Genomic DNA, 115343 nt, shown 5'->3' on the forward strand with positions numbered 1-115343 from the left:
ATCGAACCAGGGACACGGGGATTTTCAATCCCCTGCTCTACCGACTGAGCTATTCGGGCAACGGGGCGCATTAAACCCTAACTGACTTTTAGCGTCAAACGCTTTTAACAAAATTGAAATCGACTGACGCCTTTTCCATCAACCCTAAGAATCATGGGTGAAATTTTGTGTAAACAAGTCGACATCCGCTGAATTTTTAAACGCAACCGCCGATAAAATGTAATGAAGACTAACACTAATAAAAAGGTTCAACCATGTTCTCCACCATTACATCAGGAGTCGTTTCACGCCTTGCCTGGCAAAAGCGTGCGCACTCATCGGCAACAATGCATTCATTAAAAGATTCGATTGCTATGATCGAATTCTCACCAGAAGGCACCATTCTCACCGCCAACACGCTGTTTCTTGAGCGTATGGGTTATACGCTGGATGAAATCAAAGGCCAGCATCACAGCATGTTTTGTACGCCCGATCTGCTTCAATCCAGAGCGTATCGCGATTTCTGGCAGCGGTTGAATCGCGGCGAAAGTTTCAGCGATAAGTTTCTGCGCGTAGCCAAAAACAGTCTACCGGTGTGGCTCGAAGCCAACTATGTGCCGGTACAAGATCGCAGCGGCCGCGTGTTTAAAATTGTCAAACTCGCCAACGATATCACCGAACATATTATTGATGCGCAAGAGCAGCGTTCAATGACCACCGCTATCGAGCGATCAATGGCGGTGATTGCTTTTAACCTGAAAGGCGAAGTGCTCAAAGCCAACGATAACTTTCTTAAAACCATGGGTTATCGCATCGATGAAATCAAGGGAGTGCATCACAGCATATTTTGCTCGGCAGAGATGCGTACAAGCGCCGAATACAAAGCACTTTGGCAACAGTTGAACCGGGGTGAATTTGTCTCTGGTCAGTTTCCACGCGTTGATAAGCAAGGCCGCACCCTGTGGTTGCGAGCAACCTACAATCCGGTTTTCAACGAAAACGGTGAGCTGTATAAAGTGGTGAAATTTGCCACTGATGTCACCGCACAGGTTGAGAAAAACCAGCAAGAGCGTAAAGCTGCACAGCAGGCTTATCAAACTGCGCTGCAAACCAGTGAAAGCACCAAACTGGGCGCTGACGTTATTGCTAACAGCGTGCAAACCATGAACGAACTGGCAGGCGAGTTACACGGTATTTCGGGGGATATCTCAGGTCTGAGCGATTCATCCGATCGCATTGGCTTTATCGTTGAGAGCATTCGCCGTATTGCTGATCAAACCAATCTGCTGGCCCTTAATGCTGCAGTTGAAGCTGCACGTGCCGGAACGCATGGACGTAGCTTTGCCGTTGTCGCTAATGAAGTACGCACTCTGGCTGCTAATATTAACCGTGCCACCACGGAAATTGAGAACAGGGTGCAGCAGAACCATCTACTGGCGAATAAGGCGTTAAAAGGAATTGAATCCAACCTTAAACGCGCCGATCAAGGTGTGATCCTCGCACAGGAAGCGGGCGGCATGATTGCCGATATCCGCAACAGTTCTACCGAAGTGGTTCGTGCCATTAGCCACGTCACTGAAGCGCTTAAAAAATAGGGTAAACAGCCGGTAGCCAACCGGCTGTTTTTATCTTTATCCCACCTCTATTTTTGCTACGCCCCGCAGCACGGGTAATGAGATCGTTACGTCTGGTCTTCATGCCTTGACCTGAGTAAGAGCCTGGAAACTTTCGACATACAATCGCTCTTACTAATGCGCCTGATACCTGAATTAGAAGCTCAACGTGTGACGTTGCTTATTGATTAGGCGAAGCTTTCAAGACCTTATACTTCAAATATATTTAATTCTTTTTTTTGCCAGTCATTTAAACTGGCGCTGTAAAAACAGCATCAATTCAATAAAATTTATTAAACCCACATCGCCCATAATTTAAGTAAAAAATGAGAACGGATATAGTTTAATTAAAAAAGGGGCTAAGCCCCTTTTTTATGGCTTCTGCTGCGCCATTTGCACCGGCGGTGGCGTGGTCGGCGGAATGAATATGTGATCAAGAATCTGCCGCATGACGGGTGCGGCCGTTACGCCTTCGCCGCCGCCATTCTCCAGAATCAAGGCAACTGCCACTTTGGGATCGTTGAATGGCGCAAACGCGGTGTAGAAAATATGGTCACGTAAGCGAACCGGAATCATTTTGGCATTATAAGTTTGGTTCTGTTTCAGGCTAAACACCTGCGAGGTGCCGCTCTTGGCTGCAATGCCATACGGCGCAGTGTGAAAGTATTTATAACCGGTGCCGTTTGGCGCATTCGCCATGCCAAACATCGCGTGGCGCACCAGCGACCAGTAAGGTGAATTAGCCTCACCAACCTGGGCTTGCGGCAGCTTCGGTTGATACATCTCAACCAGCTTACCACGCTGCGTTTTCTCCAGCAGATGCGGTGCGATTACGTGACCATTGTTAATCAGCGTGACCATCGCTTTAACCATTTGAATCGGCGTCGCTATCCAATAGCCTTGCCCAATGCCTACCGATACCGTATCGCCTTGATACCACCCTTTTTTATGGACCTTCAGCTTCCATTCACGGCTCGGTAACAGGCCGTTATACTCTTCGTTCAAATCGATGCCGGTGGGTTTGCCGTAACCAAACTGGCTGAGCATGGTGTGAATACGGTCGATGCCCATCATAAACGCCACCTGATAGAAGAAGGTGTCGGCAGATTCCTCAATCGCTTTAGTGACATCCAACATGCCGTGACCGCTCTTTTTCCAGTCACGATAACGCCGATCGGTGCCGGGCAACGTCCAGGTTGGTGCGCCAAAGAAACTGGTTTGCGGCGTAATCACTTTTGTCAGCAGCGCCGACATCGCCATATAAGGTTTAACCGTCGAGGCCGGAGGATAAAGACCTTGAGTAACGCGGTTGATCAGCGGCAGGTTTTTATCCTGTAGCAGCGTTTCATAGGCTTTATAGCTGATGCCTTTGACGAAAGGATTCGGATCGTAGCTGGGGCTGGAAACCATCGCCAGCACCGATCCATCATGAGGATCTTCAATTAATAGCGCCGCACGCTGACCCGCAAGCAGGCTTTCAACATACTGTTGCAGGTGCAGATCCAGCGTCAGCGTAATGTTTTTACCCGCAAGCGGTGGCACTTCTTTTAGCACTCGCACAATGCGTCCGTGGTTATCCACTTCCACTTCCTGATAACCCGTTTTACCGTGCAGCACCGACTCGTAATACCCTTCAATTCCCTGCTTGCCGATGTTGTGATCGGCTGCGTAGTTTTCCGCTATGCCCTGCTCATTCAGCCGTTTGTAGTCGTTATCATTGATTTTAGAGACATAACCGAGCACATGCGCTAAATCAGCGCCATAAGGATATTGGCGGTCCTGATAAGTATCGATACTAACGCCGGTGAAGTTGAACTGATTTACTGAGAAACGGGCAACCTGTTCGTCGGTGAGCTCGGATTTCAAGATCACGGGCTTGTAACGGCTGCTCTGTTTTAGCGTGCGTTGGAAGCTTTCCAGGTCGTCGGGTGTGAGATCAACCAGTGGCGTCAACGCTTTCAGCGTGGCTTGCATGTCGTTGATTTTATAGGGCGTCAGCGTGATGTCGTACCAGGAAACATTGCGCACCAAAGGAATGCCGTTGCGATCGTAAATCAACCCGCGCGTTGGGGCGATTGGGATCATTTTGATATCGTTTTGATTGGATCGCGTCTGGTAATAGCTGTGATCGCGCACCTGTAAACGATACAGGTTGATACCCAGAACAGTAAAACAGATAACGACCAGCGCAAAGGCCGCCGCCGCGCGACGGACAAACAGCTTTTCTTCAGCTTCGAAATTACGAAAATTCATCAGGAGGCATTATTTAGCGGTGTGTTTATTATTCGTTGTCGCGCTAATGATAAAGCGCTCTCCTCACAGCGCCAGCGCGAAGATGCACAAGCTTGGGCAAAAGTGTGTCATTTAATGAAGATGTTACGAGATGGAAGGTGCGCGCTGTCCCCCATCCCGGCCTTCCCCCGCAAAGCGGGGGAAGGAGACGCTGCCACATTTAGCTTCAATACTCGCATATGGCAGCGTCTTCCTCCCCCACGCGTGGGGGAGGACTGAGGTGGGGGACAAACGACCTCGCACTTAAGAGGACCGAGGTGGGGGACAAACTATCTCATCTGCGCGCTGTCCCCCATCCCGGCCTTCCCCCGCGAAGCGGGGGAAGGAGACGCTGCCACATTTAACTTCAATACTCGCATATGGCAGCGTCTTCCTCCCCCACGCGTGGGGGAGGACTGAGGTGGGGGACAAACGATCCCGCACTTAACGCGCGATTAATCGCCCAGCAAGACAGACTCTAATGCGATCTTAATCATGTCGTTAAAGGTGGTCTGACGCTCAGCCGCAGTGGTCTGCTCGTGCGTGCGAATATGGTCAGAAACGGTACAAATAGTCAGCGCTTTAGCGCCAAATTCCGCTGCTACGCCGTAAATGCCCGCCGCTTCCATTTCCACGCCGAGGATGCCGTACTTCTCCATCACGTCGAACATTTGTGGATCTGGGGTATAGAAAAGATCCGCAGAAAAGATGTTACCTACGCGCGCATCAACGCCCAGGTTTTTAGCCGCGTCAACCGCGTTGCGCACCATGTCAAAGTCAGCAATCGCTGCAAAGTCATGATCTTTAAAACGCATACGGTTCACTTTCGAATCGGTACATGCACCCATACCAATCACGATATCACGCAGTTTCACATCTGCACGTACCGCGCCGCAGGAACCCACACGAATAATCTTTTTCACGCCGAAATCGGTGATCAGCTCTTTGGTGTAGATCGAGCAAGACGGAATGCCCATGCCGTGACCCATCACCGAAATTTTGCGACCTTTGTACGTGCCGGTGTAACCCAACATGCCGCGCACGTTGTTCACTTCAACCGGGTTCTCCAGAAAGGTTTCTGCAATGTGCTTGGCGCGCAGCGGATCGCCAGGCATCAGTACGACGTCCGCGAAATCACCCATTTCTGCATTAATGTGAGGAGTTGCCATTGTTCGTTATCCTTTTTAAATAGCTGCTTTACAGCATGTTCTTGCCGTAGTCCATGCTGGACAGGCCAAAATAGTGTGCAATTGTCTGGCCGATATCCGCGAAGGTATCGCGGTAGCCAAGCGAGCCAGGCTCTACTTTAGGGCCGTAGATCAGAATGGGAATGTGCTCGCGCGTATGTTCAGTGCCTTCCCAGGTAGGATCGCAGCCGTGATCGGCGGTCAGGATCAAAATGTCATCTTCTTCCACCAATGCCATCAGCTCCGGCAGACGACGATCAAACAGCTCCAGCCCCCCTGCGTAACCGGCAACATCACGACGATGTCCCCACGTTGAGTCAAAATCAACGAAGTTAGTAAACACAATGGATTGATCAGGCGCTTGCTTCATCTCTTTGATCGTGGCATCAAACAGCGCATCAAGTCCGGTGGCTTTAACCTTTTTGGTAATGCCTTGCTCGGCGTAAATATCCGCAATTTTACCCACGGAAATCACGTGACCGCCCTTCTCATCTACCAGTTTTTTCAGCATGGTCGCCGATGGCGGTTCCACAGCTAAATCGTGGCGATTGCCGGTACGCTCAAAATGCCCCGCTTTATCGCCCACAAACGGACGAGCAATCACACGGCCGATGTTGTAGCCCCCTTCGGTCAACTCTTCGCGCGCGATTTCACACAGCGCATAGAGGCGATCCAGGCCAAACGTCTCTTCGTGACAAGCGATTTGGAACACGGAATCCGCAGAGGTGTAGAAAATCGGCTTGCCCGATTTCATGTGCTCTTCGCCCAGTTGGTCGAGGATCACCGTACCCGATGAGTGGCAGTTGCCGAGATAGCCCGGTAACTCTGCGCGCTCAACCAGTTTATCCAGCAATTCCTGCGGGAAACTGTTTTCTTTGTCGCTGAAGTAACCCCAGTCGAACAAAACCGGCACACCGGCAATTTCCCAGTGGCCAGATGGCGTATCTTTACCGGAAGAGAGTTCGCTGGCGAAAGCATAAGCGCCAGTGATTTTTGCCTCTGGATCGAGGCCAGCCGGGAAGCGTCCGGTAGATAATTCTGCGGCTTTACCCAAACCTAATGCGGTCAGATTCGGCAGATGCAACGGACCTTTGCGTCCTTTGTCCGCTTCACCTTTTAAACAGGCTTCAGCGATATGGCCTAAAGTGTCTGAACCTGCGTCACCGAATTTTTCAGCGTCTTTGCTGGAGCCGATTCCAAAGGAGTCGAGAACCATTATAAAAGCACGTTTCATGCAAGTCTCCTGCGCCTGTGCGCGTGACAAGTCAAAAAAAAGCGATCAGATCAGTATACCCGAATGCTTTGCGGCTGGCACCGATTGTATTATTTAACCGGCTTCAGTCACGCGGCGATAGACCACCGGCGTGGCGGCGGGCGCCCTGTCGCTGAGTTTAATGGCGGCTTTAAGGGCTTTTGCCGCTTGCTGCCAGTTAGCTTCGCTGCTGGCATGAATCACCGCCAGCGGTCGCTCGGTATCGGCACGCTCGCCGAGCATGATCATGTCGCTCAGGCCAACGCTATAATCGATGCTGTCGCTGGCCCGTTGACGCCCGCCGCCCATGCCCACCACGGCCATGCCAAGCGCACGCGTATCCATGCTGCTAACAATACCGGGCTGATCGGCGTAAACCGCTTTACTTAGCGTGGGTGCCGGCAGATAAGCATCGTAACGCTCAACAAAGTCGACTGGCCCTTTCTGCGCGGCCACCATGCGACCAAAAATCTCCGCAGCAGCGCCGTTGTCCAGCACCTGCATCAGTTTTTGACGCGCTTCGGCGTCATCTGCCGCCAGTTTGCCCGAGATCAGCATCTCGCTGCACAGCGCCAGCGTCACTTCCAGCAGGCGTGGATTACGCTGCTGGCCGGTGAGGAAACGCACCGCTTCACGCACTTCCAGCGCATTCCCGGCGGTAGACGCCAGCACTTGATTCATATCGGTAAGCAGCGCCGTGGTTTTACAACCCGCGCCATTGGCCACACCAACAATCGCCTGCGCCAGGTTTTCCGAGGCTTCGTAAGTGGGCATGAAAGCACCGGAACCGACTTTCACATCCATCACCAGCGCATCTAAACCTTCGGCGAGCTTTTTCGCCAGAATCGACGCAGTGATCAGCGGAATAGAGTCAACGGTGGCGGTGATATCGCGCGTGGCGTAAAAGCGTTTGTCAGCCGGTGCCAGTGAATTAGTCTGACCGATAATTGCGACGCCGACTTCCTTGATGATCTGGCGGAAGCGATCGTCGCTCGGGAAGATGTCAAAACCGGGAATTGCTTCCAGCTTATCCAGTGTGCCGCCCGTATGCCCAAGGCCGCGTCCGGAGATCATCGGAATGTAACCGCCGCAGGCAGCCACCATGGGGCCAAGCATCAGTGACGTAACATCACCTACGCCGCCGGTTGAGTGCTTGTCGACCAGCGGACCATTTAAATTCAGTGATTTCCAGTTCAATACCGTACCGGAATCACGCATTGCCATGGTTAACGCCACACGTTCAGGCAGCGTCATATCGTGAAAATAGATGGTCATCGCCAGCGCGGCAATCTGACCTTCGGAAACGCTGTTATCGCGCACGCCGTTGATGAAAAAGCGAATCTCTTCTTCACTCAGCGCGTGGCCGTCACGTTTTTTGCGGATGATTTCTTGAGCCAGGAACAAGGTAGCCCCCTTACAAAGGGAAGGTCGGTGTTAGAAAGGCGGCCAATGACCGCCTAAAGAATTAATAACCGGATTTGCTGGTTTCGCTGTTATGGCCCAGCGTATTCAGCAGGTTAGCCAGCAGGCTGGAAGCACCAAAGCGGAAATGGCGCGCATCGGCCCACTCGGCGCCCAGCGTCTCTTCCGCTATCTGAAGATAGATCGCAGCATCTTCCGCCGTACGCACGCCGCCAGCGGGCTTGAAGCCAACTTGCTGCTTCACGCCTTTATCGCGAATGACACTCATCATGATCTGCGCCACTTCCGGCGTCGCGTTAACCGGTACTTTACCGGTTGAGGTTTTGATGAAGTCTGCACCCGCATCAATGGCAATTTCAGAAGCCTGACGAATCAAGGCTTCTTCTTTAAGTTCGCCCGTTTCGATAATCACTTTCAGCAGCACATCCGCTGCGGCACAAGCTTCTTTACAGGCTTTCACCAGATCAAAACCGATCTGCGTATTGCCGGCGATCAGCGCACGGTAAGGAAATACCACATCGACTTCATCGGCACCGTAAGCAATGGCGGCGCGGGTTTCAGCCAGCGCGATATCGATATCATCATTGCCGTGTGGAAAATTGGTCACGGTCGCAATGCGAATCTCTGGCGTACCCTGCTCGCGCAGCGTTTTGCGTGCAACAGGAATAAAGCGCGGATAAATACAAATCGCGGCCGTGTTGCCAGCCGGTGACTTCGCCTGATGGCACAGCGCAATGACTTTTGCGTCGGTGTCATCTTCATTCAGCGTGGTTAAATCCATCAGTTTCAGCGCGCGCAGTGCTTGCGCTTTAATATCGGTCATGATGCTCTCCAACAGGTTCGGTCGCGGCCAGCAAGCGGGCCGAGTGAATGTGATAATACTAACAAATGCAGCCGATGGTTTATGTGGTGAGAGTCACATCAAGGTAAGATCAGACTGCAAATTCGGTACTGATAGAGTGATATATATCACAAATAACAGCTTGCCAGCGTAACAATACGCCAACAGCGACAATGTTATTATTATCACATTTGCTGAATAATCGTGCCAGTATTTGTATTCAGCTTAGTCAATCACACGGCCGAATGTGGGAAAGAAGGATTATAGCTGTATGCCGCACAGCAGAAGATGAATTGCCTGAGCAAGATTCAGTGATTTCAATGATTTAGGATTTAGCGGGGGAACCGAAATACCGTTTGGCTGTTTAGCCACAGTGCATCGGCAATCTGCTGCGGGGATTCATTGCGCAGGCTACACAGCGTTTCCCACACCAGACGTGCCCGTTCGGGACGATTGGGCTGGCCCTGAAAGCCGTTTAACGGCATATCCGGTGCATCGGTTTCCAGTAACAGCGATTCCAGCGGTAACTGGGCAATGGTCTGGCGAGTTTTACTGGCGCGTTCATACGTAATGGTGCCGCCCACGCCAATAGCGTAACCAAGTTTGATAAACGCCTGCGCCTGCTGCAGGCTGCCAGCAAATCCATGCACCACGCCGCGCCGGGGCAAGTCGTGGCGGCGCAGATGCAGTGCGAGCTTGTCGTGCGTGCGACGTGAATGCAAAATGACCGGCAGATCGTAGTTTTTTGCCAGCCTGAGCTGTTCATCTAGCAAACGCTCTTGCTTGTCGAATTGCGGATCCTCGCGATAGAGATCCAATCCGATCTCACCAATCGCCACCAGCTTTTCGGGTGGCTGCTTGAGGTAGGCTTCCAATTTATCCAGATGCACATCCTGGTGCGACTCAATTACAATCGGATGCAGACCCAACGCGGCATAGAGCGCCGGATGATCGGCAGCCAGCTGGCACACCACGGCGAAACGGCTGACATCCACCGCAGGCACAATGATTTTTTCTACGCCCGCTTCGGCGGCGCGGGCGATGCTCTGTTCCGCATCATCAACGAAGGGCGGAAAATCGAAGTGACAATGGGTGTCGATAAATCTCATGCCAGCGATCCTTTATCGTAATCGGCGTCGTTACCCGCCAACGGCGGCGTGATGATGGCACGCGTGTCCGGCGCGTTCGCTACCGGCGCAGGCGGCGTAATTGCCGCATGCTGCATAAACGGCTCGGCATCACTCAACCATTGTCCCAGCGTGGCGAGAAAGTAGCGACCACAACGACGTCCCAAATGGTAATCCTGATTCAGCGACGATATGCGGCTACCTAACGCATTGCTGGCCAGCGCACGCGGCGGAAAGATCTCAATAATACGTAAGTTATCGGGCGGCTGTTCGATGAATTGCTGAATTTCCCGATAACTCTGCTCATGATGATTAAGCACATGGATCATCGGCTTCAGCGCGCTTTCACCTAACCAACGCTCCATCCGTTTGAACCACTTAGGCGTATAAGACATTTGCGACGGCACAGTGCGTATCACCACAATGGTATCTGCGCCGCGCTTCGCCGCTTCCCGCACCGGAATGGCGTCGCTGATACCGCCATCCAGATAACTGATGCCTTCAAGATCAACCCCAAGCCGGTAAAAGCCAGGGATCGCGCTTGACGCTTTAATGATGTTTAGCCAGTTGTCGCGGGTAGGCGCAAAGTAGCCCGGTGAATAGTCGTCGCTGCGGCACGCACACATATAAAACTCGCGGCCGCTGCTGAACAGGTTTTGCGCAGTGGCCATTTCAAGCGGGAATTCACTGCGGGTGGTTTCAATGAGCCAATCAAGATCGATCAGATTGCCGCCACGCACAAAACGCAGGGGATCAAAAAAGAGTTTACTGGTGGTGTAACGCGTAATAACGCGGCGAGCGTAGCCTGGTTGCGCGCAGACAAATGCTGACAAGTTTTGCGCACCCGCGGAGGTGCCAAGCATTAAGTGAAAGGGATTGAAGTTAGCGCGTTGAAATTCATCTAGTACACCGGCAGTAAAGATGCCGCGTTGTCCGCCACCTTCACACACCAACGCCATTTTTTTTGCTTTGAACGGTGTAAGCGCAAGGGGTTCGATCGCCCCAAGTGTGACAGGTATGCGTATGCCCAATGTCTGAACCTCGAAAGGGGTTCTCGGTCAGAATGGCTGAGGGATTTTTTCCGTTGTTGTTCGCAGCATTCCGGAGAACCAGTCATGATTTCCTTAACCGGGCAGGCGGCTTAATGCCGCCTGCCCATTGTAGCGTGATGAGGATTTCCGTTCCTCACACCTTTCGCTACAGATGACTGGTCTCCGCTTTATGCGTACTTGGTTCGCATTAAACTGCAAGACTCATCGGCTAAAGTTTTTTACGGCCAGTGAACAGGCTGATGAGGAACAGGATAATACCAACAACGAAGACAACTTTAGCCGCCCATGCTGCTGTGCCGGCTAAACCACCAAAACCTAACGCTGCGGCAATCAGCGCGATTACCAGAAAAATAATGCCCCAACGAAACATAAGCCTCTCCTTACCAATAGTGAAAATCGAACTGCTTATTTGAGCCCAGGATGGGTTTTCTTATTCGTGCGGCATTCGAAAATGCCGCACGTTCACCATTAAGATTTAACCGTCAGGTCATTCTTAACGCTTTTCACGCCTTCGATAGCTTTTGCGATACCTTCAGCACGATCTGATTGAGCTTTGTTCTCAACGGTACCTGAGAGCTGAACAACGCCATCGGTTGTTTCAACTTTCACCTTGCGCGACGGAACAATGTCATCCGCTAATAGCTTAGCTTTAATTTCGCTGGTTGTTGCAGCATCGCCTGCATAACCTTTCATTGACTGAGATTTGCTGTCTCTAACGTGTAGTTTATCGCTGACGGATTTAACACCTTCAACCTTCTGCACCAGGGCCACCGCTTTTTCAGCCTGATCCTGTGAAGTGACAAAACCGCTTAACGTCACAACGCCTTGATGCGTTTCAACTGAGATATCCGTACTTTTAATGGCTTCGTCATCTACCAGAGCGGCTTTAGCTTTGGCAGTTACGCCGCTGTCGTCCATAAAACCATCGACTTTTTTCATAGAACTATCGATTTTCGAACCCGTGCTGTCTGCAGTCTGCTGTGCTTTTTGCGACATTGAATCTTCAGCCAGCGCGCTGCCGCTCAGTAAAGCAGAACCTACCATCGCGGCAATCAGGGTTTTAGCAATCTTAGTATTCTTCATCGATATATTCCTTCTATCAGTTAACTCACCCACAACCGTAGGCGCGACAGTAGCAAACGGCGCTACTGCAATACTGGACGCAAGGAGAAGAAACGTCTCTTTCGCCGTCCGATAGAACAATGATAGTCGGTATTTTGGAGTTTGCCGGAGTAACTGGTTGATAGCTGGTCGAAATAGGCGAAACGGTGTGTTTTTAGGAAGAGTCTGTAACAGGGGAAAACAGAGCCACTCTTAAGTATACCCATCCACCTTCAAGCGGCAGAGGCGTTAACGGCTGTTTCTCACCCGAATCACCTACAACGGTAAGATCATCGGGCTTTACGCGTTTGCCGCCTTGCTGCAACTCGAATTATTTAGCGTATAGAATGGCTACTGTGAAACGATTAATGCTCGCGTGTTTTGCGGAATTTCACTTCAGGATAACGTTCCTGAGTGATGTTCAAATTCACCATGGTGGGCGCGATATAAGTCAGATTATCGCCGCCATCCAACGCGAGGTTAACCTCATTTTTACGTTGGAATTCTTCGAACTTCTTCGCATCGCTGCATTCAACCCAACGCGCGGTCGACACGTTGATCGCTTCATAAATCGCTTCAACGTTGTATTCACTCTTCAGGCGCGCGACGACCACGTCGAACTGCAACACACCAACCGCACCCACAATCAGATCGTTGTTATGTACAGGACGGAACACTTGTACCGCGCCCTCTTCAGAGAGCTGAACCAAGCCTTTCAGCAGCTGTTTCTGCTTGAGCGGATCGCGCAGACGAATGCGGCGGAACAGCTCTGGCGCGAAGTTCGGAATGCCGGTGAACTTCATGTTTTCACCTTGGGTAAAGGTGTCGCCAATCTGAATGGTACCGTGGTTGTGCAGCCCGATGATATCGCCCGGATACGCTTCTTCAACGTGAGAACGGTCGCCTGCCATGAACGTTAGCGCATCGGCAATGACCACGTCTTTTCCGGTCCGAACCTGACGCAGTTTCATGCCTTTTTCATATTTACCGGAGACCACACGCATGAACGCTACACGGTCGCGATGTTTTGGATCCATATTGGCCTGGATCTTAAACACGAAGCCGGTGAACTTCTCTTCTTTAGCTTCGACTACGCGGGTGTCGGTTTTGCGCGGCATTGGCGTAGGTGCCCAGGCAACTAAACCATCCAGCATATGATCCACACCGAAGTTACCTAACGCGGTGCCGAAGAACACCGGCGACAGCTTGCCTGCAAGAAAAGCTTCGCGCTCGAACTCGTGCGAAGCGCCCTGCACCAGCTCCAGCTCTTCACGCAGCTGAGCAGCCAGCTCTTCACCGATCGCTGCATCAAGATCGGGGTTATCCAGTCCTTTTACAACGCGCACTTCCTGAATGGTGTGACCTTTACCGGTCTGGTAGAGATAGGTTTCATCGTTATAAAGGTGATAAACACCTTTAAACAATTTGCCGCAGCCAATTGGCCAGGTAATGGGCGCGCAGGCAATTTTCAGCTCGCTCTCAACTTCATCCAGCACTTCCATCGGATCGCGGATGTCACGGTCAAGTTTGTTCATGAAAGTCAGGATCGGCGTATCGCGCAGACGTGTTACTTCCATCAACTTACGGGTACGATCCTCGACGCCTTTCGCGGCATCAATCACCATCAAACAGCAGTCAACGGCGGTTAGCGTGCGGTAAGTATCTTCCGAGAAGTCTTCGTGTCCTGGGGTATCCAGCAGGTTAACCAGGCTATCACGATACGGGAACTGCATCACTGAGGTGGTGATGGAGATGCCGCGCTGTTTCTCCATTTCCATCCAGTCAGATTTGGCGTGCTGGTTGGAGCCACGGCCTTTTACTGTACCGGCGGTTTGGATTGCTTGTCCGAACAGCAAGACTTTTTCGGTAATAGTGGTTTTACCGGCATCGGGGTGCGAGATGATCGCGAAGGTGCGGCGGCGTGCCACCTCTTCTAAAATGGGATTAGACATGAGTGAATTCTTCTCAACGGGGCAGCGCGGCGGCATAGTGTATTGCCAGGCGCTGCTGATAAATCACGATGGCCGGTAGAACCTTACCGGCAGGTAATCGGTGCCGAATGCGATTATTTTTCGTCGGCATTTAAGCGCGAAGTTACATTGGCGGCAATCCCGGTTACCCAGTCAGCATTAAGGCGGCATAGCATACAATATTTTGTTGGCGCGGCCTACAGGCTGTTGCGGTGAGGTAGAGTGAATGTGTGAGGTGTGCGCTATCCCCGTGAGGTGCGCGCTATCCCCTATCCCGGCCTTCCCCCGCGAAGCAGAGGAAGGAGACGCTGCCGCATGCGAGTTACGAGCTAACATAAAGCAGCATCTCCCTCCTCATTTATGGGGGAGGATTGAGGTGAGGGCAAACGACCTCGCCCCCAAAAAAGCACCATCCCGCTTATCCCAGCACTTTACCCACGCATGATTTAAAAATCTTAACGCCAATCTCCAGCGAGCTCAGGTCAAAATGCATATCAGGATGATGCAGCCCCGGCACCAAATTCGTCCCTAATCCCCAGAAACCGGCTTTCACGCCCGGACGCTTCACGGGGTAATAGAAAAAGTCTTCACTGCCAGGCGTGGTTTTAGTGTCCAGTAAGCCATCTTCCCCCAACACATCAACAATTGCGTCACGAATAATCGCTGTCGCCTCGTCATGAATTTCTGCGGCAGGCATCTCTTTCAACACGACTACGTCAGCCTGAGCGCCCAGCGCAGCCACGCTGTTAATAATGGCTTGCGTCACCTTCTCTTTCAGCAACATCATTGGCCCATTCTCTTGTGAACGCAGATCCCAGACTACGCGCGCTTCATCGGGCACTGAGTTGGTGACGCCAGCATCGCACAGAAAACGCGTTGCTTTTACACTCCAGTTTAAACCAGGCGACAGATGAATAGTGTTCACTGCCTGCACCGCCTGAACCGCGGCATCCAGCGCGTTAACGCCCAAATGTGGACGCGCCGCATGAGCAGGCTGACCTTTAATCGTCGCTTCTAGCGTGCTGCAAGCGGAATAGAGCACCGCGGGCACCGCCTGCCCTACAACACACTCTTCCAGCGGACGAACGTGGAAACCAAAAATCATGTCCACATCGTCAATCGCGCCGCCTTCAACCATGGCCAGCGCACCGGCGCCCAGCTCTTCCGCAGGTTGAAACAGAATTTTTAGCCGCCCACGTTTTACCGCACCCTCTTTTAATAATTCCTGCGCGGCGGTAAGCACCACGGAAGAGTGACCATCATGTCCGCAGGTATGTCGCGCACACGGCACGCCGTCAATGATATGGCCAAGCGCGTCCATATCGGCACGCAGCGCCAGCACCGGGCCAGGCACGCCGCTGTCAATTTCCGCCACAATGCCGGTGGTGTTATTGATGCCGCGCGTGACTTTTAAACCCGCTTTTTCCAGCTGGTCGGCGATATACGCTGAGGTTTTGATCTCTTCAAATCCCAGCTCCGGGATTTCGTGCAGATAATGGTAATGCTCTAAAACGTTAGACACGGCTTCTCTCCTAGACAAACAGGCGCATAACAAACATGGCAATCAGCGCGTTGACGATGCTCACCAGCATCAGCAGCGGCCAGTATTTTTTGGGTACATCCGCAACGCCCAGCAGGCGTCCCATATATTGCAGCTGCGAACCCATCAGGAAAATGGCAGGCGCTAAAATGGTGATATCCGCCCCCGTCAGCAAGCCTTTAGTCAACAGGCTAACCGCAACGCCGGTTCCGGCAGACGAGGAAAGCCACGCGGTGAGCAGCACGGTTATCGCTTCACCTGGCAGGCCAAACAGCCCCATCAACGGTTCAAATACGTGCCCCAGAAACTGCATGATGCCAAGCAGATTCAGCACTTCCGCCAACACATATGCCATCACCACATTCGGCATCAGGTTGTGAATGGCAATATGAAAGCCCTTGCGTGCACCCGTGACGAAAACATCGAAAGGATTTTGACTGACTTTGACGGCGTTATTATTTTCCATCGATGAAATCCTTCTTATAAACACTGTTTAACACGAAGCGGGTTATTGCCGCACCGACAAATTTCAGGACAAACATCAGCGCTAGCGGAATAATGATCGGCAGCGTCATGGAGGCAAACAGGGCTGAACCGATCGCAAAATAATTATTAATTAATCCGGCCCCGGAATATTGCCAGGCGCTCATCACCACAATGTCTATTTTCGTCACCTGTTTTTGGTCATACATCTCTTTGGTTAATGCCGCGCCCGCGTCGGTGCTTTGCAGATCCGTGATCAGTGCCAGGCCACAGCGTCCCGGTAATCCCATCAGCGGTTTTAATAAGGGGGTCAGCAGCTTGTGCGCCGCACGAATCGCGCCGTAATGGGTAAAGATTTCCAGCACGCCCAGCGCCAGCATCACCGTAGGTGTCAGAGAGAGCGCGAACAGGAATCCCGCTTTTGCACTCAGACCGCCCGCGCCGAGAAAGGTATTGCTGGCGGGATCTTTCATCGTACCGAAACTGCCGCCCAGCGTGGTGAAGTCAAAAGCGCCAAGCCATGACAGGCCATCAACTTTGTATAAGAGACCTGAAAAAAACAGAATGGCAAAGATCAGTGCCAGATAACTGCCTTTGCTAGCCGTAACCTTTTCTGACGTGGTTAATATATTTTCATCTGACATAACATCTCCTGCATTTTCAGCTTTGCCGTTATCTATCCAGCGACAAGTTGCAATATATGGAACTAAGTTCTAAGCAGGATTTATGCCAGAGACTGTTATTTACTGAGTTATGAAATTAATGTTTTCCCGTGCTGATAATTTTGGATAAATAACACCCAGCTTTAGCGGATTATTATTTATCTTTTTACTTTACCGTCATCGGTATTATTTCTGGATGAAATCATTTTGAAGAAAAATAAAACAGCTTTTCGCCAGACGCACTATTATTGAACAGTCGTGATGCACTAATAAGGTGCGGAGAAAGATAAGAGGCGACAAAGGCTAAAAACGGACAACAATGATAATCGCTCGCATTCAAAACGTGGAATAATTCTTTTTAAATCAATATGATAATCTAGCCGTTTTTAAGGAAAAGGCTTCACTTTCTTAACCGATTTGATGCATAATCCACCGCATCTCACCTGTTTAATTAACCTATTCTAAAAGGACGCGATCATGCTAACCGCCGAAATGACCGGGCGTTTGAACGACCAGTTAAATCTGGAATTTTTCTCCGCCAATCTTTATCTGCAGATGAGCGCCTGGTGCAGCGACAAAGGTTTTGAAGGTGCCGCCTCCTTCCTGAAAATGCACTCTCGTGAAGAGATGGAACACATGCAGCGCCTGTTTGATTACCTGAGTGATACGGGTGCCATGCCGGTTCTTGGCACTATCGCAGCACCGCCGGTTGCTTTCACCTCACTGAACGAAATTTTAGAGCAAGCGCTGGCACATGAGCAGCTTATCACCAGTAAAATCAATGAACTGGCGCATTTTTCGATGACCACGCAAGATTACTCCACCTTTAACTTCCTGCAATGGTATGTGTCTGAGCAGCACGAAGAAGAGAAGCTGTTCAAAACCGTGCTGGATAAACTGGCGCTGGTCAGCAACAGCGGTAACGGTTTGTTCCTGGTCGACAAAGATCTGGCACGCATGAGCACCGAAAACCACACCGCGTAATGCGAATCGGCCCACTGAAAAGTGGGCCGATCTGTTTATACCGCCTTGCGTTGACTTAACGCATACCTAAACACCACGACAAAACAGAGCAGCGGCAAGCTGTAAGCCGATGCTGTGCCGAAATGGTCGGCCATTGAGCCCATAAACCACGGCATAATCGCCCCGCCTACAATTGACATGATCATGAATGAGCTGGCACGTTTAGTCTGCGCGCCCATATTTTTGACGCCCATCGCAAACAGCGTGGGAAACATGATCGACATAAAGAAGAACACCGCAATCAGCGCCACCACCGCCACGCGCTCAATACCTGAAACTACCAACGCGCACAGCGCCACGTTGATGATGGCGTAGACAGCCAACAGCGTGGCTGGACGAATACGCCCCATCAGCCAGGTTGAGAAGAAGCGGCCAACCATAAACGCGATCATCGCCACCGACAGCAAATAAGCGGCTGTAGCGTTGCTGATATCTGCCCAATGCTCAGTAACGTAGTTAATGAAAAATGCGCCAACGCCAACCTGGGCCGCTATATAGAAAAACTGGGCAATCACCGCGCCGGTAAAGTGTTTGTGCTGCCACAAACTGCGGGTCGCACCTTGCTGCAGATCTTTTTGATCTTGTGCCTCACGGACATCCGGCATCGTCGTGCGGCTAAACAGAAACGCAATCAGTAACACCAGCACCGCAATCGCGACATAGGTGAATTTCACGCTCTCCTGCGCCTCGCTGGCGGGTTGCTGAGAGGAGAAGAACATCGCGCCGCCAATTAACGGCCCCATAAATTGACCTAATCCATTAAACGATTGCGCCAGATTAAGCCTTCGCTCAGCCCCGTTGGGATCGCCTAAAACCGTAGCGAATGGATTCGCAGCCGTTTCCAGACAACCTAATCCGCAGGCAATGACAAACAGGGCAAACAGAAACAGCGCGAAGCTATTGGCGCTGGCCGCCGGGATAAACAGCAGCGCGCCCGCCGCGTAAAACAGTAATCCCAGGATAATACCTGCGCGATAGCCGCGACGATCCATGAAATAACCCGCAGGCAGCGCAACGATGAAATACGCGCCAAAATAGGCCGCCTGCAACAAACCCGACTGTGCTTTACTGACATTAAGCGTTAACTGAAAGTGTTTGTTTAAAACATCGAGCAGCCCATACGACAATCCCCACATGAAAAACAGGCTGGTTACGAGCATGAACGCCCAACGCGTGCTGACGCTTGCGCTGCTGGCCCGACGACCGCGTAGCGACTCTTTTTGTGCAAACATAGAATTTCCTCACCAAAGTGTTTTATTCCGACTGCGTGCTGAGGGCAAAGATGCGTGGCATCAGCGCCCATTTTTCGCCCGCTGCGCTCCATGGCGTAGGCTGCTGAAATTTCCACATCAGCGTTTCCCAGCGTTGGATCACCGGATCCTGTTGGCAATGCGTTGCATACTGCTGCCCGTTAAACGTGTCGTTTACCTCCACCACCATAAACAGGCGGTTGCCGAGGCAATAAATCTCCATCTCCTCAATGCCATGCTGCCGCATCGCCGCAGCCACTTCTGGCCAGATGCGCTGATGCAGCTGTTGGTACTCCGCGATAAGTGCCGGATCGTCGATCAAATCCAGCGCCTGACAGAAACGGCGACTCATCCGCCTAATGCTCGATCAAGGTGAACGTAGCCGCCATCGACAAACAACCATTGCCCGGTGGTATGCGATGCGCGTGCGGAAAGCAAAAACACCACGCTGTTGGCGATCTCCTGCGGTGTGGTCATGCGCTGGCCGAACGGAATACGGCGAGTGATCTCTGCCAACTTGTCATCAGGCTGGTCAAAGGTGGCAATCCAGCGTTCATAAAGTGGCGTCATCACTTCAGCCGGGATCACCGCATTGACGCGAATGCCATCCTGCAACAGCGAGGCGGCCCATTCACGCGTCAACGCCAGCACCGCCCCTTTTGACGCGCAATAACCGCTGGTATCACCTTGCCCAGTCAGGGCAGTTTTGGAGCCAATGTTGACGATGGCACCTTGCGATTGACGCAGCGCAGGCAAGCAGTCGTGCGCCATTTGATAGAAATGGATGAGGTTCTTTTCCAGCGAGGCGACAAACGCGCTGCGCCCCGCTTCAAGACTGACGCCATCATTCACTCCCGCGTTATTTACCAAGCCATCGATACGATCAAAACGTGCCCGCGTCTGTTCTACTGCAGCGCGGCATTGCGTTTCATCACTCAGTTCGGCAGCGATAAACAGCGCCTGCGGTTGTTGCTGTTGCAGTTGTTCAAACCAGGCGTCAGCGGGCGGTTGATTGGCGACAATCACCGGAATCGCGCCCTCCTCCGCCAGTTGCTGGCTAATGGCGGCACCGATGCCCGAACCGCCGCCGGTCACGATCACCACTTTGTTGGTCAGAAACAGATTCATGCTGTATTCCCCTTGAGATAAACACGCTGAGCGGTTCCGCCCCAAATCGCCTGCTGCTCGGGCTGCGACAGCGTTTGTGTCAACTGCTGGCACAGATCACACACCTGTTGATAGCGGGCTTCGCCCTGCGAAACTGGCCAATCGGAGCCAAACATCAAGCGTGATGGCCCGAACAGCGCCAGCGCCGCATCAAAAAATGGCAGTAGCTGCGCGCCTTGCCAGCCCGCGCCCGCTTCCGTGACTAAACCTGACAATTTGCACACCACGTGAGGCAAGGCCGCCAGCGGGGCGATCTGCTGCTTCCACTGTTCAGCTCCCGCCGCAATATCGGGTTTACCGAGGTGATCAAGTACTATCCAGTGCGCATCGTGGCGTTGAGCAAAAACAGCGGCCTGCTGCATATGGTGATGAGTGACCAACAAATCCCAACTGAACTGCTGCTGTTGCAACTGACGCATGCCACGCGCCACTACGTCAGAAGCCAGCCACGCCGCAGGATCGGCTTCGTCCTGCACCGGATGACGAAAGCCGCAGCAGCGCGGATCCAAGGCGACCGGATCGGGCTGCTGCAGATCGATCCACCCCACTACGCCGAGGATCTCGTCATGGCGCGCCGCCAGGTCGCATAAGAATTGATTTTCCGCTTCACAGGGCCGTGCCTGCACCGCAATGCAGCCGTCGATCTGCGCCGCGCTCAGCTCGGGCCGTAATTGCGCGGGCAAGAAATCCTGCTTTAGCGCCGAATTGTCGATCCAGCTAAACGCCTCCGGCTGGTAATACCAGAAGTGTTGATGTGCATCGATGCGCAGCATTAAACATTTCCCCGAAAGCGATATTCGGCGATGGATTCGGGATACATCTCAATGGAATAGCCCGGTTCACGCGGCGGCATGTAGGCGGCGCCACGGATTTCACACGGCGTTTTGAAGTGCTGATGCAGATGGTCAACATACTCTATGACGCGTCCTTCGTGGGTTCCGGCGATAGCAACATAGTCAATCATCGACAGATGCTGAACGTATTCACACAGCCCAACGCCGCCCGCGTGTGGGCAGACCGGCAGATTGTATTTCGCCGCCATTAGCATCACCGCCAGCACTTCATTGACGCCACCAAGCCGACAAGCATCAATCTGCACCACGTCAATCGCACCGCGCATCATCAGCTGTTTAAAGATGATGCGGTTCTGGCACATTTCGCCGGTCGCGACTTTCACCGGCAGCACCCCTTCGCGGATTTTACGGTGACCTTCAATGTCGTCCGGGCTGGTGGGTTCTTCGATAAACCACGGGCGCGCAAAGGAGAGCGCTTTTACCCAGCGAATCGCCTCATCCACTTCCCACACCTGATTTGCGTCGATCATCAGTTGGCGATTCTCGCCCAGCACCTCGCGAGCAATGCGCACGCGGCGAATATCATCCTCAAGATCCTGCCCGACTTTGAGCTTCACAAAGTTAAATCCGGCATCGACTGCCTGCTGGCAAAGGCCGCGCAGCTTTTCATCGCTGTAACCCAACCAGCCAGCTGACGTGGTGTAACAGGGATAACCGTTCTGTTCGAGGCTGGCGATGCGTTGCGCCTTACCCGATTCCTGTCGTTGCAGGAGTTGCAGCGCTTCCTGCGGCGTAATCGCGTCGCTTAAATAGCGGAAATCGATACAGCGCACCAATTCTTGCGGTGTCATGTCAGCCACCAATCGCCACAGCGGTTTTTGTTCAGCACGCGCCCATAGATCCCAGACAGCATTCACCACCGCACCCGTTGCCAGGTGGATCGCGCCTTTGTCAGGTCCGATCCAGCGTAGCTGGCTGTCGCTCGTTATATCGCGCCAGAACTGCCCCATATTGTCGCGGATACTTTCCAGCGTGCGTCCAACCACCAGATGTTGCAGGCTGCGAATCGCCGCGCAGCAAATTTCATTGCCGCGCCCAATGGTGAACGTCAGCCCATAACCGGATAACGCCGGATCGTCTGTTTCTAGCGTCACGTAGGCCGCGCTGTAATCAGGATCGGGATTCATGGCATCCGAGCCGTCGAGCTGCGCGGAGGTCGGAAAACGAACGTCGTCGACGCGAAGAGCGGTGATGGTTGTCATGATTACCTCATAAAGTACTCACTAAAATCCGGTGTATTTAGAGAAGTAAAAGGCCCAATGGTCAGGCCATTGAAGCCCATTAAAATGGCCTGAGTGATTGAACCTAAGGCTCAAAGGTCAGGCCAATAAACGCGTTTCTCCACCCACGTAATCAGGTATGCTGATCTGCACACCGCGCTTAAGATGTCACCAGCGCGTTGCAGTAATGACACATGTTTCTAACATGCGACAATTCAGCGATCTGCAAAATGCGCGCTGAATCGCATAAAATTTTGCGAAGGACGTTGCCCATGCCGATCACCCGACTCGAAAATCCGCGCATCTATCGCCAGATAGCCGATCAGCTACGTGGCCTGATCGAGCGTGGTGAATTTCCGCCCGGCAGCCGTTTACCGGCAGAACGGGAACTGGCTAAACAGCTGCAGGTGAGCCGTGCATCAGTACGGGAAGCGTTGATCGCGCTGGAAGTGGTGGGTTTGGTGGATGTGAAAGTCGGAAACGGCGTGGTGGTGAAAGCGCTGCCGAAGGCCACAATGTCGAGCCGCACGCCACGTCAACCGTGGCAGGAAATGGACAGCGAACTCAATATTGATATCGATTTTAATGCTGAATTAGCGCCTTTTTCGTTGCTTCAGGCCCGGCGTTTGATAGAACCCGAAACTGCAGCGCTGGCTGCGCGCAATGCCAGCAGCGAACAACTGCTGCAAATCCGTGCCGCCTTTGAACAGAACTGCAAAGATAACCGCGCCAATTCGCAAACCCATCCCGGTGACCGTCTGTTTCATATTCGGATTGCCCAAGCGAGCGGCAATCAGACCTACGGCTTTATCATTGGCCAACTGCTGGGGCATCGCTATGGCACCATGTTTCGTACCCTGCAACAGCGCTTTACGCCAGAAGATATGCCGCACCGCTCTGAGCAGGAACATTTGCAGATTCTTGAGGCGCTGGAAGCGCGCGACAGTCGTCGCGCGCGTCAGGCCATGAAGGCGCATCTTGATCAGGTAATTGCGATTTTCTCCCGCGCCTAAACCAAGCGATAACGCGCGGTTTTTTCTCCATTCACCCACAACTCACGCGTTTCTCCTGGCGGCAACAGAATCGTCATTTCATGCCATGCCGGTTGGTAGTCACCGCGTTTTTCCAGCGTCAGATCCAGCCGTGTTGCGCTGCCTTTTAACGACCAGCTCAGCCACAGCGCATTACCTTCACGCCAGCCATGGCTTTCACCATCATCATCAAATAGCTCGCCTTGAGTAGTCACTTCACCAGGCGCAGGCCACAATTGCAGTTCACGTATATTATCCAGTTGCGCATTGGTGGTGCTTTCACAACTTCCGAGTGGGATTGCCGCGCCAGCACGCACCAACAGCGGCAAGCGATCAATCGGCGCGTCCAGCGTCACCTGCTGCCCACCCGCAAACCAGTTTCCGCTGTGCCAGTCATACCAACCGTGTGCGTTATGCGGTAGATAAACTTCACGCTCACGTGCCCCCTGCTCCACCACACTCGCCACCAGCACATCGCGGCCCAGCAAGAAGTCGTCGCACTCTTGGTAAGTCTTCTCGTCCTCTTCATGATCGAGAAACGTTGGGCGCAGCATCGGCTCGTCTTGCGCGCTGGCCTGCCACGCCAACGTATACAAATAAGGCATCAGCCGATAACGCAGGCGAATCGCCTCGCGGATCATCGACGTGACTTCGGGGTACATCCACGGCTCATTTACGGTGTGATCGTCATTCCACGAATGGATGGTAAAACGGGGGTGCATGACGCCATTTTGCACCCAACGCACAAACAGTTCAGCATCGGGTTTATCGCCCGAAAAGCCGCCGACATCATGCCCAACGTTGAACAACCCAGACAAACTCATGCCCAGTCCCATACGAATGTTGTAACGCAGCGTCTGCCAGTTGGTGCGGTTATCGCCGCTCCAGGTTTGCACGTAGCGCTGCATACCGGCACAGCCAGAACGTGAAATCAAATAAGGCCGTTTCTCCGGTGCAAAACGCTGCTGCGCTTCCATTGAGGCACGCATCATGAGCAGCGGCATCACCGGGCGAATATGCTTAATGGCAATTTCAGTGCCAAAGCCGTGGCAGCGCGCTTCGCCATCCCACACTTCATACTCGTTGTTATCATTCCAGGTGGAATCAATGCCTTTTGCCAGCAGCTGCTCCGTCACATTGTCCTGCCACCAGCGCACCGCTTGCGGATGGGTAAAGTCGAGGTGCGAGCCTTCGTCATCCCAAAAAACGGAGCGTTCAGGGCGATCCCGCTCCGAGTCACGAATGAACAGCCCTTGCGACGCCACTTCCTGATAGCGTGGATGATCCTGCAACAGACAAGGTTTGATATTCGCCGCTAGCTTCATACCGGCGCGGTGAAACGCCTCGCTCATCGCATTCGGGTTAGGTACTTTGTCGTAGTTCCAGTTGAACACGTAACGCTTGTTGTTGATTGAGGTATAACCGGAAGAGAGCTGGAAAGAGTCGCAGGGAATTTCGTGCTCGCGACACAAGCGAATAAACGACTGCAGCTGCTGCTGCGCATCGGGCGCATCGGTGTAATGCATGGTTGAGCCGCTGTAACCCAGGCTCCATTTTGGCTGAAACAGCGTGCGCCCGGTCAGCCGCACAAAGGCTTTGGTCACATCCAGCAGTTTTGGACCGAGCATGAAGTAATAGTCGAGATCGCCCGCTTCAGCGCGATAACGGCGATAGGGCAGATGATAATTATCCAGCTCATTGCCCAAATCAAGCCAGCTGCTGCTGAGGTTGTCGTAAAACAGACCAAAGCTCACCCCATCACGCTGCGTCAGGGTAAACGGAATATGTTTGTAGAGCGGATCGGTACTCTGCGCGTTGTAACCCATCGCATCCAGATTACGCATTTCATAGCGACGATTGACCCGATTGAGATCGCCACTTTTCTCCCCCAATCCATACACGCGATCCTGTGGCTGGCGACGCTGATAATGTTCAACGCCATCGCCATGCGCGTTAAGAAGATAGGCGCCGGTGTGGCGATCGGCGGCCAGCGGCTGCCAGGTGGTGCCATCAAAATGTTCCCAACTTAAACAGAGCGGCTGATGCACCGTGACGCGCAATCTATCGCTGCTGACGCGCAGCTGTTGCGCATCGTGCTCAACCTTGAAATCAGGCAGCGAAAATCCCGCCAGTGATTCACGATCGCGTCCTTCCCACGGCACATCTTCTTCCGGCGCAATGCTCCAGGTACGATTCAGCGCCAGTTCGCCATTACGTTTTAACAGCACGCGCATCAGTCCCGATTCCAGCACATACAGGCGCAGAAGGTGGCGATCTTCTACATTCAGTTCAACGAAGTGATCAGCCTGTTGCTGCAGCGTCCAGTTTTTCAGGGTTTTCATCGTGCTTTCCTTATTGATTCGCAGTGCGTTGGCGACGTTCGGCGATAAACATCACCAGGAAAATCGCGCCAATTAAGTCAAAGAAGCCCATGGCAATAAACAGCGGATTGAAGCCAAGGGTGTCGGCGGTGACGCCGATGATCAGGGAGAAGATAAAGCTGGCGATCCAGGCGCAAGAGCCACGCATACCGTTGACGGTGGCCATCTGACGGCGGTCAAAACGCTCAACCACCAAGGCGCTGAGCATGCAGGAGATCACCTGATGTCCGAAACCGCCGACGGAGATCAGCGCGATAGCTAAATAGGGATCGTCGACCAGCGTCATCAAGCCCAGCGATACCATCAACACCGCTCCGGTCACAGAGCTGGCAACAATGGAATTCACGCGCGTCAGGCCAAACCAGCGTACATAAAGTTTGGTCAGATAACCGCTGGCCACGCTGCCGAGATCGGCGGCGAGAAACGGCAGCCAGGCAAACATCACAATCTGCTTTAGATCCATGCCGCGCTCATTGGCGAGATAGAGCGGCACCCAGAAACTCAGCACCGCCCACGCCGGTTCGGCGAGAAAAGCCGGGATCGCAATGCCGTAAAATTTTTTCTCTTTGCCGATGACTTTGAGCGCGGTGAAGAACGGCAGCTTTTCGCCGATCTCCTCATTGTCCTGATTAATAAAGGCGCGCTCCTCATCGGAAAGGCGCGTATGTTTTTCTGGTGATTGATAACCCCACCACCACAATACGACCCACAGCAAACCCAGGCCGCCAGTCAGCAAAAATGCGCCCTGCCAGCCAAACGAGATATGCGCAATGTAGATGATCGGCGGTGCCAGCATCGCGCCAACAGAGAAACCAACGCCTGCCCAACCTGCTGCAACCGGGCGCTCTTTTTTCGGGAACCAGTCGCCAATCGCTTTGGCGTTAGCCGGCGTGGCCGCAGCTTCCGAAGCGCCCATGACAAAGCGCAGCAGCGCCAGATGGAGCCAGCTTCCTGCGCCAGCGTGCAGTAAGCAGGTCACAGACCAAATCACCGCACAGATGAGAAAGCCCATCTTCAAACCGATCACATCAATCAACCAGCCGCAGATCGGTTGAAAAAGGGTGTAAGCCAGCTGAAACGTCGCCACCACCCAGGAATATTGCTCGGTGCTCATGTTGAGGCTGGTTTTCAGTTCGGGTGCCAGAATGCCGAGCGAGTTACGGGTGATGTAATTGACGGTCACACCCAGCAGAAACATGCCCAGCATCCACCAGCGCAGATTTTTTATCGTTCGCACCGTGCGCGAGGCGCTGATGGGCTTAGTTGTTGAGTCGAGGCTCATGATGCAACTCCTGTGAAAGCCGAGATGGCCGTGAATTCTTCACACCGTCGTCCGACGTACCGCGTGACCTGCATCGAACATAGAAAAGTGCAAAACGTGGGTACAGCCACTTTTTTGCAAGCTTTTTCATGGCAGGCTATTTCGCCACGTTAAATCCGCAGTAAATTGCGATATGACCCGATTCAGCAGCGTATGAAAAATTTTTCATTTAGAGATTTGAAGGCGATCACAGAATGAAACAAAGGCTTAAAATCAGCGAAATTGCGGCGCTCAGCGGCGTGTCGATCAGCACGGTTTCGCGGGTGCTGGCGGGAAAATCCAATACCCGGCCCAGCACCCGCGACAAAGTATTGGCGATCGCGCAGCAGCAAGGCGTGCTGGATAATCTGCACAGCGGACGTTTGCTGCTGAATAATCTGATGGTATTTGCGCCCCCGCGCGCCTTTGATGTGCGCAGCGATATCTTCTATTACAAGGTGATTCAGGGCATTAGTCAGGCGGTTGAACCGCATGAAGTACGGCTGCGTTACTGTCCACTTGAAGAAGTGGAAAGCGACGCGGCCTTGTTTATTGAAAAAATGCAGCAGACCGAAGCCGCATTACTGGTGGGGATAGATGATGAGCACATTCATCAGCTAGCGGCCGAAATGAACAAGCCGTGCATACTGATTAACGCCCTGGATCGCCGCATGCGTTTGCCTTCTGTGGCGCCGCATCATCAGTTAATTGGCGAGTTCTCGGCCCGTTATCTGTTTGAGCAAGGTCATCGCCAGATCCTGTCGCTGCACTGTCTGCGGCGTTACACCATGGAGCAGCGATTGCAGGGCGTGCGCGATGCCTGGCATGCGATGAATCTGCGCTTCGACAGCCGCCAGCATCTGTTAACCCTCAACAGTTTTAGCAGCAATGAAGCCGCAGAGCGTTTAACGGAATATTTGCGGCATTGTCCGCAGGCACAAAGGCCGACAGCGATTCTGGCCAGCGGCGATTACATTGCCGCTGGCGCGGTGACGGCGCTGCAACAGGCTGGACTACGCGTGCCACAGGACATTTCGGTGATGAGTATGGATGGCTTTAACCTTGCCGCGATACACGATATTCCACTGACGTCGGTGCAGGTGCCCCGCGATGAGTTGGGTGAAGCGGCGGTACGCATGCTGCAACAGCTGCGGCTGCATCCCGGCGCTCCGCCCGGCACCTTGCTGCTCAATGGCAAGCTGGTGGTGCGCGAATCGGTGCGCCGGATACGCGATAACCTCAGCCATGCGCCCGTTCAGCAGTATGGCTTATACGATTAGCTGAGCGCTTTTAGGCGCAGTTCCGAAGGCTGTGGACGACCAAACAGATACCCCTGGAACAGGGTACAGCCCTCTTCGCGCAGTTTGGCAAACTGCTCGCTGCTTTCGACGCCCTCAGCCGTGATCTGAATATCCAGACTGCGGCTCATCCCCGTAATGGCGCGAATAATTGCCAGCGCTTCGCGACTGTCGCCCATGTCATTAATGAATGACTTATCGATTTTAATCTTGTCGAACGGGAACGAGCGCAGATAGCTCAGCGATGAATAGCCGGTGCCGAAGTCATCCAGCGCAATCTGTACGCCCAACGCTTTAAGGCTTTCAAGCGTCCGGATATTGCCCAGCGAATCATCCAGTAACACCGATTCGGTAATCTCCACTTCCAGTCGGCTTGGATTCAGCCCAGATTCTTGCAGCGCACCTTCAACCACCGACACCAGCGAGCTGTTTTTGAACTGCAGCGGCGACAGATTCACCGACACCGATTGTTCCCCCTCCCAACTGGCGGCTTCACGACAGGCGTCATACAACGCAAAAGCGCCCAACATGTGAATCAGCCCGGTTTCTTCCGCTATTGGGATAAAATCATTCGGCATGATCAGCCCCTTAATCGGGTGATGCCAGCGCATCAGCGCTTCATAACCGATAATGGTTTTGTTATCGCCGTTGGTGATTGGCTGGTAATAGAGTTTGAGCTGGCGGCCACTGATGGCTTCGCGCAGATCATTTTCAATTACGCGACGGCTGCGTGCTACATCATCCATCGCCAGCGTAAAGTGTTCGTGTCGGTTGCGGCCGTTGCGTTTAGCCTCGTACAACGCCATGTCAGCACAGCGCAGCAGCTGCTCCGGCGTGTTGGTAATGCTGGCGCTTAGTGCAATGCCGACGCTTAACCCAACCGATAAGTTATGCCCTTCGATATTAACCGGCGGACGAATCGCTTCGATCAGACGCTGCGCCACAATGCTGGCTTCATCTGCATTGCTAACCGACGGCAGCACGACAGCAAATTCGTCACCGCCAATGCGCGCCAGCGTATCGTGGTCGCGTAAGGTATTACGCAGGCGTTTCGCCACCACGCGCAGCAGGTCATCACCAATTTGGTGGCCGAGTGCATCGTTGACGTTTTTGAAGTTATCAAGGTCGAGGCACAGCGCGGCAGTCTGCTTTTGATTGGGTCCATCCTGCCGCAGCGCTTCGCTCAGACGCTGGCGGAACAGGATGCGGTTTGGCAAGCTGGTGAGGTTATCGTGGTGCGCCATATGATGAATACGTGCGTCGGCGGCACGCTGATCGGTGACATCTTCCACAATCAGCATTAGATAATTTTGCCGCGCATCCTGACCGCTAATTGCCGTGGCGCGGGTGTGCAAAATGCGCTCGCCGCTAGCGGTGATCATCAGCTGCTCACGCTCATGAATACCTTCGCTGCGCAGCGCCATATCGGCCAGGCTGTTGAAATAATCACTCAACTCTGGCGACATGCACTCATGCGGCCGCTTGTTTACAATCAGCGATTTGGAGAGGCCAAACAGCTTTTGCGACTGGTCGTTGACCAGCAAGATTTCGCGGGTAATCGCGTCTTCCACAATCACGCAGGAAGGAATATGGGTAATGATGTTATCGAGGAACTTCGACAGTGCGGTTTTTTGCGCGCTTTGCGCCTCAGCCTGATCTTTGGCGCGCAGTAACAGCTGCTCCTGCTCGCGGCGATCGGTGTTGTCGCGGGTAATTTTAGCGAAGCCAAGCAGCTTGCCCTCTTCGTCATGAATCGCGTCGATGACCACATGCGCCCAAAACGCGCTGCCATCTTTGCGATAGCGCCAGCCTTCATCCTCAAAGCGCCCGGTTTTCATCGCAATACCCAGGTTGGCTTCAGGTAAATTCATCGCGCGGTCTTGCGAGCTGTAAAACAGGGAGAAGTGCTGTCCGACGATCTCCTCAGCAACATAGCCTTTGGCGCGCTGCGCGCCAGCGTTCCAGTTCACCACGTGGCCTTTAACGTCGAGCATATAAATGGCGTAATCGGTAACGCCTTCGACTAACAGACGGAAGCGTTCTGCCTGTTCGTGCTGCTCGCGGCGGATACGTTGCTGCTCGGTACAGTCGCGGGTGATTTTAGCGTAACCGATAAGTTTGCCAGCCTCGTCGCGTATGGCGTCGATGACCACATGCGCCCAAAACGCGCTGCCATCTTTGCGATAGCGCCAGCCTTCATCTTCGAAACGTCCGGTCTTAAACGCGGTTTGGAGGTTCTTGTTGGGGATGTGCTCCAGCCGATCCTGTACGCTGTAAAAGCGCGAGAAGTGTTTGCCAACAATTTCTTCTGCTACGTAGCCTTTGGCGCGCTGCGCCCCGGCATTCCAGTTCACTACGTTGCCGTCGTGATCCAGCATATAGATCGCGTAATCGGTCACGCCCTCGACCAATAAACGAAAACGGGCTTCGTCTTCGCGCGCTTTACGCTGCTGCTCTTGTTGCTGTGTGCAGTCGCGGGTGATTTTGGCAAAACCCAGTAGCTGGCCGTAATCGTCGCGAATAGCATCAATGATGACATGCGCCCAAAACGCGCTGCCATCTTTACGGTAGCGCCAGCCTTCGGTTTCAAAACGTCCAGTGATAGACGCTGTTTCCAGACTGCGCTGCGGCATGCCTTTTAGACGGTCTGCCTCGCTGTAAAACAGCGCAAAGTTTTTTCCGACGATCTCTTCTGGTGTATAACCTTTGGCCCGCTGCGCCCCTGTATTCCAGTTCGCCACGGTTCCGTCCGGCTTCAACATGTAAATAGCGTAATCGATCACGCTTTGAACCAGCATTCGATACATGACATCAGAATTATTATCCATTTTTATTTGCCTGCTGCTGCTAAGCCCTGGTGTGGCTTAAGAATGTTCTTAATTTGACATCGAACTTAAGACCAAATGCGGACTAATAACAAGCTCAATGAGTCAAATGACAAAAGTTAGTAGGCTGTTTATCGGCAATGGCGAGAAAACGTTCAATTGTCATGCAGTGGGTCATGTTTTGGAGAGGTCAGACAATACCTTTCCGGCAAGAGGAGAGCGAAAAATACGCTGCAACACAGTGGCACAGTGCAGCTTGCCAGCTGACCATTGCCCCTTTTTTATCTCAGCAAGAACGCTTAGCATCCAAATCAGTGCACGCCGTTTTTAGCAGACATCACCCTGACCCTGTCATAAATTAACAACAAAGTAAGCCAATGGCCTTTTAATGCGTAATCAATCGGGCAGCGAATAGACTGCACACCTTTTACTTGGGTTTATGCCGTGGGCGTCAAAAGAGGTAAATACGATACTATGATTATTTCATGTCATTAATTGCGATACTGTTCAAATTTAAGACAGAGCTTAACGCACTTATTCCAGCAGGCTGGTAATAAACAGGTCAGACCATCATTCCTGTTTTATTATTTTTACCGCAGTTCATTTTGTGCGGTGTAGACTCTGGAAAAGTGCAATGACTAATACGATTTATATTGTTGATGATCACCCATTGATCTGCGATAGCATCCAACTTTATGCTCAGGCTAATAATTATCGGGTGGTCGGTACTGCGAATAAAAGTGATTCTTTATTTCTGGATATTTTCCATCTTAAGCCCGATGTTTTAATCCTGGATCTCAATTTACCTGGCCATTCAGGCATTGCGTTAGTTAAAGACCTAAAACAAGTCTTATCTAAGCAAAAAATCATCATTTTTACCGCTTCAGAAAGCCTGTTTTATCAGCGCTGCTGTTTACAGCTAGGTGTCGAAGGCTACCTACGTAAGCGCGGCGAGCCAGAGGAGTTACTCAATGCCTTAAACGATGTGATACAGGGTAAGCGCTGTTATCCGATGTCTTCATTCGATTCGCTGCTCCGGGCCCATTATGAAGATGATAAATTAATGAGCCTGACACGGCGTGAATTAATGGTTTTAGTCAAGCTCGCTGCGGGTTATTCCAATAAAGAGATCGCTGCGCTGCTTCATCTCAGCAATAAGACAATTAGCACGTATAAAATCGCTATTCAGCAAAAACTGGAAATTAAAGGGATCCGGGAAATTATTGCTATCGCTGAACGCAATGACCTTATTTAACGAACAATCAATGCCGTAACTGGGCGTTGCCGCCGTCAATAATCCGGCGGCAACAAGATTAAAGCTGTAGCGGCGGTAATTGAGAAAATACGCTCAGTAACCCTTTACTCCACAGTTGCCGGATTTGGGAGAAATAAGGATGCTGATCGGTGATGTGATACTGCTCGCTGTCGCTAAAACTGTCGCTGCGATACACCATCGCATCCAGCGGTAATCCCACCGAAATATTACTCGCCAGTGTTGAATCCATTGAAATCAGGGCACACTGCATCGCCTGGCTGAGCGGTGTTTCAAAACGCAATACGCGATCAATAATCGGTTTACCGTATTTGCTCTCACCAATTTGGAAGTATGGCGTATCCACGCTGGCTTCAATGAAGTTGCCCTGCGGATAGATTTGAAACAAGCGCGGTTCTTCACCCCGAATCTGCCCGCCTAACAGCAGCGATCCGCCGAACTCTTCACCGTCACGCCGGATCACTTCTCGCAAGGTATCACCCACCAGCAGCGCCACGTCATACAGCGATTTACCGTTGAGCAAATTGGGCTGATTATCATCTTCACAGTTTCGCCGCAGTAAGCTCATAACGCTTTGCGTGGTCGCTAAATTGCCCGCGCTTTGCAGCACCAGCGTGCGTTCATCGTTGACCTGAAAAACGTGCAGTTTACGGAAAGATGAGATGTGATCCACGCCTGCATTGGTGCGTGAGTCAGAGACGAAAATCATTCCAGACGATAAACGCATTGCCACACAATAAGTCATCATTACGCTCGTAAAGGTTTATTGCTGCGGAATTATTTTTTGCACCGCAGCGATTGCCAGCATATCTTCACCGCCGCCGCCTAAACGCATTCCGCGTACCGGGCAGGCATCCAGATAATCCACGCCAACCGCCAACCGTAAATGCTGGCGCGTGCTGCGGGTATTATTGGTGATATCAAAGCTGTGCCAATTGCCATCCAGCCAGGCTTCAACCCAAGCGTGAGTAGCGACGTGTTCAACATTGTCAGTATAAAGGTAGCCGCTGACATAGCGAGCGGGGATGCCCAGCGTACGGCAACAGGCGAGAAACACATGACTGTGGTCCTGGCATACGCCTGAACCGGCAGCAAAAACTTTTGCTGCTGCATCCGTAACCTGCGTACTGCCTGGCCGATAGGGCATTTTCAACAGTAATGCATCCATCAACTTTTCCAGGCTGGCGATCGGCGCTTCGGGCCGCCAGTAGCGCAAGGCAAAGTCCATGATGGCACCGTCTGGCTGAGTCAGTGGCGTGGCACGCAGGAAAATCAGCGGTGATAAAGCGCAATCGGGATCGGCTGCCATTTCGCCGCCGTCAAGAATCTCCACTTCACCCCGCGCGGCAATCTCCAGCTTTTGATGGGGCGTATCCAGCGTTAAAACGTGCATCACGTTACCGTAGGCATCTCGCGTGCGCGTTGCCTCGCAGGGCAAGATCAATTCCCATGAGATGATCTGTTGATGCACAGAGTCTTGCGGCGTCAGGCGCAGATACTGGGTGCTGAGTTTTACCTGCTGCTCGTAGGCATACCAGGTTTTGTGCTCAATGTTCAGTCTCATTTCGCCTCCAGATAGGTTTGATTGATGCTTTCAGCCAGTTCGTTGCAGCTGTCCAGAAAGGTGTTCAGCCAGTTTTGCAGGCCATTTCGCGTCAGGCTTTCCCAGGTACTGAAGCGCAGCTGCGCCAGCAGCACGGTAATCAAATAGCGTGGACGATCTTCCCCACTGCTGCCGATCATTTCCAGTTGGTTAGCGATCTCTTCAATACAAGAGTGCAGCGATCGTGGGCTTTCACTGCGCAGGATCAGCATCTCATTGACGTTGTCTGGAAACAGCTGCTCTTTAAAGATCGCGTTGTAGGCTTCACGCGCAGACACCGCACGCAATAGATTGTCGAGACAATAGTATTCGCGCACCGAATCAGGATCTTGTTCCAGCAGTTGCTGATTCACACTCAATAACCTTGCCGTACCTTCACTGCGCTCTAGCAAAGTGCCGATGCGGATAAAGCACATGGCATCACCGCGCAATAAAGTGCCGAACATCGCACCACGAAACAGATGTGAGCGCTCTTTTACCCAATCAAAAAAAGTGTCTGCGCCTGCGCTGGTTAATCCGCGCTGACGGATTTTACGCATCTCTATCCACGTCGAGTTTATGCTTTCCCATACTTCTGAAGAGAGGCTCCCGCGCACGGCATGTGCATTGTTCCACGCCGACTGCCAACAGTTGAAGATGCTGCTGGGATTGCGATCGTCAAGCGCAAAGAAGTGAAACAGCTGCGCCATGGTGAAGTGTCCGTTCAGCGTTTCGAACAGCTGATTGGTCCCGGTAAAATTTAGCGGCAGCATGAGCTCGTTGTCGTGACTGCCGCGCACGGGCATCAGCGACAGCCGGTTGGTGACATCTAATACGCGGGCGAGTTGTTCTGCGCGTTCCAGGTAGCGCGCCATCCAATAGAGACCGCTGGCTGTACGACTTAGCATGATGCGTCATCCTCCAGAACCCAGGTATCTTTGGTGCCGCCGCCCTGAGACGAGTTCACCACCAACGAGCCTTCCGTCAACGCAACGCGCGTTAAGCCGCCTGGCACCAAGCGGATCTCAGCCCCGCACAAGGCAAAAGGACGGAGATCGATATGGCGTGGAGCCAGACCGTTTTCGATAAATGTGGGACACGTCGAAAGCGCCAGCGTGTTCTGCGCGATGTAGTTATCGGGCCGCGCCTGTAATCGCGCCCGAAAATCGCTGAGCGCTTGCTGGCTGGCAACCGGGCCGATCAACATGCCGTAGCCGCCGGCGCCATGCACCTCTTTCACCACCATTTCATGCAGATTCGCCAGCACATAGGAGAGATCTTTCGGCTTGCGGCATTGCCATGTCGGCACGTTATTCAGGATCGGATCTTCATCAAGATAGAAGCGGATCATGTCTGGCACGTAAGGGTAGATCGATTTATCGTCGGCCACGCCGGTACCAATGGCATTCGCCAGCACCACGTTGCCAGCACGATAGACCGATAACAAGCCCGGCACACCAAGCATTGAGTCGGGGCGGAAGGCCAGCGGATCGAGGTATGCATCATCAACCCGCCGATAAATCACATCCACTTTGCAGGGTCCGGCGGTGGTTCGCATCATTACTGCGCCATCTTTAACGAACAAGTCAGCGCTTTCCACCAGTTCAACACCCATCTGTTGGGCAAGGAAACTGTGTTCAAAATAGGCGCTGTTAAAGCGGCCCGGCGTCAATACCACCACCACCGGATCGTTGACTGGCGAGCTTTCACGCAGGGTTTGCAGCAGATGTGAAGGATAACGTTCGACCGGCGCGATGTGCTGCTCGGCAAACAGTTCCGGGTAGAGCCGCATCATCATCTTGCGGTTTTCCAGCATATAGGAAACGCCGGAAGGCGTGCGCAGGTTATCTTCCAGTACGTAATATTCGCCATCGCTGTTACGCACCATGTCTACGCCAACAATGTGTGCATAGATATCACGATGCAGATCGACGCCCTGCATGCAGGGCTGATATTGATCGTTCACCATCACCTGCTCCGCCGGGATGATGCCCGCTTTCAGGATGTGCTGCTGATGATAGATGTCATGAAGGAAAGCGTTGAGCGCCTGAACGCGCTGGCGAATACCGCGATCCAGCATCGCCCATTCCTGAGCAGGAATAATGCGCGGTACGCTGTCGAAAGGAATTAAACGTTCCGCTCCGCCATCGTCGCCATAGACGTTAAAGGTAATCCCCACCCGATGAAACAAAAGTTCCGCTTCCTGGCGCTTGCGTGCAATCGCCTCTTTGTCCGCGTTTTGTAACCACTTCCAGTAAGTTTGATAATGCGCGCGGTACTGACCATCGCCCATTAACATCTCATCATAGAAATGTGGTGCTATCTGGTAGCTATCTTTCATGAATTACCCGGCGCTTGTCAGAGAAGATAAAACAAAGATTGCACAAAGTGTGCCAGGGCTTGGGCAGGTGTTTTTAGCGTGTGACCGTGTTCACCTCTCTGGCTGTTTCGCTCACGCCTGGCAGAGAAAGAGACCGACATCAGCAACGTTGGCGTTGTTATGCGGCAGCGCCCTCTTTCTCTGCTTAGCCTGTGAGCACCGGGCTAGGGGAAATCAGGCTCAAAATGCACTTTATTGGTGCGATGTCAGATTGGCTACAGGTGCCCAAATCTCTGTCATTGCGCCCGCTTTACCCGTAAAAGGATCGCGGGTTGGCATGGGTACCTGTTTTATCTGTACCAGTGAATGTTGGAGTTTGTCCGGCTCGTCACGCAGCGTTTCGGGTGACATTCCTTCAGGATAGGCGCCGACGGCGATAAAATCGTCGCTGGCATGAATTTGTTTATGCCCAACACCTGCCGGAATTAATACCGCATCCCCAGCCCGCAGCGTCACCATGCGGCCGCTGTCACCGCCAAACAACACTTCTGCCCAGCCTTCCGCTACGCCAAGAAGCTCATGCGTGTTCGGGTGATAATGGGTATAGGGAAAAATAGGATAGCGCCACGCTGGTGGCCAACCATGCTGTGCAAAGGTTTTTTCAAACCACGCAGCTTTGTCTTCCTGGTCATCCGGCACCACGCGCGGCCAGATAATCAGCGGCAAGGGATTGTTCGGCACACCGCCCGATGGCGTCGATAACATCAGATGCTGAGGATTATCAGACGCGCCAGCTGAGAACGTACCCGCAGCGAAGGACATCAGTAACATCAGACTGGAAATTTTAGCAGTCATACAGGTTCTCCTTTTTTGTTTAAGTGTGGCAAATTCCGGGGGTAACGCAATGTGCTCTGCCCGACAGAATTAACATAATTACCTGAATTAACTAACTAAACCCAAATTTGTTGTTAACAGTTTTGTGACTTCTTAGTGAATGCGTTTATGACCGCTGTGATCACTGCTTCTGGTTGCTTTAGTACGTCATGATTCCAGAAGCGCAGCACGTGCCAGCCGAGATAGCTGAGGTAATGTGTGCGTTGTGTGTCGTAACGATGCGCGTCGGCATGCTGCGAACCGTCGAGCTCGATCACCAAATGTTGTTCAAGGCAGGCGAAGTCCACAATGTAAGGGCCGATGAGATGTTGTCGCCTAAAACGCTGGCCGAGACACTGTTTATGGCGCAAATAACGCCAGAGTAAACGTTCGGCATCGGTTGCGTTTCGTCGTAATTCACGGCTGCGTTCAATTCCATGGCGCATAGGGGTTCCTCTTTTTGCGCAGCATGAGTGAGAACAGTATTGGATGAAAGTGAGGTGAGTAGAATTCTGGAGCCGGCTCGAGGATTTTGATGAGGGAGTGCGAGGTTGTTTGTCCCCCACCTCAGTCCTCCCCCATATGCGAGGCCGTTTATCCCCCACCTCATTCCTCCCCCATACATGGGGAAGGAAGATGCTGCAACCTGCGAATTCGGTGACGGCATGCGGCAGCGTCTCCTTCCCCCGTCAAAACGGGGGAAGGCCGGGATGGGGGGCAGCGCGCAGAGGAGGTCGTTTGTCCCCCACCTCGGTCCTCCCATATGCGAAGTCGTTTGTCCCCCTCCTCAGTCCTCCCCCATAAATGGGGGAGGAAGATGCTGCAACCTGCGAATTCGGTGACGGCATGCGGCTGCGCGCACCTCACCCGTCTCACCAAACTGTTATATAAAAACCGTACAAATCTGTGTCTGCTTACCTTGACTGTTATCTGTTTAAATCATCAACAGATGAAAGTGAGGTGAACGATGGAAAACATTAAACAAATCCTGATCGACGAGATTGCCACGCTTAACCGCGAAGAACGCCGCGACAATTTGCCGCGCTTTAGCTTGTCATTTTTGAGAAAGCATCCCGGCCTTTGGGCGGTGATGTATTTGTGCTACGGCTTGTGCGTGGCGTTAATCTTCACCACTGATATGCTCGGCTGGCCCGCGTTTTGGTTCGCAACCGCATTCGTGCTGGTGATGAGCTTTCTGATGTTAATGGACATCAATCCCAAGTACCGCTTTGAAGATATCGATGCGCTGGATCTGCGTGTTTGCTACAACGGCGAATGGTATTACGTACAACCCGTACGCGAGCAAGCGGTGTCGCGCATCTTGTCACTGCCGGAAACACCGGAGCGCGTAAAAATGGGTATTCAGCGTTTGCTGAACCAGAAAGGTGAAGTGGATTTTTACGATATTTACTATCTGACATGGGGCCATCAGGAAGCGGCGCGCGTTTAGCTTTGCGCCATTTCTGCCATTATCCTGCCTAACGTTTCCATTGCCGCCTCGGCCCGCGTATCCCACGGCCAGGCGGTATTCAGCCTGAAACAGTGATTAAATTGATCGCCCGTCGCAAAGAGCTGGCCCGGCGCAATGCTGATACCTGCAGCCAAAGCTTGCTGATAAAGCGCTATGGTATTAATGGTTTCTGGTAGCGTCACCCAGAGAAAATAGCCGCCTGACGCTTCAGTCACCGTTGATCTGGCCGGTAACACTTTCAATAAACTTTGGCGCGCCATCTGCTGTCGCTTCGCCAAAATCTGCCGTAAGCGCTTTAAATGCACGTCATAACGACGCGTGGCCAGGAAATCTGCCAGCGCCAGCTGCATCGGCGCACTGGTAGAGAGAGTGCTCATTAACTGTAAACGCTGAATGCGTTGCGCATGCTTTCCTGCCGCTACCCACCCCACACGAAAACCCGCCACCAGCGATTTTGAAAATGAGCCGCAGTGCAAAACATTTCCCTGACGATCCCACGCTTTAGCGGGTAACGGCGGCGTGTTGCCGTTCCAAAGCTCTGAATAGACATCATCTTCAATCATGGGAACCTGATGCTGCGCCAGCAGCTCAACCAGCTGTTGTTTGCGCTCCGGCGTTAAGGTCACGCCAAGCGGATTTTGCAACGTGGTCATTAACCAGCACGCTTTTACCGGCCAGCGCTGAAGCGTCTCTTCAAGCTGAACTAAATCAATACCGTGGGTGGGATCGCTGGGGATCGCCAACGCTTTGAGTTTCAGCCGCTCAATCGCCTGTAGCGCCCCATAAAAACTGGGTTGCTCAATCACGACATAATCACCGGGTTCTGTCAGTGATTGCAGGCTGAGATTCAGCGCTTCCAGCGCGCCGCTGGTAATGACGATTTCATCCGGCGACAACATAATGCCCTGACGCGCATAGCGTTGCGCCAGCAGCTGACGCAAGGTGGCATTGCCGGGAGGTAAATTGTGCAGCGCATCGGAGGCGGTGAGTTGGTGCGAAACATTTGCCAGCGAGCGCATTAACTGACGTTGGGGGAACAGCGCCGGATCGGGAAAAGCGGAACCAAACGGCACAATGCTGGGATCACGCGTGGCCTGCAATACATCAAACACAAAGTCGTTGATATCGACCTTTTCACTGATCGCCACGCTTAACGGTTTTACGGCTAACGCGCGTGGTGCTACGTAGTAACCCGATTGCGGCCGTGAAACAATCCAGCCCTGACTCTCCAGCAATTCATAAGCATGCAGCACCGTCATTAAACTCAATCCTTGCTGCGCGACCTGCTGGCGCAAGGAGGGTAATTTCGTGCCTGGCGGCCAGATTCCCGCCTCGATCTGCTGCTGAACGTCATCCATTAATCGTTGGTATTTTGCCACGCGGTTTCACTCCTTTTTCACGCCGTGACTTTAGCATGTACAAGAGATAATCACCGAAAACAGCCCTTCACTTTTTGTAGATTTAATGCGATTAACTCTTTATAAGCATTCACTATTCAAAGCTGACGTTCATTTTTCTATTCCGCTACTGCTTATTCACCGTGATTATCCAGCGTTGCTGCCTGATAAACAAAAAGGCCACATTCTCATGTGGCCTTTTTCACGTTGCTTGCTCAGGTAAGAGATGAGTTAACTGTATGCAGTTCTGTCTTTAATTCATTCTCTTGTGTGCCAACAAAATTATCCAGTTCACTGATCCGTTCAGGTGGAATAGGTTTGCCCAGCAAATAACCTTGCAACGTGTTGCAGCCCAGGCCGGTAAGAAAAGCCTGCTGTTCGGCGGTTTCCACCCCTTCGGCGACAACTTTCAGTTGCAACGACTGCGCCAGCGCCACAATCGCCGAGACGATGGTGGCGTCTTCAGAGTGATGCTGTAACTCATTCACAAACGCGCGATCAATTTTGAGTTCGCTTGCCGGTAAACGTTTCAGGTACAGCAAGCTGGAATAGCCAGTACCAAAGTCATCAATAGAAGCCTTCACACCCAACTTGGTCAACTCAGTGAGGATACGCACGCTTTCATCGGGATCGCGCATGGCCGTGGTTTCCGTCACTTCTAGCGTCAACAGCTCTGGCGGAATCTCATGCTTCGCCAGCGCCTCCGTCACCGTTTCCACCAAATTACTCTGCTCGAATTGCAGCGACGATAAATTTACCGCAACTGACCAATGGGGATGTCCTTGCAGATGCCATTGGCGCAGCTGACGGCAGGCTTCGTTAATCACCCAATTACCGATGCTCACGATCATGCCGGTCTTTTCCGCCATCGGCAGAAAATGGTCTGGCGTCAGTAATCCGCGCGCTGGATGTTCCCAGCGCAGCAGCGCTTCGAAGCCAAGAATCGGGCCGCGCGGCGCGCAATATTTTGGTTGGTAAAACAGGCGCAATTCGTTGTTATCCAGCGCGTGCCACAGATCGTTGTTCAGCTGGAGTTGACTCTGCGCCAGCATATTCATCGATGGCTGGAAGAAGGTGTAACCGTTGCGGCCATTATTTTTCGTGTGATACATCGCGGCGTCAGCGTTGAACATCAGCTCGCGCTCATCAACGCCATCACCCGGATAAACGGCGATACCGATACTCAGCGACACCACCAGCTCATAGCGCGAAATGTCGAACGGACGATCCACCGCTTTAACCAGATTGTCTGCAACCGCCGCGGCATCGTTGGGATCGTTGATCTCAATCAGCAATACAAACTCATCGCCGCCGAGCCGCGCCAGGGTGTAATAGCCTTCCATCTGCTGGCTCATACGCTCGGTCACACCAATCAGCAAATTATCGCCGATATGGTGGCCAAAAGCGTCGTTCACCGCTTTGAAGCCATCCAGATCCATGAACATCAGCGCGAAATGGGTACGTTCGCGGTTAGCCTTGTTGATCGCCTGCTCCAGACGATCTTCCAGCAGAATACGGTTGGGTAAACGCGTCAGGTTATCGTGCAATGCTAACTGTGCCAGCTCGCGGTTCGCCTCCGCCAGTGAACTGGCGAGGATTGAAGTGCGTGCCTGCATACGTGCATCCAGCATTGATACCAGCAACGTGATACCGAGGATAGCTATCGTGACCACCGTGACCAGGATCGCCAGCCAGTTGCTGTTAACCCCCTCCTGCGTCGGGTGTCCATGCAGGGGAAATTTGGCTGCCATCATCCCGGTATAATGCATTCCCGCGATGGCAAATCCCATTACCACCGAGGCGCCCAATCGTAATACCGTCACGCGGTTGGATGTGCCTTCGCGCAGGTTAAACGCCAGCCACAGCGCAGCGCCTGAAGCGACCAGCGCAATCACTATCGAAACGGCCACCCAGCCCCAGTTCCAGACAATGCCGGGTGAAAACATCAATGCTGCCATGCCGGTGTAATGCATTGCTGCCACGCCAGTGCCCATAATCAGCGCGCCGCCTATCAAACGCTGCATCGGCAACTCACCCTGGCAAACCAACCAGAGCGCAAAAATTGATGCGCAGACGGCAATCGCCGCTGAAATCGCGGTAAAGGTTGGGCTGTAGCTCATCACCATGTCCATGCTCATCGAAAGCATACCAATGAAGTGCATCGCCCAAATACCGATACCCATGGAAAAACCCCCGCCAAGCAGCCAAATAATCGCTGCTTTGCCGGTTGAAGTTGCCACGCGCCCCGCCATGTCTAATGCGGTGAACGAGGCGAGCATCGCCACCAAAATTGAAACAATGACGATAAAAGAGTCGTATGAAGTCACTAACATACTGAGTTCCCGGAGAAAGCCGTGCGAGCAGCTGTGGTGTTAATTATGAGAAACGGATCGCGCACTGTTTTGTTGTACAAGTTATCGGCAATGCTAAACACTTAATTAGCTTTCCACGATGAAAGGTTCCGATGCCTGTGAAAGTTAAAATCAATCGTCAGGCATCGGTTAACGGCATTAAGCGCTCGGTGCGCAACGCGGAAAAAGAGGCGATCGTCATAAATTCACTCACATATTCAGCGGGTGTCGGTTTACCCAGTAAATAACCTTGCAGCGCATCAAAGCCCAAACCGGTCAGTAAACGCTGCTGTTCTTCTGTCTCCACGCCTTCAGCCACCATGCTTAAGTTCAGACTCTGCGCCAGCGTTAACATTGCGCTGACCACTGTCGCATCTTCGCTGTCTGCACGTAGACAGTTGATAAAGCTGCGGTCAATTTTAAGTTCACTGGCCTCAAGATGTTTGAGATGCAGCAGATTGGCGTAGCCGATACCGAAATTATCGATGGCAATTTTGACCCCCAACTGCTGTAACTCACGGATGCGCAGCTGGCTAAACAGCGGATCGCGCATGGCAATGGTTTCGGTAATTTCCAGCATCAATGCACCGCTGGGTAACTGATGATGCGACAAGGCCTGCGCCAAGGTGTTGAGCAAATCGCGCTGATGAAATTGCAGTGCTGACAGGTTAACTGATACGGTCCAACGGCTGTTGCCTTCTTTATGCCACTGCTTGAGTTGACGGCAGGCTTCGTTGATTACCCAATTACCCAACGCTACGATTTGCCCGGTTTTCTCGGCTCGCGGTAGGAAAAGATCGGGCATCAGCAAGCCTCGTGTGGGATGTTGCCAGCGCAGAAGCGCCTCAAAACCGATCAGCTCGCTGCCGCTGGAACGGAACTTTGGCTGATAAAATAGCCGCATCTCTTGGCGATCAATGGCTTGCCATAAATCGTTCGCCAGCTCCAGTTGATGTTGCGCAGAGGTACTCATCGCCGCTTCAAACAGGCTCCAGCCATTACGCCCATTATGTTTGGTGTGGTACATCGCGGAATCGGCGTTGAACATCAGCTCTTGCTTGTTGCGCCCGTGCAGCGGGAAAAGCGCGATGCCCAGGCTCAGCGAGACATGCAGCGAGTAGCGATCTAACTCAAACGGTGCCTCAATCATTTTTACCAGCTTCTGCGCCAGCGCGATGGCACGCTTTTCATCGCCATCGTCAAACATCAGTACGAATTCGTCGCCACCTAATCGAGCCAACAGCATCTGGTCGGTCAATGCATCCTGTAAACGAGCAGCAACCGCAATCAGTAAGCGATCGCCAACGTGATGTCCCCATGTGTCATTGATCGCTTTGAAGCCATCGAGATCCATGTACATCACCGTAAATCCGCTGTCATCCAGCGTCGCCTTTTTGATCGCGTTCTGCAGTCGCTGCTCAAGCATGACGCGGTTGGGCAGTGCCGTGAGATTGTCATGCATCGCCAGTTGGCGAAGTTCGAGATTGGCACGGTTGAGTTTGGCGGTAAGACGCGCGGCGTGCAGTTGCGCATCCAACATGGAACTCAACAACGTTATGCCAAGGATGGTAAGCGTAATCATAGTTACCCACACCGCTAAACCTTGATCGCTAGCGCCATGGCTGTGCATGCTGCTGGCCTGATCAAATTCTGCCGCCGCCATGCCAACATAGTGCATCCCCGCAATGGCTATACCCATCACCAACGAGGCGAGTCCGCGCATTAATAACAGGTTTTTCTCGCCTTGACGCAAATGAAAAGCCAGCCACAGCGCGACGCCTGACGCCACAAAAGCAATCAAAACTGAGAGCGCAACCAGCGCAAGTTTCCAGTGCGGTGTAGGTGCGATCAACAACGCATTCATGCCAAGGTAGTGCATCACCACTACGCCTGCGCCAAGAATTAGGCTGCCATATAACAGACGGCGGCGCGTCAAGTGATGCTCGTTGACGGTTTGGTTAAAAGCCCATATTGATGCGGCGATCGCTACCGCCAGCGATATTGCGGTCAGTCGCACGTCATAGCGCATGGTCATCGGCATCATCATCGCTAACATGCCAATGAAGTGCATCGCCCAGATACCAATGCCCATCGCGGTGCCGCTGATCACCAGCCATAAGCGCGCCAGCCAGCCACGAGAAACCGCTACGCGTCCCGCCGTATCCAGAGCAGTAAAAGAGGCAATAAAAGCGACGATCAGCGAAACGCAGATCAAAACGCCATCCCAGGTGACCAGCAGCATGTGCAACTCCTCACCACCTGCGATAAGCAGGTGCTGTGTGTGTCTTAAACAGTCAATCTAAAAACACCGTAAAGGTGAAAGTAACGTGGCCCGATGCATTTAAACGCATTAAGGCCAGATTTTGCTGTCCTTCGATTTTTAGGACTTTTTATCTCAATCTCGTAACATCTTTCTTAAAAGCGTAATCAGGTCTGATTGATGTATGAACATATCACTGAAGCTAACAGGACGGTAGAGGGCTAAATGGTATTGAGTTTAGTTTTATTCGCTGTCCGCAATCCCTTGTGATTATTGGGTTATCGGCGAACAGAACGAATAGATTAATGAAAAAATGGCGCGAAGTTTCCCTGTTACAGTTTTGCTGATCTATAGTAAGTAAAACTGATATAAATCATTTAGCTCATGTCTAAGGCTTTTCTTAGCCTGACGGCACATAAAAGAATAATTAGTGTCGATTTTGCGTTACTTTTTGGATGAATAATTAATTAAAACCAGGCGAAAAAGCACTGACCTTGGATAATCAGTAAGGAATGATTATGAAACTCAAGCTTTTTCTTTTCGCTGCTGCGGCAATGACCACGGCAATTCCGTCGTTAACATTTGCTGCCACCACCACAGGGACCATCAACGCGACGCTGACCTTAACCGCCGGTTGTTTAGTGAATGGTCAGTCGGCCACCACGGGCGTTAACTTTGGTACGTTAGATTTCGGTAGTAGCGCAGCAACCTTTGAAACGCTGAATGCCACGCTGGTCGGTTCAGCGGGTAACGGTATTTTTGTGCGCTGTACTGTAGACCAACCCTTTAATGTTCAGGTGACCAGCAGCAATGCCGCGCCAGGAACGGTATATGGAACGGTTTCAGCTGCACCGCGCTATCTGCTGCTTGGCACCGATAATACCCAAGGTATCGCTTACACCCTGTACAGCGACGCCGCCTTCAGTACCGCCATCGCTAACAACACCGACATTACGCCCAGCGGCACTACCGATCCGACACTCGGCACTAACTTTGCCATTTATGGACGGGTGGTTGGCGGTGGCTTTAATCCGGTTATTCCCGCAGGTACTTACACCGATACAATTAATGTGGCTGTGAATTACTGAGCCGTGTTTTGAGTATTTTCAGGTGGAAGTAAAGCGGTCATTCATTGCGATCGCATGGAGTTTGCTGCTATTGCTGTGGAGTACAGGTGCGTGGAGTATCACCACCAGTTCAACGACCTTTCAGGTCTCCGCTTCAATAGTGGCAGGCTGCGTCATTTCCGGTACCAATACCGGTGTATTCGGCACGCTTAATTTTGGTACGCAATCTGGCGTAGCGACTAATAGCGTGAGCGCCAGCTATGTTCAAAGCTCCACTATCAACCTCGCCTGCACGCCGGGTACAACGCTAAGCATGACCCTCAACGGCGGCAGTCATTACACCTCCACCCGCAACCTGAAACTCGCCAGCAATACAAATACTGTGCCCTATTACCTCTACACCAATGCCGCGCATACCAATGCTATTCCGGTAGGGCAAGCTGTGCCGCTGAGCTATAGCAATGCCAATAACATAACGTTACCGATTTACGGCTTGCTGCAATTACCCGGCCCGACGCGCGCCGGGGTTTATACCGACACCCTCACCGTCACGTTGACCTGGTGAGGCAAAGTACTAAGGAGCTTTATCATGAGATTACTGCGCGCCCTATTTTTTCTCCTCACACTGGTGCTGCTCCCTCACGCACAGGCGGCCAACTCAGTGATGATTTGGCCGATCGATCCAGCGATTAATCCCGAGGATAAAGCCAGCGAACTGTGGCTGGAAAATCGCGGTAATACCACCACGCTGATGCAGGTTCGTATCTTTGCCTGGCAACAAACCGATAATAAGGAACAGTATCAAACCCAGCAGCAGGTGGCTGCCAGCCCACCGCTGGTGCGCATTGAACCTGGTCAGAAACAGCTGGTACGTTTGATAAAACAGATACCGCCTGCAGCGGGCAAAGAAATGGCGTACCGCGTGGTATTAGATGAAATTCCGACGCCGCATTCCGCTGGAGATAATCAGGCAGGATTGAATTTTCAAATGCGCTATTCAGTGCCGCTGTTTGTTTATGGCGATGGCGTGAACCGCGACAACACACATCCAGACCTAAGCTGGCAAGTGGTGAACAGCGGAGGCGAGCGCTACCTGCAATTAACCAATCGCGGCAACGGTCATGCACGGCTCAGCAATCTCAACATCGGTGGACGTAAATTAGGTAACGGCTTGTTTGGTTATGTGCTGGCGAACAGCAGCAATCGCTGGCCGCTTAAAAGTGCCGTCAGCGGCGTACTGACTGCAGAAATGAATAAGGGTCAGTGGCGCAGCACTGAAAGCCGTTAAGTGCGCAACCATGCATTTTAAGCCGCATCCTCTTACGCTGGCTATGGCTGGCCTGTTCTGCCTGACACCCGGTTTGCTCCGGGCGGAGACGTTTTCGTCGCTGCCGCCGCCGCCGACCTTAAACACCAGCGCCAGCAGTCAGCAATATATGCTGGAGCTGGTTGTGAATCAGCGAGAACGTGGCGACATCGTGCCAGTGGAACAGCGTGACGGCCATTTCTATGTGCGTGCAGGTGATTTACAGCGTGCGGGGCTGCCTGCCGAAAAGTTTCAGGGGCAGCAGCAGGTAGACGTGAATCAGCTGGCGGAAGTGAAAGTAGAATATGACGATCGCCGCCAACGCCTGTTACTCAGCGTTCCGCCCGCCTGGCTTCCCGGCCAGACGATTGGCGAAGCGCGTAATGGCCCGCGCTATCCTGGTCAGGCCAGTAGCGGTGCGCTGCTGAATTACGATCTCTATGCAACACGTACCGACACAACCGGCACCCGCCTCTCCGCCTGGAATGAGCTGCGATTCTTTGGCAGCGCCGGGCAATTCTCCAGTAATGGCGTCTGGCAACAGCAGATCGAGGGCAGCAACAGCTATCAGGATGATGGCTATATCCGCTACGACACCTGGTGGAGCAATGAAAATGAAAACGCCATCGTGAGTTGGCGGGCGGGTGATTTAGTCACAGATGCGCTGGCGTGGAGCAGCAGTGTGCGGCTTGGCGGAGTGCAGATTGGCCGCGATTTCAGCGTACGTCCAGACCTGATCACCTATCCGCTGCCCGCTTTTTCTGGGCAGGCTGCAGTGCCGTCCACCGTTGATCTGTTTGTGAATGGTTCTCGCTCTAGCCAGGCTAACGTACAGCCTGGCCCGTGGTCATTGACCAACGTGCCGTTTGTGAATGGTGCAGGTGATGCGGTGATCACTACCACCGATGCGGTAGGTCGTCAGGTGATCACCACCCTGCCGTTTTATGTCTCCAGCAACCTCTTGAAATCCGGCTTGTCGGATTACTCCTTTTCGGCGGGTGCGGTGCGTGAAAACTACGGTATCAGTAATTTCGATTACGGCGCAGCGGCGGCAAGTGGATCGTATCGTTACGGATTAACTGACTGGTTGACGCTGGAAAGCCACGCAGAAGGCAGCGATAACCTGGCGATGGGCGGCGCAGGTGCACAGTTCAAGGTGCGCAGTAGGGGTGTAGTAAACGGGGCGGTGGCGCAAAGTCAGTTTCAGGGCAAACCCGGCACGCAGTACAGTTGGGGTTATCAATACAACAACAGCTGGTTTAGCCTCGGCACGCAGCACACGATACGTAATGCCGACTTTGGTAATTTGGCACTGCTGAGCAACCAAAGTAACACCACTAATCAAATCAGTTACAGCCTGGCGCGTCGGACGTCGCAGTACAACGCCAGTCTTTCGCTAAACCGCTATGGAAGCCTCGGCGCGGCTTATATTGACATCGCCAGCGGTGACAATGAACGCACGCGCTTATGGAACCTTTCGTGGAGCAAAACGCTGTGGGGCAACTCAAGCCTTTACGTTTCTGCCAGCCGCGATCAGGAACAAGGTGAATGGAGCGGCGCGGTGTCGCTAATTATTCCGTTCGGTGAACATGGTAGCGCCTCAGTGAGCATGGAGCGCGATCAGCAAGGGCAGAATAATCAGCGCGTTTATCTGTCACGCGCCATGCCCAGCGACGGCGGTATGTCGTGGGATGCGTCCTGGGCGAACCAGGGCGGTAACAGCGGTGATTATCGCCAGGGAAGTCTGCGCTATCGCAATAACAAAATTGATACCTCAGCCGGTTTTTATGGCGACGATGACAACACCACGCAATGGGCTGATTTAAGCGGTTCGCTGGTGTTAATGGACAACCAAATGTTTGCCGCCAATACCATTAATGATGCGTTTGTGGTGGTGAAAACCAACATCCCCGACGTCAACGTGCGTTACGAGAATCAATCAATGGGCCGCACCGATAAAAAAGGCTATCTGCTGGTGCCGTCGATCAGCAGTTATTATCCGGCCAAATATGATATCGACACCCTGGATTTGCCTGCCGACATGACCACGCCAAAGGTTGAACAGCGCTTTGCCGTGAAACGTCAGAGCGGTTTTCTGCTCGATTTCCCCGTTGAGCGATTACGTGCCGCCAGCGTGATTCTGCATGACAGTGACGGAAATCCGCTGCCCGTTTCCAGCCAGGTTTTACGCCCAGGTCAGGCCACCGGTTATGTCGGTTTTGACGGCATCGCCTGGATAGATGAATTAACCAGCACCAATAAAATTCGTGTCGAAACCCCGGATGGCCGCAGTTGCCAAACCGAACTCTTGATTCCCGAAGGGCAGCCGCAAGCGCTGAAAACCTATGGCCCGCTAACCTGCCGATTACCTCCCGCGCCGGCTGGCACGCCGGTGGCCAACCCTGAAAATGCGACCTCAGGAATTATTCCATGAAAAAAATAGTGTTACTGCTGGGATTGCTGCTGATGCTGCCTTCGCTGGCGCGGGCTGCGTGCGGCCTTCCCGCCTCAAACGCCAGCTTTGGTACCGTCACCACCTTTGCCGCCAATACCACGGTCAGTTCAACCTCAACCAACGCCAATGTTAACTGTGGCGCAGGCGCAGGCTTGTCGCTGCTCGGCGGAAATCAGATCACGTTTCAATTAACCGGGGCAACCAATGTGAACGGCACGCGCGGCACGCTGAAGCGCAGTGGTGATACCGGTACAGATAATATTCCGGTGCGGTTGTGTACCGACAGCGCCTGTGCCAATGAGCTGGTTATTGGTGGCGCGGCTTACGTTTATAACTCCACAACGTTGCTGAATCTGGCTGGATTGCTCGGTAGCCTGAACTTTGCGATCCCGGTTTATCTGCGCTCGGTTGCCGGACAAACGGTGGCAGCCGGAACTTATACGGTGACATTGAATATGGCAGTGACCTATAACGTCTGCACCAGCGTCAGCCTGCTGGGAATTTGCCTGACGCCGCAAACCGGCAGCGGCGTCATTCCCATCACTGTCACCGTTATTCTCACCAACGACTGTACTGCGATTACCGCGCCCAATGTCAGCTTTGGCAGCGCGCCGCTGGTCGGCAGCTTTTCTGCCGTATCGCAGACCATTAATGTGCTCTGCAGCAAAGGCAGCACTTACACAGTTGGTTTGAGTAATGGCAGCTACGCAGCGGGAAGCGTGAGGAATATGGCCAACGGCACCAATCGTCTGAGCTACGAGATTTATAAAGGCACCACCAGCAACCGCTGGGGGCCGAGCGGCACGGAGCGCTGGAGCAGCAGCACTTCAACTAGCGTAACCGCTGATGGATTAACGCGCGGCTTTAACTATACCGCGCGCGTCTTAACCAACCAGAACACGCCGCCAGCAGGAAATTATACTGACAGCGTGGTCGTCGATCTTACTTTCTAAGCGTTGACGGGCGCGCCGCTATGGCGCGCCTGATACTGTTTTACCATCCGGCCGATCAGCAACGTACCAACCAAGCCGCATATTGCCGCAAAGGTGAGCCAGATGCCCGGCATCGCTTTGTCGCCAGTGGCATGAATCAAATAGCTGGAGATTGCTGGCGTAAAGCCACCAAACAGCGCTGTTGCCAGACTGTAGGCCAGTGAAAAGCCCGCAGCACGGACTTCAGCAGGCATGATTTCAGCCAGATAAACCACCATCGCACCGTTATAGCTGGCGTACAGGAACGAGAGCCACAGTTCCGCTTCTAACAAATGGGCGAAGCTGGCCGATCCCACCAGCCAGTGCAGCACCGGCCAGGTGGTAACGATCATCAGCAGGGTAAAAATAATCATCAGCGGACGACGGCCCACACGATCCGACAGCGCGCCCATCAGCGGCAGCCAAATCAGGTTGGAAATCCCGACGAACAGCGTCACCAGAAAGCTCTGCTTATCGCTCATCATCAACACGGTTTTGCCAAAAGTGGGGGTGAAGGCGGTAATCATGTAGAACATCACAGTGGTGGTCACTACCATCAACATACCGGCTAACACCAGCGCCCAATTACTGGCGACCGAACGCATGATTTCCTTCATGCTCGGATGGTGTTTACGCTGGCTAAAGGCTTCGGTTTCTTCCAGCGTGCGACGAATATAAAACAGAAACGGCACAATCAAACAGCCAACCACGAAGGGAATGCGCCAGCCCCATTCGGTGACCGCCTCTTTTGCTAACAGATGATTAAGCAGTAAACCTAGCAGCGCCGCAAAAATCACCGCGACCTGTTGGCTACCCGATTGCCAACTGACAAAAAAGCCTTTACGCCCTTTTGGCGCAACTTCAGCCAGATAAACCGATACACCGCCTAACTCAACGCCCGCCGAGAAGCCCTGCAACAGCCGCCCCAGCAAGATCAGAATCGGCGCCGCCGCGCCTAATGTGGCGTAGCCGGGCACCAGCGCAATGGTCAGCGTACCGATCGCCATTAGACCCAACGTCAGCAGCAGTCCTTTACGCCGTCCATGATGGTCGATGTAAGCACCTAAAATGATCGCGCCCAGCGGACGCATCAGGAATCCCGCGCCGAAGGTCATTAGCGTCAGCATCAATGAGGCAAAAGGGTTGTCGCCGGGAAAAAAGGTTTTGGCAATGGCGCTGGCGTAATAGCCAAACACCATGAAATCGTACATTTCGAGAAAGTTACCGCTGGTAACGCTAAAGATAGTTTTGGCTGTGCCTCGCGACGATTTTTGTAAAGATTGACTGCGGCTCATAACGGCTTCCTGAGGTTTTTTTTCAGTTTTACCCCGCGAACCGCGCGAATGATGTGAGCAGCCTCACCATTTCACTTTACAAAACTATGTGCAAAAGTAACAAATAATCAACATATCAGCACCAAGAGGATAACCACCTTCACAGGCGCTGATTTTTTATTGTTTATGCTGTAAGCCTTTTACCTGAAACAAAAAAGGCAGCTGAATCTGCATTCAGCTGCCTTTCTGTTTAAAAAGCGTCGTTGAGAGGAACGTTACTTCTGTACCGTTTCCATCCCCATCAAACCAATCTTGAGATAACCTGCGGTTCGCAATTTATCCATCACGCCCATCAGGGTTTCGTAATCGACCGATTTATCCGCCTGGAAGAAAATCGTGGTTTCTTTATTGCCTTCCGTTTGGTTATTCAACACGTTGACCAGCGTCTCGGCATTGACCTGCTCGTTACCGATATATAACTGCTTATCGGCCTTGATCGAGAGGTAAACCGGTTTCTCAGGACGTGGCTGCGGCGTACTGGTGGAAGCAGGCAGATTAACGCGTACATCTACGGTCGCCAGCGGCGCTGCCACCATAAAGATGATGAGCAGAACTAACATCACGTCGATAAACGGCGTTACGTTGATTTCATGCATTTCGCCATCAGTGTCGAGGTCGTCGTTTAATCGCATTGCCATGAGAACTTATCCTAAACGCAGTTTTTGCGCTGTCGCAGGACGCGCTGCTTCAGGTTGAGAAGCGACGTTACCCAGATCGATGTCACGGCTTTGCAGCAGCAAAACCTGCGCAGCAACGTCGCCCAGCGACGCCTTGTAGCTGGCGATCATGCGAGCGAAAACGTTGTAGATCACCACCGCAGGAATCGCTGCGATCAGGCCAATTGCCGTTGCCAGTAACGCTTCTGCGATGCCCGGCGCAACCACAGCCAGGTTAGTGGTCTGGGTTTTAGCGATGCCGATAAAGCTGTTCATGATGCCCCAAACAGTGCCGAACAACCCGATAAAAGGCGAGACCGAACCAATGGTGGCCAGAAAACCATTACCGCGACCGGCGTGACGGCTAAAGGCCGCAACACGGCGTTCAAGGCGGAAGCTGGTACGATCTTTAATGCCGTTGGTGTCTTCAGCACCGGCAGAAAGCTCAAGCTCGTTACGCGCATCGTTCAGCAGTACAGCGCTGTGGCTGTTGTCGGTGAACTGCTGGGCAGCACGTGTGGCGTCATTGAGATTGCGGGCTTCGCCCAGCGCTAATTGTTCGCGTTTCAGGCGTCGTTTGGCCGATGTCAGTTCAGCAAATTTGCCGAAAAAGAGGGCCCACGTCACGACTGAAGCCAATAACAGGCCAATCATCACCACTTTTACCACGATATCGGCATGTTGATACATGCCCCAAACGGAGAGGTCCGTTTGCATCAAATCACTGGCTACCACGCTGCTTCTCCAACTCATGTGCACGGATGCGGAACAAGCGCGAATAATAGCAAAAAACCAGCGAATTGATAGTAGTTCTCATTACTATTTACAAACCAAAGATGCGTTTTTTAAACGCAATCTGATTGGATCCTCGACAATTTATAAGGATGTTTTGAAATTGTGACGGTGCATATAAATTTATTAAAACATCGTTTCAAAATGTGATCTTATTCATCCAATCGTTATTGCTTTGTTTCGCCGTACCACATTTTCATGAATGCTGATGCCAAGCGGCCACCCTGCTGGCTAATACCTATGCGCCGTTCCTTTACTGCCCTTCCCATGCTGGAGAAAAAGAATGACAACGATGAAAACACGCCTTGCTGTGCCCCTTTCTGCCGCAGCGATATTATTCAGCGCTGCGGCTTCTGCACAGGTATTGAAGGTGGCGGAAGTTCAACCCGCCGGTTATCCAACGGTAGTGGCGCTGCAAAGCATGGGCGAGAAGCTCAAAACAGCAACCAACGGCCGGCTGGAGATGAAAATCTATGCGGGCGGCGTTCTCGGCGATGAAGATCAAGCGCTGCAGCAGGTTCAACTGGGTGCGATCGATATGATCCGCGTGTCGCTGGCACCCGTGACCACCATCGCACCAGAAACCAGCGTGTTAACGCTGCCCTATATTTTCCGCGATGTCGATCATATGCACAAAGTACTGGATGGCGATGTGGGCAAAGAGATCGTCGAGAAGTTTGATCAGGATCCCAATACCCGCATGGTGTTTCTCGGCTGGACCGATGCCGGTGAGCGCAACATGATCACTAAAAAGCCGCTGGCAAAACCAGAAGACCTAAAAGGCATGAAGATCCGTGTGCAAAATAGTGCGATTTCGCTCGCAACGTTGAAAGCGATGGGCGCAAATCCGGTGGCAATGGGCGTGAGTGAAGTCTTTAGTGCGATGCAAACCGGTGTGGTTGATGGCACGGAGAACAACCCACCGACGTTTGTCGCCCACAACTACATGCCGGTCGCTAAGTACTACACGCTGAGTGGACACTTTATTCAACCCGAGATGATCCTGTTTTCAAAACGCGCCTGGGATCGCATGAAGCCTGAAGATCAGGTGCTGCTGAAGAAGCTCGGTAAAGAGGCGCAGGATGAAGAGCGCCAACTTTGGGCCACCTACACCGACCAGTCGATCGCCAAGATGAAAGCGGGCGGTGTGACCTTCCAGCAAACCAATCGGGACTATTTTGTTAAAGCGACTCAACCGGTACGCGATCAGTTTGGCGGCAAATACCAGAGTCTGATGACGCAGATCGCCGACGTGAAATAACCCTTCCCGCGCCACATTGCCATGTGGCGTGCTCAATCAGGTATCAATTATGACTGCATATTCTCGTCTGATGGATGGGGTTTATCTGCTGTGCATGCTGATCGCCGCGGTCGCGCTATTGATTATGGTGACGGTGATTCCGATCGGGATTTTCGCCCGCTACGTGATGAACGGCGCGCTAGCCTGGCCGGAACCGGTGGCCATCATCTGTATGATCATTTTTACCTTTATCGGCGCGCCGGTTGGACTGCGAGCGGGTACACATATTTGCGTGTCGATGGTCACCGATCGCCTGTCACCAAATACGCAACGCCTGATGCTGCGCGTCTGTGATCTGTTGATGATTATCACCTGTCTGGTGATCTTCCAGGCCAGCTACAACCTGTGTGAAGCGATGTGGATTCAGCCGCTCGCCTCGCTGCCGCTGGTGACCTACGGCGAGATGTATTTACCGATACCGATTGGCGCCATCTTTACCCTGCTGTTTGTTGTTGAGCGGTTGCTGAATGGCGACCAAAGTCAGCGACCCATAGTTACTTTGGGCGGCACCCACTAACAGGAGCAGAAAAATGGACGCACTGATTTTGATTGGCAGTTTGCTGGTGCTGCTGATGCTGGGTTTTCCGGTGGCGTTTGCTGTCGGCCTGAGCGCCTTTATTGGCGCCTGGTGGATTGATCTGCCGCTAGAAGCGGTGGTGATTCAAATTACCAACGGCATCAACAAGTTTTCCCTGCTGACTATTCCGTTCTTCATTCTGGCCGGCGCGATCATGGCTGAAGGCGGCATTGCGCGACGGCTGGTGAATTTTGCCTATATCTTCGTCGGCTTCATTCGCGGCGGCTTGTCGCTGGTGAATATTGTCGCCTCAACTTTCTTTGGTGCAATTTCAGGTTCCTCGGTGGCGGATACGGCCTCGATTGGTTCAGTGATGATTCCGCAGATGGAAGAGAAAGGCTATCCGCGTGATTTCGCCGCCGCCGTGACCGCCAGCGGTTCGGTGCAGGCGGTGTTAACACCACCGAGCCACAACTCGGTGATTTATTCGCTGGCGACGGGCGGCATGGTCACCATTTCATCTCTGTTTGTGGCGGGTATTTTACCAGGATTGATGCTGGGCGGCTGTTTGATGGTGATGTGCCTCGGCTTTGCGCGGAAACGTGGTTATCCAAAAGGTGAGCGAATTCCGTTTCGTCAGGCGCTGAAGATTTTCTTCGATGCATTTTGGGGCTTGTTTACCGTCATCATCATTATGGGCGGGATTCTCTCTGGCATATTCACCGCCTCTGAATCAGCAGCCATTGCTTGTGTCTGGGCGTTCTTCGTCACCATGTTCATCTATCGCGATTTTAAATGGAATCAGCTGCATATTCTGCTGTTTCGCACCATCAAAACCGTGACCATTGTCATGGTGCTGATCGCGTTTGCCGCTGGGTTTGGTGCGATAATGACCTTTATGCAGTTGCCAACCCTCATCACCGAAGCCTTTACCAGTTTTTCCAGTAATAAGTACGTGATCCTGATGTGCATCAACGTGCTGCTGTTAGTGGTTGGCACACTGATGGATATGGCACCGCTGATTCTTATTCTGACACCGGTGCTGCTGCCAGTAGCAACCGCGTTAGGCATCGATCCGGTGCATTTTGGTATGATCATGCTAACCAACCTTGGCATTGGTTTAATTACGCCGCCGGTAGGGACGGTTTTATTCGTTGCCAGCGCGGTGAGTAAACAGAAGATTGAGCAAGTTGTCGGGGCGATGCTGCCGTTCTACGGCATGCTGTTTATTGTCTTGATGCTGATAACCTATATTCCGGCCATTTCGCTCTGGTTACCCCGAATAATGGGTGTGATGTAGCAGGGAAAAAAACGGGCTGAACAGGCCCGTTTTTTACTGCGCCGTGCTCTGATAATCATTATTCAGAGTCAACCCTGCCACCGGTTTCATGTTAACGTGAAGCCTTTGTTGGAAGCGGCAAGGTAGAGAAAAATGACCACCAAAAAGATTGATACCACGCTCGTTAGCGCAGGACGCAGCAAGCGTTATACCCAAGGCTCGGTAAACAGCGTCATTCAACGTGCTTCTTCATTAGTTTTTGACACCGTAGCGGAAAAAAAACAGGCCACCGCAGGGCGCGCCAAAGGCGAACTTTTTTATGGCCGTCGCGGCACGCTGACGCATTTCGCGCTGCAAGACGCGATGACAGAACTGGAAGGCGGCGCAGGCTGCGTGCTTTATCCTTGTGGTGCAGCAGCCGTGTCGAACGCGATTTTGGCGTTTGTTGAAGCTGGCGATCATATTTTGATGAGCGGCGCGGTGTATGAGCCGACCCAAGACTTCTGCGACAAAATTCTAAGCAAACTTCAGGTTTCCACCACCTATTTTGATCACTGCATTGGCAGCGAAATCGGCGCGTTAGTGCAGCCGAATACCCGCGTGGTGTTTCTTGAATCTCCCGCCTCAATCACTTTAGAAGTGCAGGATGTACCCGCCATCGTGGCGGCAGTACGCGCTAAAGCCCCTGACGCGATTATCATGATTGATAACACCTGGGCCGCAGGTATCTTGTTTAACGCACTGGCGCACGGCGTAGATATTTCTATTCAGGCAGGCACCAAGTATTTAATTGGTCACAGCGACGCGATGATCGGCACCGCAGTGGCTAACGCGCGCTGCTGGGATCAACTGCGTGAAAATTCCTATTTGATGGGCCAGATGGTCGATGCCGACACCGCTTATATGGCGAGCCGGGGTTTACGCACGCTGGGCACTCGTCTGCGTCAGCATGAAGAGAGCGGCATGCAGGTTGCTGAATGGTTGGCGGCGCGCCCTGAAGTGGCACGCGTTAATCATCCGGCGTTGCCACAGTGTAAAGGCCATGAATTTTGGCAACGTGACTTCACCGGCAGCAGCGGGCTGTTTTCGTTCGTGCTGAAAGAAAAATTAAGCCACGAGCAGCTGGCGCACTATCTCGATCATTTTCATCACTTCAGCATGGCGTACTCGTGGGGCGGCTATGAATCGCTGATTCTGGCGAACCAGCCAGAAGAGCTGGCCGCTATTCGCCCGGCGGGTGGCGTTGATTTCGACGGCACGCTGGTGCGTCTGCATATTGGTTTAGAACATGTCGATGATTTGCTTGCCGACCTTGCGGCGGGCTTTGCGCGTCTGGCGCGCTAACGAATATCAACCAAACGTAAACCGTGCGACGGCAACCCGCAGAGATCAACAGGTCGCTGCTGGCTAACTGTTAAAATATATCCTGAATAGTTTGAGCGCAGTAGAGCGGCAAGGTTGTTAGCCACAGGAATTGACTCAGCTGCGAGTCAGCATGGTCAACGCGCCGCCGCTAAAAATATGACGGGTATAGAATCCTTGTGACTTGATGGGAAAGCTAATGGGTGTATTACACGAGATTGTCCACGCGCTCTGGCATCAGGACTTTGCGGCGCTGGCTAATCCAGACGTGGTGTGGGTAGTTTACGGCGTGATGTTTTTGACGCTGTTTTTAGAAAATGGTCTGTTACCCGCTTCGTTTCTTCCCGGCGACAGCTTGCTGCTGCTGGCGGGTGCGATGGTCGCTAAAGGCGTGATGGATTTTATTCCCACCATGGTGATTTTGACCACCGCCGCCAGCCTCGGCTGTTGGCTCAGTTATTTGCAGGGGCGCTGGCTAGGCAATACCAAAATAGTGAAAGGCTGGCTGATGCATTTACCGGCACAGTATCACCAGCGCGCCTGGAATATGTTTAATCGTCACGGTTTGATGGCGCTGCTGGTAGGCCGCTTTCTCGCCTTTGTGCGTACCATTTTACCCACCATGGCGGGCATTTCAGGCTTGCAGAATGGCCGTTTCCAGCTGTTTAACTGGCTGAGCGGCGCGCTGTGGGTGGGCATTGTGGTGGCGTTTGGTTATGGCATCAGTCAGGTGCCTTTCATCAAACGCCATGAAGATCAGGTGATGGCGATTTTAATGGTGCTGCCGATGGTGTTGCTGTTTCTTGGATTGGCTGGCAGCATCGCGATTATTTGGAAAAAGCGTCGGCAAAGCAAAGCCTGACCAGACCACGTGCGTCAGGCAGATGGCTCTGCCACCGTCTGACGCACGCGATTCACCTCTTCTCCCGGCGTCACGCCAAAATAGCGTTTAAACTCCCGCGAAAATTGCGATGGGCTTTCGTAGCCAACTCGTACCGCCGCCACGCTCGCTTTCATCCCTTCATGCAACATTAATAATCGCGCCTGATGCAGTCGATAGCGCTTGAGGTATTGCAGCGGTGAGGTTTGCGTCACGGCCTTAAAGTTGTGATGAAACGCTGACACGCTCATGTTAACTTCCGCCGCGAGCGTATCCACGCTGAGATTATCAGCAAAATGATTTTCAATGCGGCGCAGCGCACGGGCTATCTGGCTGAACTGCGTTTGGCGGCTCACCAGTGACAGCAGCGCACCGCCGATCGGCCCCGTCAGCACGTAATAGATAATCTCACGCACGATTTGCGGCCCAAGCACGCGGGCGTCACGCGGCTGGAGCATGACATCCAACAGACGTTCTGCGGCGCACAGCATCGGCTCTGTCAGCCAAGCTGAATGAATACCCGACGTTTGTGGTTGTGGCTGAAAGGCTTCGTCATCACCAATCTCAATCAGCAGATCCTGCAGGCTGGCGGTATCCACGTTCAGACACAGGCCCGCGATAGGCTGCTCAGGTGAAGCCCAGGTTTCACACTCCACCGGTAACGGCACGGTCAGCATCAAATATTTTGTCGCGTCATATTGGAAGACCGTGCTGCCGAGATAGCCGGTTTTGCTGCCCTGAAACAGAATGACGATACCTGGCTGATACATCATCGGCGTACGCGGACGATATTGATTGGCATAGATCAGCGAGACATTTTCAACCGGACACAAGCGGGCGTGGTCGTGGGTCATTAACGCCACCACCTGCTGCGCCAGGCGATGACAAAGAGCGTCGTGCGCCATAAACACTCCTAGATATATAAAACGATCAGTCTGCCGTGCGCGTGCCTGAATCGCCAGCAAAATGGAGAATCAGGCAAGAAGCTAACAGGATCAGGCAGTGCAAAAGCGCCGTTTGCCTACCATGCTGAAAAGCAGCCTCAAAATTGTTGGCTAGACTTAAACACATTGAAAGTCACAGGTTAACTGCAACATAAAGGAGCAAGTATGGCAGACCAACCCATTATCAAACTGCACGATGGCAACATGATGCCGCAACTGGGACTTGGCGTGTGGCAGGCGAGCATTGAAGATGCGCGCAAAGCGGTGCTAAAAGCGCTGGACGTCGGCTATCGTTCCATCGATACCGCTGCGGCTTACAAAAATGAGGAAGCGATCGGGCAGGCCTTGCAGGAAACTGACGTGGCGCGCGAAGATATTTTTGTTACGACCAAACTGTGGAATGACGATCAACAGAACGTGCAACAAGCCCTGGAAACCAGTCTGGAAAAACTCAAACTAGACAAGGTTGATCTCTATTTGATGCATTGGCCGTGCCCAGAAAAAGATCATTATGTTGATGCCTGGAAAAAGATGATCGAACTACAGCAACAAGGCCTGGCCAAAAGCATCGGCGTCTGTAATTTCCATGAAGCACATTTAAAACGTCTATTGGATGAAACCGGTGTGACGCCAGTGGTGAATCAGATTGAGCTGCATCCTATGCTGCAACAGCGCACGCTGCATGCCTGGAATGCAATGCATCAGATTCAGACTGAATCCTGGAGTCCGCTGGCGCAGGGCGGTGAAGGCGTATTTGATCAGGCAATCATTAAAGAGCTGGCGAAAAAGTACGGTAAAACAGCCGCCCAGATTGTGATTCGCTGGCATCTCGACAGCGGTTTGGTGGTGATTCCGAAATCCGTCACACCAGAGCGCATTGAGGAAAACTTCAAGGTGTTTGATTTCCGTCTGGATAAACATGAAGTGAGTGAGATTGCCAAACTGGACAGCGGCAACCGTTTGGGGCCGAATCCTGAGACCTTTAACGGCTGATTGAGTGCGAGGTCGTTTGCCCCCCACACCTCAATCCTCTTAAGTGCGGGGTCGTTTGTCCCCCACCTCAATCCTCTTAAGTGCGAGGTCGTTTGTCCCCCACCTCAATCCTCCCCCATACATGGGGGAGGAAGATGCTGCCCTATGCGAGTATTGAAGCTGCATGTGGCAGCGTCTCCTTCCCCCGCTTCACGGGGGAAGGCCGGGATGGGGGACAGCGCGCAGATGAGGTCGTTTGTCCCCCACCTCAATCCTCTGAAGTGCGAGGTCGTTTGTCCCCCACCTCAATCCTCTTAAGTGCGAGGTTGTTTGTCCCCCACCTCGGTCCTCCCCCATACATGGGGGAGGAAGATGCTGCTTTATGCCAGCACTTTACCTGCATGTGGCAGCGTCTCCTTCCCCTGCTTCGCGGGGGAAGGCCGGGATGGGGGACAGCGCGCTCAGAACTCAGCGCGTACCTTCACCATCAATTCGTTGGGTTCACTACCAACTGCCCCGCTGTACCGCGATCGGCTAACTCCAGCGTTTGGCTGTAGTAAACAAAAGGGAAATGATCGGACGAACTTTGCGGGAAACTCACTAACAACTCCACATCACCATCCACCCAAACCGTATCTTTCCAGCCGCGATCCTCGCCCATCGGTTGCGCACCGTTCACACTTTTAATCAGGAACATCACACCCTGAATATGCAGTGCTTGCGGACGATCGGCTCGCACGATCCAGCGCTCAAACGTGCCTTGCTGTGTCGTGGTGTCAATGCGATTCATATCCCACATAGCGCCATTAATACCCGGCATGCTGTCGCCGAGGCGGAATTCACGCGTACGTGATGCAACGCCATCAAGGATCTGATCCGGCAGTAACCGCATCGGTAACGTGTCTGTCACCAGCGGCAGTAAGCCGGTTGGACGCAGCGTCAAAATCAGCGTTGAGGTCAAAATGGATGAAGGCTCAAAGAAGCCGCGCAGACGATCCATGATGCTTGCTGCTGTACCGGCGGTAATGGAGACTTCATCGCCCTGCGACATATCCACCAGCACTTCTCGGCGTTCGCCTGGTGCCAGGGTTAGCCGCTGCACGGCAACCGGCGCGGGCAAAAAACCTTGATCGCTAGCGATCACGGTAAAGGGACGATTGTCGCTCAGGCTCATTTCATAGCGACGGGCATTCGAGGCGTTCAGCAAGCGTAAACGCACCCAGCCGCGTGACACTTCAACAAACGGATTGCGCACACCATTAACCAACAGCGTATCGCCAAGAAAACCGCCATCTTGCGGCGGGTCATACACCGGCGTAGCAAAGTTATCGAGCCGCTTGTCTTGAATGATGATAGGGAAATCGTCGACGCCATAATGGTTTGGTAACGGTAACTGCTTGCTGACGTCATCTTCAATCAACCACATTCCCGCCAGGCCGTTATAGATGTGCGGTGCCATACGGTTTGGCGTATTGGCGTGATACCAGCACGTTGATGCGCCCTGACGAATCGGCAATACCGGTGCCCAGTCAGCACCCGCCGACATCATGCGCGGTGCGCCGCCCATCAGCGCCCCCGGCAAGAGCAAGCCGCTAACGGTCATTGAAACCGGTTCATTAAGACGGTTGCTGTAGATGAGTTTGACATCATCACCGCTGTAGACGCGCACTGTCGGCCCAAGATACATGCCGTTCAGGCCCCACACCGGGACTTTATTATTGTCGCCGCTAAATGACCAATGGCTGCGCTGTAAAGTCAGAAACAGCGGTTGGCCGCGACGTGATTCAATCAACGGCGGAATCGGAAGCGGCGTTTCGCCACTGGGATTTGAGGCGGCACGAGCCGCATGAGGTATGGCACTGGCGCTAAGCGCCACTCCAGCAGAAAGCTGGATGAACTGACGTCTGCTGAAAGACATAAAACTTCTGACCTTTTACGCGTGGCGTTCAAACGCCAACCCTGTTTTTATTGCTGTATTTGCTGTGCTGCGTTTACGGCAGCGACAAAAGAGTCCGCTGCCGTAGGCATCCCTGCAGGATAGTCGGCGATGAACTCGCCGGTCAGATTTTACCGTTTTTTTCGCGTTCTTCGACTTCGGCGTTAAGCTCTTCCAGCTTCGCCGCCATCAATTCACGACAATGCGTAGCCAGTTTACGTACCGATGTGGCCTCAAACTGCTTTATATCCACCGGCTCCAGCATTTCAACGATCACTAAACCGTTTTTCAGGCGGTTTAGGTTAATCTTTCCATGCGTGTTAGACACCACAATCGGGATGATTGGCACACCCGCTGCAACGGCGGCATGAAATGCGCCCGTTTTAAACGGCAGCAGGCCGCGTCCACGGCTGCGGGTTCCTTCCGGGAACATCCAGAACGAGATACGCTTTTTGTTGAACTGATCCACTAGCTCACCGATGGTGCCATGCGCTTTAGAGCGATTATCACGATCGATCAGCAAGTTACCGGCCAACCAGTAGAGCAGTCCAAAAAACGGCACCCATAACAGCGTCTTTTTGCCGACCGTCACCGTGGTAGGCTGCACGATTTTAGCAGCAGTGATCATGTCGTAGTTGTTCTGGTGGTTCGCGATGTAAATCGCATTACCGTACTTATCCGCGCCCGGCGGCCTTCTTAACTCTACCTTAACGCCAAACACTGTCGACAATTTGCCGAACAGATGACCAAAAGTGGCGACATGGCGTGGATTGCGCGGTGAAAACAGACACCAGATACAGCCAAACACGCACACCAGGATTGAATAAATCACCACGATAATCGTACGCAGTATTAGTAACATAGCTTCCTCATTGTCCCGAGGCTGACGCGAATGTCAGCCCGGTTGCTTACTCTTCGCTATCCGTATTTCCTGGACGCGCTGGGGCATCCAGCTCCACACGATCAATTTTTTGCAGGCCGCGTGGCAGTAAGGTGCCGCGACGACCGCGATCGGCGCGGAATTTTTGTAACTCTTCACTGCGCAGCAATAACTTACGTTTACCTACGTGCAGCGTGATATTGCTACCTGGCGGCAGAATCATCAGCCACGCCAGCTTGTCTGTACCCGCTGCCGCTTCTGCAGACGGAATAGAGATAATCTTGTTGCCCTTGCCTTTCGACATTTGCGGCAGCTCACCGACCGGGAACATCAGCATCCGTCCAGCTTGGGTGATCGCCAGCAGCATGTCATCTTCATGATGAACCGCCATGGGTGTCATGACGCGCGCATTGTCCGGCAGCGTCAGCAACGCTTTACCGGCGCGGTTACGCGACACCAGATCGTTAAACGTACAAATGAAACCGTAGCCCGCATCTGACGCCATCAACAGCCGTTGGTCGTCAGGCTCCATCAACACTTGTTCAACTACCGCGCCCGGCGGCGGCGTCAGCTTGCCCGTTAACGGCTCGCCCTGCCCGCGTGCGGAAGGTAATGAAGTGGGATCCAGCGTATAGCTGCGCCCCGTGGAATCGATGAATGCCACCGGCTGATTACTCTTGCCGCGTGCCGCAGCCAGATAACTGTCGCCAGCTTTGTAGCTCAAACCGCTGGGATCAATATCATGACCTTTGGCGCTGCGCACCCAGCCCATTTGCGACAACACAATAGTGACCGGTTCTGACGGAACCAGTTCCGTTTCACTCAGGGCTTTCGCTTCTTCACGTTCACGCAGCGGAGAGCGGCGATCATCGCCGTAGCTGGCGCTGTCGGCCTGCAACTCTTTCTTCAGCAGCGTGTTCATTTTGCGTTCGGAAGCCAAAATCGCCTGCAGCTGATCACGCTCTTTTTCCAGTTCGCTCTGCTCGCCACGAATCTTCATCTCTTCCAACTTCGCCAAATGGCGCAGTTTCAGTTCGAGGATCGCTTCAGACTGGGTTTCGCTGATATCAAAGCGCGACATCAATATCTGTTTTGGTTCGTCCTCGGTACGGATGATATGAATCACTTCATCAATATTGAGAAACGCCACCAGCAAGCCATCAAGGATATGCAAACGACGCAGCACGCGCTCTAACCGGTAATTCAGGCGACGACGCACGGTATCGCGACGGTACACCAGCCATTCGGACAGGATCTCCAGCAGGTTTTTCACCGCTGGACGGTTATCCAGGCCGATCATATTCAGGTTTACGCGATAGCTTTTTTCCAGATCGGTGGTGGCGAACAGATGGTTCATTACCTGATCGAGATCGACGCGATTGGATCGCGGCACGATCACTAAGCGCGTTGGGTTCTCATGGTTGGATTCATCACGTAAATCCTCCACCATCGGCAGCTTTTTATTGCGCATCTGGTTAGCAATCTGCTCCAGCACGCGCGCACCCGAAACCTGATGCGGTAAAGCGCTGATCACCACTTCGCCATCTTCTTTCTTATAGACAGCGCGCTGACGAATAGAGCCACGACCATTCTGGTAGATTTTACGGATCTCGTCGCGCGGCGTAATGATTTCCGCTTCATTCGGGAAATCAGGTCCCTGAACGATATCCAGCAGATCATCCAGCGTGGTTTTAGGATTATCGATCAGCGCGATCACCGCCTGTGCCACTTCACGTAAGTTGTGCGGTGGAATGTCGGTCGCCATCCCCACGGCAATACCGGTGGTGCCGTTTAGCAGGATATTGGGCAGACGCGCCGGCAACATTTTCGGCTCTTGCATCGTGCCGTCAAAGTTGGGGATGTAATCAACCGTGCCCTGGCCTAATTCGCCCAACAGCACTTCGGCATATTTTGACAGGCGAGATTCGGTGTAACGCATTGCTGCGAACGATTTCGGATCGTCCGGTGCGCCCCAGTTTCCCTGACCATCAACCAGCGGATAGCGGTAGGAAAACGGCTGCGCCATTAACACCATCGCTTCATAACAGGCGCTGTCGCCGTGCGGATGGTATTTACCCAATACATCACCCACGGTACGGGCAGATTTTTTAAATTTTGCGCTGTTGTTTAGCCCCAGTTCCGACATGGCGTAAACAATGCGGCGCTGAACCGGCTTCAAACCGTCGCCAATATAAGGCAAGGCGCGGTCCATGATCACGTACATGGAATAGTTTAAGTACGCATTCTCAGTAAATGTGTGCAAGGCAAGACGCTCTGCACCATCCTGCGTCAATTCACTCATTATGCTTTCATCCTCACATCGTGGCCCACAACAGCGGGACACCCGACGGTTGTTTGGCGAGGATAGTACCTTATTCGCCTGATTTAGTCACAGGGGAAGCGTGGCACGGCAGGCTGAGAATTAATCCTTTTTTTTATGTGACCCAGCGCGTAAATAAAAAACAGAATGAGATAACGCTCACAAAATAATAGTGATAATTAATTGTGATCGCGTTCGCAATTAAAAAATCACCAAGCCTTATCGTATTAACGCTGTCCCGTAACTGGACAAGATTTAGTATTGTCGTTATTTCCGACCCCACCTAAATTTATCTCCATGCCTTACGACCTGATTTTTATTGCACGCTTGTCTCTTGATTTAATTAACTCCGCTAAAGCAGCGAAAAGAAATATACGCAGCTTTAAAGATAAGGTGACTCATGCAAAATTTGACGTCAAGACAACATCGCCTGCTGAAATTACTGCTGCAAAACAGCGCCCCGCTTACTTTGCCGCTGCTGGCGCAGCAGTTAGAAGTCTCAGAGAAAAGTATCTACCGTGACTTACAAAGTATTGAGCTATGGCTGGTCGACTGGCACATCGCAATAGAAAAATTGCCGGGCCGTGGATTGCGTTTACAGATTGGTGACATGCAGCAAAGAGCACAGCTGGAACAGCATTTGACCAGCGAAGAACATTGGTCAGAAGGGTTTAGTCATAATGCACGTCGCGTGAAGATTGCTTCGCAACTGCTGAGTGAATCACCGCGAGAAACCTCAATCAGCAAGCTTTCAGAGCGCTACTTCATTAGCCATGCGTCAATAGTGAATGATTTAAGAGTGATTGAAGAGTGGCTGCAACCGCTGGGATTGCTGCTGGTGCGCAGCCAGAGCGGCACACACGTTGAGGGCAGCGAGCAGGCGCTGCGTCAGGCGATCGTTTCGCTGATCAATGACGTTATGCAGCATCATACGGCCAGCAACTCAATGGAACCACGCCTCGATCCGGGCAGCTATCAGGCGCTGATTCACTATTTCGGTGAACAGGATGTCGCCTTCGTGCAGGCTTTGCTGCAGCAGATGGAGCAGCAGTTGAGTTATCCGCTCAGCGATGCCTACTACATTAATCTCTGCACCCATATTTTGATCATGATGCATCGTATGGCGCAGGGAAACGCGTTGTCGCTGCCGTCGGCACTCAGTTCACCGGAACTGGATAGTCGCATTTTACTTATTGCTCGCCAGATGGTGACGCGCATTGAGCAACGTATTCAAGCACCCTTGCCCGTCGATGAAGTCGGTTTTATTTATCAGTATATCGTTTCGTCTGGCATTGTCATGGAAGAGCGTGGCAATGAAATGGCCGCGCAATATCAATTCGCCAGTGAAGAGTCGTTAAAAATAACCCATGAATTAATCCGCTGCTTCTCAGAATTAATTCAACGTGACGTGTCCCAGGACCGCTTATTATTTGAAGGGTTACTTATTCATATTAAGCCACTCATCAATCGACTTAAATATCACATTAATATCCGTAACCCTTTACTCGATGATATTAAAAATGAGTTAAGCGAGATATTTTCGTTGACGCAACTCGCCATGCGTCTGACGGCAAAGCACTTCCAGCTCTCAACCGTGGCGGATGATGAAGTGGGTTATCTCTGCGTACATTTCCAGGCCGCACTGGAGCGGCAAATTGCCCATAAACGCATTTTGGTGGTCTGCTCCAGCGGCGTAGGCACTTCGCATCTGTTGAAAAGCCGCATTCTGCGCGCTTTCCCGGATTGGATCATCGTCGGCGTGGTCTCTGCCAACAATCTGAGCCGCTTTTGCCAGCAGGAAACGGTGGATTTAGTGATCACCACGATTCATCTCGATAGCACTGATTTACCGATGGTTTACGTTACCGCCTTTTTTAATGACGACGACATTCGGCGCGTGACGGAAGCGATGATTGGCAGCCAGCTGCCGCACACGGCGCATTGCGCTATGGCAATTAATTGAATGAGGTTTGACTGATGGATATTTCCCGCATTCTTAACCCGCGCCGCGTAAACCTGGCACTGCACGCTACCAGCAAGGAAGAGGTAATAAATGAATTAACCGAACTGCTTTATCAGGACGGCGCCATCAGCGACAAACAGGCATTTATAGAGGATGTCTGGCTACGCGAGGCGGAAGGCTCTACCGGCTTTGAAAATCATGTTGCTATTCCGCACGGGAAATCCTCTGCGGTGCTGCAAACCACGCTGGCGATTGGCCGTACGCAACATGACATTCCGTGGGAAACGCTGGATGACAGTGCGGTGCGCTGCATCATTCTGTTTGCGGTACGGCTCGAAGATCAGAACACCACCCATATTCGCCTGTTGTCACAAGTGGCCAGCGCGCTGGCCGATGATGAGGTGATTGCCCAACTGCTGGCAGAAAACGATCCCAGCAAAATCATCCGGCTGTTTAGTCAGTACGCCGAAACCGATCTCTGTTAATCCTACAATCCCGAGGTAAAACATGAATATCGTCTGTGTTGCCGCCTGCACGGCGGGCATCGCGCATACCTATATTGCGCGTGAAAAACTGATTAAAGGCGCACACGCGCTGGGTCATACCATCCAGGTTGAAACGCAAGGCACCATCGGTACTGAAAATGCCTTGAGCCATGAAGCTATTGCGGCGGCGGATGTAGTGATTCTGGCGGTTGATGTGAAAATCAGCGGTGAAGATCGCTTTCGCGGCAAACCGATCGTGAGAGTGAAAACCGAAGTGGTGATTAAGTCGCCGGTTAAATTCCTCGAGAAAGTGGCGGATTCACTGGCGCGTGCGTGAGGAGATCCAGCATGAACACTATCAAACGGCAATATGGTCAAGAGATCAAAGGGCATCTTCTCACTGGGATTTCATGGATGATCCCGCTGATCGTCGCTGCCGGGATCTGTATCGCGCTAGGTCAGGTGATCGGGGGGCCCGACGTCGGTAAACAGACCGGCAGTATCGCCTGGATGCTTAACCAGATAGGCGGATGGGGAATGGGATTGATCGTGCCGTTGATCAGCGCGGCGATCGCGTATTCGATTGCTGATCGACCCGGTTTTGCACCCGGCCTGATCGTCGGTTTCATCTGCGGGCAGATCGGCACCGGTTTTATCGGCGGCATTCTCGGCGGTTTTCTGGTGGGCTACACCGTGCTGCTACTGCGCCGCAGCATCAAACTGCCGCAGTCGATGCAGGGATTGATGCCCGTCATGATATTGCCGGTGCTCAGCACGGTTATCGCTGGACTGCTGATGATGACGTTTGTGGGCCAGCCGATTGTCTGGCTACAAAAGACCTTGATTGCGCTGCTGGAGTCGATGCAGGGCGGCTCGAAGTTTGTGATGGGTGCCATCCTGGGCGCAATGGCGACCTTTGACTTCGGCGGGCCAATCAACAAAACCATGTCATTGTTCGCCGATGGCATGTTAGTTGACGGTATTTATGGCCCTGAAGCGGTGAAATTTGTCGGTTCGATTATTCCCCCGTTTGGCATCACCCTCTCTTACTTGCTAACGCGTCACAAATATACACAGGCAGAAAAAGAGGCGCTAAAAGCAGCCTTTCCGATGGGTATCTGCATGATCACCGAAGGTGTGATTCCGATTGCTGCCCGCGACTTGTTCCGTGTGGTTGGTAGTTGCGTGGTGGCCTCTTCCATTGCTGGCGGATTGATCATGGTTTGGGGCGTGGAAGCGCCAGTGCCGCACGGTGGCATGTTCGTGGTGCCGCTGTTTACCAAACCTTGGCTGTTTTGTCTGGCGCTCGGTATCGGCACGGCAATATGCGGCGTGATGCTTTCTCTGCTGAAAAAAACGGTTACCCAAGCGGATGAAGAGTTTGACGACGTAGAAGACCACAGTGTTCGCGACGATGACATCAAATTCACGCTGGAATAAGGAGCCATTTATGTATGCAGCAATGAACGACCTGATTGCTCAGGCAGCACGCGGCAAGTATGCGGTGCTGGCTATCAACTGCTTCAATCTGGAAACCGCCCGCGCAGCTATTCAGGCTGCCGAGCAGCAGCGTGCGCCGCTGATCCTCAACGTTTATCAGGGGCACAGCGCACACTTTCCGCCCGCCATTGCCGTGCCGCTGGTGCGAGCGCTGGCTGAAGCGGCCAACGTCCCGATTGCGCTGGCACTCGATCATGGCAAAGCTTTTGCGTTGATTGGGCAAGCCTTTCGCGCAGGTTTTACCGGCCTGATGATTGATGCTTCATCAGAGCCGCTAACGGAGAATATTCGGCAGACCGCGCAAGTGGTGAACATGGCGCATACCGCAGGCGTGTGCGTTGAAGGCGAGCTGGGGCATATCGCCGATGCGCCTACCTATGAACGGGCGGATGCGGCGGTGAAAATGACGCAGGTGAAAGATGTGCTGCCCTTTATTGAGCAGACCCAGATCGATCTGCTGGCAGTTTCGGTGGGCACAGCGCACGGCCTTTATCCGGCTGGCGTTAAACCGCAAATCGACTTTCAGCGCTTGAGCGAGATACACGCGGCTTCATCCGTTCCACTCGCGCTACATGGCGGCAGCGGTACGCCCGCCGGTGATATTCGCCGCGTCAGTCAGCATGGCGTGGTCAAAATCAATGTCGGTGCTGCGGTGTTTGATGCCGGAAAACAGGCATTGCAGCAAGCGCTGAAACAACATCCCGATGCTGAACTGACGGATTTACAAGGATTAATGGAATCCGCCTGCCGTGAAGTGGTTATTGAATATTTGAGCTGGTCAGGCGCTGCTAACCAAGCCTGATAATCCTTTTTAGATCACCGCAAAAAAGTCTGTGACCACACAGGCGCGGGAACCCTTTGTCGTAAAACAAGCTGAGGAATAGTTAACATGTTGATTTCAATGAAAGAGATGTTAAGCCCTACTCGCCAACACCGTTTCGCCATTGGCGCGTTTAACGTGGCGGATAGCTGTTTTATTCGTGCAGTGGTAGAAGAAGCAGAAGCAACGCAAACCCCGGCCATTATTTCGATCCATCCCAGCGAACTGGAGTTTGTCACCGATGCGTTCTTTGGCTACGTCCGCGAGCGTACGCTGAAAAGCAAAGTGCCATTTACTCTGCACCTTGATCATGGCGCTTCGGTAGCGCAGGTGTTGCGTGCAATTCAGTGCGGCTTCACCTCGGTAATGATCGATGGTTCGCTGCTGCCTTATGAAGAGAACGTGGCATTGACCAAAGAAGTCGTGAAACTGGCGCATGCAGTAGGCGTTTCAGTAGAGGGCGAGTTGGGCACCATCGGCGATACGGGAACCTCGGTTGAAGGCGGCGTCAGTAAAGTCATCTACACCGATCCCGCTCAGGCCGAAGATTATGTTCAGCGTACCGGCGTTGATACTTTAGCGGTGGCGATTGGCACCGCACACGGCATCTATCCAAAAGATATGAAGCCAGAATTGCAGATGCATATTTTGCGAGAGATCTCACAGCGCGTCGATATTCCGCTGGTGCTGCATGGCGGATCAGCTAATCCCGATGCCGAAGTAGCGGAGGCTGTGACGTTAGGTGTCGGAAAAATCAATATTTCCAGCGATATGAAGTTCGCTTACTTCCAGAAAGTCCGTGAAGTGTTAACGCGTGAAACCTGGTGGGACCCGAATGTTATCTATCCAGAAGCGATTGATGCAGCCAAAGCGGTCATTCGCTACAAGATGAACCTGTTTGGTGGTTTGGGTAAAGCCAACCTTTATTAAAGGCAATAAAAGGCCGGGACGATCCCGGCCTGTTCCGTTAACACGTTTTTACTGACTAACACCCATCCATTGTTCTGCAACGCGCGCATATTCACCGGTCGCCGTACTCAGATGCAGCCATTGATCGACATACTGCTTCCAGCTGATGTCATCACGCGGAATCATGTAAGCCTTCTCGCCATATTGCAGTGGTTTATCCGCATTCAACGCACAAAGTTGCGGAAAGCGCTTCTGTTGATAAAGCGCTTCTGAGGCATCGGTGATCATCACATCCGCTTTGTTATCCACCAACTGCTGGAAAATAGTGACGTTATCGTGGAACAACGTCAGCGAAGCCTGTGGTAAATGACTATGGACAAAGGCTTCGTTGGTGCCGCCCGCCGGTTCAATTAAACGGACGCTGGGCTTATTTAACTGCTCAACGGTTTGATATTTTTCTTTATCCGTACAGCGCACCAGCGGAATTTTTCCGTCTACTCCCAGCGGCTGAGCGAACCACGCCGTTTGCTGACGTTTTAATGTCACCGACACGCCACCGAGCGCGATGTCGCAGTGCTTCGCGAGGAAATCCTGCATCAGGGTTTTCCATGTGGTGGGCACCCATTCGACTTTTGCGCCAAGTGAAGCCGCCAGCGACTGCGCCATGCTGATGTCCAGCCCTTCATAATTGCCATCTGAACGCAGATAGCTGTAAGGCTTGTAATCGCCCGTGGTGCAGACTTTCAACGTTTTACTGCTGAGAATGTTATCGAGATGGGATTGTGCCTGCGCGGCACCAGAGGCCAGCAGCAGTACAAATAGAAAGCTTTTTTTCATGGGTTATGCGTCTTATTTGATGTTGATTCGCGCGCTGATGGTGACATAAATGCAGGGATTATTGCTGTACAGGCAAAAGTGTTGTGATCCAAATCCCATTTTTCCCGTGCCGCTTCGCGCGTAAGCTGTGGCCCATAGTCAAATAATGGAGCACACAGTTAATGAGCAAGATTTTAATTATTGATGGTGGCAAAACGTTTGCCCATTCCAAAGGCGAACTGAATCACACCCTGACCGACGTGGCTGCCAGCCAGCTGCGCGACTTAGGACATGAAGTTTCGGTCACCGTTGCGGACAGCGATTATGTGGTTGCCGACGAAGTGCAAAAATATGTAGAGAGCGACGTAGTGATTTATCAAATGCCAGGCTGGTGGATGGGCGAGCCGTGGACGGTAAAACGCTACATTGATGAAATCTTTACTGAAGGTCACGGTTCACTGTATGCCAGTGATGGTCGTTCTCGTTCAGATGCTGAAAAGAAATACGGTTCTGGCGGTCTGCTTCAGGGCAAAAAATATATGCTTTCTCTGACGTGGAATGCCCCGCTGGATGCCTTCACCGATCCAGATCAGTTCTTTGAAGGCGTGGGTGTTGATGGTCTTTATTTACACTTCCATAAAGCCAACCAGTTCCTGGGGATGGAAGCATTGCCAACCTTTATTTGTAACGACGTGATCAAACAACCGGATGTTCCGCGTGATATTGAACGTTATCGGACTCATCTCAGTCACGTTTTTGCGTAAGATAGCGTGAGGTGAAATTCACTGCAAAAGAGGAAGCGCGCATGTTAACTGTGGTTGCTGAAATTTGTATTAAGCCCGGTCGTCGACAGAGGGTGCTGGATATCATCAACAAACTGATTCCCACAGTGTTAGATGAAGAAGGTTGTCATCAATACGATGCCTTAGTGGATCATCAGGCGCAGGTGCCGTGGAAACAAAATTCCCCGGACTCCATTTTTATGCTGGAGCAGTGGGAATCGTTACGCCATCTGGAGCAGCATCAGCAAATGCCACATATGGAAACACATCGTGAGCAGATCAAAGATGATGTCATTGATGTGAAGATTTTAGTGCTGGAGCCGACGGCCTGATTTATTGGCTTTCGCTGCAAACAAAAAAGCCCTTGTCATATGACAAGGGCTTTTTTAACGTTGAAACTCAACCGTTATACATTTATTGCTGATTAGTGACTTCCTGCTGAATCAGCAGTTGTGCATCGCCGATCCCGTTTTCGAATACATCCTCTTCAACGCCCGCCACGGTAACGCTGCCTTCCGCTTGCTACCCGCCCTTTCCTTCCGGCATCCAGCGTCAGCGCTTTATCCTTTTCTACGCTATCCCTTATCGGGGTTAGTGATGTTACGTACTGAACGCACGCCATGAAGTTAGCGACCGAAAAGAGGATCTCAATAAATCTTATTGAATGGAGAGGGTTATTTTATGGCACGTTTAAAGCAATTTTTTTGCTTCAATCTGCTCACGCAGAAAGTCTAAAAAGCAGGTAATACGCGAGAAAAGCATATTATTACGGTAATAAACGGCGTGAATGGGGAGACGTAATTCATGCGTTTCGTCTTGCAGAACTTGCACTAGCCGACCCGCCTCGCGGTCCTCCCGACTCACAAAGTCAGATAATCGCGCGATGCCTTGGCCTGCTAATGCCAAATGACGAATGGTTTCGCCGCTTGAGGCAGTGATATTGGGTTTAATGCGAAGGTACTCGCCGTCACGTTGCAATACTGGCCAGACGTTATGTGTCTCTACCTGGCTAAATCCAATTAGCTGATGCGACTCCAGATCTGTTACGTTGGCTGGCGTACCGTATTTCTGAAGGTAAGCTGGGCTAGCAACCAGCAGAATTGCGCTGCTACCCAACTTGCGAGCATGCATGGTCGAGTCGCGCAGCTCTCCAATGCGAATGGCAATATCGGTTTGCTGTTCAAGCAGATCAATCACAATATCGTTGGTATTGAGTTCCAGATTAATTAAGGGATAACGTTTACTGAACGCTTCCACTAACGGCACAATCAGGTGCAACATAAATGGCGCGGCAGCATTTATTCGAAGACGACCGGAAGGCATCCCGCTGCGATGTGCGATCTGTTCTTCCGCCTGCTCCACAGATGTCAGTATTTGTCGGGCATGCTCAAGAAAGATCTGTCCCTCTTCTGTCAGCGCCAGCCGGCGTGTTGTACGATTTAACAGCGTTGTTCGCAACTTACTCTCAAGACGGCTCAGAGCACGACTAATCCCGGAGCTGGTTTGCCCCAATTGTTCAGCCGCAGCCGTTATTGAACCGGTATCGACCACTGAAACCCAAGCGCGCAATTCTTCCAGCGTGATTTTCACTCTCTCTTCCTGTCTTTCGTGAACCACATAGGGTTTATCTTGATATTTATCCCAATACATCAGGCCAGGATTAATCGATACCTCGTTATATCGAACAATTCACTGTAGCAATGGTGGATCCGAATCGTTAATGAATATCAGACAATAATATCGTAAACGGAAAAACAGGCTGAACGTTTTATTATGCCAGGGAACAGCGCTCATCATCATCGTTTAAGTTTGATTTCTGACACAATTTAATAAAGTTTAAAAGAACTGACAGGGAAGCCGAAATAGGAACTGAGTAACACTTTAAGGGTCAAGTCTGAAGACGTTACTTTGATTTTTGTTAAATGAAAAATTCACTTCACCTGTCAATAATAATGTCTGAAACTTAGCGTAGTCGGAAACAAATAATAAATCGGGACGCCGCTGCGTCCCGATTTTTACACTTCGATGTCGACCATGTCGCCTTTTTCCTGCAACCAGTTGCGCCGGTCTTCGGAACGTTTTTTAGCAAGCAGCATGTCCATAACGCGTAACGTCTGCTCAACATTATCGTCATCGATAGTTAATTGCACCAGACGGCGCGTGTTTGGATCAAGCGTGGTTTCTCGCAACTGAAGCGGATTCATCTCGCCCAAACCTTTGAAGCGCTGAACGTTGGGTTTTCCCTTTTTGCGCTTCAACTGCTCCAATACGCCCTCTTTTTCATCTTCATCCAGCGCGTAATAAACTTCTTTGCCAAGATCGATGCGATAAAGCGGCGGCATGGCGACATAAACGTGGCCACCTCTTACCAGCGAGCGGAAGTGTTTAACGAACAGCGCACAGAGCAGCGTGGCGATGTGCAAGCCATCTGAATCGGCGTCGGCGAGAATACACACTTTGCCGTAACGCAGTTGGCTTAGATCTTCACTATCTGGATCAATACCAATCGCGACTGAAATGTCATGAACTTCCTGAGAAGCCAACACTTCGTCGGAAGAGACTTCCCAGGTATTCAGGATTTTACCTTTAAGCGGCATGATCGCTTGATACTCACGATCGCGTGCCTGCTTGGCCGATCCACCTGCGGAATCCCCCTCCACCAAAAACAGTTCGGTTTTATTGAGATCCTGCGCAGAGCAATCTGCCAGTTTGCCAGGCAGCGCCGGGCCGCTGGTAAGTTTTTTACGCACCACTTTTTTTGCTGCGCGCATACGACGTTGCGCACTGCTAATCGCCAGTTCAGCAAGCTGTTCTGCTGCCTGCACGTTCTGGTTGAGCCACAGGCTGAACGCATCTTTAACTACCCCTGAAACAAAGGCGGCACATTGACGCGACGACAAGCGCTCTTTGGTCTGTCCAGCAAATTGCGGATCCTGCATCTTCACCGACAAGACATAGGCGCAGCGATCCCAAATATCTTCCGCAGAAAGCTTCACGCCGCGCGGCAGAATGTTGCGGTATTCACAAAATTCACGCATTGCATCCAGCAAACCCTGGCGAAGACCGTTCACGTGCGTGCCGCCTTGCATGGTGGGGATTAAGTTGACATAGCTTTCAGTCAGCAGTTCGCCACCTTCCGGTAACCAGAGCAGCGCCCAATCAACCGCTTCAACATCACCCGCAAATGCGCCAACAAACGGCTTTTCTGGCAGCGTTGGCAAGCCATTCACAGCCTCAAGCAGATAATCGGTCAGGCCATCTTCGTAGCACCAGCGTTGTTCCGTATTGTTCAGCTTGTCTTTGAAGACAATCTCCACGCCGGGACACAACACCGCTTTAGCTTTCAACAGATGCGACAGGCGAGAAACGGAAAAGCGTGGGCTGTCAAAGAAGCTTTCATCAGGCCAGAAATGCACGCGCGTGCCGGTGTTGCGCTTACCAACGGTGCCAGAAACAGTGAGATCCTGCACCTTGTCGCCGTTCTCAAACGCCATGTCATAGATTTCACCATTACGACGAACGGTAACTTCAACGCGTTTAGATAAGGCGTTAACCACGGAAATCCCTACGCCATGTAAGCCGCCAGAGAATTGGTAGTTTTTGTTGGAGAATTTGCCGCCTGCGTGCAGACGACAAAAGATCAGCTCAACCGCAGGAATGCCTTCTTCGGGATGGATATCCACTGGCATACCGCGTCCGTCATCAATCACTTCCAGTGATTGATCGGCGTGTAGAATCACTTCAACCCGCTTGGCGTGACCTGCCAGCGCTTCATCGACGCTGTTATCAATCACTTCCTGACCCAAATGGTTAGGTCGCGTCGTGTCGGTATACATACCCGGGCGACGGCGAACAGGCTCAAGGCCAGTCAGGACCTCAATAGCATCCGCGTTATAGTTTGATTGACTCATGGTAAATGTCTGATTAGAAGGGTGAAATAGTTGCGATTTCCGCATCACTTAAGGGTGATTCAAGCCTAGAAAATCCAGAATCTGCGGGAAATGGCGTTCGAATCCGATAAAAGCATGATTACCGCCCTCTTCTACCTGATGTCGGCACGCGCTGTAATAGTCGAGCGCCTGACGGTAGTCGAGTACTTCATCGCCGGTTTGTTGTAGCAACCACAGTAAATCCGGCGCTTCCAGCGGGTCAATCTGCATGACTTTCAGATCGTAAATGTGCCGAGACTCTAACACATATTGTTGGCCGGTGTAGGGATTCTGATTGTCACCAAGGAAATCCACCAGCAGCTCAAAAGGACGCACTGCGGGGTTCACCACTACCGCTGGCAACATAAAACATTGTGACAGCCAGGTTGCGTAATAACCGCCTAATGAAGAACCCACCAGGCCGAGCGTTTCTCCGCTACGACTCAACACGATATCTTCCAGCATGGCAGCCGCCTCAGCAGGGAATGTCGGCAGTTGCGGAATGATCATGTCGATTTCAGGATGATGTGTATTAAGCCATTGTTGAAACTGGGTCGCTTTCGCCGATTGCGGTGAACTGTTGAAGCCATGGAGATAAAGCAGCGCAGCCATCCGTTAATATCCTTCTGAATCAAGATCGGGGCAAAACGCATCAGTTTGCAAACGTTCGACTTCGGTTTCTGCTTTGCCTTGTGGATGGAGCGTAAACCAGCGCCAGCCGGGTGCAACAGTATCAATGGTAAAACTGGTGCAATGCGGTTTGAATTGAACGCAGGTAGAGGGCGTAGCCAATACGCGGCGTCCGCGCCAGTCCATATCCAGTTCCTGATGAATGTGCCCACAGACCAGGGTTTGGGCCAGCGGATAGTTTTGCAATACCGCATCCAGCTGATGCGAATTGCGTAAGCTGTGTTGATCAAGCCAGGTACAACCTGAGGCCAGCGGATGATGATGCAGCAAAATCAACGTGTGACGTTCTGGATGGCGTGCCAGGGTTTTTTCAAGCCATTCCAGCTGGTAATCACTTAGCATGCCGTGTGGAACGCCGAAGACTTGACTGTCTAACAACACAAGTTGCCAATGTTCGCCCAGCAAGACATGTTTCTCGGCGTTGATCTTTGCCTCTGCCAGGGTATCAACCATGGCGGGTTGGAAGTCATGATTTCCGGGCAGCCAGACGCAGGGCTTTGGCAAACGAGCAATGCCCTCAGCGAAATGCTGATAGGCTTGAACAGAGTGATCCTGAGCGAGATCGCCGGTCGCGATAACAAGGTCATAGTCGCGTTGCTGAGCAATGATCGCATCCAATACTGCGTCAAAGCTCGCCCAAGTATTAACCCCAAGCAGCGATTCATGTTTTCCCGCGAAAAGATGGGTATCCGTGATTTGTAAAATCCTGATTTCGGACCCTTTTGCCGCAGGAAGAGTTAGCAGGCTATCCAAAGCGTTTCCTTCATCTCCACGCCATTTGATGCATTATACGCATTCAGCAAACAGGCACTGCCATTGCACCATGTGCCAGGCAATAGCGCAACCAGTCCGCGAGAAACTGATTTATCTGGTGTTTCTCATCACGCTGATGCAATTTTTTATTAGGATAATCATAACGTGCTTTAAAACGATAGATCTGCTGAGTGGAACACACTTCAGCGACCATCGCATCATGGTACAACCTTACGGACATGGAAGGCAGACTCCAGTAACTCACAGATGGCGCGACCTGGCGAATTTCAACCAAGGTGGTATAGCGCGTCGACTCTTCTATTGTCAGCTGATAACGGGCGCCACTCACCTGATAAACCACCGATGCGCCCGCCTCATCACTGCGCGGCAGCAAACGGCGCAACTGAGCGAAATTGGTTTCGCACAGCCGCATCATTTCCGGAAAGTCAGGGGTATAGCGCTGTTTCATTTTTGTGCCCACTCTTCTCTTAATTTCTCATGGTGCAACGCCAGCCATTGCAGTGCGATGACAGACGCAGCGTTATCAATTATCCCCTGTTCCACCCAGCGGTAAGCCTGTTCGCGGCTGACCACATGCACAAGAATATCCTCATTCTCTTCCTCCAGACCATGGCATCCTTGAGCCTGGCTGGCATCCACTTCTCCGACCAAAATCGACAATCTTTCGCTGGTGCCACCGGGACTGGCGAGGTAATTGAGCATCGGTTTGACTCGCCCAACCTGTAATCCCGCCTCTTCGACCGCTTCACGGCGTACCACTTGTTCAACGCTTTCACCTGGATCGATGATCCCCGCCACCATTTCCAGCAGCCAGGGCGTGGAACCCGCATCATAAGCAGGGATGCGGATCTGTTCGATCAGCACCACTTCATCACGTAAGGGATCATAAGGTAGCAGTACGGCGGCATGTCCGCGCTCAAAAACTTCACGCTGCACTTCCGCACTCATTTCGCCATTAAAACGACGATGCCGGAAGCGATAGCGCACAATCGAAAAAAAACCGTCGTAGACTGTTTCGCGTGCAATAATTTCTACATCGTTTTTTGTAAAAGTCACAGGGGATTTTTTTTCTTCCGACATCTTCTTATTCCTTATCCAGATTGGGATGGAGCGAATAAAAGCCAACCTTTATGCTTTATCCGAGTGGTTGTTTCTGAATTATTTACGTAAATTAGGCGTAGAAGGCACGTTCAGCCAACTTATCACACAGTTGCACTCTGCTAGAATCGGCGATAATTTTTTGGCTTATTCGGCAGCGCTACCACTGCAATTTGCTGCAACAAAAGGAATGCAAATGAAAAAACTGCTCCCATTTTTTATTGGGCTGAGCCTGGGCGGTTTCAGCTTCGCCAGTCAGGCAGAAGACCTGCTTCAGGTTTATCAACAAGCGCGACTGAGTAACCCAGATCTGCGCAGTGCTGCGGCAGATCGTGATTCAGCCTTTGAGAAAATCAACGAAGCGCGTAGCCCTTTATTACCCCAACTCGGTTTGGGTGCAGATTACACCTACAATAACGGTTATCGCGACAGCAGCGGACTTCACTCCAATACCACTAGCGGAACCTTACAATTAACGCAAACCATCTTTGACATGTCAAAATGGCGTGCGCTGACGCTGCAAGAGAAAGCTGCGGGCATCCAGGATGTCACTTACCAGGTTGCACAACAGGATCTGATCCTGAACACGGCGACCGCCTACTTCAACGTGTTGAAAGCGATTGATACCCTTTCCTACACTGAAGCGCAGAAACAGTCGATTTATCGTGAATTAGATCAAACTACACAGCGTTTTAATGTGGGATTGGTTGCCATTACTGACGTGCAGAACGCCCGTGCGCAATATGACAGCGTCTTAGCGGACGAAGTGACTGCACGCAACAACCTTGATAATACCGTTGAGTCGTTGCGTCAGATTACCGGTATGGATTATTTGTCGTTAGCATCACTGAATATTGATCGCTTCAAAACCAGCAAGCCAGATGCAGTGAACGCACTGCTGAAGCAAGCGGAAAGCCGTAACCTGACCTTGTTGTCCGCACGCCTGAACCAGGATTTAGCGCGTGAGCAAATTCGTTCTGCTGAAACGGGCCACATGCCAACGCTGGATTTGACTGCTTCAACGGGTATGTCTAACAGCAAATACGGTGGCAGCCGTGCGAATCAATCAACCAGTTCAGCTGACTCGATTACAGGCTCAAATCAGGTTGGTCTGAGCTTCTCATTACCGCTGTACAGTGGTGGTTCGGTCACGTCGCAGGTTAAACAAGCGCAGTACAACTTTGTCAGTGCCAGCGAGCAGTTAGAAAGCGCGCACCGTTCTGCCGTGCAAACCGTGCGCTCTTCTTACAACAACGTTAATGCTTCAGTAAGTAGCATTGATGCCTACAAACAGGCGGTTGTTTCTGCTCAGAGCTCACTGGATGCTTCAGAAGCTGGTTATCAAGTTGGTACGCGTACCATCGTTGATGTGTTGGATGCGACCACGACGTTATACAACGCCAAACAGCAACTTTCTGATGCTCGTTATAGCTATCTGATTAACCAGCTTAACATCAGCTATGCGCTGGGTACGCTCAATGAGCAAAACCTGCAGACGCTGAACAGCCAACTGGGTAAAGAGATCGCAACTTCACCAGAAACTGTTGCGCCTGAAAATGCTCAGCAAACAGCTCGCGTTGATAATGGCCCTGCTGCTAATGCATCGGCGTCAGCTGCACGTCCTGCTGCAGCCAGAAATACCGGAAACCCATTCGGTAATTAATCCTGATGCGGGTCGCTTTGCGGCCCGCTTCTCTTTCAAACGTATAGCTACGTAAAGATCCTTTCCCCTTCCCGGCTTCAGCTTCAATTTCCCCCCTCCATCCCCTATCCTAAGTGCTACCTTTGGGCAAAGGATCATGATAATGAAACGGACAAAATCTATTCGCTATGCTGCTTTTCGCAAAAGCTGGCAAGCCAGACATTTAACGCCAGTCGCTATCGCCGTCTCGGCGGTATTTATGCTGGCTGGCTGCGAAAAAAACGATGAAACCGTGTCGCTCTACCAGAATGCGGATGAATGTGCGAAAGCCAATCCAAGTCAGAGCGCGCAATGCACCACGGCTTACAACAACGCGTTAAAGGAAGCGGAACGTACTGCACCAAAATATGCAACGCGTGAAGATTGTGTGGCTGAATTTGGTGAAAACCAATGCCAGCAAACACCTGCTCAAGCAGGCGTCGGCACGAATAATGCCGAAAACCAACAGAGTGGCAGCTTCTGGATGCCATTAATGGCTGGCTATATGATGGGCCGCATGATGGGCGGCGGCGCGGGATTCGCGCAGCAACCACTGTTCTCACCGAAAGCTGCAAACAGCCCAGCACGAGGCCAGTTTGTTGATGCTTCAGGCCGTAACTATGGTTCTGCCACTTCAGGCCGCACTATGAATGTGCCAAAAACCGCATTAGCCCCTAAACCCGCGACAACGTCAACCGTAACGCGGGGTGGCTTCGGTGAAACCGTCGCCAAGCAAAATGCCATGCAACGCAGCAGCGCCACCGGAACATCCAACCGCTCGCTGGGAGGCTAAAACCGCCATATGCAACGCATTGCTATTTCTGAGCGCCCAGGCTGGCGAGAAAAAGCCACTGAATTTGGTTTTCGTTTTCATACCATGCATGGCGAGCCTTACTGGTGTGAAGACGCTTATTATCAGTTCACGCTGGCACAAATTGACCAGCTAGAGGAGACCACTGCTGAATTACACCAGATGTGTTTGCAGGTAGTGGAGAAAGTGGTAAGCAGCGAGGCGTTGCTGACCAAATTCCGTATTCCCAAACATACGTGGGATTTTGTCCGCGATTCATGGCAACAGCGTCAACCCTCTCTTTATTCGCGTCTCGATCTCGCCTGGGACGGTAAAGGTGATGCAAAGCTGCTGGAAAATAATGCCGATACCCCAACCTCACTGTATGAAGCGGCTTTTTTTCAATGGCTTTGGCTGGAAGATCAGCTTAATGCAGGCCAATTGCCGGCCGGCAGCGATCAATTCAACAGCCTGCAAGAAAAGCTGATTGAGCGCTTCGCTAACCTGCATCAGCAGCATGGCTTCCAGTGGTTGCATTTTGCCTGCTGTCGGGACACTGATGAAGATCGCGGCACCGTGCAATATCTGCAAGATTGCGCGACCGAAGCGGGATTACCGAGCGAATTTCTTTTCATTGATGAAATTGGTTTGGGTGAAAAAGGCGAGTTTACTGATGCTCACGATCAGGTAATCAGTAATCTCTTCAAGCTCTATCCTTGGGAATTCATGCTGCGCGAGATGTTTTCAACCAAGTTGGCAGATGCTGGCGTACGCTGGTTAGAGCCTGCCTGGAAAAGCATTTTGTCAAACAAAGCCTTGTTGCCCATGTTGTGGCAGATGTTCCCAAATCACCCGAATTTGTTGCCTGCCTATTTCGCGGAAGATGATGTTCCACCTATGACGAAGTATGTGGTCAAGCCGCTTTTTTCACGCGAAGGCGCCAATATTCGTATTGTTGAGAATGGTACTGAAATTGCTCGCGTTGACGGGCCGTACGGTGAAGAAGGCATGATTGTGCAGGAATTTTATCCGCTGCCAAAATTTGGCGACAGCTATACGCTGATCGGCAGTTGGCTAATAGACGATCAACCCGCCGGGATTGGCTTACGTGAAGATCGTGACTTGATCACCCAAGATCTTTCTCGCTTTTATCCGCACGCCTTTATTGAATAAAAATGAACAGGCCAGATAAATGGCCTGTTCATTATTTTTACCCAACCTGTACTGACAACATACTGATTGCACCTAATTCCATACCCTCAATGGGAATGGTCACGGGTTCATCCGGCTGACGTGCGCCCAAAACATACAGAAGTGGCAGATAATGTTCCGGCGTAGGATTCGAAAGGCTGGCCCCTTCATGCTGCATAAAATTCACCAATGGATGCGTTTCAGCCTCACTTTGTAATGCCAGATTTTCACGCACAAATTGATTAAAGCGACTTGCCCACGGATAGATGTCATCCCCGCCGCCCCAGCGCACCATTCGCAGGTTATGTACCACATTGCCGCTTGCCACAATCATCACGCCCTGATCACGCAGCGTTGCTAATTTACGCCCCATTTCAAAATGCCAGGCTGCAGGTTTAGTCGCGTCAATACTCAACTGCACCACAGGAATATCGGCTTCAGGATACATTTTAATCAATACGCCCCAGGAACCGTGATCGAATCCCCATTCCTGATCAAGCTGAACCGGAACAGGCGACAGCAATTTAGCAATCTCTTCCGCCAAATCAGGCGAGCCCGGCGCAGGATAACGTGTGTCAAACAGTGCTTGAGGAAAACCGCCAAAGTCATGAATGGTGCGTGGGTTTTCCATCGCCGTTATTGCGGTGCCTCGCGTGTACCAGTGCGCAGAAATAGCAAGAATGGCGCGTGGGCGCGGTAGCGTTTCACCTGCTTCCCGCCAGGCTTCGGTATAACGGTTTTCTTCTAACACGTTCATAGGGCTGCCATGTCCCAAAAACAGCGCCGGCATACGTAACTGACTCATGAATCTTTCCTAAAAAAGTGCCGCTTTGATAACCGTTACGATACGCCGTTTATGCCGCTAATCACGCGGATAAGCATGATGATGATCATCAGAGAATTTGAATGATCTTTTTTCGACATTTCTTTACGTAACAAAACTCGATCTTTTGTAAGGTTAAAGGTACTTTAACTGGGAATCATTATCATTAAGGAGAGTGCAATGTCAGTACCTTTACTGCTTACCGTGCTGGCAGGTGCCGCGACTTTTATCGGCGCGCTATTGGGTGTGATAGGACAAAAACCTTCTAATCGAGTGCTCGCATTTGCTCTCGGTTTTGCTGCTGGCATCATGCTGCTGATCTCGCTTATGGAGATGCTGCCTGCTGCATTACATGCGGAAGGTATGTCGCCAATCTTGGGTTATGGCATGTTTATGCTGGGCCTGCTGGGATACTTCGCTTTAGACCGCATGCTGCCGCATCAGCATCCACAAGATATGGTCGCGGTTAAACGCCGTCCGACTAATTTGCGTCGTACCGCTATCTTGTTGACGTTGGGCATTAGTTTGCACAACTTCCCGGAAGGCGTTGCAACCTATGTTACCGCCAGCAGTGATATGGAACTTGGTATGGGGATCGCGCTTGCGGTGGCCATACATAACATTCCGGAAGGATTAGCTGTCGCCGGGCCGATGTATGCTGCCACGGGTTCAAAAATGAAAGCGATCTTTTGGGCCTGCGTATCGGGAATGGCAGAAATTTTAGGTGGCGTTATCGCTTTTATGCTGCTGGGCCCCATGGTTTCGCCAGTGATTATCGCTGCCGTTATGGCGGCCGTTGCAGGAATTATGGTGGCTTTATCCGTAGATGAACTGATGCCATTAGCGCGCGAAATTGACCCGCATAACAATCCTAGTTACGGCGTATTATGTGGCATGACCGTCATGGGTTTAAGCCTGACGCTCTTACAAACCACCGGTATCGGCTGAGCAAGAATCGTCGCAAATCACTGATAAAAAAAGCATTGCTGAATGATTTATACTCAATAAACCTCTAACCGAGACGGGTCTTGTACGGTCGGCCACCTTCACTAATTACACTCCGTTGCACGTCAATAAACCAACGGAGCGTTATGTTAGTCCAAGGTGCCATATTATGCCTGGCGCTGAACATTTATCACGAAGCGCGTGGTGAACCGTTAATGGGACAAATTGCCGTCGGCACGGTAACCATGAACAGGGCAAAATGGGATGTGAAAGAAATCTGTCCGGTGGTGTATGCACCGAAACAGTTTTCCTGGACATCTCTAAAAAAAAATCCGCATTCACATCCCCCAGCACATGACAAAAGCTGGCAGCGAGCGCAAGAGCTTGCGAACAGAATTATTAATGGGGAAGTGGAAGATGTGACGAAAGGAGCAACTTATTTTCATGCTCATCGGGTTAAGCCCGGCTGGCGTCACGCATTTGAACGTACCGTTGTGATCGGTAATCACATTTTTTATGCCAGTAGATAAAAGACAAAACAGGCCGGAAATCCGGCCTGTTTCATTTCATTTATAACGCAGGTTAATCAGCTCGCCTGGCGCGTTTCACGATCGCGACGAAAAGCCACTAAATCTTCAATAGTCACTACCGGCATATCATGCTGTTTCGCAAACACGATAGCTTCAGGTGCATGCGCCATCGAACCGTCATCATTCGTAAGCTCACACAATACGCCTGCGGGTTTAAAACCAGCCAGCGTAACCAAATCAATGGTTGCTTCAGTATGGCCACCGCGCGTTAACACGCCGCCATCGCGAGCGCGCAAAGGGAATACGTGGCCAGGACGATTCAAATCGCTCGGTTTGGCATTGTCAGCAACAGCCGCACGGATCGTTGTGATGCGGTCTTTGGCCGAAACGCCGGTGGTAACGCCTTCAGCAGCTTCAATAGTGACGGTAAAACCGGTGCCGTATGAACTGGTGTTATTTTCCACCATCATCGGTAAATCGAGCTGTTGACGACGTTCTTCAGTCAGGCACAGACAAACAATGCCGCTGCCGTGACGAATGGTGAGCGCCATTTGCTCAACGGTCATCGTTTCAGCGGCAAAGATCATATCACCTTCGTTTTCACGATTTTCATCGTCAAGCACCATCACACCGCGTCCATTACGCAGTGCGGCGATGGCACGTTCTACACGCTGTTCCGGCGTGCCAAATTCAGAAAGTAGCGTCTGATTCATGGTAATAAAAACCTTTTAAATGTATTGGGTTACCAGAATCAGGGCGAGCTTAGGAGTGACGTCAACAGACGTGGCAATAACGTGGCGTGGACAAAAAGCCCAGCAGATGTCTTTACCCTCTCCCATCCGGACTTTAACCGTCGGCTCCGGAATTACACCGGATCTGCTGACCTTCACGATCACTTGTGAAGCGCTCGCGGGCTTTCAGCTGACGCTGATTTACCGCCGGTGGGGAGTTTCGCCCCGCCCTGAGAATAAGCAAAATTACTATAGCGCCGATCAACTGGAGCGGCAATCAACAAAACTGCAAATGCTTTGGCATTTCCTGCGTTACCGATTTCAGGTTTAACCTTTTCATTTCTGGCATTACACTTAGCAGATATCGAGTGCGCACAACTGCTGCCATCAGCAACCCGTAACCAGGAAATAATCATGATCGACACGAAAAAAATTGAACAAATTGCACGCCAGGTCCATGAAGCGATGCCGAAGGGAATTCGTGAGTTTGGTGACGATGTCGAAAAGAAAATTCGTCAGGTTCTTCAGGCGCAACTGACGCGTATGGATTTGGTCAACCGCGAAGAGTTTGATGTGCAGACGCAGGTATTACTGCGTACACGCGAGAAACTGTCTGCGTTGGAGCAACGTTTGGCGCAGTTAGAGAGCCAAAACGCACCCGCACCGGCACCCGCAGTGATCACGCCACAGGAAGCGGCAGTGATCAAACCGGAAAATACCCCGGAATAAAATGACAAAGCGGGAGAGCCTTCTCCCGCTTATTACATTATTTACTGGCCACGAATGGTTTTAATAATGTTGGTCGTTGAAATACCGTCTTCAAAGTTCAGCACACGTACATCACCGCCGTTGGCCCAAACCTCTTTGCTTCCCGCAATATCTTCAGGTTTGTAATCGCCGCCTTTTACCAGCAAATCAGGCAATATACCGGCGATCAAACGCTGCGGCGTATCTTCTTCAAACACCACAACCCAATCTACCGCTTCCAACGCGCCCAGTACGATCATGCGGTTTTCTTGTGGATTAACCGGACGACTCTCACCTTTCAACCGCTTGGTAGAAGCGTCGCTGTTAACCGCAACAATCAAACGATCACCCAGCTTACGTGCATTAGCGAGATAAGAAACGTGACCGGCGTGAAGGATGTCGAATACACCGTTGGTCATCACCACTTTTTCGCCGCGCTTGCGTGCCATTTCAACGGCCACTTTTAATTGCGCTTCGCTCATGATGCCAAAACCCTGTTCAGGGCGGGCGTGGATCGCGTTTTCCAGCTCAACGGTGCTAACCGTTGATGTGCCTAATTTTCCGACGACAACACCCGCTGCCGCATTGGCAAGGAAACAGGCTTCTTCCAGTGAGTTTCCGGCGGCCAAGGCTGCGGCTAATACGCCAATTACCGTGTCGCCCGCTCCCGTAACGTCGTAAACTTCTTGCGCCTGGGTCGGTAAATGCAGCGGCGTTTTACCCGGCTGAAGCAATGTCATGCCATTTTCAGAACGAGTTACCAACAATGCCGACAGGTCATAGTCTGCAATCAGCTGCATGCCACGCGTGACAATTTCGTCTTCGCTCTTACACTTGCCAACCACTGCTTCAAACTCTGAAAAGTTAGGGGTAAGTAAGGTCGCACCGCGATAGCGTTCGAAATCAGTACCTTTAGGATCGATTAATACCGGTACTTTCGCTTCGCGTGCCAGGTTAATCATTGCCTGCACGCTGCTCAGGGCGCCTTTAGCGTAATCAGAAAGCACCAGCGCACCGGTAGAGGCTAACGACTGACGCATACGCTGATGAATAGGCTCTGGATCGACCTGCTCAAATCCTTCTTCAAAATCAAGGCGGATAAGCTGTTGATTACGAGAAAGTACGCGCAGTTTAGTGATGGTAGGATGACTTTTTATTGCCACGAAATCACAGTTAACATTGACGTCTTTCAACGTGCTACTCAGTACTCGTGCCGCATCGTCCTCGCCCGTCAAACCGATCAAACGTGATGCTGCGCCAAGTGCAGCAATGTTCATTGCTACGTTCGCCGCGCCGCCAGGACGCTCTTCAACCGTGTCCACTTTCACTACCGGTACCGGCGCTTCAGGTGAAATACGGCTGGTTGGGCCATACCAGTAACGATCTAACATCACATCGCCGACGACCAGCACCGAGGCTTGACCAAACGCGGGCAGAGTCACTTTCATTCCAGACACTCCAGACTGCTGTAAAAATAGTGCGCGGATAATATCACAGTTGCGAAATGTGCTATTAGCCGGCGCTTAGAGAGAAACCGGTGAAACCAGCCAACGCTGCCAGCTCTCTTTCACCGTTTGCCGTTCGACTTCAAATGCTTCTGGCTCAACATGGCCAGGAAGCTCCTGTAAGGCAAGATGATGCAATGCATCACGCAACGCGACGTAAGCCTGCGTCAACGCGAGCGCCTCATCTTCCTGCATGATGTGGTGCTTCGCCATCAGCTCGAAAATTCGCACATTATCTGACCAGCGCGTCAGCACTGGTTGTTGTGTGGCGTAGCGTAGGACAAGATATTGCGCGATGAATTCAATGTCGGTTATGCCGCCTTCGTCGGCTTTGATGTCCCAACGACCTTTATGCTTGTTACTGAGATGGGTACGCATTTTCTCACGCATCTCCCGTACTTCAGTTTGCAGGCCACCCGCCTCACGCGACAAACATAAAATACCGCGACGAATTTCGCTAAAACGCTCCCCTAATGCGGGTTCTCCAAACACTACGCGAGCCCGCACCAGCGCCTGATGTTCCCATGTCCAGGCTTCTTGATGCTGATACTCAGCAAAGGCGTCGAAAGTACTGACTAACATGCCTGCTGCACCTGAAGGCCGCAGGCGGGCATCAACCTCATAGAGAATGCCGGAAGAGGTACGGGTGCTAAACAAATGCATCACCCGCTGCGCCAGCCGCAGGTAAAACTGGCGGCCATCAATACTGCGTTCACCATCAGTGACTGCATTCAGGGGGCAATCGTGCAGGAACACTAAATCAAGATCAGAGCTGTAACCCAGTTCCCAACCGCCTAATTTGCCGTAGCCTAATACCGCAAAACCACGCTCATTTTCATCTTTAAGGTGTGAAGGTCGGCCATAGCGGTGCAGCATCATGTTCCACGCTTGCTGCACCACGGATTCTATAATCGCTTCTGCCAGCCAGGTTAAGTGATCGCTGACTTTCATTACCGGCAAGGTTTCAGCAATATCCGCTGCTGCAATACGCAAAAGCTGGGCCTGCTTAAATTGGCGTAGCGCTTCAAGCTGTTGCTCTTCGTCATCGGTAGGAATACGCATCAGGTATTGGCGTAATTCATCACGATACGCATCGGTGGCAGTAGGTTGATACAGCGTAGCGGGATCAAGCAACTCATCCAGCAGTAAAGGATGGCGCGCCAGTTGGCTGGCGACCATCGGTGAAGCGGCACAGAGGCGAATGAGATGACGCAGCGCACCGTGGTATTCGGTTAGCAACTCAAGGTAGGTACTGCGCGTAATGACGCCGAGTAATAAAGGTGTCAAACGGCTAAACGTCACCGCAGCATCTGTTCGCAGGCAGATTTCACTGAGCAAGCGCGGCATGAGCTGATCAAGCGCCTGGCGCCCACGCGGCCCAATAGTGCGCCGATTAATATCCTGACGGAACGCCTCCAGCGTTTGATGCAGCGAACGACGTTGCTCTTCATTGAGTTGCGGCATTAACGGCACCAGATCATCCTCGTCCAGCTTGTCCTGCCACAGCCCGATGAATTCAGCCAGTTCGCGCTGGTCGTCAATGTCCGGCGTATCTTCACCGATCAACTCATCGAAAATAGCGCGCACAGATGACATGTGCGTTTCCATCTGCGCCATTAATGCCAGCCAGCCATCGGTATTCATCGCCCATGCTAGTCGCGCGCGATTAAGTTCATCGTCAGGTAAGGTTTGGGTTTGTTGATCGCCCAGACTTTGCAGTAGGTTTTCCAGCCGACGTAGAAACAGATAAGCATGACGCAATGCGTCAATTTGCTCAGCGGGTAACAGCGCCAGCTCGCCAATCGCCGCCAACGTTGGCATGAGGGCACGCAGTTGAAGTGAACGCTCACGTCCACCCCGAATCAGCTGAAAGACCTGAACAATAAATTCGGTTTCACGAATGCCACCCGCACCCAGCTTGATATTGTTTTTCAGGCCGCGTCGACGTACTTCACGCGCGATCATGCTTTTCATATTACGCAGCGACTGGATCACGCTAAAGTCGATGTAACGACGATAGACAAAAGGTCGCAGCATTTGTTGCAGTTCCTGGCTCCAGCGATCCTGCTCATCGCCCATCAGGCGCGCTTTGACCATGGCGTAACGCTCCCAGTCTCGGCCTTGTTCCTGATAATAATCTTCCAGTGCGGCAAAACTGAGCACCAGCGGGCCGCTATCACCAAACGGGCGCAAACGCATATCAACCCGATAAACGAAGCCATCAATCGTGGGCTGATCCAATACTTTAATCAGTCTCTGCCCCATGCGCGTGAAAAACTGCGCGTTATCAAGCTCCCGCCGTCCTCCACGCGTCACGCCATTTTCTGGCCAGGCAAAGATTAAATCGATGTCAGAGGAGAAGTTGAGTTCTCCTCCACCGAGCTTACCCATGCCGAGAATCAGCATCGGCTGGGCATCGCCTTCTGCGTTGCAGGGCGTGCCAAAATCCTGGCAGCAATCCTGATACACCCAATCACGGGCGCGGCAAATAAGGACTTCGGCTAAAACGCTCAGCTGTTGCAGGCTTTGTTCGGTACTCGCGTGAGACAAGCACTGCATCCATGCAATGCGAACCAGCATTCGACGACGAAACAGCCGCAGCACACGCATCAATGTTGCTTCGCTGTCGACTGTCTGCATTTCCAACGCCAGCCAGTTAGCGTAATGTCGCCACTCATCCGCTTGCGGCGACTCTCGCTGAATCTCTTGCCACCAGTCGGGATGTCGTTGCAGATTTTCCACCACGAAATCGCTAAACGCCAGGCCCGCGACCTGCTCTGCGCTTAACGAGGCAAAAGGCGCGCCCAATCGCACTGCGGCACTTTCAGCTTGTGATCGTAATAATGCAGGTAATTCTGGCAACATATTCCCTCCCTGATGATGTGTTCGGACTTAACGCGCTGGACCGCTGCTTTTCCAGAAAGCAGGTTGCTTGATGGCCTGCCCAGCCAGCCACGGCAATCCATTTTCCTCATGCGCCTCAATAGCCAGTTGCAGCTGTTGCCATGGCGCCAGCCAAATCGCCACGGCTTCCTGCACATACGCGCCTGCCAGCAAATGAACGGTGAGCAGCTGACGAGCAAGGCGTGTCGCTTTGTCATGGTACTCATTGGGCTGCTTGACCGCGCTAAACGTCTCTTTAAGATCGGCATTGATGCGGGCTAACATAATATCGCTGAAACGTTTGAAGGAAGCCTGAAGCTTGGTCTTACCTTTTTCATCAATCCATTGTTGCCAGTGCGATTCAACCAACCAGCGAGTGAGTGCTAACTGTGTTTCAACAGAGAGTGGAGAGAAGCAAAAATCCTGCGCGTTGACCTCTTCATTCGCTAAGATCTCTTCTAACGTTGTCAGCTTTTGGCGCAGCTCGCTGCTGGCTTTACGTGGTACTAAAGCGCCGAATAAAGCAAACGCCTGACGTAAAACTTCCAGCGCTTCGCGCACGGCATCTTGCGCAGAGCCATTACCCCGTAACCAAACTTCTTCATGGTATTGCCAATGGTTTAGTCCAGCTGACAGCGCGGCAATCATGCCCTCTTCAACCGTGACTTTTGCATCGGTTTTCAACACGGGGAAAGCACGAACGGGACGAGGCAGGTTGCCCTGCGCCAGTTGATAGCCACGTGCAGCTTTACTCAGGCTGCCCAATCGAAGCCCGCTGACTGCGATCAGCTGTTGAGCGAAAGCCAGCATGTCGCTACGCTCGCCCTGTTTGAGTTCCAGCTCGACTTCAAACAGCGGCTCGCTGAAAGACTCTGTGGCAACCTCACCCCGATCAAATGCGACTTCGATTTCACTGCCGCCGAAGGTCACCAACCAAATTTCGCGTTGGAAATGCGTAGTAAACAGTGGCTGCAAACGCTGCTGCAAGTCAGCTATGTCGGTTTCTTTCGGCCAGATTTCAACAGGTAATTGAGTGATATCGAGTTTCGGCTCAACCAGATCTACGTTATATTCCTGGCGCTGGTGTAAACCACCCAGCGTTTTGCCGCCGCCTTTTAGCGTCATTTCATAGCGTTGATCGACACCACGAATGCGCAAACCCATATCCCAACGACGCAACTGATTGTCGTCGGTTTCAAAATAGATATTGGTTAACTCACGCGCAGCCTGATACTGATGCGGCCACGCCACGAGTGCGTCTGCCAATTTCTCGGCAGCCTGTGATGTCGCAATGAACTTTAGTTCGATTTCAATGGTCATAATTTTTTATTCAATACGCCGCTGGCACTTAAGAGGTTTTCCCTCGCATATTCCAGGCCGCAATCAGCGAATTAATGCAGTTGCAGCTTGAAAGCTAAAGGGGTTATCAGGCGAAGATTAATGCACAGAAGCCGGGCTGTCTCTGCTTTCTTTGTGCTTTCGCAGCCCTTTTCGCAGGTAATTGAGACCAGGATAGTTCTCATTCAGATTTATGCGAAGCCTCTCCAGACTGTGCCGGTAAATTTTTAGTCATCAAGCAAATACGAAATCTAATGAAAAAAATCACACTCGCTGGAATTACTTTGCTGGCTCTCAGCACTCTCGCACCTGCCCACGCCGAAGAAAAACGTTACGTTTCCGATGAATTGTCTACCTGGGTTCGCAGCGGACCAGGCGATCAGTTTCGCCTGCTTGGTAAGCTGAACGCAGGTGAAGAAGTGCAGTTGGTGCAAACCAACAACGACACGAATTACGGCCAGATCCGTGATTCAGAAGGCCGCACTACGTGGATTCCGTTGTCACAGTTGAGCGCCAGTCCAAGCCTGCGTACACGCGTGCCGCAGCTAGAGCAGCAGGTTAAAGATCTTACCGCCAAGCTGGATAACATCGATAACAGCTGGAATCAACGCACCTCTGAAATGCAGAACAAAGTCGCTAACAGCGACAGCGTCATTACCGGTCTGCAAAATGATAATCAGAAGCTGAAAAACGAGCTGATTGTCGCCCAGAAGAAAGTCAGCGCCGCTAACGTGCAGTTGGATGACAAACAGCGCACCATCATTATGCAGTGGTTTATGTATGGTGGCGGCGTACTCGGTGTTGGTCTGCTGTTGGGCTTGTTATTGCCACACATGATCCCAAGCCGGAAGAAAAAAGATCGCTGGATGAACTAACGCGTATCTGTTTGTTTATAAAAGGGGATCGCCAGATGCCCTTTTTCGCATGCCTGCAATCTGGCAAATGTGTGCAACAATAAAACAACATGCACACCTGAATTCAGGAGCAGGAAGCCGCAGGTGCGTAAGTCACTTATTTATCTCTGGAGTTGTTGAGTGAAGACGTTTCTTGTAGGTGGCGCAGTACGTGATGCGCTCTTGAATCTGCCGGTTAAAGACAAAGATTGGGTCGTTGTTGGTGCCACGCCAGAAGCCATGCTTGAGCAAGGCTATCAACAAGTTGGGCGCGACTTCCCGGTTTTCCTCCATCCTAAAAGCCGGGAAGAGTATGCGTTAGCACGTACCGAGCGCAAAAACGGCACAGGCTATACCGGGTTTGTAACGTGGTCGGCACCGGACGTAACGCTGGAGCAAGATCTGCAGCGTCGCGATCTGACCATTAACGCCATTGCCCGCGACGAAGAAGGTCGCCTGTTCGATCCCTATCATGGCCAACGCGACATTGCCGAGCGCCTGCTGCGCCACGTTTCCATGGCTTTTAATGAAGACCCGCTGCGCGTGTTGCGTGTTGCGCGATTCGCAGCCCGCTTCGCACACCTTAATTTCCGCATTGCCGATGAAACCCAAGCGCTAATGCGGGCGATGGTGGAAAGCGGAGAACTTGCTGATCTCACCGCTGAACGTGTCTGGAAAGAGACTGAGAAAGCCCTGACGACGCGTAATCCTCAGGTTTACTTTCAGGTCTTACGTGATTGCGGTGCACTCAAGGTGTTGTTCCCCGAGATCGATAATCTTTTTGGTATTCCGGCTCCGGCAAAATGGCATCCAGAAATTGATACTGGCGTTCACACCTTGATGACACTGGCTATGGCAGCGGCTTTATCTGATTCATTGGACGTGCGTTTTGCCACGCTGTTTCATGATATTGGCAAGGCCCTGACGCCGCCCGAAAAGTGGCCAAGCCATCATGGACATGGCCCGGCAGGCGTTCCCTTGGTTGAAGCATTGTGTCAGCGCCTGCGCGTACCAAACGCCATTCGAGATTTAGCCTTGGTCGTCACTGAGTTTCATGACGTGGTGCATACTATTGAGCGCCAATCTGCAGAGTCGTTAGTGGCGTTGTTTGATCGCATTGATGCCTGGCGTAAACCCCAACGTGTTGAACAGATGGCGCTGACCAGTGAAGCGGATGCGCGTGGACGTGCAGGTTTAGAAAGCATGCCTTATCCGCAAGGCGACTATTTACGCCGCGCTTTTGCAGTGGCACAAGCTGTGCCCACCAAGGCAGTGGTTGAGGCTGGATTTAAAGGAATTGAAGTGCGGGAGGAGCTCACGCGACGACGTATTGCTGCCGTCGCTGAGGGTATTACGACTTCGCGGCCAGCATGACTGGCCGCGAAACGGTTTACATAAAGATCGTGTAAACCACCGCTGCAAGGATGAAGCGGTAGATAGCAAACGAAACGAAAGAGATTCGCTTGATGAGCTCAAGGAAGACTTTGATGGCGATCATCGCGACGACAAATGCAGTAATGAAACCCACCGCAAACATCGGGAAATCTTCCATGGTCAGGAAACCGATGCTCTTGTAGAGGTCTAATCCTGTTGCGCCAATCATCATCGGCACCGCCAGGATGAATGAAAATTCTGATGCCGCATAGCGGCTCACGCCCATGAGCATGCCGCCAGAAATAGTCGCACCTGAACGCGAGAAGCCCGGCCACAGCGCCAGACACTGGAAGCAACCGATCATAAACGCCTGACGATAAGTGATATCGTCAATACCAACCGCTTTAGGCTGCTTAGGTTTGAAAAACTCCGCCGCCAGCAACAGCACACCCCCTACCACTAACGCATACATCACGTTTATCGGGTTAAACAGCGTTTTGATTTGATCATGAAATGCCAGCCCAACCACCACGGCTGGCACCATGCCCAGCAGAATGTGGATCAGCGTTAAATGTCCGCTGCCGATGCCCTCATGTTTCACTTCACCGAAGCGAATACCAATTAAACCAAACAGGCGGCGCCAGAACATCACCACTACCGCCAGAATCGAACCCAGCTGAATCACAACTTCAAACGTTTCAGCCTTTTGCCCTTCAAAGCCCAGCAGGTGGCCAACTATAATCATGTGCCCTGTTGAAGAGACCGGTAAAAACTCGGTTAACCCTTCGACAATGCCCAGGATTGCAGCTACCCAAAGCTGATGAATATCTGCCATCAAATTTTCCCTCTATCCGTGTTAAAACCATTAAAAAGGCGGTAGCGCGAGGGCTATCGCCTGAAATTCTGCCTGCATTCGCCTGAATAAAACCTTACGTTTTTGGGCTAATTCGCGTTAAGCAACGAAACGGCACTTGCTATGACAAACAGTAATTTGGTTTGGTTTCATTGTGATGGCAATCACATCGAGTTTATTTAGGAATAGTCCCGCGCTCAATTCGAACGCCAACCTGCGCTGCCTGGGCTACAGCCCCCGGTTTTGCTACCTTTATGCGTACTCCCGGCGAATTGAAACGGTTCATCAACAGATCCGCGATTTCTTCAGCTACGCGCTCAACAAGCGCAAAACGGCTGCCGTTTAAGTGGGCCAGGATGGCTTCGGAGACGTCAGCGTAGCTCAGGCAATCCTTCACATCGTCGCTGCTCGCGGCTAAACGGTTATCCCAAGCCATTTCGACATCGAGCACCAGCTTCTGTTGAATACCTTGCTCCCAGTCGTAAACGCCAATGGTGGTGAACACCGTGAGTTGTTCTATAAATACGATATCCATGATGTCAGTCTCTGTTTTTGGCTAAGCCGGATACCACTTCCGGCGGATTATGCGTATTATCCATGGTTAAAGAGAACAAAACGACCCTAAAGGAAACGGTACTGTGTTATGAGTGCTATCGCGCTTGGTATGATTATTTTCGCGTATCTTTGCGGTTCGATTTCCAGTGCGATCCTGGTTTGCAAACTCGCTGGCCTGCCCGATCCTCGCGCTCACGGCTCAGGAAACCCTGGTGCGACTAATGTGTTACGCGTGGGCGGCAAAGCGGCAGCGATCTGCGTTCTGATTTTCGACGTATTGAAAGGCATGGTGCCCGTCTGGCTCGCTTATGTGTTGCACGTATCGCCGCTCTATCTTGGCTTAACGGCAATTGCTGCTTGTCTGGGTCACATCTATCCGGTGTTTTTCCGTTTTCGCGGCGGTAAAGGCGTAGCAACAGCATTAGGTGCGATTGCGCCGATTGGCTGGGATCTGACGGGATTAATGACGGGAACCTGGTTGCTGACCGTATTATTAAGCGGCTACTCATCGTTGGGTGCGATAATCAGTGCACTGATTGCGCCATTTTACGTATGGTGGTTTAAACCGCAGTTTACGTTCCCGGTTTCGATGCTTTCTTGTCTTATTCTGTTGCGCCATCACGACAACATCCAGCGCCTGTGGCGCGGACAAGAAACAAAAATCTGGAAGCGTAAGAAAAAGCGCGAAGAATAAAAAAGCCGGCTAGCCGGCTTTTTTTACGTCAAATGGCGGGTAATTCCGCTAGCGGCCAGCGAGGACGAACACTTACGCCTAGCTCACCGCGGGTTCCGCCTTTTAAGCGCACCATGCCCGCGTAGGCAATCATAGCGCCGTTGTCGGTGCAGAATTCAGGACGAGCGTAAAAAACTTCTCCACCGCGCGCCTGCATCATTTTAGCCATCTGCTCACGCAACGTGCTGTTCGCACTGACGCCACCTGCAATGACCAAACGCTTAAAGCCGGTTTGATCTAACGCGCGCTTGCACTTGATCGAGAGCGTATCCACCACCGCATCTTCAAACGCGCGTGCGATATCGGCTCGCGTTTGATCATCGTCATCGTTACCGCGAATCGTATTCGCTGCAAAGGTTTTCAAGCCAGAGAAACTAAAATCCAGTCCCGGACGATCGGTCATCGGTCGGGGAAATTTAAAGCGGCCTGCCGTACCTTGCTGCGCCATTTTTGACAGCATTGGTCCGCCCGGATAATCGAGTCCTAACAGCTTAGCGGTTTTATCAAACGCTTCACCGGCAGCATCATCAATCGATTCACCCAACAGTTCATACTCACCGATGCCGGTTACGCTGATCAGTTGTGTATGCCCACCAGAAACCAATAACGCGACAAACGGAAAGGAGGGAGGATTATCCTCTAACATCGGCGCCAGCAAATGCCCTTCCATATGGTGAACAGGCACAGCCGGCACTTTCCAGGCGAAGGCCAACGCACGGCCAATGGTTGCCCCTACAAGCAGCGCGCCGACCAAACCTGGACCCGCCGTATACGCTACCGCATCAATCTGCTGCGGCTGTAAATTTGCCTGTTTCAACGCGGCTTGAATCAGTGGAATGGTTTTGCGCACGTGATCGCGTGACGCCAGTTCAGGCACGACGCCGCCGTAATCGGCGTGCAGTTTTACCTGACTATAAAGTTGATTAGCCAGCAGACCGGCCTGATCATCGTAGATTGCGATGCCGGTTTCATCGCATGACGTTTCAATACCCAAAATTCGCATTGCATCACCTCTTTCTTGCGGCGCGCAGTTTAGCACAGCAAATGTGCAGGCAGAGGTGCCAAACCCTGCAAAAAGTGATTTTCTGCCGCCTAAAGAGTGCGCTATACTTCCGCCCCTGAAAAAAAACCGGCAGCCGCACAGGTAATCGCTCCTGTTGGTTTCAAATTATACATGGCGCTTTACAAACCAACTTGAGTTGGAGTAAAATGCTGCACCATTTTGAAATGTGCTGGCGCCGCAGTCAGCAGCAAAACCGAATATTATTGAGGTAAGAGGTTACATGCCGGTAATTAAAGTACGTGAAAACGAGCCGTTCGACGTAGCACTGCGTCGCTTTAAACGTTCTTGCGAGAAAGCAGGCGTTCTGGCTGAAGTTCGTCGTCGTGAGTTCTATGAAAAACCGACTACCGAACGTAAGCGCGCTAAAGCGTCTGCAGTTAAGCGTCACGCCAAGAAACTGGCTCGCGAAAACGCACGCCGCACTCGTCTGTACTAAGTTCTTCTGGAGGTTCGCCTCCATCGCGTAATATACGCAGACAGAGTCAAGTAAAAGGCCGTGCTTTCCGAAAGGAAGCGCGGCTTGTTGCCGTTTATGAGCTAAAAATTTGGGGCGTATGGCTGGACGAATTCCACGCGTATTTATTAATGATTTGCTTGCCCGCACGGACATCGTGGATCTTATCGATGCCCGCGTTAAGCTGAAAAAGCAGGGTAAGAATTTCCACGCATGCTGTCCTTTCCATAACGAGAAAACGCCCTCTTTTACCGTAAACGGTGAGAAACAGTTTTATCACTGTTTTGGCTGTGGTGCCCACGGCAACGCTATCGATTTTTTAATGAACTATGATCGTCTTGAGTTCGTTGAAAGTATTGAAGAGTTAGCCACTTCCCACGGTTTAGAAGTGCCTTATGAAGCAGGCAGCGGGCCAACGCCGATGGAACGTCATCAGCGACAAAGCCTTTATCAGTTGATGGATAATCTGAATGGTTTCTATCAGCAAAGCCTGCAGCAATCCAATGCCCAGCCCGCACGCGACTATCTTGACCGCCGCGGCCTGAGCGCCGACATCATTAATCATTTCGCGATTGGTTATGCTCCCGCCGGTTGGGACAATGTTCTCAAACGTTTTGGTAAGCAGCCGGACGATCGTGAATCATTAATGGAAGCCGGCATGTTAGTGACCAATGATAAGGGCCGCACCTATGACCGCTTTCGCGAGCGCGTCATGTTTCCAATTCGCGATAAGCGAGGCCGCGTCATTGGTTTTGGTGGACGCGTATTGGGCAACGACACGCCCAAATATTTAAATTCGCCAGAAACACCCATTTTTCATAAAGGCCGTCAGCTTTATGGCCTGTATGAAGCACTAAAAAATCATCCTGAACCAAAACGACTTTTAGTGGTTGAAGGTTACATGGATGTGGTCGCGCTTGCGCAGTTTGGCGTTGATTACGCTGTAGCGTCGCTCGGTACGTCAACCACAGCCGAACATATTCAATTGCTGTTTCGCAGCACTGATAATGTCATCTGTTGTTATGACGGCGATCGCGCGGGTCGCGAAGCCGCATGGCGTGCCCTCGAGACCGCATTACCTTACATGAATGATGGTCGTCAGCTACGCTTTATGTTTTTGCCGGATGGCGAAGATCCAGACACGCTGATACGCAAAGAAGGGAAAGAGGCGTTCGAAGCGCGTATGGAGCAGGCAATGCCGCTCTCCTCTTTCTTATTTGATTCTTTGCTGCCGCAGGTCGATCTCAGTTCACGTGATGGCAAAACGCGCTTGAGCACGTTAGCACTACCTTTGATTTCACAAATCCCAGGTGAAACCTTGCGTATTTATATGCGTCAGGAACTGGGAAATAAGCTCGGCATTTTGGATGACAATCAGCTTGAAAAGTTGATGCCCAAGCTGGCTACAAGCGGAGCGGCGCCGATTGCGCCGCCGCTTAAGCGAACGACCATGCGCGTGTTGGTTGCCTTATTGATACAGAATCCGCAACTGGCCACGATGGTGCCGTCGCTTGACGGGCTTGCTGAATCGAAAATGGCCGGTTTGCCGCTGTTTGTCGACTTAATCAACCGTTGTAACGAGAATCCTGGCTTGACCACTGGCCAGCTACTAGAGTTATATCGCGGAACAAATTTTAGTCAGACTCTTGAAACCCTGGCAATCTGGAACCACATGATAGTGGATGAGGAAGCTGAAGAGGTGTTTCAGGACTCGCTGGCCAGTGTTTATGACTCCGCGCTTGAACAGCGGCTTGAAGCGCTCATCGCACGCGATCGTACACAGGGATTAAGCGCTGAAGAACGCCGTGAGTTCTGGGCTTTGAGCCAGGCTCTTGCAAAGAAATAACAGTTTCATTGGGCCTGAAGTTGAAGACGCCAGAAATGGCAGTAAAGCAGGCTAATCAGTTTTAAAGGCGCGTCTCGTCAATTTGAAGACGTCGGCATAAAAGCCAAGCCTAATTAACATTGTTCCAGAGAGATCATTACTGCCGCCCGTTTGCCGCGTTGCAAAGGGTTATGAAGGCCATCTCGGACAGCAAGATTTGCGGCTTAAGTGCCGATTACTGATGGGCGTAGCCCACGCCGCGACGAGGGTAGCGGCAAGAATATAATGCCTTCACTGCTATTGTTGGCTCGCTGCCGACCGACACCAATCTAATTAACAGAAGTGTGGATACCGTCTTATGGAGCAAAACCCGCAGTCACAGCTCAAGCTTCTTGTCACCCGTGGTAAGGAGCAAGGCTATCTGACCTATGCTGAGGTCAATGACCATCTGCCGGAAGATATCGTCGACTCCGATCAGATCGAAGACATCATCCAGATGATTAACGACATGGGCATTCAGGTGGTTGAAGAAGCCCCGGATGCTGACGATCTGATGCTGAACGAAAACAGCTCCGATACTGATGAAGATGCTGCAGAAGCGGCCGCTCAGGTATTATCCAGCGTTGAATCTGAAATTGGCCGCACCACTGACCCGGTTCGCATGTATATGCGTGAAATGGGTACCGTTGAACTTCTGACGCGTGAAGGCGAAATCGACATCGCTAAGCGTATTGAAGACGGTATCAACCAGGTTCAATGCTCTGTTGCTGAATACCCGGAAGCGATTACTTATCTGCTGGATCAGTACGATAAAGTTGAAGCAGGCGAATCACGCTTGTCTGATCTGATTACCGGTTTCGTCGATCCGAATGCTGAAGAAGATATCGCGCCGACTGCAACGCATGTCGGTTCTGAACTTTCTGAAGCAGATCGTAACGATGAAGAAGAAGATGACGAAGAAGATGACGACAGTGCTGATGACGATAACTCAATCGATCCAGAGCTGGCACGTGAGAAGTTTTCTGACCTGCGTACGCAGTATGAAACCACGCGCACCGTTATCAAAAGCAAGGGCCGCAGCCATGCTGATGCCGTTGCTGAAATTCAGAATCTCTCTGACGTATTTAAACAGTTCCGCCTGGTGCCGAAGCAGTTCGATTACCTGGTAAACAGCATGCGCGTAATGATGGAACGTGTCCGTACTCAGGAACGTTTGATCATGAAGCTGTGTATTGAACTGTGCAAAATGCCGAAGAAAAACTTCATCACGCTGTTCACCGGCAACGAAACCAATGAAAGCTGGTTCAAAGCTGCGCTGGCAATGAACAAGCCGTGGTCTGAAAAGCTGCTTGAAGTGCAGGATGACGTTATGCGTTCCCTGCAAAAACTGGCTCAGATTGAAGAAGAGACCGGCCTGACCATTGAGCAAGTGAAAGATATCAACCGTCGCATGTCGATTGGTGAAGCCAAAGCGCGTCGCGCGAAGAAAGAAATGGTGGAAGCCAACTTGCGTCTGGTGATCTCAATTGCCAAAAAATACACCAACCGCGGTTTGCAGTTCCTTGATTTGATTCAGGAAGGTAACATCGGCCTGATGAAAGCGGTTGATAAGTTCGAATATCGCCGTGGTTATAAGTTCTCTACTTACGCCACATGGTGGATTCGTCAGGCAATTACCCGTTCTATCGCTGACCAGGCGCGTACCATCCGTATTCCGGTGCATATGATTGAGACAATCAACAAGCTCAACCGTATTTCGCGTCAGATGCTGCAAGAGATGGGCCGCGAGCCGACGCCAGAAGAACTGGCTGAACGCATGCTGATGCCAGAAGATAAAATTCGCAAAGTGTTGAAAATCGCTAAAGAGCCGATCTCAATGGAGACGCCGATTGGTGATGATGAAGATTCACATTTGGGCGATTTTATCGAGGACACCACGTTAGAGCTGCCGCTGGATTCTGCTACCTCAGAAAGCCTGCGTAATGCTACTCACGATGTGTTGGCTGGCCTGACTGCACGTGAAGCCAAAGTTCTGCGTATGCGTTTCGGTATTGATATGAACACTGACCATACGTTGGAAGAAGTGGGCAAACAGTTCGACGTTACGCGTGAGCGTATTCGTCAGATTGAAGCAAAAGCCTTGCGTAAATTGCGCCATCCGAGCCGCTCGGAAGTGCTGCGTAGCTTCCTCGACGACTAAGTCAGCTAAACCCCGGTTCGCCGGGGTTTTTTATTTCAGCGTACTTTCTCCGCCGTTTTTCCTCTGCTATTTCACTCCTGATCCCTTCCCTGCCGATACATTGCTAATGATCAGTCGCGTTGTGCTTTGCTCAGTCACTCTTCATCCGTTTTGCTTCTAACGCATGATGAAGCTGTTGATATGCTTCAACCATTTCTTCCAGTGACGCACGATTTAACCCGCTTGGATTAGGCAGCACCCACACTTGGGTTTTTCCCATAAATATCGGCTGCGCGCCCCACTCAACTTTGTTTTTTCCAAACGCGCGCTTAAACGCATCTTTCCCCAAAATAGCCAAAGCGGCGGGCTGATATTGCAAAACTTTTGCCATCAAACGCTCACCACCCTCTTGTAGCTCATTAACTGCTAGCTCGCTTGCCTGTACAGTCGGACGCTCAACTAACATTGTGATACCACATCCTGTATCAAGTAAGCGCTGCTCTTCCTCAGGCTTGAGCTGTTGCTGCGTGAAGCCCGCCAGATAGATAACCTTCCAAAATCGATTCCCCGGATGCGCAAAATGGAACCCTTTATGCGCGGTGGAATAGCCCGGATTAATGCCGCAGAAAAGTACGTTTAAGCCAGGCGCAATAATATCGGTAATGGTGTGCTCGCTCATTAAGACTCCAGCCCAGCACGGGTCATTAAGGCGTAACGACTGCGCGCCAGCATTTCATCAGCGAGCTGATCATCGGGACAGGCTCGCGCTAATGCCAGTGCACCGACCATTTCCGCTAACATGCTGGATGCCAATGCTTCGGGCTGATCGTGCCCCATTTCCCGCAACGGCTTCGCCAGTCGCTCATGAACAGAATGCATTTCCTGGGAAAATATTTGCCGTGCTTCCTCTGGAAGATGCGCCACTTCACTCACCAAAGCGGGCAATGGACACCCTTCTGCGGGCGCATTACGGTGAACAACCGAAAGGTAATAATTGATAAAAGCCACCAAGCGCTGTGCAGGCGTTGCATCTTGCGCCACAGGCTCAACCCGTTGCGCGGAATCCGCAAACATTTGCTTCATCACTTCCTGAACTAAATCATCTCGCGAGCTGAAGTGCGCGTAAAAACCGCCATGCGTTAATCCCACACGTTTCATTAACGACGCGACGCCAATGCTTTCCGTCCCCTTCTCGCGCATTACACGAGCGGCCTCTTCAAGAATGCGCTGGCGCGTGCGCGCTTTGTGCGTTTGTTTCTCCATATCATCATTCTCAATTTTGCTGTGCATACGTTATGACAATCATAGTAATTATTATGATCATCATATTCCAGCTTGACGCCATATATGATGATCGTCATATTAAATGAAATTATGACAACCATCATACGAGGAATAGATTATGTCGAACGCATCTCCTTTAGGTTTTGCTTTGATCACGGGCGCATCAAGCGGTATCGGCGCGACTTACGCGAAACGTCTGGCAGCACGCGGATATGATCTCATTTTGGTCGCACGTGATAAGGCACGCATGGATACGCTGGCTTCTTCATTGACTCAGCAGCACGGCGTTCAGGTCAAAATCTTAACAGCCGATTTAACGCTCTCTGAGGATCTGGCTCGGGTAGAACATGAACTTACAACCCATTCGCACATTACCTTGCTTTTGAATAATGCTGGCATGAGCGTTGATGGCGAGTTCATCAATGCCGATATCGAGCGTATTGATACCATGCTCACGTTGAATATTGTTGCTCTGACACGACTTGCTCATGCTGCGGCACAATCGTTTAAAGCGCGTGGGAATGGGACAATCATTAACATTGCCTCCGTGTTGTCGCTGGTACATGAAAATTTCAATGGCGCGTATAACGCTTCGAAATCTTATGTCCTGACATTAACGCGAGCGATGCAGCATGAACTGGCTGAAAGTGGCGTTCAGGTGCAAGCCGTTTTACCTGGCGCAACGCGTACCGAAATTTTTGATCGTTCAGGTAAGTCTATTAGCGAGATCCCAGCAGAGATGCTGATGGATGTAGATGAGATGGTTGATGCAGCGCTCGCGGGCCTCGACAGCGGTGAAGCGGTGACTATTCCTGCCTTGGAAGAGTTGGCTTTGTGGCATGAATATGACCGTGCTCGCGGTGCGATGCTGCCTTTCCTCTCGCGTGATCAGTCAGCATCGCGTTATCGTCAACGCTAAGTTGAAAACAAATTTTATGGCGAAAGCCGGTTATTAAATAAAACGCGTGTGACAGGCCAGATGCAGTCCGCGCGTCAAAATATTATGAATGTTATGTACAGCAAAGCCGCAAGAGCAGATCCATATCGAAGTAAAAGAGTGAACCCTTTATCCAGATTCGAGACTTTTCTGTAATTATTCAGATTATTTCCTATAAAAATCAACCAGTCATCAAATGCTGATTATTTCAGCAACCAACCGTTCAATGCTGGATCGCCCCGAGCAGATACTTTATAATCCCCGCTCCGCTGGCCCCTTAGCTCAGTGGTTAGAGCAGGCGACTCATAATCGCTTGGTCGCTGGTTCAAACCCAGCAGGGGCCACCAAATAAAACAAGGAGTTAGATGAGAAATCATCTGACTCCTTTTTCTTTGGATATGATTCAAATGTTGTAGTGGATAATGTAATAAATACTGGGTGACGTAAGAAATAACAATTGCTTTGATAACCGTTTCTGCAAGTGCCCTACACCATTAATGAACTGCGCCCTAAACCTATCAGCCGTCCAGGCTAAATCGTTAACGTGTCCTTTAAGCCATTCCTACCTTTCAGGACTAACTTCAAATCATGAGTTTCGAATTCCATTCAGCAACTGCGTAACGAGCAGCGTGCAAACCAAATAGATGCTGAGCGATTTATCAGCGCAAAAACTCTACGAACAGCTTAATTAGCGTTACGTAGATCAGAGCTATGACACCTTATGCGCTATTCAAAACCGGGCTGGAAATTCGGCGTGAAGGTGTAACCGTTTGCAGATAATCATGAATAAACCGGCGATGAAGCGCCTCAGTAGAATCCTTTCATTGGACTGTTTCCATCACGAATCCGCATGCTATCTTGTTCGTTTGCTTTATTTAGTGGACACAGATTGATGACTAAATTGCGGGTAGGCATTGTGTTTGGCGGGAAGTCAGCTGAGCATGAAGTATCGTTACAGTCGGCAAAAAATATCCTCGACGCTATTGATAAAACGCGTTTCGACGTAGTGATGCTGGGCATTGATAAACAGGGACGCTGGCATCTTAACGATGCGTCGAACTTTCTGTTAAATGCTGAGAACCCAGCAAGCATTGCACTGAATCGTTCAACAGATAACGTCGCGCTGATTCCAGGTCAAACTCAGCAGCAGCTGATCATCAGCCACAACTCACATCCGCTGTCTCAGATTGATGTCATTTTCCCTATCGTACACGGCACGTTAGGAGAAGATGGTTCTTTGCAGGGCTTACTGCGTATGGCGTCGTTGCCTTTTGTTGGTTCTGATGTGTTAGGTTCCGCGGTCAGCATGGATAAAGATTTCACCAAGCGCCTGTTGCGGGACGCTGGGTTGCAGGTAGCACCCTGGATTAGCGTCACACAGGCGCAACGCGCGCAGTTGGATGTAAAAGCCGTGATTGCCCAACTTGGGTTGCCGCTCTTTATTAAACCGGCAAATCAGGGATCGTCTGTCGGTGTCAGCAAAGTAAACCGCGCCGAAGAATTCGACGAGGCTTTGGAGCTTGCCTTCTCTTTTGACAGAAAGGTTCTTATTGAACAAGGTATTCAAGGTCGCGAAATTGAATGTGCCGTATTGGGCAACGACCATCCTCAAGCCAGCCCTTGCGGCGAAGTTGTGGTTCATGATGCGTTTTATTCTTACGACACCAAATATATCAGCGAGAGCGGTGCACAAACTGTTGTGCCAGCGGTAATCTCGCCCGAAATCAGCGATGCCATTCGTGACGTCGCGATCAGCGCTTTTAGCGCATTGGAATGCTGTGGCATGGCGCGCGTAGATGTTTTCTTAACAGAGAATAGCGAAATAATCGTTAATGAAGTCAATACATTGCCAGGCTTTACTAACATCAGCATGTATCCAAAATTGTGGCAAGCTGCGGGCGTTAGCTATCAAGATTTGATCACCCGGCTGATTGAGTTGGCGCTAGAGCGCCATCAACAAGCCAGCCAGTTGAAAAACAGCGTAAGCTAAAAGCCCCTTCAGGCAACGTTGCTGGTGAATTCGTGTTTAGCGTTCACCGGCGACGTCTGATTACGGCCATTACGTTTTGATATATAAAGATTTTTATCTGCCGATGAGATTAAACGATTGGCGAGGCTTTGCCATTCACGCTCTTCGGCAGGTCTGTCTAATGCCAGTCCAAGGCTAACGGTGACGGTGACAGTATTCCCATGTAACCAGAACTTCTCTTTCACCATCGTTTGGCGAATCGCCTCGGCTAATTTGTAGAGCTGATGTTGGTTTTGATCAAAGAGCACAACGACAAACTCTTCGCCACCAAAGCGACAAATGTGACCTTCATTACCGACTACGCGCTGCATACGCCGAGCGATCTCTTCTAATACTTTATCGCCTGCATCGTGGCCAAAATTGTCGTTAATTGCTTTGAAATAATCGACATCTAACAAGATCACGCCCATATTGCGATCCGCGCTAAATTTCTCTTGTTTCAAACTTTCATACAGACCCGAGCGGGAGAGAAGTTGAGTCAGAAAATCATAATCGGCCCGTAACGCTAAACGCTGGTTGAGTTGGCGGATAGCATCCATGCTCACCGCAACGATTAATGGGCTGAGCGCGACGGTGGCGACCCCTAAACGTGCCGAGGTGAGATGACTTAGTGGCAACAAATTTTCGTTGCCCTCAATGTTCATTACGCCATGTGAAACCAATATGATTTCAGCGATGCCCGTGATTAAAATCACCAGACTCGTCATCGGAACGGGCAAGGCAATTGCGCACCATATCAATGCGGGAACCGGAAACGTCAGGCTACCTGCCCCACCCATCATTGCGCCCAGGCCTAATGATAAAACCACAGCAATTACGGGCGAAATTTTGTTGATCTGTAAAAGATGGCGAAACGACGTAGATTGCCAGTGACGAATCAACAAACAAGGCAGCAACATCGCGCCAGTAGAAAATTGCTCACTAAACCAATCCCCCCACGCGGTAGCCAGTTGCATATTAAATTTCCCTTCTTGCGCCAGTGCGCCCCAGGTTGCGCAGGCAAAAGCAGCCAGCAAACAGGCGGGGAAAATACGCAGCGCGTGGGTAATGCGCTCGCTGCCGGATTGTTCCTGAAAATGTTTTATCAGCATCGAAACCGCAACCAGAACAAACAGAATATTGGCAACGTTGAGCGTAAAAGCAGGAAGTGCCCAGCCAGAAAAAACGGTGTCGTTAAAAACCATGGCGGAGAAACAGGCGAGGTAATAACGCGCCTGATGCAAAAAAGGATTGCGTACCATTAACCCGGCAATCAGGGCGTTTACGGGCCAAAAAAGCGACAGTTCTTCTGGGATCCGCAAATGACTGCCGACAAAACAAAACAGCAGTGTGATGAGAAATAGTGAAAGGATATTTTTTTTAAAATTGTGCTCTTCAAACAGCTTAACGCGCATACGTCTGGACCTTGTACCAGGAACACTTGCTGTACACGCCAATATAGAGGTGATTGGCGTCAGAATAATTAAACGCTATTCGCCACCGAAGTTATCCTTTGAAAAGCGCAACTTCATGACCTTACTTCGAAAAAAAGCAGAATTCGATGCAGGTTAAGCCTAACGGCAGCAAGAAACGGCGCCAATTATGCGCCTTAAATAAAAAAATCGGCTATCCGAGATATCCGATTTTTTCTTATGTAATGCCTTTTTCAGCGGCAGTTTATGACTATTTTACTGCTACCGGCCACTGACTAAGTCGAATGCCTCGTTTATCCGCATTATCACCAAAATCCTTCAGCACTGCTTTGACATCCGGATCGATGTATTCAGCATTATCGTTGTCGACAATAAGCACACTGTTCTCTGGTACCTCATCCAGCAACCCTTGCAGCTTAGGGTTGTGCATAAAAGTCAGGTTTTGCTGAAAGCGTAAAACGTAGTGATCGTCATAACGTGTAAGTTGCAGTGCATTATGATGACTTTTATAGATGCTGCACAAAATTTGCGTGGCGATACCGATGCCAATTCCTACCAGCATTCCCAGCGTAATGATGCCGACAATGGTTGCCAGGAATGGCACATATTGTTGCGGCCCCATGCGGAATTGTTCAATAAAGAGACGGGGTGTAGCCAGCTTATAGCCGGTATAGAGCAGTACCGCAGCCAGGCTCGCCAATGGAATCGCATTCAGCATCTCACTGAACCACAAGCCGCAAATCAGCAGCAAAGCGCCATGAATAAAGATCGACAGCTTGGTTTGTGCACCAGCACTCACATTGACCGAGCTACGCACGATCACGGCGGTGATTGGCATTGCACCTAAAAAGCCGGCTGTCAGATTACCAATACCTTGAGCAAACATCTCTTTATTCGGCGAAGGCGCAGGGCTTTGCGAACGCAACTTTTTCAACGCTTCCTGACTGAGTAACGTTTCAAGACTCGCGACCAGCGCTAAAGTCACCGCCACAATCCATACCTGCGGATTTTGCCAGGCCATCCAGTCCGGCGTTTCGAGTTGACTCATTAACGCAGATACACTGTCGAAAGCAGGTAATGAAATACGCGGTAAAGCGCCAGCAAGGTCTGGAAAAAAACGTCCACCGAACACAGTTGCCAGACAACCAAACAACACTGCGATCAGCGGTCCGGGAATCCATGCCAGCGCTTTAACGCTTTTCACCACCGATGTCGTCCAGAACCAGAGAATAACCAAGCCAATGGCGGCTACTGCCATCGCGGGTAGCGAGAATGTCATCTCGCCATTGACCACGGAAATGAGCTCAGCATCGCTTGAGGCGCCAAGTGCTACCGGAATTTGCTGCATGATAAGCAAAATACCGATGGCGGCGAGCATGCCTTTAATCACGCTGCCTGGCACCAAAGAAATAAAGCGCCCGGCTCGCAGTAATCCTAGCAGGCACTGCATCGCGCCTGCGATGATCAATGCGGTGAGAAAGGCAGAGAAACTGCCCAGCGAGGCCATCGACGCCACCACGATAGTGACAAGTCCCGCCGCAGGTCCACTTACGGCAAAGCGCGATGGACTCAGTGACGTTACCAGCAAACCGCCAATAACGCCGGTCAGTAAGCCAGCAAAAGGGGGTAATCCACTGGCCTGCGCAATGCCAAGACAGAGCGGCAATGCGACCAGAAAAACCACTAAACCGGCGGGCATATCCCGGCGCAAGGTATCAAGGTTCATGGTAAAGGCTCCTCTGTTGATTGCTGAATCAACTCTTTCAAATGGCCTGATTGCAGATCGTAAACGCAACCAAACACAGCCAGTTCCTGGCCCGACTGCCAGGCTTTACGTACCGGTTCTACTGCCACCAGATGGGAGAATTGGGCGATAACATTGGCTTCAACTAAACGATTGAGCTTAACCATTTCATTTTCATTTGAAGCGCTAAGCGCGGTTAGCCCATGTTTTAAATCATTACGTAACGTTGCAATACGTCTGGCTAATGCAGAGTTCTCGTCTGCCAATGGGCTTTCGGGCAAATTCAACGCAGCCTGAACCCCGCCACAACCATAATGTCCGCTCAATACGATGCGCTTTACGCCAAGATAGAAAATGGCGTATTGCAAGACGCTCAGCAGGTTGTCATCGTTGGCAACCACCATATTGGCAATATTGCGATGAACAAAAAGCTCACCTGGATGCGACCCGGTTAATACTTCCGCCGGTACGCGACTGTCCGAACATCCTATCCATAATGAATGCGGTTTTTGCTGATGAAGATATTTTTCGAAGTAATTTGGATTGCGCTGGCGGCGCTGTAATGCCCAACTGCGATTTTTCGCTAATAAGGGTTTAAGTGTCGTCACATTCATCTTCTCTTCACGGCCGGGAATATCGGTTCCAGGTAAAACACGGAGTAAATCAGCTCACCTAATAATGTTGAGCCGTATAGAAATAAGCACTGCATCACAGAAAAAGGTTATAGACGCTAATGATTCAGATTGCACCATTAATGATTCAAGTAATTAAAATACAATTCTAAATGTAAATAATAATTCAATTAATGTCAGTGGCAGGTAAAAATCATTAAACGCTAAACAGGAAGCAAGCAAAAAGAAATAAATAAAAAAAACTTTAAATTCAATATATTGAAAGGGATAAAGAGCGCAAAGGTATTTTTACTGTTGACGTAAAAATACACGTACTAACTATAGCGCTATTCATTACGGGCAATAATGATGCGCTAGTGTTAGGAATGCTCTTAATTATAAAAACTTATCATTAGCGAGATGCACTGGGTAAAAACCGGTTTACCAAAATTTTATGCTTGAAGTGCGTTTAATTTAAAGTGAGAGATAGGTATTTTAATTCGCAGGGATATAGTGACGCAGAAAAGTAAATCAGATCCATTTTTAAGAAGAGCCTGAAGAGCTCAGGCTCTTTTTCTTGACGAATTATTTACCGTTCCAACTTTCTAGTCGTGATGCGCGTGTCGAAAGCTGCTGCTCAGGCGTTAACTTATTGTAGTTTTCAGCCATTCCGCTTTCCCAGTCACCGTAAAGCGGATTGGGCAATACAATAAACTGCGTACCAAAATGTTGATGATTAAGGTTCACAAATTCACGGCGTTGTTGATTACCTTGATGCCAGGTTGCGCCGCCAAAATCATTCAGGTTATCGCCAATATAAAGTGCCACGTTGTAGCCTTCATTTTTAATGGCATCAAAGCGCGCCTGCTTATTAGATGTTTCGGTATTCAAACGCACGGTTTTCTCGCTCACGCCCGTAAAGCCCAATTGCTGCATGTTGGCCACGGTTGCAGCGTAATCCTGTTGATCGCGGTTAGAGACATAAAACATTGTGCCGCCGTGGCTGTTAACGTAACGCGCAAACTCAACCGCGCCAGGAACTGCTTTAGCCTGCTTTGCCTGCGTCCATGCTGACCAGGTTTTTGCTGTAAAAGGTTGATCCCCTTTCGCCTGCCAGGCGCTATAAGCGCTGTTATCCAACATGGTTTCATCTAAATCGACAATCACTGCTTTAGGTTTACCCGTCAGAGAAGGCGCATGATCAAATGCCAGTCGTGCGCTGTTAAACGCTTGCCAGGTCAACGCTTCATATTCACCCGATTGCTGGAACCAGTTAACTGCTGATACTGTTTGTTGGTTAAGCTGCTGTTGTGCCTGGCGTTGAGCGGGTTGCGCGCAGCCAGTTAGCAGCAGCGCCGTTATGCTGGTAACAGCGAAAATCGCTGAAGTTTTCATCGTTTCATCCTTAAGGTGTGAAAGGTCAGTTTGCGTAAAGCTTCAAAAATGTAGCAGTTAACGTAAGCTGTGGGCAGCAGAACACGCGCCGTTATGACAGGAGATTCTTATGTCCGTGAACCCACGCTCACCGTTGCTTAATTCACTCGGTTGGGTCGATTACGCTTTTCAACCTGCAGGAATGCCACCACCCGCCGATGCGGCTTACGGGCATCAGCGTCACAGTGCGAACGTGGTTTTAGCGAGTCAGAACTTCCCCCCCAAGCGTTGTGAATCCGATGGTGTAATTGCCACTGATGAAAGGCCAGTAGCGGTGTATACCGCAGACTGCTTACCGGTGTTAATTGCAGATGCTAAACAGCAAAACGTTGCTGCGGTACATGCAGGTTTGAAAGGTACGCTCAAGGGCGTGCTTTATCGCACAGTAGAAAAGCTCTGTGAATTGGGTGCAACGCCACAAAGTCTTTACGTTGCTATCGGACCCGCTATCGCGCCCTGTTGCTATGAATTGGGTGAAAGCATGCTGGCAGAAATCGAACGAACAGAGGGCGTGCCGCAGCACATAAAGTGGCATCAATCACAGCCGAAAAATTCTCATGCTCAACGCAAACAAGCCATTCCCCAACAAAACGGAATTTGGTTTGATCTTCCTGAGTTAGCGAAGCAGATGTTGATTCAGGCGGGCATCCCGGACAGCCAAATCGAGAATGTTAACATTTGCACTTACTGTATTGCAGAAGCAGGTTCAAGTTATCGCTATAACACGCATTTTAATAGTGATTATCAATCACGCTTCTCGTGGATTCGACGGAAATAAAAAGGGCGTACAGAGCCAAGGCACTATAAATAAATTGGCAAATCTGTTACCCAAATTTTAACGAGGCTACTGTTTTATGGGCAGCGATTCGCCTGTTGCCTCTCGCTGCCGTTAGGGTTAATTGCCGGACATGAGGTCATGGCTATATTTGAATAATTCTGAGTCTGAACGTAATCCCAATTTTTTGAGTGCCGACTGCTTTTGGCCACTGACAGTTTTGCGACTCCGTTTAAATTTTACCGCGATTTGTGAAACACTTAACCCGTCTAAAAAACAGCGGACAACTTCAACTTCACGCGGGCTCAGAAGTTTGACCTTCTCATACATATTGCCTTTGGTGCCCAGATCGAAATTTTCTTGCAGCGCTTTTTCATTCACTACATAGAGATGTTCAACTTCGTAAGCGACTTCCTGGGAAAGATACAAGCGCCCCTGAGCGACCTGCCGAATTGCATGAATAATTTCCTGCATTTTGTGACTCTTGCCTATAAAGCCTTTTACCCCAGCACTAAGCACCATTTTGACAATGGCAGGGCTCTCCATTGAAGATGAAATTAAAATGTTTTGATCGGGATAATGATTTCTTAATTGTTTCACTAACGCTAAACCGTCTAACTCGTTCTCACCAAGTAAGAAATCAAGTACCAGTACATCAACAGTGGATTGCTTAAGTTGATTGAAAATTTCGCCGCTGGATCCCCACGTTCCGATTAATTCTATGTCTGCTTCTTGTTTCAGACACATCTCAAATACAGTGCGGACCATAGGATGGTCATCTAGTACAGCAACACGTACTGGCTTGTTGTGGGCGTTCATCATTAAATTCCTATTGTTACAGTGAAACCACTCACCCCTATTTGATAACCACACCAATTGAAGCGTAGAAACTTCTTAGACTAAAATTCTCCGGGAGGATTTCGGCCTTTGGAATAAGGAAACAGACATCTTAAATAAAAATAAAAAAATAAAAGCAACTCAGCTTTCATTTCTTATTGGCGTCATTATGTACAAACACGCCAATGCAATAACCCAACAGCCTGCTACATCTTATTTACAAATAATAACCGCCCGTTAGGAAAATCTTTACTGATTGATTTATTTATAAAACCCAACAAACAGATGCTAAATTCGCCGCATAGCTGATGAAAGAAATTCTGACGCAGAAAACAGACAAGACCACACAAGACATTTCTTAAACATGCAATTTAAGCAGCAATTTTATTGCCACAGCCTATCAATTATAATTTTTAACGCAAGAAACGCCCATCCTATAACAGTAATTTGAGAATGGTCGCAAAAAAGCCTAACAAATGAGAAAGCGCTCATAATTTCCTTAGAACTCCTTATAATCACGCCCCATTAGTTATTCAAATCTTTTAATAGCTTAATTTATTCTTTCATATAAAGAGAAACCGCTGTGTATAAGCAAGTTATTTTCTCGCTGCTGTTCGTTTTTGTTAGCGTAATGCTTACGGTGCTGGACACGCATGCTGCGTTACGTCCGCTGCAATTACAGCCCGGATACGACAATGCTCAACCGATACTGCACATGCCTATTTCTGTGCAGAGGGAAATTAAGGATAAAACGGTCAAAGTCGCTATCGCCGGGAAGCCACAACCGCCTCTTTATATGGATGCAGATAGCCGACGCTTTGAGGGCATTGCAGCAGAATATCTTTCACTGTTGCAAACCATGCTGGAAATTGATCTTGAGCTTTATCATTTTGAAACCCAGGAGGAAGCGTTACGCGCAGTTAAGAGCGGTGAAATGCAGCTGATGGCCCTGTATCAACCTCAGCAAACGCCAGAAGCATTACAGCTCATCGCCGGGCCGCCATGGCTGCTGGATTACAGTGTTATTGGCCAAATCACGGCAAACATGGACTCTTCCTCGAAAGACGTAGAGACGCTGGCCTGGACAGGTAGCGAAACATTAAATACTTCGTTGCTGCAGAAATTCACTGCCCTAAAATCTCAACATTATCCCAGCCAGTATGATGCCGTAGCAGCCGTAATTTACAACCAGGCTGACAAGGTATTGGGCAACGCAGCCACTTTAACTCATCTCAATCACTATTTTTTTTCCGATGCCTTAACGCTTTCACGCCATGAAAACTCGGTCCCGTTGAATGTCAGTTTTGGTATCAGCCCACATTTCCCCGAGTTGGCAGAAGCAGTGAATCAAGCAATGTCGATGATTCCCTTAGCAAATCGTATGCAAATTGCTAACCGCTGGCAGCTCAATTCACGCCATGTCATGCAGAGCAATCCGCTGGGATTAACACCGGAAGAGGAGACATGGCTGCAAATGCACCCCTCTATTTTGGCAACCATGACAACAGAGTTAATGCCACTGATAAAACAGGAAAAAGATCAGCAGTCGCAAGGTATGGCACAAGACTTATTAAACATGCTCGCACACCAAGGAAATTTAACCTTTATCACTTCAGGGCCCACTGTTCATGATTCACGCCAGGCTCAACTGCCACGCATTAATCCGTTAAAAATCATGGAGAAAACGGATAAAGATCCAACAGTATTGACGCGTCCTTGGTTGGTTTCACATTGGGTTGTTGTCACGCGAAAGGCAATAAAAGAAAAGCAAAAGAGTGCATTATCAGGCCGTAATCGCGTTGCCGTCCTTAAAAACGAGACCACACAAGCGTGGTTAAATGAGCAATATCCTAGACTACAGATTTTACCGATTGAAAAACCGCTTGAGGCACTTAATGATTTAAAAGCGCAGAAAATAGATGCCGTAATCTTGCCAAAAATCTTTGCGGATTATCATCTGCACAACCGTTTTTCCAACGTGCTAATTATCGAGAAAGCATTAGATGTTGAGGCTGCACGTTTCGTCATGAGCGTTGATAAAAAGCATCCTGAATTAGTGTCAATTCTCGATAAA

At 51.3% G+C, this 115343-nt stretch carries 100 protein-coding genes, 1 tRNA gene and 1 riboswitch (1 of these 102 running past the window's edge); of the genes, 42 read left to right on the plus strand and 59 right to left on the minus strand.

Annotated features, from left to right (window positions below):
- The first annotated feature begins 254 nt into the window (after positions 1 to 254).
- Positions 255 to 1574: a methyl-accepting chemotaxis protein gene (locus SC127_RS05950; protein ID WP_332625766.1), complete on the plus strand. Its 1320-nt coding sequence runs from the start codon at positions 255 to 257 to the stop codon at positions 1572 to 1574.
- 390 nt (positions 1575 to 1964) lie between these two features.
- On the opposite strand, the gene mrdA is transcribed toward SC127_RS05950, so the two are convergent.
- From mrdA to SC127_RS06015, 13 genes are all read right to left on the minus strand, one after another.
- A complete protein-coding gene (mrdA, locus tag SC127_RS05955) occupies positions 1965 to 3845 on the minus strand; it encodes a penicillin-binding protein 2 (RefSeq protein WP_332625768.1) in 1881 nt (626 codons plus the stop codon).
- Positions 3846 to 4318: 473 nt separating this feature from the next.
- Entirely contained in the window at positions 4319 to 5032 is a 714-nt protein-coding gene (deoD, locus tag SC127_RS05960; protein WP_215845615.1) for a purine-nucleoside phosphorylase, read from the minus strand.
- A gap of 28 nt (positions 5033 to 5060) precedes the next feature.
- On the minus strand, positions 5061 to 6284 hold the full coding sequence (deoB, locus tag SC127_RS05965) for a phosphopentomutase (protein ID WP_243078970.1): 1224 nt from the start codon (positions 6282 to 6284) through the stop codon (positions 5061 to 5063).
- 93 nt (positions 6285 to 6377) lie between these two features.
- Positions 6378 to 7706, minus strand: coding sequence for a thymidine phosphorylase (gene deoA, locus SC127_RS05970; RefSeq protein WP_243078969.1), 1329 nt, complete (start codon positions 7704 to 7706; stop codon positions 6378 to 6380).
- 61 nt (positions 7707 to 7767) lie between these two features.
- Positions 7768 to 8547: a deoxyribose-phosphate aldolase gene (gene deoC / locus SC127_RS05975; protein ID WP_215845614.1), complete on the minus strand. Its 780-nt coding sequence runs from the start codon at positions 8545 to 8547 to the stop codon at positions 7768 to 7770.
- Positions 8548 to 8897: 350 nt separating this feature from the next.
- Positions 8898 to 9674: a TatD family hydrolase gene (locus SC127_RS05980; protein WP_243078967.1), complete on the minus strand. Its 777-nt coding sequence runs from the start codon at positions 9672 to 9674 to the stop codon at positions 8898 to 8900.
- Positions 9671 to 10723, minus strand: coding sequence for a patatin-like phospholipase family protein (locus SC127_RS05985; protein WP_243078966.1), 1053 nt, complete (start codon positions 10721 to 10723; stop codon positions 9671 to 9673). Before SC127_RS05985 ends, SC127_RS05980 begins: the two co-directional genes overlap by 4 nt.
- A 229-nt stretch (positions 10724 to 10952) precedes the next feature.
- Entirely contained in the window at positions 10953 to 11114 is a 162-nt protein-coding gene (locus tag SC127_RS05990) for a DUF1328 domain-containing protein (RefSeq protein ID WP_003848537.1), read from the minus strand.
- Between the two features lie 98 nt (positions 11115 to 11212).
- Positions 11213 to 11827, minus strand: coding sequence for a molecular chaperone OsmY (gene osmY / locus SC127_RS05995; RefSeq protein WP_215848218.1), 615 nt, complete (start codon positions 11825 to 11827; stop codon positions 11213 to 11215).
- 383 nt (positions 11828 to 12210) lie between these two features.
- Positions 12211 to 13797 carry a peptide chain release factor 3 gene (gene prfC, locus SC127_RS06000; RefSeq protein WP_370661480.1) on the minus strand — a complete coding sequence of 529 codons (1587 nt, stop codon included), beginning with the start codon at positions 13795 to 13797 and terminating at the stop codon, positions 12211 to 12213.
- Positions 13798 to 14233: 436 nt separating this feature from the next.
- Positions 14234 to 15337 (minus strand): M20 peptidase aminoacylase family protein, encoded by a 1104-nt coding sequence (locus tag SC127_RS06005; RefSeq protein WP_332625776.1) that lies wholly within the window; start codon positions 15335 to 15337, stop codon positions 14234 to 14236.
- A 10-nt stretch (positions 15338 to 15347) separates the two neighbouring features.
- On the minus strand, positions 15348 to 15821 hold the full coding sequence (locus SC127_RS06010) for a YjiG family protein (protein WP_243078964.1): 474 nt from the start codon (positions 15819 to 15821) through the stop codon (positions 15348 to 15350).
- Complete coding sequence (locus SC127_RS06015) at positions 15811 to 16482, minus strand: nucleoside recognition domain-containing protein (protein ID WP_332625779.1); 672 nt, start codon at positions 16480 to 16482, stop codon at positions 15811 to 15813. The genes SC127_RS06010 and SC127_RS06015 overlap by 11 nt, the downstream gene beginning before the upstream one ends.
- Before the next feature lie 495 nt (positions 16483 to 16977).
- On the opposite strand from SC127_RS06015, the gene ftnA reads away from it, so the two are divergent.
- A complete protein-coding gene (gene ftnA / locus SC127_RS06020; RefSeq protein ID WP_215845609.1) occupies positions 16978 to 17484 on the plus strand; it encodes a non-heme ferritin in 507 nt (168 codons plus the stop codon).
- Between the two features lie 35 nt (positions 17485 to 17519).
- On the opposite strand, the gene fucP is transcribed toward ftnA, so the two are convergent.
- The 5 genes from fucP to SC127_RS06045 are packed head-to-tail and all read right to left on the minus strand — an operon-like array spanning position 17520 to position 21996.
- Entirely contained in the window at positions 17520 to 18755 is a 1236-nt protein-coding gene (gene fucP / locus SC127_RS06025; protein ID WP_215845608.1) for an L-fucose:H+ symporter permease, read from the minus strand.
- A gap of 22 nt (positions 18756 to 18777) precedes the next feature.
- A complete protein-coding gene (locus SC127_RS06030) occupies positions 18778 to 19125 on the minus strand; it encodes an L-rhamnose mutarotase (protein ID WP_215845607.1) in 348 nt (115 codons plus the stop codon).
- A complete protein-coding gene (locus SC127_RS06035) occupies positions 19122 to 19901 on the minus strand; it encodes an SDR family oxidoreductase (RefSeq protein ID WP_215845606.1) in 780 nt (259 codons plus the stop codon). Before SC127_RS06035 ends, SC127_RS06030 begins: the two co-directional genes overlap by 4 nt.
- On the minus strand, positions 19898 to 20713 hold the full coding sequence (locus SC127_RS06040) for an amidohydrolase family protein (protein WP_332625785.1): 816 nt from the start codon (positions 20711 to 20713) through the stop codon (positions 19898 to 19900). Before SC127_RS06040 ends, SC127_RS06035 begins: the two co-directional genes overlap by 4 nt.
- Positions 20713 to 21996 carry an L-fuconate dehydratase gene (locus SC127_RS06045; RefSeq protein ID WP_332625788.1) on the minus strand — a complete coding sequence of 428 codons (1284 nt, stop codon included), beginning with the start codon at positions 21994 to 21996 and terminating at the stop codon, positions 20713 to 20715. The genes SC127_RS06040 and SC127_RS06045 overlap by 1 nt, the downstream gene beginning before the upstream one ends.
- Positions 21997 to 22286: 290 nt before the next feature.
- Between SC127_RS06045 and SC127_RS06050 the strand changes: the two genes are divergently transcribed.
- Positions 22287 to 23027, plus strand: coding sequence for a FadR/GntR family transcriptional regulator (locus SC127_RS06050; RefSeq protein WP_332625790.1), 741 nt, complete (start codon positions 22287 to 22289; stop codon positions 23025 to 23027).
- Here SC127_RS06050 and SC127_RS06055 read toward each other — a convergent pair.
- Together SC127_RS06055 and SC127_RS06060 are read right to left on the minus strand one after the other, a co-directional pair.
- Positions 23024 to 25387, minus strand: a complete 2364-nt coding sequence (locus tag SC127_RS06055) for a glycoside hydrolase family 31 protein (RefSeq protein WP_243078958.1) — start codon at positions 25385 to 25387, stop codon at positions 23024 to 23026. The genes SC127_RS06050 and SC127_RS06055 overlap by 4 nt on opposite strands.
- A 10-nt stretch (positions 25388 to 25397) precedes the next feature.
- The gene (locus SC127_RS06060; RefSeq protein WP_243078957.1) at positions 25398 to 26708 is read right to left on the minus strand and encodes an MFS transporter; all 1311 of its coding nucleotides are present in this window, start codon (positions 26706 to 26708) and stop codon (positions 25398 to 25400) included.
- A 233-nt stretch (positions 26709 to 26941) separates the two neighbouring features.
- On the opposite strand from SC127_RS06060, the gene SC127_RS06065 reads away from it, so the two are divergent.
- Positions 26942 to 28006 (plus strand): LacI family DNA-binding transcriptional regulator, encoded by a 1065-nt coding sequence (locus SC127_RS06065; protein WP_332625793.1) that lies wholly within the window; start codon positions 26942 to 26944, stop codon positions 28004 to 28006.
- Here the strand turns inward: SC127_RS06065 and SC127_RS06070 are convergent.
- Positions 28003 to 30852, minus strand: coding sequence for a bifunctional diguanylate cyclase/phosphodiesterase (locus SC127_RS06070; protein ID WP_332625795.1), 2850 nt, complete (start codon positions 30850 to 30852; stop codon positions 28003 to 28005). The two genes, SC127_RS06065 and SC127_RS06070, sit on opposite strands and share 4 nt — an antisense overlap.
- Positions 30853 to 31483: 631 nt before the next feature.
- Between SC127_RS06070 and SC127_RS06075 the strand changes: the two genes are divergently transcribed.
- Positions 31484 to 32104 (plus strand): response regulator transcription factor, encoded by a 621-nt coding sequence (locus tag SC127_RS06075; protein WP_243078954.1) that lies wholly within the window; start codon positions 31484 to 31486, stop codon positions 32102 to 32104.
- 58 nt (positions 32105 to 32162) lie between these two features.
- On the opposite strand, the gene SC127_RS06080 is transcribed toward SC127_RS06075, so the two are convergent.
- From SC127_RS06080 to SC127_RS06105, 6 genes are all read right to left on the minus strand, one after another.
- Positions 32163 to 32867 (minus strand): proteasome-type protease, encoded by a 705-nt coding sequence (locus SC127_RS06080; protein ID WP_215848217.1) that lies wholly within the window; start codon positions 32865 to 32867, stop codon positions 32163 to 32165.
- An 18-nt stretch (positions 32868 to 32885) separates the two neighbouring features.
- Entirely contained in the window at positions 32886 to 33686 is an 801-nt protein-coding gene (locus tag SC127_RS06085) for a transglutaminase family protein (RefSeq protein WP_215845599.1), read from the minus strand.
- A complete protein-coding gene (locus tag SC127_RS06090) occupies positions 33683 to 34612 on the minus strand; it encodes an alpha-E domain-containing protein (protein WP_243078953.1) in 930 nt (309 codons plus the stop codon). Before SC127_RS06090 ends, SC127_RS06085 begins: the two co-directional genes overlap by 4 nt.
- Positions 34606 to 36045, minus strand: a complete 1440-nt coding sequence (locus SC127_RS06095; protein ID WP_332625796.1) for a circularly permuted type 2 ATP-grasp protein — start codon at positions 36043 to 36045, stop codon at positions 34606 to 34608. Before SC127_RS06095 ends, SC127_RS06090 begins: the two co-directional genes overlap by 7 nt.
- A 231-nt stretch (positions 36046 to 36276) precedes the next feature.
- On the minus strand, positions 36277 to 36879 hold the full coding sequence (locus tag SC127_RS06100; protein ID WP_215845597.1) for a cupin domain-containing protein: 603 nt from the start codon (positions 36877 to 36879) through the stop codon (positions 36277 to 36279).
- 113 nt (positions 36880 to 36992) lie between these two features.
- Positions 36993 to 37343 (minus strand): endonuclease domain-containing protein, encoded by a 351-nt coding sequence (locus tag SC127_RS06105; RefSeq protein WP_243078952.1) that lies wholly within the window; start codon positions 37341 to 37343, stop codon positions 36993 to 36995.
- A 521-nt stretch (positions 37344 to 37864) separates the two neighbouring features.
- Between SC127_RS06105 and SC127_RS06110 the strand changes: the two genes are divergently transcribed.
- Positions 37865 to 38347 carry a YlaC family protein gene (locus SC127_RS06110; RefSeq protein WP_215845595.1) on the plus strand — a complete coding sequence of 161 codons (483 nt, stop codon included), beginning with the start codon at positions 37865 to 37867 and terminating at the stop codon, positions 38345 to 38347.
- Here the strand turns inward: SC127_RS06110 and SC127_RS06115 are convergent.
- The 3 genes from SC127_RS06115 to SC127_RS06125 form a co-directional block, all read right to left on the minus strand.
- Positions 38344 to 39747 (minus strand): aminotransferase-like domain-containing protein, encoded by a 1404-nt coding sequence (locus SC127_RS06115; RefSeq protein ID WP_215845594.1) that lies wholly within the window; start codon positions 39745 to 39747, stop codon positions 38344 to 38346. The two genes, SC127_RS06110 and SC127_RS06115, sit on opposite strands and share 4 nt — an antisense overlap.
- A gap of 233 nt (positions 39748 to 39980) precedes the next feature.
- Positions 39981 to 42098: a putative bifunctional diguanylate cyclase/phosphodiesterase gene (locus SC127_RS06120; RefSeq protein WP_332625798.1), complete on the minus strand. Its 2118-nt coding sequence runs from the start codon at positions 42096 to 42098 to the stop codon at positions 39981 to 39983.
- A 157-nt stretch (positions 42099 to 42255) separates the two neighbouring features.
- Positions 42256 to 44358, minus strand: a complete 2103-nt coding sequence (locus tag SC127_RS06125) for a putative bifunctional diguanylate cyclase/phosphodiesterase (protein WP_215845592.1) — start codon at positions 44356 to 44358, stop codon at positions 42256 to 42258.
- A gap of 536 nt (positions 44359 to 44894) precedes the next feature.
- Between SC127_RS06125 and SC127_RS06130 the strand changes: the two genes are divergently transcribed.
- Genes SC127_RS06130 through SC127_RS06150 form a run of 5 tightly spaced genes read left to right on the plus strand, consistent with a single transcriptional unit; the run spans position 44895 to position 50157 of the window.
- Positions 44895 to 45464 carry a spore coat protein U domain-containing protein gene (locus SC127_RS06130; RefSeq protein WP_215845591.1) on the plus strand — a complete coding sequence of 190 codons (570 nt, stop codon included), beginning with the start codon at positions 44895 to 44897 and terminating at the stop codon, positions 45462 to 45464.
- A 43-nt stretch (positions 45465 to 45507) separates the two neighbouring features.
- Entirely contained in the window at positions 45508 to 46008 is a 501-nt protein-coding gene (locus tag SC127_RS06135; protein ID WP_436976283.1) for a Csu type fimbrial protein, read from the plus strand.
- Between the two features lie 24 nt (positions 46009 to 46032).
- Positions 46033 to 46731 carry a fimbrial biogenesis chaperone gene (locus SC127_RS06140; protein WP_215845589.1) on the plus strand — a complete coding sequence of 233 codons (699 nt, stop codon included), beginning with the start codon at positions 46033 to 46035 and terminating at the stop codon, positions 46729 to 46731.
- A gap of 10 nt (positions 46732 to 46741) precedes the next feature.
- Entirely contained in the window at positions 46742 to 49183 is a 2442-nt protein-coding gene (locus SC127_RS06145; RefSeq protein WP_332625799.1) for a fimbria/pilus outer membrane usher protein, read from the plus strand.
- Positions 49180 to 50157 (plus strand): Csu type fimbrial protein, encoded by a 978-nt coding sequence (locus SC127_RS06150; RefSeq protein ID WP_332625800.1) that lies wholly within the window; start codon positions 49180 to 49182, stop codon positions 50155 to 50157. The genes SC127_RS06145 and SC127_RS06150 overlap by 4 nt, the downstream gene beginning before the upstream one ends.
- On the opposite strand, the gene SC127_RS06155 is transcribed toward SC127_RS06150, so the two are convergent.
- The 3 genes from SC127_RS06155 to exbB form a co-directional block, all read right to left on the minus strand.
- A complete protein-coding gene (locus tag SC127_RS06155) occupies positions 50154 to 51470 on the minus strand; it encodes an MFS transporter (protein WP_243078948.1) in 1317 nt (438 codons plus the stop codon). The genes SC127_RS06150 and SC127_RS06155 overlap by 4 nt on opposite strands.
- Positions 51471 to 51724: 254 nt before the next feature.
- Positions 51725 to 52147 carry a TonB system transport protein ExbD gene (gene exbD / locus SC127_RS06160; protein WP_215845585.1) on the minus strand — a complete coding sequence of 141 codons (423 nt, stop codon included), beginning with the start codon at positions 52145 to 52147 and terminating at the stop codon, positions 51725 to 51727.
- A 6-nt stretch (positions 52148 to 52153) separates the two neighbouring features.
- A complete protein-coding gene (exbB, locus tag SC127_RS06165) occupies positions 52154 to 52882 on the minus strand; it encodes a tol-pal system-associated acyl-CoA thioesterase (protein ID WP_215848216.1) in 729 nt (242 codons plus the stop codon).
- Between the two features lie 358 nt (positions 52883 to 53240).
- Here exbB and SC127_RS06170 point away from each other — a divergent pair, with 358 nt between their 5' ends.
- The 5 genes from SC127_RS06170 (at position 53241) to SC127_RS06190 (ending at position 58277) form a co-directional block, all read left to right on the plus strand.
- A complete protein-coding gene (locus SC127_RS06170) occupies positions 53241 to 54218 on the plus strand; it encodes a TRAP transporter substrate-binding protein (protein ID WP_215845584.1) in 978 nt (325 codons plus the stop codon).
- Between the two features lie 49 nt (positions 54219 to 54267).
- The gene (locus SC127_RS06175) at positions 54268 to 54774 is read left to right on the plus strand and encodes a TRAP transporter small permease (RefSeq protein ID WP_215845583.1); all 507 of its coding nucleotides are present in this window, start codon (positions 54268 to 54270) and stop codon (positions 54772 to 54774) included.
- Positions 54775 to 54787: 13 nt separating this feature from the next.
- On the plus strand, positions 54788 to 56074 hold the full coding sequence (locus SC127_RS06180; protein WP_215845582.1) for a TRAP transporter large permease: 1287 nt from the start codon (positions 54788 to 54790) through the stop codon (positions 56072 to 56074).
- A 132-nt stretch (positions 56075 to 56206) separates the two neighbouring features.
- Positions 56207 to 57397 carry a cystathionine beta-lyase gene (metC, locus tag SC127_RS06185; RefSeq protein WP_243078946.1) on the plus strand — a complete coding sequence of 397 codons (1191 nt, stop codon included), beginning with the start codon at positions 56207 to 56209 and terminating at the stop codon, positions 57395 to 57397.
- A gap of 217 nt (positions 57398 to 57614) precedes the next feature.
- Positions 57615 to 58277 carry a DedA family protein gene (locus SC127_RS06190; RefSeq protein WP_215845581.1) on the plus strand — a complete coding sequence of 221 codons (663 nt, stop codon included), beginning with the start codon at positions 57615 to 57617 and terminating at the stop codon, positions 58275 to 58277.
- A gap of 14 nt (positions 58278 to 58291) precedes the next feature.
- On the opposite strand, the gene SC127_RS06195 is transcribed toward SC127_RS06190, so the two are convergent.
- Positions 58292 to 59200, minus strand: a complete 909-nt coding sequence (locus SC127_RS06195) for an AraC family transcriptional regulator (RefSeq protein ID WP_215845580.1) — start codon at positions 59198 to 59200, stop codon at positions 58292 to 58294.
- Between the two features lie 204 nt (positions 59201 to 59404).
- On the opposite strand from SC127_RS06195, the gene dkgA reads away from it, so the two are divergent.
- On the plus strand, positions 59405 to 60232 hold the full coding sequence (dkgA, locus tag SC127_RS06200; RefSeq protein WP_215845579.1) for a 2,5-didehydrogluconate reductase DkgA: 828 nt from the start codon (positions 59405 to 59407) through the stop codon (positions 60230 to 60232).
- A gap of 466 nt (positions 60233 to 60698) precedes the next feature.
- On the opposite strand, the gene ftsP is transcribed toward dkgA, so the two are convergent.
- The 3 genes from ftsP to parC all read right to left on the minus strand — a co-directional run bounded on the left by ftsP (position 60699) and on the right by parC (position 65329).
- The gene (gene ftsP, locus SC127_RS06205; protein ID WP_215845578.1) at positions 60699 to 62129 is read right to left on the minus strand and encodes a cell division protein FtsP; all 1431 of its coding nucleotides are present in this window, start codon (positions 62127 to 62129) and stop codon (positions 60699 to 60701) included.
- Between the two features lie 142 nt (positions 62130 to 62271).
- Complete coding sequence (locus SC127_RS06210; RefSeq protein ID WP_215845577.1) at positions 62272 to 63009, minus strand: 1-acylglycerol-3-phosphate O-acyltransferase; 738 nt, start codon at positions 63007 to 63009, stop codon at positions 62272 to 62274.
- A gap of 46 nt (positions 63010 to 63055) precedes the next feature.
- Positions 63056 to 65329 (minus strand): DNA topoisomerase IV subunit A, encoded by a 2274-nt coding sequence (gene parC, locus SC127_RS06215; protein ID WP_243078944.1) that lies wholly within the window; start codon positions 65327 to 65329, stop codon positions 63056 to 63058.
- Between the two features lie 418 nt (positions 65330 to 65747).
- Between parC and SC127_RS06220 the strand changes: the two genes are divergently transcribed.
- The 6 genes from SC127_RS06220 to SC127_RS06245 all read left to right on the plus strand — a co-directional run bounded on the left by SC127_RS06220 (position 65748) and on the right by SC127_RS06245 (position 71045).
- Positions 65748 to 67310 carry a BglG family transcription antiterminator gene (locus SC127_RS06220; RefSeq protein ID WP_243078943.1) on the plus strand — a complete coding sequence of 521 codons (1563 nt, stop codon included), beginning with the start codon at positions 65748 to 65750 and terminating at the stop codon, positions 67308 to 67310.
- A gap of 14 nt (positions 67311 to 67324) precedes the next feature.
- Positions 67325 to 67795, plus strand: a complete 471-nt coding sequence (locus SC127_RS06225; RefSeq protein WP_215845575.1) for a PTS sugar transporter subunit IIA — start codon at positions 67325 to 67327, stop codon at positions 67793 to 67795.
- A gap of 22 nt (positions 67796 to 67817) precedes the next feature.
- Positions 67818 to 68132 (plus strand): PTS fructose transporter subunit IIB, encoded by a 315-nt coding sequence (locus tag SC127_RS06230; RefSeq protein WP_215845574.1) that lies wholly within the window; start codon positions 67818 to 67820, stop codon positions 68130 to 68132.
- Between the two features lie 11 nt (positions 68133 to 68143).
- Positions 68144 to 69235, plus strand: a complete 1092-nt coding sequence (locus SC127_RS06235; protein ID WP_243078942.1) for a PTS fructose transporter subunit IIC — start codon at positions 68144 to 68146, stop codon at positions 69233 to 69235.
- A gap of 10 nt (positions 69236 to 69245) precedes the next feature.
- On the plus strand, positions 69246 to 70097 hold the full coding sequence (locus SC127_RS06240; RefSeq protein WP_243078941.1) for a class II fructose-bisphosphate aldolase: 852 nt from the start codon (positions 69246 to 69248) through the stop codon (positions 70095 to 70097).
- Between the two features lie 87 nt (positions 70098 to 70184).
- Entirely contained in the window at positions 70185 to 71045 is an 861-nt protein-coding gene (locus tag SC127_RS06245; RefSeq protein WP_215845572.1) for a ketose-bisphosphate aldolase, read from the plus strand.
- 48 nt (positions 71046 to 71093) lie between these two features.
- On the opposite strand, the gene SC127_RS06250 is transcribed toward SC127_RS06245, so the two are convergent.
- Complete coding sequence (locus SC127_RS06250) at positions 71094 to 71861, minus strand: transporter substrate-binding domain-containing protein (RefSeq protein ID WP_215845571.1); 768 nt, start codon at positions 71859 to 71861, stop codon at positions 71094 to 71096.
- Between the two features lie 161 nt (positions 71862 to 72022).
- Between SC127_RS06250 and SC127_RS06255 the strand changes: the two genes are divergently transcribed.
- Together SC127_RS06255 and SC127_RS06260 are read left to right on the plus strand one after the other, a co-directional pair.
- Positions 72023 to 72604, plus strand: coding sequence for an NAD(P)H-dependent oxidoreductase (locus tag SC127_RS06255; RefSeq protein WP_215845570.1), 582 nt, complete (start codon positions 72023 to 72025; stop codon positions 72602 to 72604).
- A 41-nt stretch (positions 72605 to 72645) separates the two neighbouring features.
- The gene (locus SC127_RS06260) at positions 72646 to 72954 is read left to right on the plus strand and encodes a putative quinol monooxygenase (protein WP_215845569.1); all 309 of its coding nucleotides are present in this window, start codon (positions 72646 to 72648) and stop codon (positions 72952 to 72954) included.
- 358 nt (positions 72955 to 73312) lie between these two features.
- Here the strand turns inward: SC127_RS06260 and SC127_RS06265 are convergent, their stop codons facing one another.
- The 6 genes from SC127_RS06265 to nudF form a co-directional block, all read right to left on the minus strand.
- Positions 73313 to 74212 (minus strand): LysR substrate-binding domain-containing protein, encoded by a 900-nt coding sequence (locus SC127_RS06265; RefSeq protein ID WP_332625802.1) that lies wholly within the window; start codon positions 74210 to 74212, stop codon positions 73313 to 73315.
- A gap of 425 nt (positions 74213 to 74637) precedes the next feature.
- Complete coding sequence (gene parE, locus SC127_RS06270) at positions 74638 to 76533, minus strand: DNA topoisomerase IV subunit B (RefSeq protein WP_243078939.1); 1896 nt, start codon at positions 76531 to 76533, stop codon at positions 74638 to 74640.
- Between the two features lie 48 nt (positions 76534 to 76581).
- Entirely contained in the window at positions 76582 to 77163 is a 582-nt protein-coding gene (gene yqiA / locus SC127_RS06275; protein ID WP_215845567.1) for an esterase YqiA, read from the minus strand.
- Between the two features lie 3 nt (positions 77164 to 77166).
- Entirely contained in the window at positions 77167 to 77994 is an 828-nt protein-coding gene (gene cpdA / locus SC127_RS06280; protein WP_215845566.1) for a 3',5'-cyclic-AMP phosphodiesterase, read from the minus strand.
- A gap of 43 nt (positions 77995 to 78037) precedes the next feature.
- Complete coding sequence (locus SC127_RS06285) at positions 78038 to 78463, minus strand: DUF1249 family protein (protein ID WP_215845565.1); 426 nt, start codon at positions 78461 to 78463, stop codon at positions 78038 to 78040.
- Positions 78460 to 79095, minus strand: coding sequence for an ADP-ribose diphosphatase (gene nudF / locus SC127_RS06290; protein ID WP_243078938.1), 636 nt, complete (start codon positions 79093 to 79095; stop codon positions 78460 to 78462). The genes SC127_RS06285 and nudF overlap by 4 nt, the downstream gene beginning before the upstream one ends.
- A 214-nt stretch (positions 79096 to 79309) precedes the next feature.
- Between nudF and tolC the strand changes: the two genes are divergently transcribed.
- The 3 genes from tolC (at position 79310) to SC127_RS06305 (ending at position 82757) form a co-directional block, all read left to right on the plus strand.
- Complete coding sequence (gene tolC / locus SC127_RS06295; RefSeq protein WP_243078937.1) at positions 79310 to 80776, plus strand: outer membrane channel protein TolC; 1467 nt, start codon at positions 79310 to 79312, stop codon at positions 80774 to 80776.
- Positions 80777 to 80918: 142 nt separating this feature from the next.
- Positions 80919 to 81587: a DUF1190 family protein gene (locus tag SC127_RS06300; protein ID WP_243078936.1), complete on the plus strand. Its 669-nt coding sequence runs from the start codon at positions 80919 to 80921 to the stop codon at positions 81585 to 81587.
- A 9-nt stretch (positions 81588 to 81596) separates the two neighbouring features.
- The gene (locus SC127_RS06305) at positions 81597 to 82757 is read left to right on the plus strand and encodes a glutathionylspermidine synthase family protein (RefSeq protein WP_243078935.1); all 1161 of its coding nucleotides are present in this window, start codon (positions 81597 to 81599) and stop codon (positions 82755 to 82757) included.
- A 37-nt stretch (positions 82758 to 82794) separates the two neighbouring features.
- Here the strand turns inward: SC127_RS06305 and ygiD are convergent, their stop codons facing one another.
- Positions 82795 to 83580 (minus strand): 4,5-DOPA dioxygenase extradiol, encoded by a 786-nt coding sequence (gene ygiD / locus SC127_RS06310; protein ID WP_332625804.1) that lies wholly within the window; start codon positions 83578 to 83580, stop codon positions 82795 to 82797.
- A 198-nt stretch (positions 83581 to 83778) separates the two neighbouring features.
- Between ygiD and zupT the strand changes: the two genes are divergently transcribed.
- Complete coding sequence (gene zupT / locus SC127_RS06315; RefSeq protein ID WP_243078934.1) at positions 83779 to 84546, plus strand: zinc transporter ZupT; 768 nt, start codon at positions 83779 to 83781, stop codon at positions 84544 to 84546.
- A gap of 143 nt (positions 84547 to 84689) precedes the next feature.
- A complete protein-coding gene (locus SC127_RS06320; protein WP_243078933.1) occupies positions 84690 to 85073 on the plus strand; it encodes a cell wall hydrolase in 384 nt (127 codons plus the stop codon).
- Between the two features lie 56 nt (positions 85074 to 85129).
- On the opposite strand, the gene ribB is transcribed toward SC127_RS06320, so the two are convergent.
- The gene (gene ribB / locus SC127_RS06325) at positions 85130 to 85786 is read right to left on the minus strand and encodes a 3,4-dihydroxy-2-butanone-4-phosphate synthase (RefSeq protein ID WP_332625805.1); all 657 of its coding nucleotides are present in this window, start codon (positions 85784 to 85786) and stop codon (positions 85130 to 85132) included.
- A 110-nt stretch (positions 85787 to 85896) separates the two neighbouring features.
- A riboswitch (FMN riboswitch) is annotated at positions 85897 to 86046 on the minus strand.
- A gap of 172 nt (positions 86047 to 86218) precedes the next feature.
- On the opposite strand from ribB, the gene ubiK reads away from it, so the two are divergent.
- Entirely contained in the window at positions 86219 to 86533 is a 315-nt protein-coding gene (ubiK, locus tag SC127_RS06330; RefSeq protein ID WP_243078931.1) for a ubiquinone biosynthesis accessory factor UbiK, read from the plus strand.
- Positions 86534 to 86574: 41 nt separating this feature from the next.
- Here the strand turns inward: ubiK and hldE are convergent, their stop codons facing one another.
- The 3 genes from hldE to SC127_RS06345 all read right to left on the minus strand — a co-directional run bounded on the left by hldE (position 86575) and on the right by SC127_RS06345 (position 92259).
- The gene (hldE, locus tag SC127_RS06335) at positions 86575 to 87999 is read right to left on the minus strand and encodes a bifunctional D-glycero-beta-D-manno-heptose-7-phosphate kinase/D-glycero-beta-D-manno-heptose 1-phosphate adenylyltransferase HldE (RefSeq protein ID WP_332625806.1); all 1425 of its coding nucleotides are present in this window, start codon (positions 87997 to 87999) and stop codon (positions 86575 to 86577) included.
- Positions 88000 to 88074: 75 nt separating this feature from the next.
- Complete coding sequence (glnE, locus tag SC127_RS06340) at positions 88075 to 90921, minus strand: bifunctional [glutamate--ammonia ligase]-adenylyl-L-tyrosine phosphorylase/[glutamate--ammonia-ligase] adenylyltransferase (protein ID WP_332625807.1); 2847 nt, start codon at positions 90919 to 90921, stop codon at positions 88075 to 88077.
- Between the two features lie 27 nt (positions 90922 to 90948).
- Positions 90949 to 92259 carry a CYTH domain-containing protein gene (locus SC127_RS06345; protein WP_332625809.1) on the minus strand — a complete coding sequence of 437 codons (1311 nt, stop codon included), beginning with the start codon at positions 92257 to 92259 and terminating at the stop codon, positions 90949 to 90951.
- Positions 92260 to 92531: 272 nt separating this feature from the next.
- On the opposite strand from SC127_RS06345, the gene SC127_RS06350 reads away from it, so the two are divergent.
- Together SC127_RS06350 and SC127_RS06355 are read left to right on the plus strand one after the other, a co-directional pair.
- A complete protein-coding gene (locus tag SC127_RS06350) occupies positions 92532 to 93152 on the plus strand; it encodes a TIGR04211 family SH3 domain-containing protein (RefSeq protein WP_243078927.1) in 621 nt (206 codons plus the stop codon).
- Between the two features lie 159 nt (positions 93153 to 93311).
- Entirely contained in the window at positions 93312 to 94544 is a 1233-nt protein-coding gene (locus SC127_RS06355; RefSeq protein WP_332625812.1) for a multifunctional CCA addition/repair protein, read from the plus strand.
- A gap of 16 nt (positions 94545 to 94560) precedes the next feature.
- Here SC127_RS06355 and bacA read toward each other — a convergent pair whose 3' ends face one another.
- Together bacA and folB are read right to left on the minus strand one after the other, a co-directional pair.
- Positions 94561 to 95379: an undecaprenyl-diphosphate phosphatase gene (bacA, locus tag SC127_RS06360; RefSeq protein WP_215845555.1), complete on the minus strand. Its 819-nt coding sequence runs from the start codon at positions 95377 to 95379 to the stop codon at positions 94561 to 94563.
- Between the two features lie 193 nt (positions 95380 to 95572).
- On the minus strand, positions 95573 to 95932 hold the full coding sequence (folB, locus tag SC127_RS06365) for a bifunctional dihydroneopterin aldolase/7,8-dihydroneopterin epimerase (protein WP_332625813.1): 360 nt from the start codon (positions 95930 to 95932) through the stop codon (positions 95573 to 95575).
- A gap of 108 nt (positions 95933 to 96040) precedes the next feature.
- Here folB and plsY point away from each other — a divergent pair, with 108 nt between their 5' ends.
- Positions 96041 to 96646: a glycerol-3-phosphate 1-O-acyltransferase PlsY gene (plsY, locus tag SC127_RS06370; protein WP_215845554.1), complete on the plus strand. Its 606-nt coding sequence runs from the start codon at positions 96041 to 96043 to the stop codon at positions 96644 to 96646.
- A 28-nt stretch (positions 96647 to 96674) separates the two neighbouring features.
- Here the strand turns inward: plsY and tsaD are convergent, their stop codons facing one another.
- Entirely contained in the window at positions 96675 to 97688 is a 1014-nt protein-coding gene (gene tsaD / locus SC127_RS06375; protein ID WP_243078924.1) for a tRNA (adenosine(37)-N6)-threonylcarbamoyltransferase complex transferase subunit TsaD, read from the minus strand.
- Between the two features lie 280 nt (positions 97689 to 97968).
- Here tsaD and rpsU point away from each other — a divergent pair, with 280 nt between their 5' ends.
- The 3 genes from rpsU to rpoD all read left to right on the plus strand — a co-directional run bounded on the left by rpsU (position 97969) and on the right by rpoD (position 102227).
- Positions 97969 to 98184, plus strand: a complete 216-nt coding sequence (gene rpsU / locus SC127_RS06380) for a 30S ribosomal protein S21 (RefSeq protein ID WP_001144069.1) — start codon at positions 97969 to 97971, stop codon at positions 98182 to 98184.
- A 118-nt stretch (positions 98185 to 98302) separates the two neighbouring features.
- Positions 98303 to 100048 (plus strand): DNA primase, encoded by a 1746-nt coding sequence (dnaG, locus tag SC127_RS06385; RefSeq protein ID WP_243078923.1) that lies wholly within the window; start codon positions 98303 to 98305, stop codon positions 100046 to 100048.
- 337 nt (positions 100049 to 100385) lie between these two features.
- Positions 100386 to 102227, plus strand: a complete 1842-nt coding sequence (rpoD, locus tag SC127_RS06390; RefSeq protein ID WP_215845552.1) for an RNA polymerase sigma factor RpoD — start codon at positions 100386 to 100388, stop codon at positions 102225 to 102227.
- A 130-nt stretch (positions 102228 to 102357) separates the two neighbouring features.
- Here rpoD and mug read toward each other — a convergent pair whose 3' ends face one another.
- Together mug and SC127_RS06400 are read right to left on the minus strand one after the other, a co-directional pair.
- Entirely contained in the window at positions 102358 to 102885 is a 528-nt protein-coding gene (gene mug / locus SC127_RS06395) for a G/U mismatch-specific DNA glycosylase (RefSeq protein ID WP_332625814.1), read from the minus strand.
- A complete protein-coding gene (locus SC127_RS06400; RefSeq protein ID WP_332625815.1) occupies positions 102885 to 103469 on the minus strand; it encodes a TetR/AcrR family transcriptional regulator in 585 nt (194 codons plus the stop codon). Before SC127_RS06400 ends, mug begins: the two co-directional genes overlap by 1 nt.
- A 139-nt stretch (positions 103470 to 103608) precedes the next feature.
- Between SC127_RS06400 and SC127_RS06405 the strand changes: the two genes are divergently transcribed.
- The 3 genes from SC127_RS06405 to ddlA all read left to right on the plus strand — a co-directional run bounded on the left by SC127_RS06405 (position 103609) and on the right by ddlA (position 106417).
- Positions 103609 to 104409: an SDR family NAD(P)-dependent oxidoreductase gene (locus tag SC127_RS06405; protein WP_332625816.1), complete on the plus strand. Its 801-nt coding sequence runs from the start codon at positions 103609 to 103611 to the stop codon at positions 104407 to 104409.
- A gap of 289 nt (positions 104410 to 104698) precedes the next feature.
- Positions 104699 to 104774: transfer RNA gene (locus SC127_RS06410), tRNA-Ile, on the plus strand.
- A 545-nt stretch (positions 104775 to 105319) separates the two neighbouring features.
- On the plus strand, positions 105320 to 106417 hold the full coding sequence (ddlA, locus tag SC127_RS06415) for a D-alanine--D-alanine ligase (protein WP_332625817.1): 1098 nt from the start codon (positions 105320 to 105322) through the stop codon (positions 106415 to 106417).
- 8 nt (positions 106418 to 106425) lie between these two features.
- Here ddlA and SC127_RS06420 read toward each other — a convergent pair whose 3' ends face one another.
- From SC127_RS06420 to SC127_RS06435, 4 genes are all read right to left on the minus strand, one after another.
- Positions 106426 to 107850, minus strand: a complete 1425-nt coding sequence (locus SC127_RS06420) for a GGDEF domain-containing protein (RefSeq protein ID WP_332625818.1) — start codon at positions 107848 to 107850, stop codon at positions 106426 to 106428.
- 268 nt (positions 107851 to 108118) lie between these two features.
- Positions 108119 to 109594 (minus strand): SulP family inorganic anion transporter, encoded by a 1476-nt coding sequence (locus SC127_RS06425; protein WP_332625819.1) that lies wholly within the window; start codon positions 109592 to 109594, stop codon positions 108119 to 108121.
- Entirely contained in the window at positions 109591 to 110226 is a 636-nt protein-coding gene (locus tag SC127_RS06430) for a carbonic anhydrase (protein ID WP_332625820.1), read from the minus strand. The genes SC127_RS06425 and SC127_RS06430 overlap by 4 nt, the downstream gene beginning before the upstream one ends.
- 582 nt (positions 110227 to 110808) lie before the next feature.
- Positions 110809 to 111618, minus strand: coding sequence for a 5'-nucleotidase, lipoprotein e(P4) family (locus SC127_RS06435; RefSeq protein WP_243078875.1), 810 nt, complete (start codon positions 111616 to 111618; stop codon positions 110809 to 110811).
- A 109-nt stretch (positions 111619 to 111727) separates the two neighbouring features.
- Between SC127_RS06435 and SC127_RS06440 the strand changes: the two genes are divergently transcribed.
- On the plus strand, positions 111728 to 112435 hold the full coding sequence (locus tag SC127_RS06440) for a polyphenol oxidase family protein (protein WP_332625821.1): 708 nt from the start codon (positions 111728 to 111730) through the stop codon (positions 112433 to 112435).
- A gap of 117 nt (positions 112436 to 112552) precedes the next feature.
- On the opposite strand, the gene SC127_RS06445 is transcribed toward SC127_RS06440, so the two are convergent.
- Positions 112553 to 113254, minus strand: a complete 702-nt coding sequence (locus tag SC127_RS06445; RefSeq protein WP_215845537.1) for a response regulator transcription factor — start codon at positions 113252 to 113254, stop codon at positions 112553 to 112555.
- Between the two features lie 598 nt (positions 113255 to 113852).
- On the opposite strand from SC127_RS06445, the gene SC127_RS06450 reads away from it, so the two are divergent.
- Positions 113853 to 115343, plus strand: the beginning of a protein-coding gene (locus SC127_RS06450) for an ATP-binding protein (protein WP_332625822.1). The gene runs 2130 nt beyond the window's last position; only the first 1491 of its 3621 coding nucleotides appear in the window; its start codon is at positions 113853 to 113855; the stop codon falls past the right edge of the window.

The sequence above is a fragment of the Pantoea sp. T14 genome, assembly GCF_036663535.1.
Lineage (GTDB): Bacteria > Pseudomonadota > Gammaproteobacteria > Enterobacterales > Enterobacteriaceae > Pantoea > Pantoea phytostimulans.

Excerpts from the sequence above, each read along its gene's own strand:
- SC127_RS05950 (WP_332625766.1), top strand. The coding sequence starts at position 255 with ATGTTCTCCACCATTACATCAGGAGTCGTTTCACGCCTTGCCTGGCAA.
- mrdA (WP_332625768.1), bottom strand. The coding sequence starts at position 3,845 with ATGAATTTTCGTAATTTCGAAGCTGAAGAAAAGCTGTTTGTCCGTCGC.
- deoD (WP_215845615.1), bottom strand. The coding sequence starts at position 5,032 with ATGGCAACTCCTCACATTAATGCAGAAATGGGTGATTTCGCGGACGTC.
- deoB (WP_243078970.1), bottom strand. The coding sequence starts at position 6,284 with ATGAAACGTGCTTTTATAATGGTTCTCGACTCCTTTGGAATCGGCTCC.
- deoC (WP_215845614.1), bottom strand. The coding sequence starts at position 8,547 with ATGACCGATATTAAAGCGCAAGCACTGCGCGCGCTGAAACTGATGGAT.
- SC127_RS05980 (WP_243078967.1), bottom strand. The coding sequence starts at position 9,674 with ATGAGATTTATCGACACCCATTGTCACTTCGATTTTCCGCCCTTCGTT.
- SC127_RS05990 (WP_003848537.1), bottom strand. The coding sequence starts at position 11,114 with ATGTTTCGTTGGGGCATTATTTTTCTGGTAATCGCGCTGATTGCCGCA.
- osmY (WP_215848218.1), bottom strand. The coding sequence starts at position 11,827 with ATGAAGAATACTAAGATTGCTAAAACCCTGATTGCCGCGATGGTAGGT.
- prfC (WP_370661480.1), bottom strand. The coding sequence starts at position 13,797 with ATGTCTAATCCCATTTTAGAAGAGGTGGCACGCCGCCGCACCTTCGCG.
- SC127_RS06010 (WP_243078964.1), bottom strand. The coding sequence starts at position 15,821 with ATGGAAAATAATAACGCCGTCAAAGTCAGTCAAAATCCTTTCGATGTT.
- SC127_RS06015 (WP_332625779.1), bottom strand. The coding sequence starts at position 16,482 with ATGTCAGATGAAAATATATTAACCACGTCAGAAAAGGTTACGGCTAGC.
- ftnA (WP_215845609.1), top strand. The coding sequence starts at position 16,978 with ATGCTAACCGCCGAAATGACCGGGCGTTTGAACGACCAGTTAAATCTG.
- fucP (WP_215845608.1), bottom strand. The coding sequence starts at position 18,755 with ATGTTTGCACAAAAAGAGTCGCTACGCGGTCGTCGGGCCAGCAGCGCA.
- SC127_RS06030 (WP_215845607.1), bottom strand. The coding sequence starts at position 19,125 with ATGAGTCGCCGTTTCTGTCAGGCGCTGGATTTGATCGACGATCCGGCA.
- SC127_RS06035 (WP_215845606.1), bottom strand. The coding sequence starts at position 19,901 with ATGAATCTGTTTCTGACCAACAAAGTGGTGATCGTGACCGGCGGCGGT.
- SC127_RS06040 (WP_332625785.1), bottom strand. The coding sequence starts at position 20,713 with ATGCTGCGCATCGATGCACATCAACACTTCTGGTATTACCAGCCGGAG.
- SC127_RS06045 (WP_332625788.1), bottom strand. The coding sequence starts at position 21,996 with ATGACAACCATCACCGCTCTTCGCGTCGACGACGTTCGTTTTCCGACC.
- SC127_RS06050 (WP_332625790.1), top strand. The coding sequence starts at position 22,287 with ATGCCGATCACCCGACTCGAAAATCCGCGCATCTATCGCCAGATAGCC.
- SC127_RS06055 (WP_243078958.1), bottom strand. The coding sequence starts at position 25,387 with ATGAAAACCCTGAAAAACTGGACGCTGCAGCAACAGGCTGATCACTTC.
- SC127_RS06060 (WP_243078957.1), bottom strand. The coding sequence starts at position 26,708 with ATGAGCCTCGACTCAACAACTAAGCCCATCAGCGCCTCGCGCACGGTG.
- SC127_RS06065 (WP_332625793.1), top strand. The coding sequence starts at position 26,942 with ATGAAACAAAGGCTTAAAATCAGCGAAATTGCGGCGCTCAGCGGCGTG.
- SC127_RS06070 (WP_332625795.1), bottom strand. The coding sequence starts at position 30,852 with ATGGATAATAATTCTGATGTCATGTATCGAATGCTGGTTCAAAGCGTG.
- SC127_RS06075 (WP_243078954.1), top strand. The coding sequence starts at position 31,484 with ATGACTAATACGATTTATATTGTTGATGATCACCCATTGATCTGCGAT.
- SC127_RS06080 (WP_215848217.1), bottom strand. The coding sequence starts at position 32,867 with ATGACTTATTGTGTGGCAATGCGTTTATCGTCTGGAATGATTTTCGTC.
- SC127_RS06085 (WP_215845599.1), bottom strand. The coding sequence starts at position 33,686 with ATGAGACTGAACATTGAGCACAAAACCTGGTATGCCTACGAGCAGCAG.
- SC127_RS06090 (WP_243078953.1), bottom strand. The coding sequence starts at position 34,612 with ATGCTAAGTCGTACAGCCAGCGGTCTCTATTGGATGGCGCGCTACCTG.
- SC127_RS06095 (WP_332625796.1), bottom strand. The coding sequence starts at position 36,045 with ATGAAAGATAGCTACCAGATAGCACCACATTTCTATGATGAGATGTTA.
- SC127_RS06100 (WP_215845597.1), bottom strand. The coding sequence starts at position 36,879 with ATGACTGCTAAAATTTCCAGTCTGATGTTACTGATGTCCTTCGCTGCG.
- SC127_RS06105 (WP_243078952.1), bottom strand. The coding sequence starts at position 37,343 with ATGCGCCATGGAATTGAACGCAGCCGTGAATTACGACGAAACGCAACC.
- SC127_RS06110 (WP_215845595.1), top strand. The coding sequence starts at position 37,865 with ATGGAAAACATTAAACAAATCCTGATCGACGAGATTGCCACGCTTAAC.
- SC127_RS06120 (WP_332625798.1), bottom strand. The coding sequence starts at position 42,098 with ATGTTAGTGACTTCATACGACTCTTTTATCGTCATTGTTTCAATTTTG.
- SC127_RS06125 (WP_215845592.1), bottom strand. The coding sequence starts at position 44,358 with ATGCTGCTGGTCACCTGGGATGGCGTTTTGATCTGCGTTTCGCTGATC.
- SC127_RS06130 (WP_215845591.1), top strand. The coding sequence starts at position 44,895 with ATGAAACTCAAGCTTTTTCTTTTCGCTGCTGCGGCAATGACCACGGCA.
- SC127_RS06140 (WP_215845589.1), top strand. The coding sequence starts at position 46,033 with ATGAGATTACTGCGCGCCCTATTTTTTCTCCTCACACTGGTGCTGCTC.
- SC127_RS06145 (WP_332625799.1), top strand. The coding sequence starts at position 46,742 with ATGCATTTTAAGCCGCATCCTCTTACGCTGGCTATGGCTGGCCTGTTC.
- SC127_RS06150 (WP_332625800.1), top strand. The coding sequence starts at position 49,180 with ATGAAAAAAATAGTGTTACTGCTGGGATTGCTGCTGATGCTGCCTTCG.
- SC127_RS06155 (WP_243078948.1), bottom strand. The coding sequence starts at position 51,470 with ATGAGCCGCAGTCAATCTTTACAAAAATCGTCGCGAGGCACAGCCAAA.
- exbD (WP_215845585.1), bottom strand. The coding sequence starts at position 52,147 with ATGGCAATGCGATTAAACGACGACCTCGACACTGATGGCGAAATGCAT.
- exbB (WP_215848216.1), bottom strand. The coding sequence starts at position 52,882 with ATGCAAACGGACCTCTCCGTTTGGGGCATGTATCAACATGCCGATATC.
- SC127_RS06170 (WP_215845584.1), top strand. The coding sequence starts at position 53,241 with ATGACAACGATGAAAACACGCCTTGCTGTGCCCCTTTCTGCCGCAGCG.
- SC127_RS06175 (WP_215845583.1), top strand. The coding sequence starts at position 54,268 with ATGACTGCATATTCTCGTCTGATGGATGGGGTTTATCTGCTGTGCATG.
- SC127_RS06180 (WP_215845582.1), top strand. The coding sequence starts at position 54,788 with ATGGACGCACTGATTTTGATTGGCAGTTTGCTGGTGCTGCTGATGCTG.
- metC (WP_243078946.1), top strand. The coding sequence starts at position 56,207 with ATGACCACCAAAAAGATTGATACCACGCTCGTTAGCGCAGGACGCAGC.
- SC127_RS06190 (WP_215845581.1), top strand. The coding sequence starts at position 57,615 with ATGGGTGTATTACACGAGATTGTCCACGCGCTCTGGCATCAGGACTTT.
- SC127_RS06195 (WP_215845580.1), bottom strand. The coding sequence starts at position 59,200 with ATGGCGCACGACGCTCTTTGTCATCGCCTGGCGCAGCAGGTGGTGGCG.
- dkgA (WP_215845579.1), top strand. The coding sequence starts at position 59,405 with ATGGCAGACCAACCCATTATCAAACTGCACGATGGCAACATGATGCCG.
- ftsP (WP_215845578.1), bottom strand. The coding sequence starts at position 62,129 with ATGTCTTTCAGCAGACGTCAGTTCATCCAGCTTTCTGCTGGAGTGGCG.
- SC127_RS06210 (WP_215845577.1), bottom strand. The coding sequence starts at position 63,009 with ATGTTACTAATACTGCGTACGATTATCGTGGTGATTTATTCAATCCTG.
- parC (WP_243078944.1), bottom strand. The coding sequence starts at position 65,329 with ATGAGTGAATTGACGCAGGATGGTGCAGAGCGTCTTGCCTTGCACACA.
- SC127_RS06220 (WP_243078943.1), top strand. The coding sequence starts at position 65,748 with ATGCAAAATTTGACGTCAAGACAACATCGCCTGCTGAAATTACTGCTG.
- SC127_RS06225 (WP_215845575.1), top strand. The coding sequence starts at position 67,325 with ATGGATATTTCCCGCATTCTTAACCCGCGCCGCGTAAACCTGGCACTG.
- SC127_RS06230 (WP_215845574.1), top strand. The coding sequence starts at position 67,818 with ATGAATATCGTCTGTGTTGCCGCCTGCACGGCGGGCATCGCGCATACC.
- SC127_RS06235 (WP_243078942.1), top strand. The coding sequence starts at position 68,144 with ATGAACACTATCAAACGGCAATATGGTCAAGAGATCAAAGGGCATCTT.
- SC127_RS06240 (WP_243078941.1), top strand. The coding sequence starts at position 69,246 with ATGTATGCAGCAATGAACGACCTGATTGCTCAGGCAGCACGCGGCAAG.
- SC127_RS06245 (WP_215845572.1), top strand. The coding sequence starts at position 70,185 with ATGTTGATTTCAATGAAAGAGATGTTAAGCCCTACTCGCCAACACCGT.
- SC127_RS06250 (WP_215845571.1), bottom strand. The coding sequence starts at position 71,861 with ATGAAAAAAAGCTTTCTATTTGTACTGCTGCTGGCCTCTGGTGCCGCG.
- SC127_RS06255 (WP_215845570.1), top strand. The coding sequence starts at position 72,023 with ATGAGCAAGATTTTAATTATTGATGGTGGCAAAACGTTTGCCCATTCC.
- SC127_RS06260 (WP_215845569.1), top strand. The coding sequence starts at position 72,646 with ATGTTAACTGTGGTTGCTGAAATTTGTATTAAGCCCGGTCGTCGACAG.
- parE (WP_243078939.1), bottom strand. The coding sequence starts at position 76,533 with ATGAGTCAATCAAACTATAACGCGGATGCTATTGAGGTCCTGACTGGC.
- yqiA (WP_215845567.1), bottom strand. The coding sequence starts at position 77,163 with ATGGCTGCGCTGCTTTATCTCCATGGCTTCAACAGTTCACCGCAATCG.
- SC127_RS06285 (WP_215845565.1), bottom strand. The coding sequence starts at position 78,463 with ATGAAACAGCGCTATACCCCTGACTTTCCGGAAATGATGCGGCTGTGC.
- nudF (WP_243078938.1), bottom strand. The coding sequence starts at position 79,095 with ATGTCGGAAGAAAAAAAATCCCCTGTGACTTTTACAAAAAACGATGTA.
- tolC (WP_243078937.1), top strand. The coding sequence starts at position 79,310 with ATGAAAAAACTGCTCCCATTTTTTATTGGGCTGAGCCTGGGCGGTTTC.
- SC127_RS06300 (WP_243078936.1), top strand. The coding sequence starts at position 80,919 with ATGAAACGGACAAAATCTATTCGCTATGCTGCTTTTCGCAAAAGCTGG.
- SC127_RS06305 (WP_243078935.1), top strand. The coding sequence starts at position 81,597 with ATGCAACGCATTGCTATTTCTGAGCGCCCAGGCTGGCGAGAAAAAGCC.
- ygiD (WP_332625804.1), bottom strand. The coding sequence starts at position 83,580 with ATGAGTCAGTTACGTATGCCGGCGCTGTTTTTGGGACATGGCAGCCCT.
- zupT (WP_243078934.1), top strand. The coding sequence starts at position 83,779 with ATGTCAGTACCTTTACTGCTTACCGTGCTGGCAGGTGCCGCGACTTTT.
- SC127_RS06320 (WP_243078933.1), top strand. The coding sequence starts at position 84,690 with ATGTTAGTCCAAGGTGCCATATTATGCCTGGCGCTGAACATTTATCAC.
- ribB (WP_332625805.1), bottom strand. The coding sequence starts at position 85,786 with ATGAATCAGACGCTACTTTCTGAATTTGGCACGCCGGAACAGCGTGTA.
- ubiK (WP_243078931.1), top strand. The coding sequence starts at position 86,219 with ATGATCGACACGAAAAAAATTGAACAAATTGCACGCCAGGTCCATGAA.
- hldE (WP_332625806.1), bottom strand. The coding sequence starts at position 87,999 with ATGAAAGTGACTCTGCCCGCGTTTGGTCAAGCCTCGGTGCTGGTCGTC.
- glnE (WP_332625807.1), bottom strand. The coding sequence starts at position 90,921 with ATGTTGCCAGAATTACCTGCATTATTACGATCACAAGCTGAAAGTGCC.
- SC127_RS06345 (WP_332625809.1), bottom strand. The coding sequence starts at position 92,259 with ATGACCATTGAAATCGAACTAAAGTTCATTGCGACATCACAGGCTGCC.
- SC127_RS06350 (WP_243078927.1), top strand. The coding sequence starts at position 92,532 with ATGAAAAAAATCACACTCGCTGGAATTACTTTGCTGGCTCTCAGCACT.
- bacA (WP_215845555.1), bottom strand. The coding sequence starts at position 95,379 with ATGGCAGATATTCATCAGCTTTGGGTAGCTGCAATCCTGGGCATTGTC.
- folB (WP_332625813.1), bottom strand. The coding sequence starts at position 95,932 with ATGGATATCGTATTTATAGAACAACTCACGGTGTTCACCACCATTGGC.
- plsY (WP_215845554.1), top strand. The coding sequence starts at position 96,041 with ATGAGTGCTATCGCGCTTGGTATGATTATTTTCGCGTATCTTTGCGGT.
- tsaD (WP_243078924.1), bottom strand. The coding sequence starts at position 97,688 with ATGCGAATTTTGGGTATTGAAACGTCATGCGATGAAACCGGCATCGCA.
- rpsU (WP_001144069.1), top strand. The coding sequence starts at position 97,969 with ATGCCGGTAATTAAAGTACGTGAAAACGAGCCGTTCGACGTAGCACTG.
- dnaG (WP_243078923.1), top strand. The coding sequence starts at position 98,303 with ATGGCTGGACGAATTCCACGCGTATTTATTAATGATTTGCTTGCCCGC.
- rpoD (WP_215845552.1), top strand. The coding sequence starts at position 100,386 with ATGGAGCAAAACCCGCAGTCACAGCTCAAGCTTCTTGTCACCCGTGGT.
- mug (WP_332625814.1), bottom strand. The coding sequence starts at position 102,885 with ATGAGCGAGCACACCATTACCGATATTATTGCGCCTGGCTTAAACGTA.
- SC127_RS06400 (WP_332625815.1), bottom strand. The coding sequence starts at position 103,469 with ATGGAGAAACAAACGCACAAAGCGCGCACGCGCCAGCGCATTCTTGAA.
- SC127_RS06405 (WP_332625816.1), top strand. The coding sequence starts at position 103,609 with ATGTCGAACGCATCTCCTTTAGGTTTTGCTTTGATCACGGGCGCATCA.
- ddlA (WP_332625817.1), top strand. The coding sequence starts at position 105,320 with ATGACTAAATTGCGGGTAGGCATTGTGTTTGGCGGGAAGTCAGCTGAG.
- SC127_RS06420 (WP_332625818.1), bottom strand. The coding sequence starts at position 107,850 with ATGCGCGTTAAGCTGTTTGAAGAGCACAATTTTAAAAAAAATATCCTT.
- SC127_RS06425 (WP_332625819.1), bottom strand. The coding sequence starts at position 109,594 with ATGAACCTTGATACCTTGCGCCGGGATATGCCCGCCGGTTTAGTGGTT.
- SC127_RS06430 (WP_332625820.1), bottom strand. The coding sequence starts at position 110,226 with ATGAATGTGACGACACTTAAACCCTTATTAGCGAAAAATCGCAGTTGG.
- SC127_RS06435 (WP_243078875.1), bottom strand. The coding sequence starts at position 111,618 with ATGAAAACTTCAGCGATTTTCGCTGTTACCAGCATAACGGCGCTGCTG.
- SC127_RS06440 (WP_332625821.1), top strand. The coding sequence starts at position 111,728 with ATGTCCGTGAACCCACGCTCACCGTTGCTTAATTCACTCGGTTGGGTC.
- SC127_RS06445 (WP_215845537.1), bottom strand. The coding sequence starts at position 113,254 with ATGATGAACGCCCACAACAAGCCAGTACGTGTTGCTGTACTAGATGAC.